Annotated in this window: 108 protein-coding genes and 4 tRNA genes (2 of these 112 cut by a window edge); 29 read left to right on the top strand and 83 right to left on the bottom strand. The window is 70.3% G+C overall.

Features of this window, described 5'->3' with window-relative positions; translation table 11 throughout:
* Both ACWEMY_RS01120 and hisS read right to left on the bottom strand, forming a co-directional pair.
* On the bottom strand, positions 1–272 hold the beginning of the coding sequence (locus ACWEMY_RS01120; RefSeq protein WP_452388346.1) for a hypothetical protein. Its footprint begins 367 nt before the window's first position; the window shows 272 of its 639 coding nt (coding positions 1–272); it begins with the start codon at positions 270–272; its stop codon lies off the left edge, out of view.
* Positions 273–347: 75 nt separating this feature from the next.
* A complete protein-coding gene (hisS, locus tag ACWEMY_RS01115) occupies positions 348–1,622 on the bottom strand; it encodes a histidine--tRNA ligase (RefSeq protein WP_452388358.1) in 1,275 nt (424 codons plus the stop codon).
* Between the two features lie 85 nt (positions 1,623–1,707).
* Between hisS and ACWEMY_RS01110 the strand changes: the two genes are divergently transcribed.
* Together ACWEMY_RS01110 and ACWEMY_RS01105 are read left to right on the top strand one after the other, a co-directional pair.
* Positions 1,708–2,604, top strand: coding sequence for a peptidylprolyl isomerase (locus tag ACWEMY_RS01110; RefSeq protein ID WP_375928820.1), 897 nt, complete (start codon positions 1,708–1,710; stop codon positions 2,602–2,604).
* 152 nt (positions 2,605–2,756) lie between these two features.
* Entirely contained in the window at positions 2,757–3,308 is a 552-nt protein-coding gene (locus ACWEMY_RS01105; protein ID WP_452388345.1) for a hypothetical protein, read from the top strand.
* Positions 3,309–3,354: 46 nt separating this feature from the next.
* Here the strand turns inward: ACWEMY_RS01105 and ACWEMY_RS01100 are convergent, their stop codons facing one another.
* From ACWEMY_RS01100 to ACWEMY_RS01000, 21 genes are all read right to left on the bottom strand, one after another.
* Positions 3,355–3,771 carry a DUF4913 domain-containing protein gene (locus ACWEMY_RS01100; RefSeq protein WP_452388344.1) on the bottom strand — a complete coding sequence of 139 codons (417 nt, stop codon included), beginning with the start codon at positions 3,769–3,771 and terminating at the stop codon, positions 3,355–3,357.
* A complete protein-coding gene (locus ACWEMY_RS01095; protein ID WP_452388343.1) occupies positions 3,768–5,597 on the bottom strand; it encodes a type IV secretory system conjugative DNA transfer family protein in 1,830 nt (609 codons plus the stop codon). The genes ACWEMY_RS01100 and ACWEMY_RS01095 overlap by 4 nt, the downstream gene beginning before the upstream one ends.
* Positions 5,598–5,640: 43 nt before the next feature.
* Positions 5,641–6,153, bottom strand: a complete 513-nt coding sequence (locus ACWEMY_RS01090; RefSeq protein WP_375935264.1) for a hypothetical protein — start codon at positions 6,151–6,153, stop codon at positions 5,641–5,643.
* Between the two features lie 68 nt (positions 6,154–6,221).
* A complete protein-coding gene (locus tag ACWEMY_RS01085; RefSeq protein WP_452388342.1) occupies positions 6,222–7,889 on the bottom strand; it encodes a peptidoglycan DD-metalloendopeptidase family protein in 1,668 nt (555 codons plus the stop codon).
* 58 nt (positions 7,890–7,947) lie between these two features.
* Complete coding sequence (locus tag ACWEMY_RS01080; RefSeq protein ID WP_375928830.1) at positions 7,948–8,256, bottom strand: transposase; 309 nt, start codon at positions 8,254–8,256, stop codon at positions 7,948–7,950.
* Positions 8,253–10,601, bottom strand: a complete 2,349-nt coding sequence (locus ACWEMY_RS01075) for a hypothetical protein (RefSeq protein WP_452388341.1) — start codon at positions 10,599–10,601, stop codon at positions 8,253–8,255. The genes ACWEMY_RS01080 and ACWEMY_RS01075 overlap by 4 nt, the downstream gene beginning before the upstream one ends.
* Positions 10,602–10,608: 7 nt before the next feature.
* Positions 10,609–12,105 carry an SCO6880 family protein gene (locus ACWEMY_RS01070; protein ID WP_375928834.1) on the bottom strand — a complete coding sequence of 499 codons (1,497 nt, stop codon included), beginning with the start codon at positions 12,103–12,105 and terminating at the stop codon, positions 10,609–10,611.
* The gene (locus tag ACWEMY_RS01065; RefSeq protein WP_452388340.1) at positions 12,102–13,547 is read right to left on the bottom strand and encodes a hypothetical protein; all 1,446 of its coding nucleotides are present in this window, start codon (positions 13,545–13,547) and stop codon (positions 12,102–12,104) included. The genes ACWEMY_RS01070 and ACWEMY_RS01065 overlap by 4 nt, the downstream gene beginning before the upstream one ends.
* A gap of 71 nt (positions 13,548–13,618) precedes the next feature.
* The gene (locus ACWEMY_RS01060) at positions 13,619–14,434 is read right to left on the bottom strand and encodes a hypothetical protein (protein ID WP_452388339.1); all 816 of its coding nucleotides are present in this window, start codon (positions 14,432–14,434) and stop codon (positions 13,619–13,621) included.
* Positions 14,431–15,024 carry a hypothetical protein gene (locus ACWEMY_RS01055; protein WP_452388338.1) on the bottom strand — a complete coding sequence of 198 codons (594 nt, stop codon included), beginning with the start codon at positions 15,022–15,024 and terminating at the stop codon, positions 14,431–14,433. Before ACWEMY_RS01055 ends, ACWEMY_RS01060 begins: the two co-directional genes overlap by 4 nt.
* Before the next feature lie 11 nt (positions 15,025–15,035).
* A complete protein-coding gene (locus ACWEMY_RS01050; protein WP_452388337.1) occupies positions 15,036–15,290 on the bottom strand; it encodes a hypothetical protein in 255 nt (84 codons plus the stop codon).
* Positions 15,287–15,583 carry a hypothetical protein gene (locus ACWEMY_RS01045; RefSeq protein WP_022566424.1) on the bottom strand — a complete coding sequence of 99 codons (297 nt, stop codon included), beginning with the start codon at positions 15,581–15,583 and terminating at the stop codon, positions 15,287–15,289. The genes ACWEMY_RS01050 and ACWEMY_RS01045 overlap by 4 nt, the downstream gene beginning before the upstream one ends.
* Before the next feature lie 94 nt (positions 15,584–15,677).
* Complete coding sequence (locus tag ACWEMY_RS01040; RefSeq protein WP_452388336.1) at positions 15,678–16,310, bottom strand: hypothetical protein; 633 nt, start codon at positions 16,308–16,310, stop codon at positions 15,678–15,680.
* 8 nt (positions 16,311–16,318) lie between these two features.
* Positions 16,319–17,173 (bottom strand): MinD/ParA family ATP-binding protein, encoded by an 855-nt coding sequence (locus ACWEMY_RS01035; RefSeq protein ID WP_452388335.1) that lies wholly within the window; start codon positions 17,171–17,173, stop codon positions 16,319–16,321.
* A gap of 9 nt (positions 17,174–17,182) precedes the next feature.
* A complete protein-coding gene (locus ACWEMY_RS01030) occupies positions 17,183–18,415 on the bottom strand; it encodes a hypothetical protein (RefSeq protein WP_452388334.1) in 1,233 nt (410 codons plus the stop codon).
* 56 nt (positions 18,416–18,471) lie between these two features.
* Positions 18,472–20,049, bottom strand: a complete 1,578-nt coding sequence (locus ACWEMY_RS01025) for a cutinase family protein (RefSeq protein ID WP_452388333.1) — start codon at positions 20,047–20,049, stop codon at positions 18,472–18,474.
* A 273-nt stretch (positions 20,050–20,322) separates the two neighbouring features.
* Positions 20,323–22,686: a RelA/SpoT family protein gene (locus ACWEMY_RS01020; protein ID WP_375928851.1), complete on the bottom strand. Its 2,364-nt coding sequence runs from the start codon at positions 22,684–22,686 to the stop codon at positions 20,323–20,325.
* Between the two features lie 229 nt (positions 22,687–22,915).
* Positions 22,916–23,539, bottom strand: coding sequence for an NUDIX hydrolase (locus tag ACWEMY_RS01015; RefSeq protein ID WP_452388332.1), 624 nt, complete (start codon positions 23,537–23,539; stop codon positions 22,916–22,918).
* A 106-nt stretch (positions 23,540–23,645) separates the two neighbouring features.
* On the bottom strand, positions 23,646–24,989 hold the full coding sequence (locus tag ACWEMY_RS01010) for an adenylosuccinate synthetase (RefSeq protein ID WP_452388331.1): 1,344 nt from the start codon (positions 24,987–24,989) through the stop codon (positions 23,646–23,648).
* Positions 24,979–25,938 carry a hypothetical protein gene (locus ACWEMY_RS01005; protein WP_452388330.1) on the bottom strand — a complete coding sequence of 320 codons (960 nt, stop codon included), beginning with the start codon at positions 25,936–25,938 and terminating at the stop codon, positions 24,979–24,981. The genes ACWEMY_RS01010 and ACWEMY_RS01005 overlap by 11 nt, the downstream gene beginning before the upstream one ends.
* 108 nt (positions 25,939–26,046) lie before the next feature.
* A complete protein-coding gene (locus tag ACWEMY_RS01000) occupies positions 26,047–27,624 on the bottom strand; it encodes an ABC-F family ATP-binding cassette domain-containing protein (protein WP_452388329.1) in 1,578 nt (525 codons plus the stop codon).
* Positions 27,625–27,858: 234 nt separating this feature from the next.
* Here ACWEMY_RS01000 and ACWEMY_RS00995 point away from each other — a divergent pair, with 234 nt between their 5' ends.
* Positions 27,859–28,464 carry a GNAT family N-acetyltransferase gene (locus ACWEMY_RS00995; protein ID WP_452388328.1) on the top strand — a complete coding sequence of 202 codons (606 nt, stop codon included), beginning with the start codon at positions 27,859–27,861 and terminating at the stop codon, positions 28,462–28,464.
* Here ACWEMY_RS00995 and ACWEMY_RS00990 read toward each other — a convergent pair.
* From ACWEMY_RS00990 to ACWEMY_RS00965, 6 genes are all read right to left on the bottom strand, one after another.
* The gene (locus ACWEMY_RS00990; RefSeq protein ID WP_375928863.1) at positions 28,454–29,026 is read right to left on the bottom strand and encodes an adenine phosphoribosyltransferase; all 573 of its coding nucleotides are present in this window, start codon (positions 29,024–29,026) and stop codon (positions 28,454–28,456) included. The genes ACWEMY_RS00995 and ACWEMY_RS00990 overlap by 11 nt on opposite strands.
* Before the next feature lie 20 nt (positions 29,027–29,046).
* Complete coding sequence (locus ACWEMY_RS00985) at positions 29,047–30,759, bottom strand: ABC transporter substrate-binding protein (protein WP_452388327.1); 1,713 nt, start codon at positions 30,757–30,759, stop codon at positions 29,047–29,049.
* A gap of 22 nt (positions 30,760–30,781) precedes the next feature.
* The gene (gene secF / locus ACWEMY_RS00980) at positions 30,782–31,957 is read right to left on the bottom strand and encodes a protein translocase subunit SecF (RefSeq protein ID WP_452388326.1); all 1,176 of its coding nucleotides are present in this window, start codon (positions 31,955–31,957) and stop codon (positions 30,782–30,784) included.
* Positions 31,954–33,669: a protein translocase subunit SecD gene (secD, locus tag ACWEMY_RS00975; RefSeq protein ID WP_452388325.1), complete on the bottom strand. Its 1,716-nt coding sequence runs from the start codon at positions 33,667–33,669 to the stop codon at positions 31,954–31,956. The genes secF and secD overlap by 4 nt, the downstream gene beginning before the upstream one ends.
* Positions 33,670–33,771: 102 nt before the next feature.
* Positions 33,772–34,110, bottom strand: a complete 339-nt coding sequence (gene yajC, locus ACWEMY_RS00970) for a preprotein translocase subunit YajC (protein ID WP_452388324.1) — start codon at positions 34,108–34,110, stop codon at positions 33,772–33,774.
* A gap of 154 nt (positions 34,111–34,264) precedes the next feature.
* The gene (locus ACWEMY_RS00965; protein WP_452388323.1) at positions 34,265–35,755 is read right to left on the bottom strand and encodes a flavin-containing monooxygenase; all 1,491 of its coding nucleotides are present in this window, start codon (positions 35,753–35,755) and stop codon (positions 34,265–34,267) included.
* 152 nt (positions 35,756–35,907) lie between these two features.
* Here ACWEMY_RS00965 and ACWEMY_RS00960 point away from each other — a divergent pair, with 152 nt between their 5' ends.
* Positions 35,908–36,486, top strand: coding sequence for a DivIVA domain-containing protein (locus ACWEMY_RS00960; RefSeq protein ID WP_452388322.1), 579 nt, complete (start codon positions 35,908–35,910; stop codon positions 36,484–36,486).
* Between the two features lie 114 nt (positions 36,487–36,600).
* Here the strand turns inward: ACWEMY_RS00960 and ACWEMY_RS00955 are convergent, their stop codons facing one another.
* The 5 genes from ACWEMY_RS00955 to ACWEMY_RS00935 all read right to left on the bottom strand — a co-directional run bounded on the left by ACWEMY_RS00955 (position 36,601) and on the right by ACWEMY_RS00935 (position 40,018).
* Positions 36,601–37,113, bottom strand: coding sequence for a GtrA family protein (locus tag ACWEMY_RS00955; RefSeq protein WP_375928877.1), 513 nt, complete (start codon positions 37,111–37,113; stop codon positions 36,601–36,603).
* Between the two features lie 52 nt (positions 37,114–37,165).
* Complete coding sequence (gene ruvB, locus ACWEMY_RS00950) at positions 37,166–38,245, bottom strand: Holliday junction branch migration DNA helicase RuvB (protein WP_452388321.1); 1,080 nt, start codon at positions 38,243–38,245, stop codon at positions 37,166–37,168.
* A 3-nt stretch (positions 38,246–38,248) separates the two neighbouring features.
* Positions 38,249–38,848 carry a Holliday junction branch migration protein RuvA gene (gene ruvA / locus ACWEMY_RS00945; RefSeq protein WP_375928881.1) on the bottom strand — a complete coding sequence of 200 codons (600 nt, stop codon included), beginning with the start codon at positions 38,846–38,848 and terminating at the stop codon, positions 38,249–38,251.
* Positions 38,845–39,414: a crossover junction endodeoxyribonuclease RuvC gene (ruvC, locus tag ACWEMY_RS00940; protein ID WP_278264167.1), complete on the bottom strand. Its 570-nt coding sequence runs from the start codon at positions 39,412–39,414 to the stop codon at positions 38,845–38,847. The genes ruvA and ruvC overlap by 4 nt, the downstream gene beginning before the upstream one ends.
* Positions 39,415–39,508: 94 nt before the next feature.
* Positions 39,509–40,018: an O-acetyl-ADP-ribose deacetylase gene (locus tag ACWEMY_RS00935; RefSeq protein ID WP_452388320.1), complete on the bottom strand. Its 510-nt coding sequence runs from the start codon at positions 40,016–40,018 to the stop codon at positions 39,509–39,511.
* Positions 40,019–40,123: 105 nt separating this feature from the next.
* On the opposite strand from ACWEMY_RS00935, the gene ACWEMY_RS00930 reads away from it, so the two are divergent.
* Entirely contained in the window at positions 40,124–40,624 is a 501-nt protein-coding gene (locus ACWEMY_RS00930) for an SRPBCC domain-containing protein (RefSeq protein ID WP_452388319.1), read from the top strand.
* Positions 40,625–40,685: 61 nt separating this feature from the next.
* Here ACWEMY_RS00930 and ACWEMY_RS00925 read toward each other — a convergent pair whose 3' ends face one another.
* From ACWEMY_RS00925 to ACWEMY_RS00915, 3 genes are all read right to left on the bottom strand, one after another.
* A complete protein-coding gene (locus tag ACWEMY_RS00925) occupies positions 40,686–41,441 on the bottom strand; it encodes a YebC/PmpR family DNA-binding transcriptional regulator (protein ID WP_452388318.1) in 756 nt (251 codons plus the stop codon).
* Positions 41,442–41,533: 92 nt separating this feature from the next.
* Entirely contained in the window at positions 41,534–42,151 is a 618-nt protein-coding gene (gene pdxT, locus ACWEMY_RS00920) for a pyridoxal 5'-phosphate synthase glutaminase subunit PdxT (protein WP_452388317.1), read from the bottom strand.
* A gap of 45 nt (positions 42,152–42,196) precedes the next feature.
* Positions 42,197–43,018: an acyl-CoA thioesterase gene (locus ACWEMY_RS00915; protein WP_452388316.1), complete on the bottom strand. Its 822-nt coding sequence runs from the start codon at positions 43,016–43,018 to the stop codon at positions 42,197–42,199.
* Positions 43,019–43,097: 79 nt separating this feature from the next.
* On the opposite strand from ACWEMY_RS00915, the gene ACWEMY_RS00910 reads away from it, so the two are divergent.
* Positions 43,098–43,709 (top strand): hypothetical protein, encoded by a 612-nt coding sequence (locus tag ACWEMY_RS00910; protein WP_452388315.1) that lies wholly within the window; start codon positions 43,098–43,100, stop codon positions 43,707–43,709.
* 52 nt (positions 43,710–43,761) lie between these two features.
* Here the strand turns inward: ACWEMY_RS00910 and ACWEMY_RS00905 are convergent, their stop codons facing one another.
* The 6 genes from ACWEMY_RS00905 to ACWEMY_RS00880 all read right to left on the bottom strand — a co-directional run bounded on the left by ACWEMY_RS00905 (position 43,762) and on the right by ACWEMY_RS00880 (position 49,469).
* A complete protein-coding gene (locus tag ACWEMY_RS00905; RefSeq protein WP_375928894.1) occupies positions 43,762–44,262 on the bottom strand; it encodes a hypothetical protein in 501 nt (166 codons plus the stop codon).
* A gap of 167 nt (positions 44,263–44,429) precedes the next feature.
* Positions 44,430–46,388: a nucleotidyl transferase AbiEii/AbiGii toxin family protein gene (locus tag ACWEMY_RS00900; protein WP_452388314.1), complete on the bottom strand. Its 1,959-nt coding sequence runs from the start codon at positions 46,386–46,388 to the stop codon at positions 44,430–44,432.
* Positions 46,389–46,427: 39 nt separating this feature from the next.
* Positions 46,428–47,228 carry an inositol monophosphatase family protein gene (locus ACWEMY_RS00895; protein WP_452388313.1) on the bottom strand — a complete coding sequence of 267 codons (801 nt, stop codon included), beginning with the start codon at positions 47,226–47,228 and terminating at the stop codon, positions 46,428–46,430.
* A 44-nt stretch (positions 47,229–47,272) separates the two neighbouring features.
* Positions 47,273–48,229 (bottom strand): hypothetical protein, encoded by a 957-nt coding sequence (locus tag ACWEMY_RS00890; protein ID WP_452388312.1) that lies wholly within the window; start codon positions 48,227–48,229, stop codon positions 47,273–47,275.
* A 38-nt stretch (positions 48,230–48,267) separates the two neighbouring features.
* Positions 48,268–49,002 carry a sulfite exporter TauE/SafE family protein gene (locus tag ACWEMY_RS00885; protein ID WP_452388311.1) on the bottom strand — a complete coding sequence of 245 codons (735 nt, stop codon included), beginning with the start codon at positions 49,000–49,002 and terminating at the stop codon, positions 48,268–48,270.
* Positions 49,003–49,049: 47 nt separating this feature from the next.
* Complete coding sequence (locus ACWEMY_RS00880; RefSeq protein ID WP_452388310.1) at positions 49,050–49,469, bottom strand: SgcJ/EcaC family oxidoreductase; 420 nt, start codon at positions 49,467–49,469, stop codon at positions 49,050–49,052.
* An 87-nt stretch (positions 49,470–49,556) separates the two neighbouring features.
* On the opposite strand from ACWEMY_RS00880, the gene ACWEMY_RS00875 reads away from it, so the two are divergent.
* Complete coding sequence (locus tag ACWEMY_RS00875; protein WP_452388309.1) at positions 49,557–50,381, top strand: MmyB family transcriptional regulator; 825 nt, start codon at positions 49,557–49,559, stop codon at positions 50,379–50,381.
* 68 nt (positions 50,382–50,449) lie between these two features.
* Positions 50,450–51,241 (top strand): hypothetical protein, encoded by a 792-nt coding sequence (locus ACWEMY_RS00870; RefSeq protein ID WP_452388308.1) that lies wholly within the window; start codon positions 50,450–50,452, stop codon positions 51,239–51,241.
* Positions 51,242–51,318: 77 nt separating this feature from the next.
* Here the strand turns inward: ACWEMY_RS00870 and pdxS are convergent, their stop codons facing one another.
* The 15 genes from pdxS to ACWEMY_RS00795 all read right to left on the bottom strand — a co-directional run bounded on the left by pdxS (position 51,319) and on the right by ACWEMY_RS00795 (position 70,608).
* On the bottom strand, positions 51,319–52,239 hold the full coding sequence (gene pdxS / locus ACWEMY_RS00865; RefSeq protein WP_186817437.1) for a pyridoxal 5'-phosphate synthase lyase subunit PdxS: 921 nt from the start codon (positions 52,237–52,239) through the stop codon (positions 51,319–51,321).
* A 151-nt stretch (positions 52,240–52,390) separates the two neighbouring features.
* Entirely contained in the window at positions 52,391–53,437 is a 1,047-nt protein-coding gene (locus tag ACWEMY_RS00860; RefSeq protein ID WP_452388357.1) for an NUDIX hydrolase, read from the bottom strand.
* Complete coding sequence (locus ACWEMY_RS00855; RefSeq protein WP_452388307.1) at positions 53,437–54,561, bottom strand: glycosyltransferase family 4 protein; 1,125 nt, start codon at positions 54,559–54,561, stop codon at positions 53,437–53,439. Before ACWEMY_RS00855 ends, ACWEMY_RS00860 begins: the two co-directional genes overlap by 1 nt.
* Positions 54,558–55,481, bottom strand: coding sequence for a phosphatidylinositol mannoside acyltransferase (locus ACWEMY_RS00850; protein ID WP_452388306.1), 924 nt, complete (start codon positions 55,479–55,481; stop codon positions 54,558–54,560). Before ACWEMY_RS00850 ends, ACWEMY_RS00855 begins: the two co-directional genes overlap by 4 nt.
* On the bottom strand, positions 55,478–56,155 hold the full coding sequence (gene pgsA / locus ACWEMY_RS00845; RefSeq protein WP_452388356.1) for a phosphatidylinositol phosphate synthase: 678 nt from the start codon (positions 56,153–56,155) through the stop codon (positions 55,478–55,480). Before pgsA ends, ACWEMY_RS00850 begins: the two co-directional genes overlap by 4 nt.
* Before the next feature lie 5 nt (positions 56,156–56,160).
* Complete coding sequence (locus tag ACWEMY_RS00840) at positions 56,161–56,721, bottom strand: HIT family protein (RefSeq protein ID WP_375928913.1); 561 nt, start codon at positions 56,719–56,721, stop codon at positions 56,161–56,163.
* Positions 56,718–58,820, bottom strand: a complete 2,103-nt coding sequence (gene thrS / locus ACWEMY_RS00835; RefSeq protein WP_452388305.1) for a threonine--tRNA ligase — start codon at positions 58,818–58,820, stop codon at positions 56,718–56,720. Before thrS ends, ACWEMY_RS00840 begins: the two co-directional genes overlap by 4 nt.
* Positions 58,821–58,981: 161 nt before the next feature.
* On the bottom strand, positions 58,982–59,653 hold the full coding sequence (locus ACWEMY_RS00830; RefSeq protein WP_452388304.1) for a (2Fe-2S)-binding protein: 672 nt from the start codon (positions 59,651–59,653) through the stop codon (positions 58,982–58,984).
* Positions 59,650–60,141, bottom strand: a complete 492-nt coding sequence (locus ACWEMY_RS00825) for a TIGR02611 family protein (RefSeq protein ID WP_452388303.1) — start codon at positions 60,139–60,141, stop codon at positions 59,650–59,652. The genes ACWEMY_RS00830 and ACWEMY_RS00825 overlap by 4 nt, the downstream gene beginning before the upstream one ends.
* A gap of 44 nt (positions 60,142–60,185) precedes the next feature.
* Positions 60,186–62,411 carry a SulP family inorganic anion transporter gene (locus ACWEMY_RS00820; RefSeq protein ID WP_452388302.1) on the bottom strand — a complete coding sequence of 742 codons (2,226 nt, stop codon included), beginning with the start codon at positions 62,409–62,411 and terminating at the stop codon, positions 60,186–60,188.
* A 238-nt stretch (positions 62,412–62,649) separates the two neighbouring features.
* Positions 62,650–64,872, bottom strand: a complete 2,223-nt coding sequence (locus ACWEMY_RS00815) for a SulP family inorganic anion transporter (RefSeq protein ID WP_452388301.1) — start codon at positions 64,870–64,872, stop codon at positions 62,650–62,652.
* 192 nt (positions 64,873–65,064) lie between these two features.
* On the bottom strand, positions 65,065–66,291 hold the full coding sequence (locus tag ACWEMY_RS00810) for a vWA domain-containing protein (protein ID WP_375928925.1): 1,227 nt from the start codon (positions 66,289–66,291) through the stop codon (positions 65,065–65,067).
* Positions 66,288–67,505, bottom strand: a complete 1,218-nt coding sequence (locus tag ACWEMY_RS00805; RefSeq protein ID WP_452388300.1) for an AAA family ATPase — start codon at positions 67,503–67,505, stop codon at positions 66,288–66,290. The genes ACWEMY_RS00810 and ACWEMY_RS00805 overlap by 4 nt, the downstream gene beginning before the upstream one ends.
* A 52-nt stretch (positions 67,506–67,557) precedes the next feature.
* Entirely contained in the window at positions 67,558–68,871 is a 1,314-nt protein-coding gene (locus ACWEMY_RS00800) for a hypothetical protein (protein ID WP_452388299.1), read from the bottom strand.
* Positions 68,872–69,093: 222 nt separating this feature from the next.
* Positions 69,094–70,608 (bottom strand): glyceraldehyde-3-phosphate dehydrogenase, encoded by a 1,515-nt coding sequence (locus ACWEMY_RS00795; protein WP_452388298.1) that lies wholly within the window; start codon positions 70,606–70,608, stop codon positions 69,094–69,096.
* A 315-nt stretch (positions 70,609–70,923) separates the two neighbouring features.
* On the opposite strand from ACWEMY_RS00795, the gene ACWEMY_RS00790 reads away from it, so the two are divergent.
* On the top strand, positions 70,924–72,297 hold the full coding sequence (locus tag ACWEMY_RS00790; RefSeq protein ID WP_452388297.1) for a cutinase family protein: 1,374 nt from the start codon (positions 70,924–70,926) through the stop codon (positions 72,295–72,297).
* A gap of 11 nt (positions 72,298–72,308) precedes the next feature.
* Here the strand turns inward: ACWEMY_RS00790 and ACWEMY_RS00785 are convergent, their stop codons facing one another.
* The 5 genes from ACWEMY_RS00785 to ACWEMY_RS00765 form a co-directional block, all read right to left on the bottom strand.
* Positions 72,309–72,521, bottom strand: coding sequence for a helix-turn-helix domain-containing protein (locus ACWEMY_RS00785; RefSeq protein ID WP_375928933.1), 213 nt, complete (start codon positions 72,519–72,521; stop codon positions 72,309–72,311).
* A 196-nt stretch (positions 72,522–72,717) separates the two neighbouring features.
* Positions 72,718–73,692 carry a helix-turn-helix transcriptional regulator gene (locus ACWEMY_RS00780; RefSeq protein WP_452388296.1) on the bottom strand — a complete coding sequence of 325 codons (975 nt, stop codon included), beginning with the start codon at positions 73,690–73,692 and terminating at the stop codon, positions 72,718–72,720.
* A gap of 141 nt (positions 73,693–73,833) precedes the next feature.
* A complete protein-coding gene (locus ACWEMY_RS00775) occupies positions 73,834–74,466 on the bottom strand; it encodes a GNAT family N-acetyltransferase (protein ID WP_375928937.1) in 633 nt (210 codons plus the stop codon).
* Entirely contained in the window at positions 74,463–75,569 is a 1,107-nt protein-coding gene (locus ACWEMY_RS00770; protein ID WP_452388295.1) for a ThiF family adenylyltransferase, read from the bottom strand. Before ACWEMY_RS00770 ends, ACWEMY_RS00775 begins: the two co-directional genes overlap by 4 nt.
* A gap of 376 nt (positions 75,570–75,945) precedes the next feature.
* Positions 75,946–76,017: transfer RNA gene (locus ACWEMY_RS00765), tRNA-Val, on the bottom strand.
* 426 nt (positions 76,018–76,443) lie between these two features.
* Here ACWEMY_RS00765 and ACWEMY_RS00760 point away from each other — a divergent pair.
* From ACWEMY_RS00760 to ACWEMY_RS00740, 5 genes are all read left to right on the top strand, one after another.
* Positions 76,444–76,516 (top strand) — tRNA-Gly (locus ACWEMY_RS00760).
* A gap of 40 nt (positions 76,517–76,556) precedes the next feature.
* Positions 76,557–76,627, top strand: a tRNA-Cys gene (locus ACWEMY_RS00755).
* A 1-nt stretch (position 76,628) separates the two neighbouring features.
* Positions 76,629–76,703 (top strand) — tRNA-Val (locus tag ACWEMY_RS00750).
* Between the two features lie 205 nt (positions 76,704–76,908).
* Complete coding sequence (gene mraY / locus ACWEMY_RS00745; protein WP_375928941.1) at positions 76,909–77,982, top strand: phospho-N-acetylmuramoyl-pentapeptide-transferase; 1,074 nt, start codon at positions 76,909–76,911, stop codon at positions 77,980–77,982.
* A gap of 58 nt (positions 77,983–78,040) precedes the next feature.
* A complete protein-coding gene (locus ACWEMY_RS00740) occupies positions 78,041–79,228 on the top strand; it encodes a hypothetical protein (protein ID WP_452388294.1) in 1,188 nt (395 codons plus the stop codon).
* On the opposite strand, the gene ACWEMY_RS00735 is transcribed toward ACWEMY_RS00740, so the two are convergent.
* The gene (locus ACWEMY_RS00735; RefSeq protein ID WP_375928945.1) at positions 79,194–80,147 is read right to left on the bottom strand and encodes a hypothetical protein; all 954 of its coding nucleotides are present in this window, start codon (positions 80,145–80,147) and stop codon (positions 79,194–79,196) included. The genes ACWEMY_RS00740 and ACWEMY_RS00735 overlap by 35 nt on opposite strands.
* 460 nt (positions 80,148–80,607) lie before the next feature.
* On the opposite strand from ACWEMY_RS00735, the gene ACWEMY_RS00730 reads away from it, so the two are divergent.
* A complete protein-coding gene (locus ACWEMY_RS00730) occupies positions 80,608–83,457 on the top strand; it encodes a hypothetical protein (protein WP_452388293.1) in 2,850 nt (949 codons plus the stop codon).
* Here the strand turns inward: ACWEMY_RS00730 and ACWEMY_RS00725 are convergent.
* Both ACWEMY_RS00725 and ACWEMY_RS00720 read right to left on the bottom strand, forming a co-directional pair.
* Positions 83,454–84,419: a LysR family transcriptional regulator gene (locus ACWEMY_RS00725; protein ID WP_452388292.1), complete on the bottom strand. Its 966-nt coding sequence runs from the start codon at positions 84,417–84,419 to the stop codon at positions 83,454–83,456. The genes ACWEMY_RS00730 and ACWEMY_RS00725 overlap by 4 nt on opposite strands.
* Before the next feature lie 68 nt (positions 84,420–84,487).
* Positions 84,488–85,996 (bottom strand): flavin-containing monooxygenase, encoded by a 1,509-nt coding sequence (locus ACWEMY_RS00720; protein ID WP_452388291.1) that lies wholly within the window; start codon positions 85,994–85,996, stop codon positions 84,488–84,490.
* Between the two features lie 37 nt (positions 85,997–86,033).
* Between ACWEMY_RS00720 and ACWEMY_RS00715 the strand changes: the two genes are divergently transcribed.
* Positions 86,034–86,573, top strand: a complete 540-nt coding sequence (locus ACWEMY_RS00715) for an N-acetyltransferase family protein (RefSeq protein WP_452388290.1) — start codon at positions 86,034–86,036, stop codon at positions 86,571–86,573.
* A gap of 3 nt (positions 86,574–86,576) precedes the next feature.
* Here ACWEMY_RS00715 and ACWEMY_RS00710 read toward each other — a convergent pair whose 3' ends face one another.
* Both ACWEMY_RS00710 and zapE read right to left on the bottom strand, forming a co-directional pair.
* The gene (locus ACWEMY_RS00710; protein ID WP_452388289.1) at positions 86,577–87,383 is read right to left on the bottom strand and encodes a tyrosine-protein phosphatase; all 807 of its coding nucleotides are present in this window, start codon (positions 87,381–87,383) and stop codon (positions 86,577–86,579) included.
* 29 nt (positions 87,384–87,412) lie between these two features.
* Positions 87,413–88,432, bottom strand: coding sequence for a cell division protein ZapE (zapE, locus tag ACWEMY_RS00705; protein WP_452388288.1), 1,020 nt, complete (start codon positions 88,430–88,432; stop codon positions 87,413–87,415).
* A gap of 35 nt (positions 88,433–88,467) precedes the next feature.
* On the opposite strand from zapE, the gene ACWEMY_RS00700 reads away from it, so the two are divergent.
* From ACWEMY_RS00700 to msrB, 4 genes are all read left to right on the top strand, one after another.
* Positions 88,468–89,229, top strand: coding sequence for a pyrimidine reductase family protein (locus ACWEMY_RS00700; protein ID WP_452388287.1), 762 nt, complete (start codon positions 88,468–88,470; stop codon positions 89,227–89,229).
* Positions 89,230–89,261: 32 nt separating this feature from the next.
* Positions 89,262–90,818 (top strand): alpha/beta hydrolase, encoded by a 1,557-nt coding sequence (locus ACWEMY_RS00695; RefSeq protein WP_452388286.1) that lies wholly within the window; start codon positions 89,262–89,264, stop codon positions 90,816–90,818.
* Positions 90,819–90,900: 82 nt separating this feature from the next.
* A complete protein-coding gene (locus ACWEMY_RS00690; RefSeq protein WP_452388285.1) occupies positions 90,901–92,220 on the top strand; it encodes a glycosyltransferase family 87 protein in 1,320 nt (439 codons plus the stop codon).
* Between the two features lie 64 nt (positions 92,221–92,284).
* On the top strand, positions 92,285–92,707 hold the full coding sequence (gene msrB / locus ACWEMY_RS00685) for a peptide-methionine (R)-S-oxide reductase MsrB (RefSeq protein WP_375928965.1): 423 nt from the start codon (positions 92,285–92,287) through the stop codon (positions 92,705–92,707).
* A 49-nt stretch (positions 92,708–92,756) separates the two neighbouring features.
* Here msrB and hemQ read toward each other — a convergent pair whose 3' ends face one another.
* The 7 genes from hemQ to hemE form a co-directional block, all read right to left on the bottom strand.
* The gene (hemQ, locus tag ACWEMY_RS00680; RefSeq protein ID WP_278264120.1) at positions 92,757–93,452 is read right to left on the bottom strand and encodes a hydrogen peroxide-dependent heme synthase; all 696 of its coding nucleotides are present in this window, start codon (positions 93,450–93,452) and stop codon (positions 92,757–92,759) included.
* Between the two features lie 28 nt (positions 93,453–93,480).
* Positions 93,481–93,636: a hypothetical protein gene (locus ACWEMY_RS00675; protein ID WP_278264119.1), complete on the bottom strand. Its 156-nt coding sequence runs from the start codon at positions 93,634–93,636 to the stop codon at positions 93,481–93,483.
* A 52-nt stretch (positions 93,637–93,688) separates the two neighbouring features.
* Complete coding sequence (locus tag ACWEMY_RS00670) at positions 93,689–94,927, bottom strand: globin domain-containing protein (RefSeq protein WP_452388284.1); 1,239 nt, start codon at positions 94,925–94,927, stop codon at positions 93,689–93,691.
* A gap of 3 nt (positions 94,928–94,930) precedes the next feature.
* Positions 94,931–95,395 (bottom strand): RrF2 family transcriptional regulator, encoded by a 465-nt coding sequence (locus ACWEMY_RS00665; protein ID WP_452388283.1) that lies wholly within the window; start codon positions 95,393–95,395, stop codon positions 94,931–94,933.
* Between the two features lie 104 nt (positions 95,396–95,499).
* Positions 95,500–96,105, bottom strand: a complete 606-nt coding sequence (locus ACWEMY_RS00660) for an HAD family hydrolase (RefSeq protein ID WP_452388282.1) — start codon at positions 96,103–96,105, stop codon at positions 95,500–95,502.
* Positions 96,106–96,278: 173 nt separating this feature from the next.
* The gene (locus ACWEMY_RS00655) at positions 96,279–97,634 is read right to left on the bottom strand and encodes a protoporphyrinogen oxidase (protein ID WP_452388281.1); all 1,356 of its coding nucleotides are present in this window, start codon (positions 97,632–97,634) and stop codon (positions 96,279–96,281) included.
* Between the two features lie 198 nt (positions 97,635–97,832).
* On the bottom strand, positions 97,833–98,888 hold the full coding sequence (gene hemE / locus ACWEMY_RS00650) for a uroporphyrinogen decarboxylase (RefSeq protein ID WP_375928977.1): 1,056 nt from the start codon (positions 98,886–98,888) through the stop codon (positions 97,833–97,835).
* A gap of 230 nt (positions 98,889–99,118) precedes the next feature.
* On the opposite strand from hemE, the gene ACWEMY_RS00645 reads away from it, so the two are divergent.
* Both ACWEMY_RS00645 and ACWEMY_RS00640 read left to right on the top strand, forming a co-directional pair.
* On the top strand, positions 99,119–99,757 hold the full coding sequence (locus ACWEMY_RS00645) for a DUF3000 domain-containing protein (RefSeq protein WP_452388280.1): 639 nt from the start codon (positions 99,119–99,121) through the stop codon (positions 99,755–99,757).
* Between the two features lie 22 nt (positions 99,758–99,779).
* Entirely contained in the window at positions 99,780–101,027 is a 1,248-nt protein-coding gene (locus tag ACWEMY_RS00640; protein ID WP_452388279.1) for an HRDC domain-containing protein, read from the top strand.
* Position 101,028: 1 nt separating this feature from the next.
* Here the strand turns inward: ACWEMY_RS00640 and ACWEMY_RS00635 are convergent, their stop codons facing one another.
* The 6 genes from ACWEMY_RS00635 to ACWEMY_RS00610 form a co-directional block, all read right to left on the bottom strand.
* On the bottom strand, positions 101,029–101,511 hold the full coding sequence (locus ACWEMY_RS00635) for a hypothetical protein (RefSeq protein ID WP_452388278.1): 483 nt from the start codon (positions 101,509–101,511) through the stop codon (positions 101,029–101,031).
* Positions 101,512–101,594: 83 nt separating this feature from the next.
* A complete protein-coding gene (locus ACWEMY_RS00630) occupies positions 101,595–101,939 on the bottom strand; it encodes a hypothetical protein (protein ID WP_452388277.1) in 345 nt (114 codons plus the stop codon).
* A 23-nt stretch (positions 101,940–101,962) separates the two neighbouring features.
* Positions 101,963–102,478, bottom strand: coding sequence for a hypothetical protein (locus ACWEMY_RS00625; protein ID WP_452388276.1), 516 nt, complete (start codon positions 102,476–102,478; stop codon positions 101,963–101,965).
* Positions 102,462–103,103, bottom strand: a complete 642-nt coding sequence (locus ACWEMY_RS00620) for a hypothetical protein (RefSeq protein ID WP_452388275.1) — start codon at positions 103,101–103,103, stop codon at positions 102,462–102,464. The genes ACWEMY_RS00625 and ACWEMY_RS00620 overlap by 17 nt, the downstream gene beginning before the upstream one ends.
* 431 nt (positions 103,104–103,534) lie before the next feature.
* Positions 103,535–103,987: a hypothetical protein gene (locus tag ACWEMY_RS00615; protein WP_452388274.1), complete on the bottom strand. Its 453-nt coding sequence runs from the start codon at positions 103,985–103,987 to the stop codon at positions 103,535–103,537.
* Positions 103,988–104,156: 169 nt separating this feature from the next.
* Complete coding sequence (locus ACWEMY_RS00610) at positions 104,157–104,822, bottom strand: hypothetical protein (protein ID WP_452388273.1); 666 nt, start codon at positions 104,820–104,822, stop codon at positions 104,157–104,159.
* 318 nt (positions 104,823–105,140) lie between these two features.
* On the opposite strand from ACWEMY_RS00610, the gene ACWEMY_RS00605 reads away from it, so the two are divergent.
* The 5 genes from ACWEMY_RS00605 (at position 105,141) to ACWEMY_RS00585 (ending at position 109,086) form a co-directional block, all read left to right on the top strand.
* Entirely contained in the window at positions 105,141–105,662 is a 522-nt protein-coding gene (locus tag ACWEMY_RS00605; protein ID WP_452388355.1) for a DUF3558 domain-containing protein, read from the top strand.
* Positions 105,663–105,686: 24 nt separating this feature from the next.
* On the top strand, positions 105,687–106,082 hold the full coding sequence (locus ACWEMY_RS00600) for a hypothetical protein (RefSeq protein ID WP_452388272.1): 396 nt from the start codon (positions 105,687–105,689) through the stop codon (positions 106,080–106,082).
* 143 nt (positions 106,083–106,225) lie between these two features.
* Entirely contained in the window at positions 106,226–107,359 is a 1,134-nt protein-coding gene (locus tag ACWEMY_RS00595; protein WP_452388271.1) for a hypothetical protein, read from the top strand.
* Positions 107,356–108,117 (top strand): ESX secretion-associated protein EspG, encoded by a 762-nt coding sequence (locus ACWEMY_RS00590; protein ID WP_452388270.1) that lies wholly within the window; start codon positions 107,356–107,358, stop codon positions 108,115–108,117. The genes ACWEMY_RS00595 and ACWEMY_RS00590 overlap by 4 nt, the downstream gene beginning before the upstream one ends.
* A 129-nt stretch (positions 108,118–108,246) precedes the next feature.
* Entirely contained in the window at positions 108,247–109,086 is an 840-nt protein-coding gene (locus tag ACWEMY_RS00585; protein ID WP_452388269.1) for a class I SAM-dependent methyltransferase, read from the top strand.
* Positions 109,087–109,109: 23 nt separating this feature from the next.
* Here the strand turns inward: ACWEMY_RS00585 and dxs are convergent, their stop codons facing one another.
* The gene (gene dxs, locus ACWEMY_RS00580; RefSeq protein ID WP_452388268.1) at positions 109,110–111,002 is read right to left on the bottom strand and encodes a 1-deoxy-D-xylulose-5-phosphate synthase; all 1,893 of its coding nucleotides are present in this window, start codon (positions 111,000–111,002) and stop codon (positions 109,110–109,112) included.
* A 182-nt stretch (positions 111,003–111,184) separates the two neighbouring features.
* Between dxs and glsA the strand changes: the two genes are divergently transcribed.
* Both glsA and ACWEMY_RS00570 read left to right on the top strand, forming a co-directional pair.
* Positions 111,185–112,993 carry a glutaminase A gene (glsA, locus tag ACWEMY_RS00575; RefSeq protein WP_452388354.1) on the top strand — a complete coding sequence of 603 codons (1,809 nt, stop codon included), beginning with the start codon at positions 111,185–111,187 and terminating at the stop codon, positions 112,991–112,993.
* Positions 112,994–113,068: 75 nt separating this feature from the next.
* Positions 113,069–113,728 (top strand): SIMPL domain-containing protein, encoded by a 660-nt coding sequence (locus ACWEMY_RS00570; RefSeq protein ID WP_452388267.1) that lies wholly within the window; start codon positions 113,069–113,071, stop codon positions 113,726–113,728.
* Between the two features lie 81 nt (positions 113,729–113,809).
* Here ACWEMY_RS00570 and ACWEMY_RS00565 read toward each other — a convergent pair whose 3' ends face one another.
* On the bottom strand, positions 113,810–114,711 hold the 3' portion of the coding sequence (locus ACWEMY_RS00565; RefSeq protein ID WP_452388266.1) for a class I SAM-dependent RNA methyltransferase. Its footprint extends 460 nt past the window's final position; the window shows 902 of its 1,362 coding nt (coding positions 461–1,362); its start codon lies off the right edge, out of view; the stop codon is at positions 113,810–113,812.

Below are 114,711 nucleotides of genomic sequence, written 5' to 3'. Positions count from 1 at the left end.
TGCTCGCCGAGCAGGCGGCGGGCCCGGATCTCGGTGCCGTTCAACCACATCCGCCTGCGGCCGAAGGCCACCACGTAGCCGAGGGTCGGCACCGAGACGACCAGCCCCAGCACGATCGCGTACGGCCAGTCCAGCCAGATCGCCGAGACCAGCGCCACCACGGCACCGAACCCGAGCGCGCCCAGTGCGAGCCTGCGCAGCATCGGCGCGAACACCTCGGGCGCCACCAGGTCGATGCCGACCGGTTCCGCGCGGCCGGAATCCCCGTTCACCCTGTATCCCTCTCCACCGGTCAGCGGCGGGTCCGGTGACGGCGCGGTCAGCCTACCGCGCCGTCCCGCGCCGGATCAGTCCCCGAGCGCGGCGCGCAGCACCGCGACGACGTCGTCCAGCGGCACCGGCCGCTGCTCACCGGTGGCCATCTCCTTGACGCCCACCGTGCCCTCGGCGAGGTCGCGATCACCCAGGACCAGTGTGTATTTCGCGCCGGAGCGGTCGGCGCCCTTCATCGCGCCCTTCATCCCGCGCCCGCCGTAGGCGAGATCCACACTCACGCCCGCGCCGCGCAGCTCGCCGGCCAGGGCCACCATCCGGGCCTTGGCGGCGTCCCCGAGGGCCACGCCGTAGACCTGGCAGCGGGCCGGGTCGGCCGCCGACTTGCCCTCGGCCGCCAGCGCCAGCACCGTCCGGTCCACGCCGATCCCGAAGCCGATGCCCGAGAGCGGCTGCCCGCCGAGCTCGGCCATCAGCCCGTCGTAGCGGCCGCCGCCGCCGATGCCGGACTGCGCGCCCAGCTGGTCGTGGACGAACTCGAAGGTGGTCTTGGTGTAGTAGTCCAGCCCGCGCACCATGCGCGGGTTCACCACATACGGCACGCCGAGCGCGTCGAGGTGGGCGAGGACCTGCTCGAAGTGCGTCTTGGCCGATTCCGAGAGGTGGTCGATCATCAGCGGCGCGTTCGCGGTCAGTTCCCGCACCTCGGGGCGCTTGTCGTCGAGCACGCGCAGCGGGTTGATCCGCGCGCGCCGCTGGGTCTCCTCGTCCAGTGGCAGGCCGAGCAGGAACTCCTGGAGCAGCTCGCGGTACTGCGGGCGGCAGGTCTCGTCACCGAGGGAGGTGATCTCCAGGCGGAACCCGTCCAGGCCCAGGCCGCGGAACCCGGCGTCGGCGATCGCGATGACCTCGGCGTCCAGGGCGGGATCGTCCACGCCGATGGCCTCGATGCCGACCTGCTGGAGCTGGCGGTAGCGACCGGCCTGCGGGCGTTCGTAGCGGAAGAACGGACCGGCGTAACACAGTTTCAGTGGCAGCTGGCCGCTCTTGTCCAGGCCGTGCTGGATGACCGCGCGCATGACACCCGCGGTGCCCTCGGGACGCAGCGTGAAGCTCTCACCGTTGCGGTCGGCGAAGGTCCACATCTCCTTGCTGACCACGTCGGTCGACTCACCGACACCCCGCGCGAACAGGGCGGTCTGTTCGAAAACCGGCAGCTCGATGTGGCCGTACCCGGCGAGTCGGGCGGCGTGGATGAGCCCGTCGCGCACGGCGACGAACTCGGCCGAGCCGGGCGGCACGTAATCCGGGACCCCCTTCGGGGCGGTGAAGCTGCTGGTCTTGGTCACGATCATCCAGTTTTCCCCACGGGCGCCCCTCGCGTCCAACCGGTTACCCTCTAGACGAAATCGACGACACGGGAGGAACGCGGTAGTGCCGAGTAACGAACAGCGACGGGCGGCGGCCAAGCGCAAGCTGGAGCGCCAGCTGGCCCGGCGGGCCGAGCAGGAGAAGAAGCGCAAGCGCCTGATGATCGCGGGCTCGGCCCTGGGTGTCGTCGTGGTCGCCGCCGCGGCGGTGGGCGTGTACTTCCTCACCAAGGGCGGCGACGAGGACGCCACGGCCGCCGAGTCGTCGTCGGCGGTGCCGACCACGCAGTTCGTCAACACCCCGCTCGACATCCCCGGCCCGCCGCCCGCCGCGGCCAAGCCCGCCACGGTGGACTGCTCCTACCCGGCCGACACCGAGCCGCCCGCCAAGCCGGTCACCGCGCCCGCGGTCACCTCGGTGGCCACCGACGGTCCCGAGGTGAAGGTCTCGATCGACTCCACCCAGGGTCCGATCGGCCTGTCGCTCAACAGCGCGCAGGCCCCGTGCACGGTCAACTCCCTGGTGAGCCTGGCCCAGCAGGGCTATTTCGACAAGACCAGCTGCCACCGCATCGTGGCCACCCCCGGCTTCGGCATCCTGCAGTGCGGTGACCCGACGGCCACCGGCCGCGGCGGGCCCGGCTACAGCTTCGACAACGAGTACCCGACCGACCTGTTCGGGCCCACCGACCCGGCGCTGAGCCAGCCGGTGAACTACCAGCGCGGCCTGGTCGCCATGGCCAACGCGGGCACCTCGCCGGAGGGCAAGGGCACCAACGGCAGCCAGTTCTTCCTGGTCTTCGGCGACACCCAGCTACCGCCGAACTACACCATCTTCGGCACCATCGACGAGCCCGGTCTGGCGACGCTGGACAAGGTCGCCGGGGGTGGCGTGGAAGGTGGCGCCGAGGACGGGGCGCCCGCCATCCCGATCTCGTTCAACTCCGTGAAGGTCGGCTGAGACCCACCGGAGTCCGGTAACGGGCCGGTCACCCTCGCGGTGACCGGCCCGTTGCCGATTCGCCGACCTCGACACGGACGCCACACCTCCGCTCGTGTCCTCACCGGGGTAGTCTCAGATGTCCACTTCCACAGCAGCATCGGGGAGCAGTCATGGCGGAACTCGACGACATCGGCAGCGAAACAGCGTCCATGATGCGCACGATGCTGCAGATGGCCACCCTGGTCGCCCTGAAGTCGCGCGAACACGGCCAGAAAGAGGCCGAGTCCCGCGCCAAGGCGGTCGAGGCCAAGATCAAGGAAGCCAAGGAACTCCAGTTGCGCGAGGCGCGCGATCTCAAGGCCAAGGACCCGCGCAACATGGAACTCGAGCACATGATGTCGGTGGGCAACAAGGCGACCCAGCAGCGCGGGCTCAGCCTGGAGAAGGACCCGTCCTCACCGTTCGCCGCCACCAGTGTCGTCGCGGCCAACCCGCCGCAGCTCGGTTACGACACCGTCGAGCGCCGCGCCGCGATCGCCGCGCATCTGGAGCGCGCAGGCGTGGCCCCGGAGCTGAGCCAGGTGCGCATGCTGGTCGAGATGGGCCACGGCATCTCGCCCGACGAGGCCATTCGCATGCAGGATTCGGCGGTCAGGAACATCCCGGCGCGCGCCCGTGGCCTCGAGCGAAGCATCGAACGCGGCATCGAACGCGGACGCTGATCTCGGCGGCGGTCTGTCCGGCTCCGCCGCCGAGATCGAGTCCCGCTCAGGCGGGGTGGATGTGCCCCTTGTCCCACAGCCCGTTCTCGGGCTCGGTCCACTGGTCCACCGCGGGCGACTTGAGCGGCAAGGACGACAGCATCTCTTTGTGCCCGTTGCGCACACTGCAGTACTTGAACGGACCGCGCGGATCGAACAGCTTGGTCATATGGGGATCGGCGTGTTCGAGGAACCACACACTGATGCCGGGCCCGCCCTTCATACGGTAGTGCTCCCAGGCCTGCCACAGTGCGTCCAGACGTACAGCCGCCTCGGGGTGGCGCCACCACTCGGGGCACCACACCGTATCGCTGATGTCGGTGACCTGACGCCGGTAGAGCTGACTCAGATATTCTCCGACGAACTCGGTCACCCCGGCGTAGACGATGTCCTGCTTGTCCGCACCCGGAATCTCGTTGCTCACAGCGGTTTGACCTCCTCGATGTCACCGATCTCGTCCGGCGGAATGGGTTTCGCCAGCATCCCCGACGGCTGGCCGATCACGTCCTCGATGCGGGTCTTGCGGGTGGGATCGTTGTCCTCGATCGAGCGGCGGACCGCGGCGTCGTACTCCGATTCCCACCACGGCACCGTGCGCACCAGCACCGCGGGCTGACCCGAGGTGAACACCACCGCGCGGCCGCGGGGCAGGGTCGCCAGGCCCTGGGCGGTGAAGGTCACCGAGGAACTCAGCGAGCGCGAGTAGCTCTTGCTGTTGCCCGACTGCGACATCGACTGCGAGATCGAGTCGTATTCGCCGATCGCCTCGGAACGGTCCCGCAGGAACGCCATGTCGTCGATGCCGCTGCCGAGGACCTTGATGTTGGCCGCCGACCACAGCGCGCTCATGCCCGCCTCACCCCAGCAGCGCGCGCCCTGGGCCCACGACTGCAGCACCGTCATCACCACGATGCCGCGCGAACCGAAGTGGCTGTACTGCTTAGGCAGATCCTTCCAGCGCACCACGTTGGCGGCCTCGTCGAGGACCGCGAGCAGCGGCACCGGCAACCGCCCGCCGGAGGAACGCGAGGCCTTGCGCATGGCCACGTCGATGACCGCCTCGGTCAGCGCGCTGACCAGCGGCGCCGCCGATCCACGACCCTCGAGCGACAGGCAGTACAGGGTCCCGTTGCGCTCGATGAACTCGAGCTCGTCGAACTGGTAGCGGTCGCTGTTGCCGCGGGTGATCCATGGATGCACGTTCGACAGCTGCAGGCAGCGGATCATCTTCTTGGCGGTGCCGAAGATGCCGCTCTTGGTGCGCTGTTCGGCGTTGTACTGCATGGCCAGGCCCGCGGCGGTGAAGTCGTGCCCGGCGCCGCGCAGCAGCTCGATCGGCTCGGAGTTCTGCGAGTCGGTGACCCACTCCCAGACCTGGGTGATCGGCTTGCCCGCGATGGCGGCGGCCAGGAACAGCCCGGCCAGCAGGTCCTCGGCCTCCGGGTCGAAGAAGCTGTCGGACTTGTCGCCCTCGCCGCGTTCGGCGTCGGCGAAGTGCCCGGCCAGCCGGGCCGCGCGCATCTCACAGCCCTCCTGCCGGTGGTCGACCCAGGCCAGCGGGTCCCAATACCACTTGGCGCGTTCGCCTGCCACGCCCTGCGGGTCGAAGACGAAGGTGCGGCTGTCGCGGTCCTCGCGCACATTGCGGGTGGCGTCGACGACGTCGCGCTTGTTCGAGGTGGTGATCACCGGGCCGATCGCGGACAGGATCGCCGGGATCACCCGCGAGGTGGACTTGCCCTGACGTGGACCCCAGATGTCGAGGTGCAGGTCTTCGTAGGAGCCGTAGAGCGGCGAGCCGTCGGCCACCGCCACCCCGATCGGCACGCCGGGCGCGTCACCGGGACGCAACCGCACGCCGAGCTGGGCCGCCTTCTCCCGCACGCCCGCCTCGGTGATCGAGGCGATCGCGCTGCCGACGCCCATGTAGTCGGCCTTGTCGTCGATCGCCAGCCTGCCGACGACGGCCCGCTTCCTGAGCCGGTTGCGGATCACGTAGTACGCCACGATCGTGGCGATCACCAGTAACACGATCACCGTCGAGGCGCGTGGCCAGTGCAGTTTGCCGCGGGCCAGATCGGCCACCACGGCGATCGGGTTGATCGGGATGTTCTGCGGCACCACCGCCATCGCGTTGCCCAGGTGCAGCGCGACGGCGAGGGTGATCAGTGTCGCAAAGCCGACCACGATCAGGATCAGCGTCGTATCGGGTCCGACCGCGGCCGGATCCGTCACCTTCTTCTTCGCCACGTGTGCCTCCCTGTGGACCTTGTCGGATGCTCGGTTGTGCCGGCTAGCGGAACGCGTCAAGGCGCCAGCCCTGCGGCGTCTGCACGACGGTCGCGATGACCGTGCTCGGCGGCAGGGCCTCGGTGCGCCCGTCCGGGTAGACGACGGTCTGCTCGACGCCGATCTTGTACTGCGCCACCGCCGGATCCGCGCTCGCCGGTGGTTTCTCGCCCGAGGCGAAGGTGAACGCCTCCACATGCGCTTTCGCCTTCGCCCACTCCGCCCACTGCAGCGACGGTTTCGGCGTGTCGGCCACTCCGGTCGAACTGTCCAGCATACGGATCATGCTGGGCCCCAGCCATTTCCGCGCGCGCTGCACCGAGGAACCCGGCTGTTCGGTGGTCGGGTACCAGGTGTAGATCTCGCGCAACGCCACCACCGCGACCCCGTCGGCGGTGGTCGGATCGGTCGCCGCGCCCGCCTCCAGCAACCGGGTGGTCGGGGTGACCTGGTCCGGGCGCGCGGAGCCGGAGTCACCGCCGCAGGCGGCGACCGTCGTGAGGACCGCCACGAGCATCACCGCCGGGATCGTGCGGATTCGTGTTCTCTCCCACCAGGTTATCCCCGGTGTCCGACACGATGTGGTCACAACACCCTCCTCGCCCGCGCGTCGCCCGGCACCGCCACCTCGACGACGCCACCGCCGCCCCGGGTGCTCGCCGCGGGCCGCGCCTGGATCATCCGGCCGTTACCCGCGTAGATACCCACCTGCGCCGGACCCTGCCGCCCGAAGTCGCTGAACACCAGATCGCCCGCGGCGATCTTGGCGATCGGCACCTCGTATCCGGCCTCCCACTGCTGTTCGGCGGTGCGCGGCAAGGTGACCGCGCCCGAGGACGCCGCGAACACCGCCGCCGCCGTCAGGCCGGGCCCGTCGAACCCGCCGCCGCTGGGACCCTGCGCGCCGCCACCACCCCACACATACGGCGTGCCGAGCCAGTCGTGCGCGGCCTCGACGATCTGCGCGCCGCCACCGCCCTGCTCCGGGGTGAACCGGCCCTGCGCGCCGGGCGCGCGGTACTGCGGTTCCATCGACAGGATGTTGGTGACATACGGCCTGGTCTCCGAATAGTGCGCCGCCACCTGATTGGGCATGCCGCCGGAGGCCAGCACCGCGCCCTCACCGGCGTTGTAGCCGGCCAGCGTGAGCGCGGCGAGGTCACCGGAGACCTTGCCGGCGGCCATCCAGCCCGCGATCTTGTGCGCGATGGCGCACATGTAGCGGGCCTGGCCGATGATCGCGTCGCCGTCGTCCCACACGCTGGCGCGGCCGTTGCCGTCGGCGTCGATGACATACGGTTTGCCGTCGTCGGGATTGATGCTCACCGCCGTCCCGGGCAGGAACTGGGCCAGGCCCTGCGCGCCGGCCGGCGAGGTGAGCCCGCGCCGGAATCCGGACTCCTGCTTGGCCTGCGCGGCCAGCAACGAGGAGGAGATCTCCGGGCAGACGGTGCCCGCGCGGCGATACCAGATCTCCAGGTCGGCGGGCACCTTGCCGTCGGCGAGCAGGCCACCGGCGCTGCCGAAGCCGCGCACACAGTTCGGGTCGCTGGAGAAGGCCCGCGCGCCACCGACATCCGGGGTGGGCGCGCCGTCGAGCCACGGCATCGGGTCGATCTGGCGGCCACCGGTGAAGCGGCCACCGGGCACGATCTCGAAATGCAGGTGCGGGCCACTGGATTCGCCGGCCGAGCCGACCATCCCGATCGGCTGGCCGGCGGTGACGGTGTCGCCGGTGCGCACCCGCACGCCGCGATCCCACATGTGGCCGTAGACCGCGGAGTAGGCGCGACCGTTGGTGTCCACGGAGTCCACCACGATCCAGTTGCCGAATCCCGACGCGGGACCGGCGGCGACGACCTTGCCGTCGGAGACCGAGTAGATCGTGGTGCCGTCGGCGGCGGCCATGTCGATGCCCTTGTGATCGCCACCGCGCGAACCGAACACGTCGGAGATGGTGAAGGTGCCCACCTCGAGCGGCAGGGTCCGGCGCAGCGGCCCGACTCCGGCGGCCAGTGAGGGCGTGCCGGTCACCGCCGGATTCGAGCTCGGCGACGCGGTGCTCGTCGCGGCGGCGCGGGGGTCGCCGGGATAGTCACCGCCCAGCTGGGGCAGAGTCGCGGCCGAGGACCCCACCAGGATGTCGCCGGTCTCGCAGGTCTCGTCGGAGGAGGGCAGCACGATCACCAGCACCAGGGTGACCAGTCCGAGAACCGCGCCGAGGGCAGACATCACGATCGTGCGCGGGCTCATCGGGCGCCCCCTGCCGTGCCGCGCCGGGCGCCGGGATCCGGGTCCGCCGCGGCGGTGTTCACGTCCGGCGCCGGGTTTCGTTGAGCGTGTCGGCGAGGGTGCGGTTCATCTCCGCGGCGGCGGCCAGTTGCTGCTGGAGCAGCACCACCTTGCGCCGCAGGGCGGTCGCGTCCATCCGGTCCAGGCTCGGGCCCTCGGCCGCGCGCACCCAGTTGCGCACCGAATTGGCGTGCACGCCGATCTGTTCGGCCACCACCCGGCACGCCTCGGACTCGCTGCGCAGCTTGTCGGTCAACGCGACGACCTGCTCGACGGCGGCCTTGCGCACCTCCGGCGAGACCCGCCGGTAGGACCGATGCGGCATCATGGCTGTCCCCCGTTCGCCGACGGGTCCGGTGCACCACGCGGGTTGTCCCCGAACTCGCTGAACCGCTGATTCGTGTCGTGGATTCCGCTTTCCTTCTCCGACACCGTGAACTCCATGTGGAAGGGGATGCCCGGCCGGCGATCCTCACCGATCTTGAGCAGGAATTTGCCGGTACCCGGCGGGGAGGGCCGCTGCTGGCCCGGCCGCAACGCCTCACCGGTGAGCGCCTGCGGCGCCGACCAGCCGGTGACCATCTCCTGTTCGGCGGAGGTGAACGGCACCGTCGAATCGAGCCGGGACAGTTCCTCGGCGGGCAGCGCGCCGAAGATCTTGGCGCGCGCGCGTTCCAGGAAGCCGATCGCCTTGGCGATGGCGGCGTCGGACCCCAGCGCCTGCAGGTCCTTGATGGTGTGGCTGATCATGATCAGCGCGGTGGCCAGGCCGCGCTGCAGACGGGTCAGCTCGTCGACGCGGTCGACCATGAAGTCGCCGAGGCCGAGCACCTGCCACAGCTCGTCCATGACGACCTGGAAGTAGCGCTGCGGGCCGAGTTTCGCGTCGGCCAGCACGTGCGCGGCCTCGACGGAGGCGAAGCCGTCGGCCCAGCAGGCCAGCATGACCGCGGCCTTGAGCTTCTTGTCGCCGGTGGGGATGTGCGAGACGTCGATGCACACGGCCACGGCGCCGGTGTCGATCGGCACGGAGGTCTGGCCGTTGAAGATCGCGCCGAACGGGCCCTGGGTGAGCGCGCGCAGCGAGCGGCGCAGGTTCTTGATGGCGTGCTGGTATTCGTCGTCGTCGTCGGCGCCCGCGTCCAGCATCAGTTCCGGGCCGCCGCCGATGATCACTTCGAGCAGGTTCTCCATGATCGGCGGTTTGTCCGGGGTGAAGCCGCGGCCCGGCTGGTAGAGGATGCGCAGCGCGGTGGCGATGAGGGTTTCCTCGAAGTCGGCCACCCGCGCGCCACGGACGAGTTCCACCAGGCCCGCGATCAGCGTCACCTGCCGGGCGCGCAGATCCTGCAGCACCTGCTGTTGCAGCGCGGGGAAATCGGTGAGCCGGGGCACCACAGCGCCCAGCACACCGGCGGCCAGCGGGTTGAGTTTGCCGTGGCCGTAACCGAGGTCGATGACCTGCCCGCCGACGAGTTCCACCATCTTGCGGTAGTCGGGCTTGACGTCGGCCAGGATCAGCGGGGTGATGCCCTGGGCGATGCCGCCCAGCACGATCCGGCGCACCAGCGAGGACTTGCCGAAGCCGTTGAGGCCCAGCACGAACAGGCTCGGCGCGGTGATGAAGCTGCCGCGCATGAACCAGTTCATCGGGTCGAAGCAGACCGGCGCGCCGGTGTGCAGATGCGAGCCGAGCGGGGTGCCGATCAGTGGCGCGCCCGCGCCGACCGACCACGGCCACAGGCCCGCGACCTGGGCGGTGGTGGCCCGGTATTCGACCGGGCGGCCGACCACGTTCATCTTGCCGCCGCCGGGGCCGGAGTAGCCGCGGTCGGTGAGTTCGGCGGTGGTGCGGTCGAATCCGTCACCGACCACGGCCTCCGAGCGGGCCTGGGCGTTGTTGCGGCGCAGGTCGTCGGTGTGCAGGCGGAAAGTGGCCCAGGCGGCGCGCAGTCCGGACTGCTCGCGCTGGATCATCTCGTAGCGGGCGCGGGTGGCGTCGTCGAGCAGCGCGGGACCCTGCCTGCGGTCCGGCCGCGCCTTGGACTTGGCCGCCCGGCCGGTGCCCATCGCGCGATCGGCGGCGTCGTCCGGCCGGTCGGGTCGCGCGGCCTTGACCGGGCGCGTCGGCTTGCTCAGCCGGGGCTTGGCCGGACGCGGCTGGCGGCGCGGATCGTCCTGGCCGCGATCGTGTTCCAGCCGGGGGCCGTGGTCCTGTTCACGCAGTCCACGCCGGGGCTGCTCAGGGCGCGGGCCCCGGGCGCGCCGCTCACCCTGACCACCCGCCGGTCGCGGTCCGCGAGCACGGTCGCCACGGGGACGACCTGCCTCGCCGCGCGGGTCGCGGCCCTCGCGAGTGCCGCGCGGTTCCTCGGGATGTGGCCGGGACGAGCGCGCGTCTTCACCGCGGGGGCGGGCCGCACGCGACCGATCCTCCTCGCGCGCACGGCGTTCACCCTGCCTGCGCTCCGCGTCGGTGCGCGAGCCCCGTGCCGCGGGCTCGCCCTCGGCACGGTCGGTGCGCTCGTCGAGACCGAGCACATCCTCGCTCACGCGCGACGGGCTGCCCGCGGGCCGCGGCTCGCGTTCGCCGCGGATGCGCGGCGGCCGGTGCACCGGGCGCAACGCGATGTCGTCGCGGTCGCGCACCGGGGGTTCGTAGTCGCGTCCCATGTTCGCCTCACCCCGCCAATGCCTTCGGAATGGTCGCGTGCTCGGGCAGGATCACGCCGCATCCCAGGGAGGCCGCGAACGCCGCGGCCTGGTATCGGTAGCAGCGCCGGATCTTGAGCCGGGCCTGCGTGGAGAGGTCGCGGGTGATGGCCTCGATGCGCGGCAGATCGCCCCGCAGCGGCTCGGTGATCGTCACCAGCGCGCCGAAGCGGGTCACACCGTGCCCGCGGGCCTGTTCCTCACGAGCCTGCTGGGTCGCGCCGACCCGCAGTGTCGCGGCCGCCGAGACGACGCCGCGCTCACTCTGCTGCGCCACGAGCGCGTTCTTGAAGTCGTCGTCGACGATCTCGGCGGCGTCGGCGGCCGAGTGCGGCCGGTAGACGATCGCGATGCGCTTGCGCGGCACTTCGGGATTGGGCGCGAGCAGCCGCTGCAGCACCCGTTCGTCGACGGCGCCCTCGGGTGCGGCGTCCATCTCCCAGGTCACCGAGCGGCCACCGTCGTGGATCAGGTGGTCCCACTTCTCGTCGTGCGAGACCGGGCCCGCGTCGTCCCAGCCCAGCCCGTGCCCGCCCGGGTCCGCCGCGGCGACCTCGAGATCGGCCTGGGCGGCCGGGTCGTAGCTGCGCCGGATGAAGGAGATGACCTCCTCGGCCGACATCGGCTGGGCCCGCACGCCTGCCTCAGCGAGCGCCGCGCAGATGCCGGGCAGCCTACGCCCGATCTCCACGGCCTCCTCGGCCGGGTTCTTGCGGCGCTCGGCGGTGGTGGCCTTGAACGTGATCGCCACCCGCGGCAGCAACTGCACCCGCTCCTGCGGCAGTTCGGTGGCCAGTTCGTACATCACCTGCTGGGCCAGATCCGGCGCCTCCGGACGGGTGATCGTGGAGACCTCGTTGAGCAGCCGGTTACCGGTCTCGGGCACGGTGTCGATCACCGGCACCACCGCGACGATGTCGCTGGTCTGCCCGACCGAGGCGAGGAAGGTGCCCCAGGCCGCGACCCAGCGGTCGATCACCGGCTGGTCGACCGCCTCGTGGCCCTGCGGCCAGGCCCGCAGCACCACCGTGTACTGGGCGAAGGCGGGCAGGTGGATCATCCCGAAGTGGTAGCCGCCCGCGTCGATGCCTTCGTAGAGCTTCGACGGAGCGAGCAGCCCTGGCAGTTTCGTGACACCGCCGGGGATCCGGGAGAACCGGCCGCCGCGGTACACGTGCTCGCCGTTCTTGCGCGAGCGCATCCAGTTGAACATCATCAGTCCCGTCTCGTAGCCCGAGCGGCCCCCCGTCCGCCACACCAGCGGCACCATCACCAGCGCGCCGAGGCCGCCGACGATGAAACCCCATTTGAATCCGCCGACCATCGCGCAGATCAGCGCCGTGATCACCACGACGAAACCGATCACGGTCTCTTCCCAGCGCAGGCCGAAAAGGCCCGCGCTGCGCGGTTTCTGCCACAACCCGTACGAGCGGCGCTCGTAGGTGTCGGTCACCGAGGTCGTCATCGCGGAATCGTGCTCCTGCCGAGGTCGGGTGCGCGGTTGGCCCAGCGGTCACCGGCGACGTCGCCCATCGCCTGATCGGCCCGGGTGGTACCGCCCGCCGCCGCGCGCGCGGCCGCCATGTTGCGGGCCGCGCCCGAGGGCACCGACCCCGAACTCGGTGACGCGGCCGCCGTGCCGCCTCCGCCACCGCGCGGTGGTGGTGTCGGCCGTGGCGCGCCACCACCGGTACCGGGCGCGCCACCCGGGCGCGGTCCACCGCCGGAACCGGCGAAGTACCCGGCCGAGCCCGGCGCCGCGGCGGGCCGGGAGGCGACCGCCTTGGTGCCGATCGCGCCGAGCGCCATGGCGCCCACCGCCGTACCACCGGCCACCATCAGACCGGAACCGCCCGTGCCGACCGTGGCGACCGCCGGGGCCACCAACCGCATCAGCGCGGGCAGCACGAATGCCACGCTGCACAGCAGCACCAGGGCCACCAGCATCCGCTGGGCGTCCTCACCGCTGGGCAGACCGCCGGAGGAGGTGGTCTCGTCGGTGTGGCCCGCGGTGGTGAACGCGATCATGTAGACGATCGCCGCGACCGGCTTGAACAGCATGAACGCGATGATCCAGCCGACCAGTTTCTGATACGACTGCTTCCCGGTCCCGGTCGCCGACGCCGCCGCCGCCAGCGGCAGCACGCCCGCGGCCACCACCAGCAGACCCTGCCGCACGATGGCCAGCACGATCTGCGCGAGCGCGCCCAGCAGGCCGACGATCGCGATGATCAGCACCAGACCGGGCGAGAACGCCTGCAGCTTGCTGGTTTTCACCATCAGCTCGGCCATGTTCTTGGCGTTGCCGCCGGTGGAGTCCTGGATGATCCACTCGGAGAACTTGTCCGAGGCCCTGGTGCCCGCCACGATCACCGCGCCCAGCATCCACGAACTGAACACCACCCTGGCGAACAGGCGGAAGGATTCGGCGGCCTCGCTGACCGCCGCCCCGCGTCTGGCCTCGGCCAGCCGGCCACCGGTGATGATCACCGAGGCGATCAAGAGCAGTATCTGGATCTGATAGGTGTAGTCGTTGATCTTGGTGAACAGGGCGCCGGAATCACTCACCGCCTCGTTGGGCACCTTCATCCAGAAGGTCAGCGCCAGGATCAGTGCCTCACCGAGGCCCTTCATCAGCGAGTCGACCACCTTGCCGAAGGTGGAGTCCCACGCCTTGTCCTTGACCGCGTTGGCGGCCTCACCCGGATGCGAGGCGGCGTTGCCCGCCTTGCAGACCGCCGAGGCGGCGTCGCCGAGGGAGATCCCCGGGATGGCGACGCTGTCGAGGGTGTCGTGCAATTCGTTGCACGCCTGGTCGAATCCGTAGTCCTCACCCATGGCGACCGTCGGCGTCGCGATCATCACGGTGAAGACCACCGCGAGAATCGTGAAGATCCGCCTCAGCATTGGCTTCAGCATTGTTGGCACCCCTCGATGGTCCGCAGGGAATCGATCCGGGCTGTGCTGCACATCGATGCTCACCATGTCGTCCACCCCGCCAGCGATTCCACATATTCGGTCTGGGTGTTGGTCGTGGCCGACGGCTTGAGCCGCCAGTCCCCCTGGTCCCACACCACGATCATCCGCATGGCCGCGTAGAACTGTTTCCCGTCGAGGACCGGACCGCGCGAGGCCAGCCGCACGATCGCCATGTCGTCGGCGTAGTCGTCGATCTTGAACGCGTCCGTGGCCACGAAGTAGCGGGTCACCGTCTCGGGCTGCTGTTCGGGCAGCCGGTCGGCGGCCAGCGCGCTGTCGTAGGCCGCCAGCTGCGCCGTGCTCACCCGCACCTGCTTCACATACAGATCCCGGTCCGCGGGCCGGGCGTTGAGCCGGTAGGTGATCTGCGCGGCGGCCAGCGCGGCGCCCTGCGGGGTGCGCGCGTAGCCGACGGCGAGCCCGTTCTCGATCCGGGTCGGCCCGTCGGAGGTGGAGAACGGCACCGACGCGCCGTAGACACGCTGCCAGCCGTGCGGCTTCGTCGTGCCCTCCGGCGCGGCGGTCAGCCAATCCGGGTCCGCCGGTGTACGTTGCGTTCCCGGCACCTGGGCCAGCGGCTGACCCGCCGGGTTGTTCGGGACGTCCACGCGCCTGCCCAGCACGTCGACATCCGGATCGGCGAAACCGGTGCCGCCCGCGGCCTGGGCGGGCGGCGGGGCGCTGCTGGTTTCGTCGTCACCGCCGCTGGTGAAGTACACCAGCGCGCCGACGACGAGGATCAACGCGAGCAGGGCACCGGAAGCGATCATGCCGAAGGACGCGCGGTCGCGCGTACCCGGCTCCTTCACGCTCACTGTGGTGCCTCCAATCTCACGATGTCGGGGGGTAATTCGTCGATCACATCGACCGGTCGTCCGCCTGCCTGCGGGTCGGGTAACCGCAACCGCCAGTCTCCCCCGTACCAGCCGACCGTGGTGTGGCTGACGACGCGCGAGCGGTCGGCGTACTCGGTGTAGACCTCGACGCTGGACTGCTCGTCGCGGTATTCGGTGATTTTGTAACCCAACAATCTCGGTGCGTATCCGGGCGCGGCGGGCCCGGTGATCGAGAGCCGGACCCGGTTGATCGCCCACTCGTCGCGCGCCGGTCCCGGCACCAGTTCGCGGTTCACCACGGTGGCCCACTGGGTGTCCGGCGCGAGGCCCAGCCGCAGTGTGTGGGTCAGTGCGGCCAGGCCCGCCCCGCGGGGGGAGTGCTCGAAACCCGTGGCGGCACCGTCGGTCACCGACGCGGGGCCCTGGTCGGTGTGCGGCAGGGACACGCCCTGGTATCCCTCCCAGCGCACGCCGGTCGGCGCCGCGGACAGCTCGCTGCCCGCCTCGCCGCCGCCGCAACCCACGGTCGCGGCGAGCAGCGCGATACCGACCGCGACCGGCCGTGTCATAACTCTCCCCCTCACGCCGGCAGGAACGCCAGCGCGATCGCGGAGGCGGTACTGGCGACCGCGGCTCCGATCAGACTCATCAGCACGCCGTGGGAGGCGTCGTTGACGGCCAGGTCGCTGCGGAACGCGATCCACAACCGACCCGCCGACAGGATCATCCAGGCCAGGCAGGAGAGCAGGACGAACCAGAGCAGCCAGTTGAGCAGCTGGTTCATCGGCGCCAGGACATCGGCCGGGATCTGTTTGTAGGCGAGCACTGTGATCACGTACCGATGACCGCGTTCATGATGGTGCCCGCGCTGGTCGCGACCACACCGCCGATCATGGCGCCCGCCACCATCTTCGGCGACTCGAGACCGCCGCCGGTCCAGCGCTCCCAGGCGAACTTGCCACCCGCGTAGGTGATCCCGCAGATGCCCGACAGCAGCACGAACCAGGTCAGGTACCGGACCAGCTGCAGGATCTTCTCCGACCCGGGAGGAGCTTCCGGCGTCGGATTACCCACCTGGGCCAGGACGGTGCCGTACGTGTCCTGCACGGCGAGGAGGATCATGCTCATCGGGTGCCTTTCTCCCACTGTAAAGGTGTTGTGCCACAAACACTTCGACGCCGACACACGTTTGTACACCACCGGCGGCCCGATCGCCCGGCGTTCACGATCGCTCCTCCCCCGGCTCGGGAGTGCCGATGCTGGCGCGGATCGCGGCCACCAGATCGACACCGAGTTCACCGATCTCGAGCGGTACTTCGTCGAGCGGGTCCACCCGCCGTTTCTTGACCGACACGCTGTCGCCCGGTGACCAGACCGGCAGCGCCTCGGACTCGACCAGGGTCCATTCCTCGAACCACGGCACCTGCCACACGCGCCCGGCCAGCGAACCGACCACGTCGCGGTAACGCCGGATCTCCGGCGGCACCCGTCCCGGCCGCGCGGCCACCGTGATCAGGCCGAGCACCAGCGCGGGCCCGGCCAGGTTCGCGTGGTGCTGGCGCAGCAGGTCGTGGGCGCGGGTCAGACCCGAGATCGTCTCGCGCGCAATCAGGACGACATAGGGCGACTCGCGGTCGAACACACCCGGCCACCGCCCCTTGGCGTCGGCAGCGGGGGCGAGCACGTGGGACAGGGTGGTGGCGCCGGAGCCACCGTGCACCCCCAGCAACCACACCAGCGGCGCCCGGCCCACCCCGGGCACCGGACGCTCCCAGATCGGCGCGCGCAGCGATTCGGGCGGCGCGACGACACCGATTCCGGGGGCTGCCGGTTCACGACGACGACGAAGATTCATAGCGGCCGTCATGATGCCACCCCGGCGAGCAAGCTCCCATACGCTGCGCGGGTCGCCTCGGCGAGTTCGCCGTGCCGGACCAGCTCGCCGCGCGCCAGATGCGGGTCGTAGGGAATCTCGACGACCTCGCGCACCCAGCCGGACAGATGTTCGCGCAAATGCTCGGCAACGCGCGAGTCGTCGTGTGAATACTGGTGTGAGACAACGATGGTGGTGTCGGCCACGACACCGGCGCCGTCGTCGCCGTAGTGGTCGTCGAGCCATTCCAGGGTGACCCGCAGCCGGTTGGCCGCGTCCACGCGGGCCGGAATCGCCAGCACCAGCGCGATATCGGCGTCGTCGAGCAGCGGGCGCAGTTGCCGACCGGCAATCGGGTTGCCGCCGTCGTAGACGGCCGTATACCCGTCGGTGCCGAGCGCACGCGCGACAGTGAGATATGTCGCGCGCCGGCGCAGCGGGGTGGCGTCGCGCCAGAGCAGCCCGAAACCGGAGGTCGAGCGCGACAGGCAGTCCTCGAGCGGGGCCGGTTCGTCACCGCCACGGCCGTAGACCCAGGACTGCAGGTTCACCGGATGCAGGTGCTTGTCGGCCCCACGCAGGGCCAGATCGCTACCCGCGGCGGTGGCGTCGACGGCCACCGTCGCCGCGCCGGTGCCCGCCAGTTCGCCTGCCAGGCCCAGCGTCGTCGTGGTCGTGCCCGCGCCGCCGCAGCCGCCGACCACCAGGATCGGCCTGCGGGCGCCCTCGGATCGATCTCCGGTCCTGCGCCGCAACCGCACCACCGGAGCCGGATCACGCGCCGCGTCGCCCGACGGTTCCCCCTCGGGGGCCTCGTCGAGCCAACGGCTCCAGTCGTCTGTCATCGCTTCTCCTTACCCTGCCGCGATGCCCGTGATGAGCGTGCGCTCGCCGACCAGCGCGGTCCGCACCGATTGCTTGGTGTAGGTGGCCGGGGCGCCCGCCGGACGGAACTCGGTGACCTCCACGGTGAACCGGTCGTCGGCGACCGTGGTGATCCGCACGCAGTGCGTGGTCCCGACCGGGATGGTGTCGATCCCGCGCTGGATGACGGCGGCGGGCGCGACCTCGGCGTCGGGGGTGACCACGGCCCTGGCCTCGGTGCCCGATCGGGTCACGTAGTAGGCGTACTGGAAGGCGAGCACGACATCGGGGCCCGAGTCGGTGCCACCGGCCTCGGCGCTGCGCACCACGCTGCCGGTGCGTTCGGTCGGGCACGCACCGAGCGGATCGTCGGCGGTGAGACTGCCCGCGGTGAAGTGCAGCGGCGCGGCATGCTGGGCCGCTTCGCCGTCGCCGCGGCCGAACAGCAGGAACAGCACGCCGGTGGCGGCGAGCACGAGGATCAGCACCGACAGCGCCAGCACCAGCACCAGCCAGGTCCGGTTGCGGGCGCGGGTGGCGCGCAGCGACCCCGACGGGGCCAGGACGTGGGCCTCGTCGTAGTCGTCGGCCGCGGCCTCGGGCCACGGGAACTGGACGAGTTCGGCGTCGTAGTCGTCCTCGGGACCGGGAGCGACCCAGTCCGACCAGCCGCCGGTGAATTCGCTGCGGCGCGCGCCCAGTTCGGTGGGCGGTTGCGGCGCGGGTTCGGGCTCGGGGCGGTACGGCGGCACGTCCTGGTCGCGGAAGTCGCGCTCCGGGTAGCCGACAGGGCGGCGGGCCAGATCGTCGGCGTTTTCCGGGAAGCCCGCGGGTCGGCCCCGTGCCGGAACGTTTTCGGTGCGATCGGTCGGCGCCGGTTCCGCCGCGACAGCGTGCTCTGTGGCAGCGGGTTCCACGGTGTGGCGGTCCGACGCCGCAGCGTCGGTTCCGTCGTCTGCCGGGTCGTCGTCCGCGGCCTGCACGGTGTCGAGCGTGGGTTTCCGGGGGGCGTCGCGGCCGGAATCATCGTCGGCCGTGGGCTCGTCGAGCTCGGCGGGCGGATCATCGGACGGGACGCGCGCGGGGCGCTGCGAATATCGCGCGGGGCCTTCGTCGGCGTCGGCCGCCGGTTCGGCGGTGCCCCCACGCGCGGGGCCGGCCGGGTCGGATTCCGGCTCCAGCGCCGAATACCAGCGCGACAGTTCGTTGTACGACTTCAACATTCCCCCCTTTCCGCGTCGCCGGGCACATGGATTCGCATCGAAGAACCTCTCGGTGATCAGTTCACAGAGAACGGACGGGTAGTCGTGGGTGCAGTGGGTGTCGCGGCAGGCGGAGTCGACGCGCCGCCGGATGAGGCGCCATCGGCTCCTGTCCCGAACGGAAATTGTCCCCCACCCGGCGCCGCGGGTCTCGTAGACGCGCCGGTCGGACTGGTGAATATTCCCGGCGCGCCGCGATCGGAGCCGCCGACCGGCACCGCACCGGCACCGGAGGTGTCCGCCGCGTCGCGGGCCACCGCCGCGAACCAGCTTGCCACGTACCGGGTGGGTGGCGCACCGTCGGCGCCGACGGCCATCCGTGAGTATCCGTCGTGGCGCTGCAACGTATTCCAGTACCGCACCAGCGTGGTGACGTCGAGCAGTTCCCGATGATCGGTGATGGTGCGCTGCACCTCGCCGAACGCCTCGCTCACCAGCCGCGCGCCGGTGGTCGGCGCCACCAGTTCCGGCACCGCGCCCGCGAGTTTCGTGCCGAGCAGGGTGAGCCCGGCCAGCGGGTTCGACAGGGTGGCGGTCGCCAGCTCGGCGATATTCGCCGGGGTCAGCACCGATTTCACCGCGGTGGCCACCGCCTGGATGCCGAGCGTGCCGAGTTTCAGCAGCGCCTGATACGAGGCGTCGACGTCGAGGGTGCTGCGCGGGTCGGCGGCGTCGGCGATGCGCTGTGCGATCGAGGTGCCCGGCGACAGCGACACATCGGCGAGGCTGCTGCCGGTGATGTCGGAGTTCACCACGGTCGTCGCGGTTTTGATCGAGGTGTAGGCCAGCGCGTCGGCGATGGAGACCAGCGAGCCGATCGGGTCGCCGCCGGAGAGTTTCACCTGGCTGATCAGGTTGGTGACCGCGCGCACCAGCGGCGTGCCCTGGGGTGCGTCGCAGGCGAGATCGCCGGTGGCGCAGAAGCTCGCGACACGCCCGGTGAGCTGACCGAAATCGGAAGCCTGATCACTGCTCGGGCCGAGGCCGCCACCGGGCGCCGCGGCCTGGCGGACCTCGCCGAGCGTGGCCAGTGCCGCGCCGGAGGTGTCCGGCGCCGCGGCGGGCACCGTGCGTCCCGGGGCGCCGGGGAACAGCGGGGCGTTCGCGCCGCGGGTGGGGTCGGCGAACAGCGCGACGGCGGCGAGTTTCCCGGCGGGCAGCACGCCGGTGCCGGAGCCGATCTCCTGGGCGAACAGCGAGGCCACATGGGCGCCTTGGGAATACCCGACCACCGCCAGGCGGGTATCCGGGCAGCGCTGCACGACCTGGGTGGCCATCGCGCGCAGTCGCCGCAGACCGCCGTCCACGGATTCGGTGTACGGCACCGCACCGCCGGGGACAGCGCCGCCGAAACCCGCCTCGTAGGGGACGTAGGCCCGGTCGACGAGGCCGGCCTCGCCCGCCTCGGCCAGCAGCGGGCGGAAGACCGTGGACAGCATGCCGGTATCGGTACTGGGGGCCGCGTCCGGTGACGATTCGCCGGTGCCCTGGATTCCCAAGGCGTACAGTGCCGGACACGCGGAGATCGAGACCTGCGTCGACGGCGCGGCGGGAGTAATGTCCTGCGCGTGCGCGGTGGCTGTCGACACCGTCACCGAAGCGACGGTGAACGCGATCATCGCCACCGTGAGTCGTGTCGTGCACCGAGCCATATCGATCCGCATCACAGTCCGTTTCGGCTGACCAGTGGAACGTTGAAACGCAGTAAACCGTAACAGATTCCGGTCAACCCAACTGCTGCCCAAACGGGCCCTTTCACTGCCTCGGCAAACCCCTTCGACGCCAGCAAATCTCTGGCGAAACACGGACCGTGTCCCGGACACGAGGCGGCCCGGGCATTCTCGCGAATGCCCGGGCCGGGATCGGGGTCAGGCCGCGGAGGTCACGCGGTAGACGTCGTACACGCCTTCGACATTGCGCACCACATTGAGCAGGTGCCCGAGGTGCTTGGGATCGCCCATCTCGAAGGTGAACTTGCTGATCGCGACCCGGTCGCCGTGGGTGGCCACCGACGCGGACAGGATGTTGACCTTCTCGTCGGCGAGCACCTTGGTGACGTCGGAGAGCAGGCGGGTGCGATCGAGGGCCTCGATCTGGATGGCCACCAGGAACACCGACGACGGCGAGGGCGCCCATTCCACGTCGATGATCCGCTCGGACTGCTCCTGCAACGATCCGGCATTGGTGCAGTCGGTGCGGTGCACGCTCACCGCACCGCCCCGGGTGACGAAACCCATGATCTCGTCGCCGGGCACCGGCGTGCAGCACTTGGCCAGCTTGGCGACCGTGCCGGGCGCCCCGGGAATGAGCACACCCGCGTCACCGGTGACCCGCTGACGCGCGGGTGTGGTCGACGGCGTGGACCGTTCGGCGAGCTCGTTCTCCACGTCACCGATGCCGCCGAGCTGGGCCATCAGCCGCTGCACGACGTGATGCGCCGAGACCTGGTGCTCGCCGACGGCGGTGTAGAGGGTGGAGATGTCGGTGTAGTGCAGTTCGTGGGCGACGGCGGTCATCGCGTCGACGCTCATCAACCGCTGCAGCGGCAGGCCGACCCGGCGGACCTCCTTGGAGATCTGTTCCTTGCCGCTCTCGAGGGCTTCCTCGCGCCGCTCCTTGGCAAACCACTGGCGAATCTTGGCCTTCGCCCGCGGCGAGACGACGAAGTTCTGCCAGTCACGGCTGGGCCCGGCGTTCTGCGCCTTCGAGGTGAACACCTCGACGACCTCGCCGTTCTCCAGCTGCCGCTCCAGCGCGACCAGCCTGCCGTTGACCCTGGCACCGATGCACTTGTGCCCGACCTCGGTGTGCACCGCGTAGGCGAAGTCGACCGGGGTGGACTTCTGCGGCAGCGTGATCACATCGCCCTTGGGCGTGAACACGAAGATCTCCGGCGACTTCAGGTCGAAGCGCAGCGACTCCAGGAACTCCGCCGGGTCGGCGGCTTCCCGCTGCCAGTCGAGCAGCTGACGCATCCAGGCCATGTCGTCGACCTCGGCGGCGTCACCGGAGTGCTTGCCCTTGGTCTCCTTGTAGCGCCAGTGCGCGGCGATGCCGAACTCGGCGGTGCGGTGCATGTCCTGGGTGCGGATCTGCACCTCGAGTGGCTTGCCGTCGGGACCGACGACGGTCGTGTGCAGCGACTGGTAGACGCCGTAGCGCGGCTGGGCGATGTAGTCCTTGAACCGCCCGGCCATCGGCTGCCAGAGCGAGTGCACCACGCCGACCGCCGCGTAGCAGTCGCGGACCTCGTCGCACAGGATGCGCATGCCGACCAGGTCGTGGATGTCGTCGAAGTCCTTGCCCTTGACGATCATCTTCTGATAGATCGACCAGTAGTGCTTGGGACGGCCCTCGACGATGGCATTGATCCGCGAGGCCGCCAGCGTGTTGACGATCTCGGCGCGCACCTTGGCCAGGTAGGTGTCGCGCGAGGGCGCGCGGTCGGCGACCAGGCGCACGATCTCGTCGTACTTCTTGGGGTGCAGGATCGCGAAGGCGAGGTCCTCGAGCTCCCATTTGACCGTGGCCATACCCAGGCGGTGCGCCAGCGGCGCGATCACCTCGAGGGTCTCCTTGGCCTTCTTGGCCTGCTTCTCCGGCGGCAGGAAGCGCATGGTGCGCATGTTGTGCAACCGGTCGGCGACCTTGATCACCAGCACGCGCGGGTCGCGGGCCATGGCGATGATCATCTTGCGGATGGTCTCGGCCTCGGCGGCCGCGCCCAGGTTCACCTTGTCCAGCTTGGTGACGCCGTCGACGAGGTGGGCGACCTCCTGACCGAACTCCTCCTTGAGCTGGTCCAGGGAGTAGCCGGTGTCCTCGACGGTGTCGTGCAGCAGCGCCGCGACCAGCGTGGTGGTGTCCATGCCGAGTTCGGCGAGGATGTTGGCCACCGCCAGCGGGTGGGTGATGTACGGGTCGCCGGACTTGCGGAACTGTTTGGCGTGGCGCTCGTCGGCCACGTCGAAGGCGCGCTGCAACAGTGCCAGATTGGCCTTCGGGTACAGCTCGCGGTGCACCGTCGCCAGTGGCTCGAGCACCGGCTTGACCGCGGCGATGCCGCGCTGACCGGTCATCCGGCGGGCCAGCCGGGCGCGGACCCGGCGCGAGGCCGAGCTGGGGACCGCGGCGGTCGGGGATTGCTTGGCGGGGGTTGCCGGGGCGCCGTCGTTCCGCGGGGCGCCGGTGGACTCCTGCCCAACCTTCGCCTCGCCGAGTTGTCGAGTCATGCCACCGCCTCTCACGCTGCATTCGGACCTGTCGGCCGAGTGCTGCAACCGCCCGGACCACCAACTTTAGTCCCCGGACCGACCTGGTGTTCGAATCCCCGGGGTCACAGGCCTGCGACGGTAGTGCGTCGGCGACGATGCCGCACACCTTCACCCCGCACTGCCTCCCGGCATCGGCGCGGAAACAGCTTTCCACCTGCGATGATGCCGGACATCGAGCGAACCGCGCTCAGTCCTGGGCGAACGCCCAGACAACCGCGGGACGCCCCGTCGCCTTCACCCGTCGCCGCTCCCCCGTGCGTTCGAGACCCGGAATGGCCGCGAGGGTGCGGTTGAGGTTGGCCGGGTCGGGGCGGGCGCCGTGCAGCGCGGTGGCCAGTTCGACCGCGCGGGTGGCCGGGAATTCGGCGCCGGTGAGGGCGCGGGTGAGGCGCTGGTCCTTCCAGAGCATGCCCGCCAGCAGGTCGCGGCTGGTCTCGACGATGCGGTTGTGGTCGAAGGCCAGCGGAGGCACCTCGTCGAAACCGACCCATTCGGACGGGCCCGCGTGCTCGGCGACGACGGCCCACATGGCGATCGACAGGGTCGGGCCGCGCGGGTCGCGGTGTGGTTCGTCGAAGGTGACGAGCTGGCCGACCGCGCCGATCGCGGATTCCGGGACGCCCAGTTTGGTGTGCACGGCCCGATGGGCAGCGTCGGCGAGGCGTTCACCGCGGCCGAGCAGCACGCCGGGCAGCGCGAGTTCGCCGGTGAACGGCTCGAACTCGCGGGGGGCGACACCGATGCGCACGGTGCTGTCGGCCTCCCAGCAGCGCAGCGTCACCACATCGATCGACACCACGGATTGCTCCACGTCGCTCCTTCTCGGGTCGGCGGCCGGAACCGCGCGGTCGGCGATCCCCGCTCGATTCTTCCCTCCGCCCAACCACTTCGCTCACGTGGCTCCTGAACCCGCGTCCTCACCACACGGCGGCAGACCGCGATTCGGTGCTCCGTGGCCCGGTCGCGGGATCACGCCCACCGGGCACAGCCGAGGACGACGCGTCTGGGAACACGCCCGCGACACCGCGGTGGGCGATCCGGTCGCGGCGATCGGGTCCGTGGCCGGTCAGCACCACCGGCACCCCCAACCGCTCGCCGAGCCAGGTGGCCGGATCGCCGTCGATCGGGGTGAGGATCGGCCGCGCGGCCCCGAGCCGGTCGGTGAGCCGCTGTTGATGGTCCAGGTCGCGCCACCGACCGGGGGCGACCTCGGTGATCAGCCCCGCAGGAGACTCGTAACCCGTTGCCGCGCGGAGTGTTCCGGGCATGTCGAGGTGATTGACCACCAACCCGTCGATCCCCCCGCACACCTCGACGGCGTAGCGCAGCAGGATCGGGTCGAGGTGCCCCTGCCGGAACGCGCCCTGGTACGGCCCGGTCCCGTTGTGCGGTTCCGGGTACCCCAGCGGGGCCTCCGTCGGCAACGGACCGGCGCCGTGACGTGTCATATAGGCGCGGGTGACGCCGAGGACCCGCGCGCTCCCACCGAGTCCGGCGATCATCGCGCGGGCATTGCGGGGTTCCACCGTCGACCAGGTGGTGTGCGGATGGAATCCGCGCCACTCGTCCAGCAGCACCCCTTGCGCACCCTCGAAGACCAGCCGGCCCCGGCGTGCGGCCCGGGCGAGCTCCTCGGGACCCGAGATCCGCACCGCCGCCGCGAAATCGCGGTACATCGCCACCAGCGCGTCGATCGGCTCGTACCCGTGCGCGCTGGGCCCGATCAGTTGCTCGTAGTGGGCCGCGAGCCGGTCCAGCTTGGCCCGCAGCACCGCCGGAGTGCGGCAGTCGGCCACGGTCGGCGCGTCGTGTTCCAGGGCGTACCAGGCTGTTTCGCCGATGCCACGACCGCAGGAACCGTGCCGCGAGGAACCCCTCGCGTCCTCGCGGGCACGGTTGGCGGCGATGTGGATCGGTGTGGTGAACAGCGCCCGGCCGTCGACGGCGAGCAGGCCCAGCGGGTCGCGTACGCCCAGCGCGGCCAGCCGCTCGGATTCGGCGGCCAGCGCGATCGGTTCGACCAGCACGTGCTCGGACAGCACCGTCGGCACCCCGGCGAAGGTGCCCGAGCCGAACTGGGCGAAGGTGTGGTGGCGGCCTTCGGCGACCACATTGTGCGCGGCCTGCGCACCGCCGTTGAACCGCACGACGGCCGCCACCCCCAGCGCGGCGGCGGGCGAGCAGAGCCAGTCGACGGTCGCGCCCTTGCCCGCGTCACCGAAGCCCAGATCGACGACGACCAGGTGCGGTTCACCGGTCATCGCGGCCTCCGGGCGGCAGCGCCCGCAGCCCCCGGCCCGGCCGGGTACCGAGCGCGCGCCCCACCGCGTCGGCCTCTCCCGCCGACCCGACATCGCGCAGATCGGCCAGTCCCGTATCGAGGTCGATCCGGTCCTCTCCCAGCCCGATGGTCAGCGCGATCAGTTCGCACACCGCGGCCGGATCGTCGAGCTTCAGGAAGTTCTGCCCGAGCAGTGCGCGCCAGTGCTCGGCGATCTCCGGATCCCGGTAGTACGAGGACTGATTCGGCAGGATGTAGTACACATTCCAGCGCTCGGCCAGCTCGCGATAGATCGACTCCACCGACACATCGCGACGCACGTGATCGCCGACCACCGCGCGGATGTGCCGGGCGGCCAGCCGCGGCTTGTTCAGCTCGTCGCCGATCAGGAACAGGTACCCGCGCTTGCCGCGCTTGTCCCAGGCGTCGGTGGCCACGTGCTGGGCGAGGAAATAGGCGGCCAGTTCGTAGCTTTCGGACTTCTGCCCGCCGCCTCCGCCCTCGAGCAGGATGGCGCGCAGCTGTTCGTCCATCCGGTTGTCGGATTCGAACTGCCCCACCTGCAGCGGCACCCGGTCGGTGTCGGCGTCGCCGATCGCGCCGAACAGGATCTGCGGGTCCTCGGCATAGCCCCTGTTCTTCAGCAGCCCGTGCAGCTTGCCGAGTTTGTCCTGCATGATCCGCGGCACCGTGCCCATCGAGCCGGTGACGTCGAACAGCACCGCCACCGGCAGCGAGTTCCCGTGCTCGGCCGAGTCCCGGCATTCGCGCACGTCCACCCCGAACGGGTCGAGAAGCGGGTGCGCGCACCAGGTCTCGTAGGACTTGGCCCGCATCTCGGCGGTGTAGCCGAAGTCGTCCATGCCCCGCCGTGCGCGATAGGTCTTCCCCGCCCGGTACGCCGTGTCGTCCCAGTGTCCGTACCCCATGTGAACCACTCTCCCTCTCGTTCGCTTGTTTTAGTCTATGCGACCATAACTTCGGGCGTCAAGAGGTAACGGTGAGCCCGGCATCGTTGCCGATGCCGGGCCCGCCCGCTATTCGACCAGTCCGTCGGGTGTCAGTTCGAGGGTGCGGGTCACCCCGATGTCGTCGAGGAACCGCGCGTCGTGGCTGACCACGATCAGCGCGCCCTCGAATCCGGCCAGCGCCTGGGTCAGGTGGGCCAGGCTGGGCAGGTCGAGATTGTTGGTCGGCTCGTCGAGCATGAGCAGCTTCGGCGCGGGTTCGGCCAGCAGCAGCGTCGCCAGCGCGGCCCGCAACCGCTCACCGCCGGACAGCGCCGACGCGGCCCGGTCGGCATCGGCGCCACGGAACAGGAAGCGCGCCAGCTGGGCCCGGATCTGTTCGGCACCGGCGTGCGGGGCCGCCGCGGCGACATTGTCGAAGACCGTGCGATCCTCGTCGAACACGTCCAGACGCTGCGGCAGCAGCCGCCACGCCACCTTCGGCCCCTCCTCGACGATCCGGCGCAGCAGGGTGGTCTTGCCCGCCCCGTTGCGGCCGGTCAGCGCGATCCGCTCCGGCCCACTCACCCGCAGGTCCACCACCGGCCCATTGGCCAGCTCGACCTGCTCCAGCGTGATCACCTCCTGCCCCGAATACAGCCGGGTCCCGGGCAATCGCACCCGGATCTCGCGATCCGCCCGCACCAATTCCTCGGCGTGATCGAGGGTTTCGCGCGCGGAGTCCAGCTTCTCGATGTGCGAGGTGCGCAGTTTGCCCGCCGAGACCTCGGCGGCGTTCTTGCGCAGCCCCGCGACGATCTTCGGCACTCGCTTGTTGTCCTGCTGTTTCTGCGCGAACCGGGCACGGCGATCCAGCTTGGTGCGCGCCTCGACCAGTTCGCGCGCCTGTTTGCGCACATCGCTGCGCGCGTCGCGCACCGCGGCCCTGGCGGCCTCCTGCTCCTGCTCGACGATCCGTTCGTACTCGCTGAAATTGCCGCCGAAGGAACGGATCTCCCCGGCGCGGAGTTCGGCGATGCCGTCCATCCGGTCCAGGAGTTCGCGGTCGTGGCTGACCACGATCACCGTGCCTGCGAACTGGCGGATCACCTCGTAGAGCCTGCCGCGCGCGGCGGTGTCGAGATTGTTGGTCGGTTCGTCGAGCAACAGCACATCGGGTTCGCGCAGCAGTTCGGCGACCAGCCCGAGCAGGACGGTCTCGCCACCCGAGAGTGTCTCGACGGTGCGGTCCAGGTCGGCGACCGACCCCGCGACATAGTCCAGGCCGAGCTTGCCGAGCAGTGCCACGGCTTCGTCCTCGACCTGCCAGCCGGTGCCGACGGTGTCGAAGTCCTCGGGGGTGCCCTCGCCGCTCTCGATGCGGTGGAGTGCGGCCCGCACCTCGGCGATGCCGAGCACCGCGTCCACCCGGTGCCCGGTCTGCATGCCCAGGTCCTGCCGCAGATAGCCGAGGTCACCGGGCACGGCGACCGACCCGCGAAGGGGCTTCAGTTCACCGCTGATCAGCCGCAGCAGCGTCGACTTCCCGGCACCGTTGGCGCCGACGAGACCGATCTGGCCGGGGCCGAGGGTGGCGTCGAGCCCATCGAACACGACGGTGCCGTCCGGCCAGTGAAAAGTGAGATCGGAAAAAGAAAGAGTGCCCATGCGGATCCCCTCGAGGTGCGGCGGAAAACGCGGTGCGCAAAATGCGGACCGCCCGATAGCGCAACCTCAAGAAATCAACGCAGCTCCGATCGCCGGGAACAGGACCACTCATTGATAACACGCGCCACCCGCGCACGCCAACCCCTTTTCCCCGGCGGCGTGAGCATGCTCACGGGAACTCCCGACACCACCGGCCACGTTGACCGGGCAGCGACGACGACAGGAGCGGGACGAATGATCACTGTGCGCCAGGCCGGACGCGCCGATGCGCGCGAGCTGGGTACCACCTTGGCGGCGGCCTTCCAGGACGACCCGGTGATGTCCTGGATCGTGCCCGATCCCCGGCGCCGGGCCGCGGGCCTGCCCCACTTCTTCACCGCCATGGCCCGCCACGTGTACACCCCGTTCGGCGCCTGCGAGCTGGCCACCGACCCCGGGGCAGCGGGTGCGGGCGCCACCCTGTGGGGCCCGCCGGGCCACTGGCACGGCACCCCGGCCGCCGATCTGCGGACGCTGCCCGGCATCCTCCGCGCGTTCGGCCGGCGCACGATGGCCGGAAAACAGCTCGGTGAACTGCTCGCCGAGAATCATCCCCGCGAACCGCACTGGTATCTGTCGATGATCGGCACCACGCCCGAGGCGCGGGGTGCCGGATTCGGGCAGGCGCTGCTGCGCTCCCGGCTCGATCGGGTCGACGCCGAGGGCGCCGCCGCCTATCTCGAATCCAGCAACCCCGACAACATCGGCTACTACGAGCGGTTCGGTTTCGCCGTCACCGGCGAGCTGCGGGTGCCGGGTGGCCCGCCGCTGTGGCCGATGTGGCGGCCCGCTACAGCTTGACGATCGAGGTGACGGGGTAGTCGCCCTGGTGCTCGCGGCCCTTCAGGAACTCCAGTTCCATCACCACGGCGGCCGCGACCACCTCGGCACCCACCTCGTGGAACAGCGCCGCCGCGGCGGCCAGCGTGCCGCCGGTGGCCAGCACGTCGTCGAGCAGCAGAATGCGCTTGCCCGCGAGGTCGACACCGTCGGCGGGGATTTCCAGTGCGGCAGAACCGTATTCGAGCTGGTATTCGCGCGACACCACCGGCGGCGGCAGCTTGCCGCCCTTGCGGATGGCGAGCACCCCGGTGCCCAGCGTGGCGGCCACACCCGCGCCGAGCAGGAAGCCCCGCGCGTCGACACCGGCGATGAGGTCGGCCTCGGGGGCGACGGCAGCGAAGCAGTCGATCACCGCGCGGAAACCCTCGGCGTCGGCGAAGACCGGCGTCAGATCGGCGAAACGCACTCCGGGCGTGGGGAAGTCGTCGTGCCAGCGGGTCAGTCGCGCCACCGCGTCGGCGGCCTTCTCGCTCCGGGCGACCACCACGTCGTCGGACTCGACCACCGCGTGCTTGCTCATCGGCACCTCTCCACGTCCACTCACCGCTGCAACACCCAGCGATCCATATTCCACCCGGTACCGGCCTGCGTCGGCCCGGCGATCCCGTTCTGCATGCCGTGGCCGAAGGCGATGGTGCGCGGGGTCGCGAACAGCGGGATGCTGGGCACCTGCGCCCACAGCAGGTTCTCGGCCTCGGTGAGCAGATCCAGCGTCACGGCCGAGTTGGTCTCGCCCGCAAGCTGATCGGTGATGGCATCGTAGCGACCGTTCGCGAAACCTCCGACATCGAGCCCGCTACCGGCCCGCAACGCCGCGAAGGCGACCACGTTCGCGGTCGAGCCCGCCGGTCCCGGCGCCGCGCCGGTGCTGCCCAGTACCGCGTCGACCGCGCCCTCGGCGAGCCGGGTCGGCGTGAAGTCCGGGGCGCCCGCGTCGACCACGGTGATGCCGGCGCCGCGGCACGACTCGGCGATCATCGCCACCGTCTTCGCGCGGCGCGCGTCCGGCGCCAGGTAGCCGATCCGCACAGTCGGCTGCGCGGTTCCGGCCGAGGCCAGGGTCGCGGTGGCGGCCGGGATGTCGGCGCCCTTGTACCGGTCGGCGGTCCCGGCCACCGCCGGGTAGTACAGCGAGTCCTGTTGCACGACACGGGAATTCAGGGGTCCGGCGCCCAGGCCGTGTTCGGGCACCTCGCCCGCCTTGCCGAGCGTGTCGAACAGGGCCTGGCGCGGCACGCACTGGGCGAAGGCCCGGCGCACCTCCACCCGGCCGAAGACGCCGGCACTGGCCAGCACGAGCTGTTCGGCGCCACGACCGGCGATCGTCTGCTCGTCGAAGCCACCGAGTGCGAGCCCGTCCACCGAGCCCGCCCCCAGGTCGACGACGCCCAGCGCGTTGTCCTTCGCCTTGGCCGCGTAGTCGGTGCCGCGCGGCCACACCACGATCCGGCTGGTCTCCGGCGCCGAACCCCACCACTTCTCGTTCGCGACCAGCACCAGACCGTCGTCGGCGGTGAAGGATTCGACCCGGTAGGGCCCCGAGGACGGGAACTTCGTGAGGTCGAGCGTGCCCGGCTTCATCGTCCAGCCGGTGTTCCAGAAGTCGGCGATCCGGCCGACCACCGCACCGTCACCGGCCTGCAGCGCGTCCACCACATTGGGCACCCCGGCGGCCTGCGCCACCACGTGCGCGGGCATGAGCTCGGCCGCGGCGAACAGGGTGCGCCACGGCAGGTAGTGCTTGCCGGGGCGGAACACCACGGTGGCGTCCTTGGAACCCGGCTGGCAGTCGACCCGCTCGATGTCCTCGTAGCCGAGCGTGGACGCCGCGTCGAACAGCGGCACCGGGCCGCGGTCGCCGGGCCGGGTGAACCGGCCCGAGCGCGCCGACCAGGCCAGCACGAGATCGTCGCAGGAGGTCTTCACCCCGTCGGAGTACACCCCGTCGGGATTGAGCCGGTACTGCACGGTCTGGGTGTCACCGGGCACCTCCTTGGCGGTGCCCGCGTCGGTGTCGGCGACCTGCTGACCGTTGGGTCCGGTGTAGAAGAACCCGGTCAGCACCCGGCCGAACACCGCCTGCGCACCGCCGGTCGCGCCGGGCGTGCTGCCACCGTTGTAGCTGGCGACCGCCGCGTCCACCGCGTACCCGATGGAGGGCACCTGGTTCTTGGACGCGCAGCCGGTCGCCACCCCGGTGGTCACCACCGCCGCGGCCAGCCCGGCGATCAGTCGAATCGTGCTGCCTCGCATGCCGATACTCCCGCCGTCGCCGTCAGTGCCTTCTCTGCCGCTTTCCGCTGGGCCGCGAACCCGGTCGCGGCGCGCCCGTGTTCGCCGGTCGCGCGCCACGCGGCGCGCCGGCACCGGCACCCGCGCTCACAGGCACCCGGGTGTCCCCGGCGGCCCGCTTGGCGAGCACCTTCTTGGTGTGCGCGGCCACCGGGCCCCAGCGTTCCTTGATCGACACCAGCACGGGCACGGCCAGGAAGATCGACGAGTACGCGCCGACGATCATGCCGACCAGCTGCACCAGCGCGAGGTCCTTGAGCGTGCCGACACCGAGCAGCCACACCGCGATGACCAGCATGCCGATGATCGGCAGGATACCGATCACGGTGGTGCTGATCGAGCGCATCAACGTCTGGTTGGCGGCCAGGTTGGCCTGTTCGGCGTAGGTGCGTTTGTTCAGGTGCAGCACGCCGCGGGTGTTCTCCTCGACCTTGTCGAAGACCACCACGTTGTCGTAGAGCACGTAGCCGAGGATCGTGAGCAGACCGATCACCGCGGCCGGGGTCACCTCGAAGCCGACCAGCGAGTAGATGCCCGCGGTGACGATGAGATTGAAGAACAGCGACACGATCGCCGCGACCGACATGTCGCGTTCGAAGCGGATGGCGATGTAGATCATCGTCAGCAGCACGAACACCACCAGCGCGATCAGCGCCTTCTGGGTGATCTGGCCACCCCAGGTCTCGCTGATCTCGGCGATGCTGATCGCGTCGATGCTCACCTCGGTGCCGGATTCCTGCGACAGCATCGCGCGCAGCGCTTCCTGCACCTGCGCGCTCTGGTCCTTGTCCAGGGTCTCCGAGCGCACCTGGATGGTGGCCGAGTCACCGGAGCCGACCTTCTGCACCGAGACCGGGCCGTGGCCCAGGGTGGTGGCGTAGGTGTCCTCCACCTGCTGGGTGGTCACGTCGGCGGCGGGCACCTGGATGCGCGAACCACCGGCGAAGTCGATACCGAGGGTGAACCCGCGCAACCCGATGCTGAGCACCGAGATCAGCAGCAGCACCGCCGCGACGCCGTAGAAGAACTTGCGCCTGCTGACGATGGGGAAACCACCGGTGCCGGTGTAGAGACGCTCGAAGAAGCCGTGCTTGGGGCCCTGAACGGGCTCGGCCTTGTCCAGGAACACCGACTCGTCGGTGGGCTTGTCGTTGCTCATCGAGACATCTCCTTCGGCCGGGACTGCCCGGCGCCGCGCTCCCTGGCGATCTGCTGCACCGCACCCAGACCGTTCACCGACGGCTTGGCCCAGAACGGCGAGCGCGCGGCGAGCATCATCAGCGGGGCGGTGACCAGGTAGAGCACGATCACGTCGAGGACGGTGGTGACACCGAGGGTGAAGGCGAAGCCCTTCACCTGACCGGCGGCGAGCAGGTACAGCACGACCGAGGCGATGAGGCTGACGGTCTTACCGGAGAGGTTGGTGCGCTGCGCGCGCGCCCAGCCGCGCGGCACGGCCGAGCGGAAGCTGCGGCCCTCGCGCATCTCGTCCTTGATGCGTTCGAAGAACACCACGAACGAGTCGGCGGTCAGGCCGATACCGATGATCAGACCCGCGATACCGGCCAGGTCCAGGGTGAACCCGATCCAGCGCCCGAGCAGCACGATGATGCCGTAGACGGCGACACCGGCGGCGATCAGCGAGAACCCGGCGAGCAGGCCGAGCATCCGGTAGACCAGCAGGCAGTACAGCAGCACCGCGATCAGGCCCACCGCACCGGCCAGCAGACCGGCCTTGAGCGAGGACAGGCCCAGCGTCGCCGAGACCGTCTCGGCCTCGGAGGTCTGGAACGACAGCGGCAGCGAGCCGTACTTGAGGGTGTTGGCCAGCTCGGCCGCGCTGTCGGCGGTGAAGCTGCCCGAGATCGAGGTGCGTCCACCGAGCTGCGGGCCCTGCTGCACCTGCGGCGCGCTGACGACCTTCGAGTCGAGCACGAAGGCGACCCGCTTGTAGACGTACTCGCCGGTGAGGTCGGCCCACGCGTCGGAACCGGCGGACTTGAACTCCAGGTTCACCTCGTGGCGGGCCTGCTGGGAGTTCAGGCCGGAGGTGGCGTCGGCGATCTCCTGGCCGTCGATGCGGCTGGGGCCGAGCAGGAACACCTCGGTGCCGTCCTGCGAGCAGGTGACCAGCGGCAGGGCCGGGTCGTCGTTGCCCGCCAGCGGGTCGGGCTTGGTGCAGTCCATGCTCGCGACGGCGACCTGCTGCACGGCCTGATCGGTGCTCTGGCGCAGCGCCTTGGCGTCGGCGATCTCCTTGGCCTGCTGCTGGGCGGCACTGCTGCCGGGCGCGGGCGCGGGGGTCGGCGTGGGCGCCTGGGCGGGGAACACGCGCGACTGCGGGGCCGGGGTGGTCGGCTCACCGGCGGCCGGGGCGTTCGGGTCAGCTGGCGCCGTGGTCTCGGCGGGCGTCTGGCCGGGCGTCTCGGTGGCCGGGGTCGGCGGGGTGTCGCCCGGGACCGGGGTCTGCGGCGCGGCACCGCCCGCCTGCGGCTGGGTCGCGGCCAGCACCGGCCGGATGTAGAGCTTGGCGGTGGTGGCCAGCGCACGGGCCTGCTGGCTGTCCTCACCGGGCACCGTGATGACGAGGTTGTCGCCGTCGATGACCACCTCGGAGCCGGAGACGCCGAGACCGTTGACACGGTTCTCGATGATCTCCTGTGCCTTCTTCAGGCTGTCCTGGCTCGGCTTGCTGCCGTCGGGGGTGCGCGCGGTCAAGGTGACGCGGGTACCGCCCTGCAGGTCGATGCCGAGCTTGGGCGTGGGGGAATGGTCACCGGTGAAGAACACCAGCGCGTAGATCACGGCCAGCAGCGCGGCGTAGACGCCGAGCAGCCGGAACGGATGCGCCGATCCCTGGGAAGGTGGCACAGCAGGTCATCTCCTAGGCGGAAGTCGAGGATGGATCGATGGGCACAGCCGTGCCCGGCCGGGCGCGCACCGATCGCACGACCCCGGCGGGGGTGGAACGGGTCAGTCCTTGGTCAGCCGGGTCTCGGTCTGCTCCGGGGCTTCCTCGACGGGAGCCTCGGTCACCGGGGTCTCGTCGGTGACCTGCTCCTCGGCACGCACCTCACGGATGGCCTGACGCAGCCAGGTGGTGACGACGTCCTCGGCGATCTCCAGGTCGACGGTGGAATCGTCGAGGTCGACGACGGTGCCGTACAGGCCCGAGGTGGTGACCACCTGGTCGCCGACCTTCAGCCCCTCCTGCATGCTCGAGACCTTCTCGGCCTCCCGCTTCTGTTTGCGGATACCGAAGAACATCGGCACGAGCAGGGCCAGGATCAGCAGCGGAAACAGGAAGTCCATCGTCGAAGTCAGTCCCTAGTCAGTGGGTGGACGTGCAAGTACGCCTGACAGTCTGCCAGTTCTCCGCCGCGCCGACACACCGGACACCCGCCACGCGGGCGAAACGACCCCGGTCCCGCGGGTGCGGGCCGGGGTCGGCGCGGTCACAGAGAGCTCAGGCGGTGTGCCCGTAGTGGTAGTCGTCGAGCGGGAAGGCGACCGCCTCGCGGTGCGCGCTGGCGGTGCTGGTCGGCCGCAGCAGCGCGGCCTCCCCGTGCTGGTTGAAGTAGTAGCTGCGCGCGGTGGAGCAGTCCCCGCCGTAGAACACCGAGGACCCCAGCTTCTCGGTGACCCGGTCGAGGAACTGCGCGTTGGCCTGCTCGGTGACCTCGAAGGTGTGCTCGCCGCGCCGGAACAGCTCGGCGAACAACCGGCCCATGTGCTTCATCTGGGCCTCGATGGTGGTGAAGTAGGACAGCCCGCTGTAGGAGTAGGGACTGTTGAGGCTCAGGAAGTTGGGGAACTTGGGCACGGTGATGCCCTCGTAGGCCTGGAAACGGTTGTCGCGCCAGAACTTCCCGAGATTCACCCCGTCGCGCCCGACGATCTCGATGGCCGGGAAGTTCACGTCCCAGAGGTTGAAGCCGGTGGCCAGCAGCAGGGTGTCGATCTGGGTTTTGTGCCCGTCGGCGGTGACGATGCCGTCGGGTTCGAGGTGGTCGATCGAGTTGGTCTCGAGGTGCACGTGCGGCTGGTTGAAGGTCTTGAAGTACTGGTTGGAGAAGGTGGGGCGCTTGCAGCCGAAGTCGTAGTGCGGGGTCAGCCGCGCCCGGGTGTCGGCGTCACGGACCTGCGCGAACAGGTGTGCCTTGGCCAGCAGCGCGGCGGCCTTGTTGAGCGGTTTGGCCTGCGCGTAGTGCAGCACGCCGAGCACCATGAGCGCCTCGAGCATGCCGGTGTTGACCAGCCGCGCCGCCTTCTGGGTGACGGGAACCTTGTCGAAGAGCTGCTGCACCGCGCCGGGGATCGGGGCGTCGATCTTGGGCACCACCCAGATCGGGGTGCGCTGGAACACCGTCAGCTCGGCGACCCGCTCGGCCACCTCGGGCACCAGCTGCACCGCGGTGGCGCCGGTACCGATGATCGCGGCCTTGCGGCCGGTCAGATCGTAGGTGTCGTCCCAGTCGGTGGTGTGGATGATCTTGCCCGCGAAGGACTCGATGCCGGGGAACGGCGGGGTGTAGGGCTGGGACAGGAACCCGGTCGCGGTGAGCAGATAGCGCGCGGTCAACGTCTCACCGCCGGCGACGCTCACCACCCACTGCTCGTTGTCCTCGTCCCAGCGCGCCCCGTCGACCACGGTGCCGAAGCGCATCCGCGCCCGCAGGCCGTACTTGTCGGCCACGTGCTCGGCGTATTTCTTCAGCTCGGCGCCCGGGGCGAAGAGCCTGCTCCAGAACGGGTTGGGCTCGAAGGAGTAGGAGTAGGTGACCGAGGCGATGTCGACCGCCAGGCCCGGGTACCGGTTCACATGCCAGGTACCGCCCAGGTCGTCCTCCCGTTCCAGGATGACGAAATCACGCAGACCGAGGCGGTCGAGTTCGATCGCGGCACCGATGCCGCCGAAACCCGCACCCACCACGACCGCGTCCAGTTGAGGTGCCACGTCGAACCTCCCGCGAGAACAAGTGTCTGTTACAAGATGACACACTATTGTACCGGTGTACAGTCACGCCCGGCGGCGGCTGTTCCGCGGCGAGGTCCGCACCGCTGTGGCGATGACGAAAACCCGTGGGATAGAAGGGCACTCCTGACACAATGACCGCTGTGACGCCCGACGATGTGAGCCGCACCCACTTCGCCATGCCGACCCTGGGTCATCGCGGCTACCATGCCGACGAGGTCGACGCGTTCCTGGAACTGGTCGCGGCCACCCTCGACGGTCAGGGCGCGCTCACCGCCGACGACATCCGCCACGTGCACTTCGGCGCCCCCCGTTTCGGCGGGCGCGGCTACCAGGCCGACCAGGTCGACGATTTCCTCGACCGGGTCAGGACCGAACTCGAATACCGCCAGAAGGGCGGCGCCCCCGTGCCCGCCGCCCGCGCCGGGGACACCGCCGCCGAGATGCTCACCCCCGACGACGTGCACCGGATGCGCTTCAGCCTGTCGGCGGTCGGCCGGCGCGGCTACCACGAGGAAGAGGTGGACGCCTTCCTCGACCTGGTCGCCGCCACCCTGGCCCACAACGGCCCCGGCAGCCTGACCGCCACCGATGTGCGCGGGGTGCGGTTCACCGACGCGCGCCTGGGCACCCGCGGCTACTCGCGCGAGGAGGTCGACGCCTTCGTCGACCTGGTCATCACCGCCCTCGAGCACCCCGAACGGCGGCTCTGACCCGGTTCTCGGCCGCCTCGATCTGGACTGACCAGAGGGTGCGACGAAGGAGTACCCGGCGGGAGGGAAGATCGAGGGAACAGGCCGAGAACCCGCGGCGCCAGCCGCCATGTCTCAGCCCTGGATGCTGGTGAGTTCGGCGGCGCGCAGGTCGTCGGGGAAGACGTAGCGGCGGAAGGCCCAGAAGCGGAACGCCATCGCCAGCAGCACGCCCAGGATCTGGCCGCTGATGAAGTTGGCGACCATCTGCACCGTCGGATCCACGTGCGGCACCCGCAGATTCAGCACGTAGAGCGAGAGCGCCTGCGGGATCATGGTGACCACGATGCCCAGCGCGCTGACGGTGAAGAACAGGGCGGCCTCGTGACTGCGCCCGCGCCCGCCACGGGTGCGGAAGGACCACTCGCGGTTGAGGATGTAGGAGGCGATGGTCGCGATCAGCGCGCCGAGCAGGCGCGCGGTCAGCGGCTTGTCGCCGAGCACCGTCAGCTTCACCGCGTAGACCACCCCGGTGTCGATGAACCAGGTGATCGCGCCGACGACCGCGAATTTCAGGAGTTCCCGGTGCTTCAACAGCAGGGAACGCAACGGCTCGGGGAGGCGTTGCACCACCGCATGGACTGCCACCACGCCGACAGTAGACGACCCGGCGGCACCGCGCCCGTCCGGTCCCGCGTGGTCAGTCCAGCAGCTCGCCGCTCGGTTGTGGTTCGCGCCCACGCACTTCGATGGCCCCGATGACCAGATCCGGCGGCGGGACCAGGCCCAGATGCTCCCAGGCGGCGGCCGTGGCGACCCGTCCGCGCGGGGTGCGGGCGACGAGTCCGGCGCGCACCAGGAACGGCTCGCACACCTCCTCGACCGTGGCGGCCTCCTCCCCCACCGCCACCGCCAGCGTCGACACCCCGACCGGTCCGCCGCCGAAGCCGCGCACCAGCGCGCCCAGCACGGCCCGGTCGAGCCGGTCCAGGCCGAGCGCGTCGACGTCGTAGACCTCTAGCGCGGCCCGCGCGATCTCGGTGGTGATCACGCCGTCGGCCCTGACCTCGGCGAAGTCGCGCACGCGGCGCAGCAGCCGGTTGGCGATGCGGGGTGTGCCGCGCGAACGCCCGGCCACCTCGGCGGCCGCGTCGTCGTCGATCCGCACGCCCAGGATGCGGGCCGAGCGCTGCAGGATGCGCAGCAGTTCGGCGGGTTCGTAGAAGTCCATGTGGCCGGTGAAGCCGAAACGGTCGCGCAGCGGGCCGGTGAGCGCGCCGGAGCGGGTGGTGGCGCCGACCAAGGTGAAGGGGGCGATGTCGAGCGGGATGGAGGTGGCGCCGGGGCCCTTGCCGACGACCACGTCGACGCGGAAGTCCTCCATCGCCAGATACAGCATCTCCTCGGCGGGCCGGGCCATGCGGTGGATCTCGTCGATGAACAGCACATCGCCTTCGACCAGGTTGGACAGCATGGCGGCCAGGTCGCCCGCGCGTTCCAGGGCGGGGCCCGACGTGATGCGCAGCGCGGTGCCGAGTTCACCGGCGATGATCATGGCCATGCTGGTCTTGCCGAGCCCGGGCGGGCCGGAGAGCAGCACGTGGTCGGGGGTGGCGCCGCGCTGACGGGCGCCGCGCAGCACCAGGGCCAGCTGTTCGCGCACGCGCGGCTGGCCGATGAAGTCGTCGAGGGAGGTGGGGCGCAGGCCGGTCTCGGTCTCGCCGTCGGAGTGCAGGAATCCCGCGGTGACGGCGGAGTCGTCCTCGAATTCGGGGTCCATGCGCTACCTGTTCTTGCCGAGCAGGCCGAGGGCGGCGCGCAGGGCGACCGAGGTGCTCGCGGCGGGCTGGTCGGCCAGCACGGTGTCGACGGCCTGTTCGGCCTGCTTGGCCGGGAAGCCGAGCCCGACGAGCGCTTCGGCCACCTGTTCGCGCACCGGGGTGATCGGGGCCTGGGCGCCGGGCGGGCCCGCGGGGACCGGGACCAGGTTCACCTTGTCGCGCAGTTCCACGACCATGCGTTCGGCGCCGCGCTTGCCGATGCCGGGCACCCGGGTCAGCGCGGAGACATTGCTCTCGGCCAGTGCCTTGCGCAGGGCTTCGGGTTCCAGCACGGCCAGCACCGCCATGGCCAGGCGCGGGCCGACGCCGGAGACCGTCTGCAGCAGGCCGAACAGGTCGCGGGCCTCGGTGTCGGCGAAACCGAACAGCGTCATCGAGTCCTCGCGCACGATCATCGCCGTGTACAGCCTGGCCTCGTCGCCACGAGTCAGTCCCGCGAGAGTCGCGGGGGTGACATTGAGCCGGTAGCCGACACCCGCGGCCTCGATCACCACGTGATCGAGCGCGATCTCGAGTACCTCGCCGCGTACCGACGCGATCACCCGCGCACCACCTTCCGTTGTTCGGCCAGCCGCTGTTCGTAGCGGCGCCGCACCTCGTCCGCCTTGGCCTGTGCCGCCGCCATCCGATCCAGCAGCGGCGCCCGCCAACAATGACAGATGGCCAGCGCGAGGGCGTCGGCGGCGTCGGCGGGTTTCGGGGCGACCTTCAGCCCGAGGATACGGGTCACCATCGCGGTGACCTGTGCCTTGTCGGCGGTGCCGTTGCCGGTGACCGCGGCCTTCACCTCGCTGGGGGTATGGAAGGCCACCCGGATTCCGCGTCGCGCGGCCGCCAGGGCGATCACCCCGCCCGCCTGCGCGGTTCCCATCGCGGTGCGGACGTTGTGCTGGGCGAAGACCCGTTCGATCGCGACCGCTTCGGGCCGGTGGGTGTCCATCCATTCCTCGGCGGCGTCGGCCACGGCCATCAGCCGATGGGCCAGTTCGGCGTCCACCGGCGTGCGCACCACCCCGACGTCCACGGCGACGATGCGCCGCCCGGGTCCGCTGTCCACCATGCTGAGCCCGCACCGGGTGAGCCCGGGATCGACGCCCATCACCCGCACCGGCAGCCCCTTCGAAGACACGAACAGTTGTTCGAAAGTCTAGAGCATCGCGCCGCCGAGAACCGCACCGCCACGCGGGATCCGGCGCATCGGATCAGCCCAGTGCCGCACGGAAGACCGCGAGCGCCCGGTCGTCGAACAGCACGAATCGCACCTGCTCCACCGTGGTCGCGACGGATCGCACGGTCTCCATGGCGATCCGCGCACCGTCGTCCATCGGCCAGCCGAAGATGCCGGTCGAGATGGCGGGAAACGCCAGCGTGCGCGCCCCGAGTTCGTCTGCCACGCGCAGGGATTCGCGGTAGCAGGAGGCCAGCAGTCCCGAGCGGTCGTCGGTGGCCGACCACACCGGGCCGACGGTGTGGATCACCCAGCGCGCGGGCAACCGCCCGGCGGTGGTGGCGACCGCCTGCCCGGTCGGCAGGCCCTTGCCGTAGTGCGCGGCGCGCAGGTCGCGGCACGCGGACAAGATCTCGGGCCCGCCCCGGCGATGGATCGCGCCGTCGACACCCCCACCCCCGAGCAGCGAGGAATTGGCGGCATTGACCACGGCGTCGACGTGCTGTTCGGTGATGTCGCCGCGGACCGCCTCGATTCTCGTCATCGGACCATTGTCCGGTTCGCGCGGCTCGGTCCGCCAGCGGTTATCGCGGCGTACCGTCGATGAGGTCGCTGCTTGTCGATCCCTCCGAGCCGAGGAGTACCGCGTATGGCCACACCCACCGGCGAGATCCTGCCGACCGAGCAGGGCCGGGATCTGGTGATCACCCGGGCGCTCGGGCTGCCGATCGAGGAGGTCTGGGCCCGGCTGACCGACCCGCATCTGACCGCGAGCTGGTACGGCACCTGGGAGGGCGAGGCGGGCACCGGCAACACCGTGCGCGTGCAGATGCGCTTCGAGGAGGGCGAGCCGTGGACGTCGATGCGCATCGACGACTGCACCGCGCCCATCCACCTGGCCCTGTCGGCCACCGATCAGATCGGCCTGTGGCGGCTCGAGGTCACCCTGCTCGATATCGGCGCGGCCACCGAACTACGCCTGGTGCACCATCTGACCTCGGAGTACCAGCTGGCCGAGATCCCGCAGATCGGGCCGGGCTGGGAGTACTACGCGGACATGTTCGTCGCCGCCTGCACCCACACCGAACGCCCGGACTTCGCCGACTACTACCCGGCCATGGCGGCGTACTACACCCAGCGCGCTTCCTGACCCGGAAAGCCCACCGCCCCAGCCGAATTCACGGCCGGGGCGGTGGACGGAGACTACCGGGTCACTCGTCGTCGAGCTGCGCGGCGACCTCGTCGGAGATGTCGACATTGGTGTAGACGTTCTGCACGTCGTCACTGTCCTCGAGCGCGTCGACCAGCTTGAACACCTTGCGCGCGCCCTCGGCGTCGACGGCGACCGACACCGACGCCTGGAAGCCGGATTCGGCCGAGTCGTAGTCGATGCCCGCGGACTGCAGCGCCGAGCGCACCGCGATCAGATCGCCCGGCTCGCTGATGATCTCGAAAGCCTCGCCCAGGTCGTTGACCTCTTCGGCGCCCGCGTCGAGCACGTGCTCGAGGATGTCGTCCTCGGACAGGCCGTTCTTCTCGAGGGTCACCACGCCCTTGCGGCCGAACAGGTAGGCCACCGAACCCGGGTCGGCCATGTTGCCGCCGTTGCGGGTCATCGCGACACGCACCTCACCGGCGGCGCGGTTACGGTTGTCGGTGAGGCACTCGATGAGCACCGCGACACCGTTGGGGCCGTAGCCCTCGTACATGATGGTCTGCCAGTCGGCGCCGCCGGCTTCCTCGCCGCCGCCGCGCTTGCGGGCGCGCTCGATGTTGTCGTTGGGGACCGACGACTTCTTCGCCTTCTGGATGGCGTCGTACAGCGTCGGGTTGCCCGCAGGGTCACTACCACCGGTGCGGGCCGCCACCTCGATGTTCTTGATCAGCTTGGCGAAGAGTTTGCCGCGCTTGGCGTCGATTCCCGCCTTCTTGTGCTTGGTGGTGGCCCATTTGGAGTGGCCGCTCATGCCCTACTTCCTTCAGGTCGGTTGCGCGTCTGCCCGGGCGGACAAGCTCGAACCAGCCTACTCGGGCCGCGGGCGGACAGTGGCCGCGGGCGTTACCGCGCCGAACGAACGAGGTCGACGAACAGTTCGTGCACCCGCAGATCGCCGGTGACCTCGGGGTGGAAGGAAGTCGCCACGACATTGCCCTGCCGCGCGGCCACGATGCGCCCCCGCGCCGGACCGTGCGGCACCGTGGCCAGCACCTCGACGCCGTCGCCCACCCGTTCGACCCACGGGGCGCGGATGAACACCGCCCGCACGGGGGTGTCCAGGCCGGTGAAGTCCAGGTCGGTCTCGAAGGAATCGACCTGGCGCCCGAAGGCGTTGCGGCGCACCGTCATATCGATCCCGGACAGGTGCTGGGCGTCGGCCCTGGTGTCGAGCACCTCCGAGGCCAGCAGGATCATGCCCGCGCAGGAACCGAAGGCCGGCAGCCCGTCGCGCAGCCGCGCGCGCAGCGGTTCGAGCAGGTCGAAGGCCACCAGCAGCTTGGAGATGGCGGTGGACTCGCCCCCGGGCAGCACCAGGCCGTCGATGGCGGCCAGCTCCGCCTCGCGGCGCACCAGTACCGCCTCGGCACCGCAGTGCTCCAGTGCGGCAACGTGTTCGCGCACGTCGCCCTGCAGGGCGAGGACACCGATGGTGGGCCGGTCGGCCGGGGTTGCGTTCACAGCCGCCGAGCTTACGAGCCGCGCCGATGTGCGCCCGCTCACGCCCTAGGTGTGGCGCGGGGTGCGGATCAGGCCCTCCTGGACCACCGCGGCGACCAGGTTGCCCTCGCGGTCCCAGATCTTGCCGCCGGTGAGCGCGCGACCGAAGCCCGCCGAGGGCGAGGACTGGTCGTAGAGCAGCCACTCGTCGGCGCGGAACGGGCGAAGGAACCACATGGCGTGATCGAGCGAGGCGTCCTGGGTGGGCACACCGGGGTGGGCCACCTTGGACGAGCCGAGCAGGGTCATGTCGCTCATGTAGGCCAGGGTGCAGACGTGGAACAGCGGGTCGTCGGGCAGCGGGTGCCGGTACCGGAACCACACCTGCTGCGGGGAGACCGCGCCGTCCCGGGCGACGACCTGGTCCTGCGGGACGGTGCGGATGTCCCAGTGCTCCCATTCGCGCATGGCCCACAGCCGCTCGGGACTCATGGTGACGCTGGCATCGGGCAGCCCCTCGGGCGCCTCCACCGCGGGCATCACGTCCTGGTGTTCGGGCCCGTCGTCGCCGCGGTGGAAGGAGGCCGACATCATGAAGATCGCCTGCCCGTCCTGCACGCCGGTGACCCGGCGGGTGCAGAAGGAGCGGCCGTCGCGGATGCGCTCTACCAGGTAGACCGTCGGCGCCTCCGGATTGCCCGGCCGCAGGAAGTAGCCGTGCAGCGAGTGCACCTGGTAGTCCGGGTCGACGGTGCGCACCGCCGAGACCAGTGCCCGGCCCGCGACCTGGCCGCCGAAGGTGCGCGTCAGCTGGGATTCGGTCGCCGCACCACGGAAGATGTCGCGTTCCAGCTGCTCGATCTCGAGCGCCTCTTCGATAGTCGCCATGCGCCCGAGATTATCCCGTCGCCGACCGTCCGGTCTGTCCGGCTCGGCGCAGTGGCACGGAATTTGCTGTGATAGTGCCGTGCCGTCGTTCACCCCGATCTCCCCCGCGGCCGTCGCCGAGCTCGTCGCCGACCGGCTGACCGCCCTGCCCGGCCGTCGCGTGGTCGCCGTCGACGGGGCCGATGCCGCCGCGCCGCAGGACCTGGCCCGGCGGATCGCCGCGACGCTCGGCGCTGCCGGCCGCTCGGCCGAGGTCGTCGCGCTGCACGATTTCGTCCGCCCGGCCTCGCTGCGCTGGGAGTACGGCCGCGACGACGAATGGTCCTATCGCACGGCCTGGTTCGACTACGACGCGCTGCGCCGCGAGGTCCTCGTCCCGCTGCGGGACACCGGCCGCTGGCTGCCCGCGCTCTGGGACGAAGGGCGCGATCGTTCCGCACGCGCCGCGGTGCGCACCGCGCCCGCCGATCTGGTGGTCGTGGCGGCCGGGCCGATGCTGCTCGGCCGCGACCTCGGCTTCGATCTCACCGTGCGCCTGGAACTGAGCGCACCGGCGGCCCGTCGGCGCACCCCGCCCGACCAGCAGTGGACGCTGCCCGCCCTGACCGCGCACGCCGAGGACCATCCCGAGACCGCGACGTGGACACTGCGCTGGGACCACCCGGACCGGCCCGCCCTGCGCGCGGGCTGAACGCGCCGGGCCCCGCACACGAGGGTCGCGTGCGGGGCCCGGCGGGCGGGAATCAGGCGCAGGCGGGAGACTGCTGACCGAAGTTCACCAGCATCTGGCACGCCCAGGCCTTCTGCACCTTCCACTTGCCCTCGTCGGCCACGAACGGCACGTCGACGACATTGGTCTGGCCGTTGACGGTGAAGTTCGCCTTGGCGTTCACGCTGTCACCGAAGGAGGTCACCTCGGTGACCTGCACCTGCACCCCGGCGTCCTGCGCGGCCTGGGCCAGGCGGTTCGGCAGCTCCGGGTCGGCGGCCACGCCCTGGACGAAGTCCAGCTTCTGCTCGTTCGGGATCGACGGGTCCAGCGCGGTGTTGAGCTGTTCGTTGAGCTGCTCCACGGTCGGCACCGCGGGAAGGTCCGCGCTGGGCGTGGCCGCGGCCGAGCTCGAGGTGCTCGTGCTGGGCTTGGCGGTGGTCGTGCCCTTGTCGTCACTGCACGCGCTCATGCCGAGCGCGGCGACTACGGCCAGGCCAGCGATCGCCACACGTCCGGTCCTACGAAGCTTCATCCACTCGTCCTTCTTCTCTGGGTCACTCGTTCTCGCCCTGCGGGCGAAGAGCACGGGCCGCACGCCCTCACGACGCGGGCCACGATGCCACGGCGCGCACGCTACCGAGTGATGTTGAGGAAACTCTGAGACACACACAATGCCGGCGTGCGCGGGGTGGGCGAGGATCAGGCCGGGGCAACCGATTCCAGCGCCGCGGCGATCACGCGCGGATCGACCCGGGTCGGCAGCTCGCTGTCGGCGGGGACCGGAATGCGTGCCAGTACTTCGGCAGCCTCCCGCAGTGTGCACGTCTCGGGCCCGAGCACCGCGCGCACCGTCATCAGCCGGGTCACCGTGGCTCGGGGGTAGCGGTCGAGAAGCGGTCCCAGCGCGGGCAATCCGCCGGTCCGGTAGGCGGTGCGCAGCTCTTCGAGCCCACAGGTCTCCGCGGGTGCCAACCGGTCGACGGCACCGGCCACGCCCTCGGGGCGCAGCGCCGCGAGCGCGGTGGCCAGCCGCCAGACATAGGAGTCGTGTTCGTCGGCGAGCAGCGGGTGGTCCTTGGCGAATTCGGGCCAGTCGGCCTCCTGCGCCCAGCGGACACCGTCGGCGAAGTCCGCCTCCCACGGCCCGTCGTCGGCCTCGGCGATCACCGCCTGGAACAGCGCCGCGGGCAGATCGGTGTGTTCGGCCAGCAGGACCGCGTCGTAGAGGTCCTTGCCTTCGGGATACATGTCGGTCGCCAGCCACAGCAGTTTCCAGGCCAGCGATAGCCGCGGACTCGCCGCGAGCAACACCGTGCCCGGCCCGGGCGATCCGATCCGGGCGATCTCGGTGCGGACCGGCGGCTCCGGCAGCTGTTCACCGAAGACGAAGTCCAGCTGCACACTGCCGCCGGGAACGCCCGGTTCGGTGCTCGACCAGGGCAGCACCAGGCGGCGGCCGGGCACCCGGTCGTAGGTCCAGATCTGGTCGGAGACCGCGCCGGCGGGATCGAGGCGCACCGCGCTGTCCGGTCGCGCCGCCCGCGCGGCCGCGGCGGTGGCGATCTCGTCGAATGCCGCGGCGGTGCGGGGGTCGGCCAGTGTCCAGTCCGGGTCCAGCACCACGAAATCCAGATCGCCGGGCTCCCTGGCGTTCTCGCCGAACCAGGCACGCAGCAGCACACTGCCGCGCACGAGCACCTGCTCGGCCCAGGGCGTGTCGGCCAGCCCGGCCAGGACGTGGTCCAGTGCGGCGCGCCGCGCCACCCGCCAGGTCCGGGCGACGGTGTCGTCGGCGAAAGACGGTTCGCTCAGCCGCATGCCGAACCAGCGATCCGCGTAGGCGGGGTCGAAAACGGGCCGCTGCACCACGTCGTCGGCGCCGACCGGCAGCAACGTGGCCGGGAACCTCGCCGGGTCGATCCGGTCCGCCGACGGTGGCTCGGTGGGCACGCGTTGCTGTTCGGAGCGCCACGGCCCGCTGGGCAGATGCCGCCAGGGGGTCACCGGCACGGTGGCGGGGTCGTCGGACAGCCACCCCGCGTCGACCGATTCGTCGCTGTCGTGGACGACGAATTCCTGTTCGGTGGACAGGATCTCGTACCCGCGCTCGCGCAGCACCGAGCGCAGCAGATTCAGCCGGTGGAGGGCACTGTGCTTGCCCGACAGCCTGCACCGCTGGGTGACGAACCGCTCGGTGCGGCCGTCCTCGCGCGTACGCCGGGCATTGGCCGACACGTGCGCGTGATGCCCGGCGCAGGCCCCGGCCAGCGCCGCGAGGTCCGCGTCGGCGGGCAGCACGACCTTGATGTGGTGTTCGTAGTAATACGTCGTGCCCAGTTCCCGTGCGGCGCGATCGGTGGCCGGAATACCGCTCGCCCGGTAGTCGGCTTCGATCTTCGTGCGGACCAGGGTCAGTCCCGCGGCACGCGTGTCCGCGGCCGCCGCCTGGGCGAGCGCGGTGACGCTCGCCAGGTCACCGGTGTGGCGCAGGGTCAGCATCGGCTGGTCGGCGACGCGTCCACGGGCCAGCACGATATGGGTGAACTTCATCTCCCGCCGCGCCGCGAAGCTCTCCACGGCGGCGAGTTCGGTCGCGCTCCCGGCACGGACGGTCAGATGGATCTCGAAGTTTCCGGCGAATTCGACCTCTGCACTCACCTGTCCATGATCACAGCACGCGCAACCGGATTCACCGGGCTATCCGGCCGCGCGGGTCTCCCGTAACCCGGCGACCGCCCCGACCAGCCGCGCGTGAGTGTCCGCGTCGGCGGCGGCGATCAACCCGTGCGGTGCACTGTGTAAGGGCTGCCCGGCCAGCCCGGTGACCACACAGCCCGCCGCCTGACACAGGGCGATGGCGGCGGTGAAGTGCACGCTGTCGCGCAGGTCGCCACCGGTGACGTAGGCGGCGCGGCGTCCCGCGGCGACCCAGGCCAATGCCAGCGAGGTCGACAGCACCCTGGCGTGGAACCGCCCGGCGAAACCGGTGGCGTCGAACAGGCGCGCCGGGGTCGACCAGGGGAACGGATTGTCCAGGTCGACATCGACGAGCCTGCTCTGCGCCGAGGGCGTCAACGGCTCGTCGCGGCCCTCGCGCCGCACGAACGCACCCTCGCCCGCGGTCCAGAACACCTCGGCGGCAAAGGGATCCGCGGTGGCCGCCGCGGTCACCACAGTGCCGGTGCGCAGCGCGACGTTCACCGCGGCGGCGGTGGTCTGGACCGCGAAATTGCGGGTGCCACACAGCGGATCGATGAACCACGCGCGCTCCCCCTCCGTGGAACCGGTGACCCCGGACTCCTCGGCGACGAACCGGTCCCCCGGTCGGGCGCCGCTCAGCAGGTCGAGAATGGCCCGCTCGGCGGCGAGGTCGGCGTGGGTGGCGAAGTCGTCGCCGTGTTTGGCGTGCCGGGTGACCGGCTCCCGGAACGCGTCCCGAATGGCTCCGGATGCGACTTGCGTTGCGCGAATGGCGATTTCGATATCCGAATGGTGCACCTCTTCCAGGCTACGGGCTCGGGCGCATCCGGACAGCGAAACTTTCAGTTCATGCTGCCCTCCATCGGGATGTAGATCTCGGCGGCCTCGGCGAACGCCGACCCGGTGAGCTCGGCCAGCGCCAGCGCCTCGTCGGTCTTGCGCAGCGCCAGGCGCACGAGTTCACGATCGTTCCACCGGTCCCCCACCGCCTCGAGCGGCTCGGCGTTGCGGGCCAGCCAGTCGCGCAGCGGCCGGATCTCGCCGGGCGCCGCGTAGCCGCCGATCGCGTAGTTGGTGGGGATGGTCCAGTTGGATTCCCAGGTCAGCGTGGGGAACTCGGCGGGCAGCACGCCCAGCAGCGGGTCGTTGCCACCCAGCGGCGCGTAGCCCTCGGTCGCGGCGTTCTCGGCCAGTTCGGTCGGCCAGACCCGGCCGCGCTGGATCCAGCCGGGCAACAGCGCGGCCAGGAACTCGACCAGGCTGAACTGGGCGTTGCCGGTGAGCGCGTCCGCGGCGTCGATGTCGTCGCCGTCGGCATTGCGGATGGTCGGCCGCCCCGCGCGCACCGCGACGGCGGCCTCGCGCAGCAGGTCGAGTTTCCAGCGGAAACCGATGGCGAGGTGTTCGTCGGCGGGCAGGGTGCCGCTCGCGTCGGGTTCGACCCGGCCGAGCAGGGCCCGGTCGAGCTGGGCGAGCTGGGTGCGCGCCAGCTCGTCGACCTCGCCGACCTCGGCGTTCGTGTAGCGCAGGACGGTTTCGGCGACGGTCTCCGGCGCGTCGGCGGTGACGAAGAACGGCCTGCCCCAGACGTAGAGGGAGGCGTCGAAATAGGTGCGGGCACAGGCTTTCAGGGTGCCGAGCCCCCACGCGTTCGCCCGGAAGCGCACCTTGGCCTGGCGGACCGCGTCGGCGACCAGGTCGTCGAGGTCGTCGTCGCTGCCGCGCCCGGCCAGGAACGGGGTGAGCCGGTCCTCCACGAGCCGCAGGTCGATCGGATGAAAGCTGATGTCGTAACCCATATTTCACGACTCTAGGGTCACGCACCGACAACCCGCGGCTAGAGCGCCAGGTACGCCGCCAGCCCCAGACCCGCGATGCCGATGCCGACCCGCAGCACGCCCGGCGGGATCACCTTCACCACCGGCGGCCCGCACCAGCCGCCGACGAAGGCGCCCGCGCCCAGCGCCAGCGCCGCACCCCAGTGCACCGGCCCGAAGGCCGCGAAGCCGACGGCAGCGACGAGATTGGCGATGCCGAGCAGGAAGCTCTTGAGCACCGAGGCGCTCCACACCGATTCCGAGGTGCACAGCAGCATCATCGACAGGTAGATCACCCCGGCACCCGCGCCGAAATAGCCGCCGTAGACCGAGATCAGCAGAATGCCCAGCGGCACGATCCAGGGCCTGCTGAGCTCGCCGACGTGCCGCCGGACCAGTGGCTGCACCAGCAGGGCGAGCGAGGCGATGGCCACCAGGAAGGGCACGACCACCTCGAAGGTTCCCTCCGGCGCCACCAGCAGTGCCAGCGCGCCGAGCAGCCCGCCGATGGCCGAGAGCACCGCCCACCGCACCAGCGTCGTCCCGCGCCCGGTGAGCTCGCGCCCGGAGTTCGCGGTCGCCCCGACCCCGACGGCGACCAGCGCGACGGTATTGGTGACATTGGCCGCGACCGGCGGCAATCCCACGGCCAGCAGGGCCGGGTAGGAGACGATGGAGGCCATCCCGGTGACGAACCCGATCAAACCGGTGAACAACCCCGCGACGACCAGCAGGAAGAAGTCGAGCAGGGTCACGGACCGACTGTACGGTACGCCCAGGTGGCAGCTCCTCGCCGGTTCGCTCAGGCCCGCACGGGGGTGTTGTGGAAGCTGGTGAACAGCCAGCGGCCCGCCTCGCACACCGCCACGCGCGTCTGGATGGACCGGTCGGGTCCGGCCGGTGCGTCCGGGGGCGCGGGGCGCGGGGTCATCGTGATCAGGACGGCGGTCTCCGGGGTGGGGAAGCGCAGGGTGCGCAGCAGCGGGTCGGCCAGGCGGGTGCCGTGCATGAACCCGTCGAAGCCGCGCTGCATCTCGACCGCCAATTCCGCACGGCCCCGGATGAATTCGCCGATGACGGAGACGAAATCGCAGTCCCCGGTGAAGGTCGCGGCGAAGGCGGCGCCGCCCCCGGCGGCCCAGGCGTCCATCTGCCGCCGCAGCAGGGCGAGTACCGCCTGCTCGGCGGTCGCGGTGTGGTCGGTCGTGCTGTCTGTCGTCATGCTGGTCACGCTGTCAGGGGCGGGGTCATGGGTTCAATGACCTCGCGGGTCATGGTGGCGGTGTTGTCGCCTGTCTAGCCTGGCACGGTGAACAGTCCGGTCCGGAACAGTCCCGTGGGTGCGCTGCTGCGCGAATGGCGGCAGCGGCGGCGGTTGAGCCAGCTCGAGCTCGCGCTGGCCGCCGAGAGCTCGACGCGGCACCTGTCGTACGTGGAGACCGGCCGGGCCCAACCGAGCCGGGCCATGGTGCTGAAGCTGTGCCGGACCCTGGATGTGCCGCTGCGCGAACGCAATACGCTGCTGCTCGCCGGCGGTTTCGCTCCCGAGTATCGCGAGACCGGGCTCGACGGCACCGATTCCGACGGCACCCGCACCGCTCTCGACACGGTGCTCGCCGCGCACGAACCGTATCCGGCCGTCGCCGTGGACCGGCACTGGAACGTGGTCACCACCAACCGGGCGATGGGCCTGTTCGGTGACGCGCCACCCGCCACCCCAGACGGCAGACCCGCCAACGTGTACCGCCTCGCCCTCACCCCGGACCCGCCGGACGCCCCGGTCCGCATGGTCAACTTCGCCGAGGTCCGCACGTACCTGCTCGAACGGCTGCTGCGCCAGGTCCGCGCCACCGGCGACCCCGTCCTGCGCGGCCTCTACGACGAGGTCAGCGCTTACCCTGTCCCCCCGGACGACTCCCCCGACCCGGCCCCGATCCCGGTCGGGCCCTTCGCGGTCCCCCTGCGCATCCGCACTCCCGCCGGGGAACTGCGCCTGTTCAGCACCATGGTCACTTTCGGCGCCCCCGCCGATGTCACCCTCGCCGAAATTGCCGTCGAACTGTTCTACCCCCTCGACGACACCACCGCGGCCACTCTGCGCGCCCTCTACGACGCCGTACCTCCCAGTACCTGAACTCTGTTGCGCACCAGGGTCATCGCGTGACCTCCCACGCTGTCGGTGGCACGTGTCACGATGACGTGGTGCAGACAACGCTGTTCGAACCCGGCGAACCCCGAGAGCCCGGTGTGCGAGATCGCCTCGATTCCAACACCGTCGCCCGGCTCGACGGCGTCACCGGTTTCGCCGACCTGCGCGAGGCACTGACGACCCTGCGCGCCGCCTACCCCGACGCCCGGCTGCTGTGCACCTACGACGACCCGGACCAGTGCGCCTACACGAGCATGCACGCCACGCTCCGGCTCGAGGAAGACGCGGAACCGGCCGAGGACTACGACTTCGAGGACCCGGTGGCGGTGCACCGCGCGGAGAACGCGACACTCGCCCACATCGCCGCGCTCCTGGACGACCCCGGCCGCCGCGTCGACTGGCCCTCGCTGGCGGGCAGTCGTGCGGCCACCGACGCCGACCTCGACGATCTCGTGCGGCTCAACAGCGCCCCCGACCGGGCCCTCGACGCCACCGTCCTGGTGCAGCGCGTCCCCGTGGAGCGCGACGACCTCGCCATCGCGGGCATCCCGAACGGCTACTTCGCCGACGACTGGAACATCTTCACCAACCACGCCGTCATCCGGCGGATGGCCGGGCACGGCTACCGCCACCTCGCGATCGGCGCCGCGCTGCTGGCCTTCGACCGGCCCACCGCGCCCTCCGCCGAGGAAGCCGCCGCCGTGGTCTCCGACCTCATCCACCTCTACGGCAGGCCCGACGCCATCGCCTGGCACGAACTCGCCGTCCTGCTGCCCGACCGCGACCTGCTGGTGCTCGGCTATGCCGAGGACTTCGGCGACGCGCTCGACCTCGAACGCCCGTGAGACGACTCCGGCGGACGCCGCGATGCGACGTCCGCCGGAGCGGATACCTCAGTGCCCGAAGGGAATCGGGCGCGTGATCACCAGCCGCGCTCGGCCAGGCGGTGCGGCTGCGGGATCTCCTCGACATTAATGCCGACCATGGCCTCACCCAGGCCGCGCGAGACCTTGGCCAGCACGTCCGGGTCGTCGTAGAAGGTGGTGGCCTTGACGATGGCCGCGGCACGCTGCTCGGGATTGCCGGACTTGAAGATGCCGGAGCCGACGAACACGCCCTCGGCGCCGAGCTGCATCATCATGGCGGCGTCGGCGGGGGTCGCGATGCCACCGGCGGTGAACATGACCACGGGCAGCTTGCCGGTCTGGGCGACCTCGCGGACCAGCTCGTAGGGGGCCTGCAGTTCCTTGGCGGCCACGAACAGCTCGTCCTCCGACAGCGAGGTCAGGCGGCGGATCTCGGCGCGGATGGTGCGCATGTGGGTGGTCGCGTTGGACACGTCACCGGTGCCCGCCTCGCCCTTGGAACGGATCATGGCCGCGCCCTCGGTGATGCGGCGCAGGGCCTCACCCAGGTTGGTGGCGCCACAGACGAAGGGGACGGTGAAGTTCCACTTGTCGATGTGGTTGGCGTAGTCGGCCGGGGTCAGCACCTCGGACTCGTCGATGTAGTCCACGCCGAGGCTCTGCAGGATCTGTGCCTCGACGAAGTGGCCGATGCGGGCCTTGGCCATCACGGGGATCGACACCGCGGAGATGATGCCGTCGATCATGTCCGGGTCGCTCATCCGCGAGACGCCGCCCTGGGCGCGGATGTCGGCGGGCACCCGCTCGAGCGCCATCACGGCCACCGCGCCGGCGTCCTCGGCGATCTTGGCCTGCTCGGGGGTGACCACGTCCATGATCACGCCGCCCTTGAGCATCTCGGCCATGCCGCGCTTCACGCGGGCGGTGCCGACGGTGGTGGTGGTCTCAGGCGTAGTCACGGCTGTCTCCTGTGTCATGGGCGCCAATCAGGTCGCTCGGTGGTGGACACCGTCGATTCTAGAGCCGCCCGAATTCGGTCTTCATAGCCAGTTGAGGTCCACTGGCCTTGCCACGACCAGCGGCGATGCGCCGACCGGGCCCGGCTGGCCTGCTCGAGTGGCCTGCGTCTCAGCGGATGGAGCGGACGACGTGTTCGGTGTCGTCGGCGGCAGCCGCGACGGCCTCGGCGAGCAGGTCGTCGAGGTGGTAGGGGTACACCGCCTCGCCCTGCTCTTCCAGCGCGCGGATGTCGGCGGGGCCGCACCAGCGGTGATCGGTGATGGTGCGGCGCTCCAGCGCGTTCAGCGCGGCGGGCCGCCATTCGAAGCGCTGGGCGCGCAGGGTGAAGAACAGTTCCTCCGAGCGCACGAGTTCGCCGTTGAACGGGAACACCGCGACGCGGCGCCACAGCGGTCCGCGCAGGGTGGCCGGGTCGACCCGCTGGCCGGTCTCCTCGTGGATCTCGCGGACCGCGGCGTCGCGCAGGGTCTCCCCCGGCTCCACACCGCCGCCGACGGTGAACCAGAAGGCCACCTCGGGCACCAACGGATCGTGCCCGCGCAGCAGCAGCACCCGGTCCTGCTCGTCGAGCAGCACGACGCGGGCGGTGGTGCGGGTGGTGTGCACCTCCAGGCCGGTCGCGGCGGCCGGGGTCGCGCGTTCGGTGATCTCGAAGTAGTGCGGCAGCGGCGCGGTACCGCCGAGGTGCAGGATGCGCACCGGACGGCGGGTACGCAACGCGAGGGTGTCGCGCACGGCGTCGTTGTGGAAGCGGCGGGCGATGAGGACCCTGGCCTCGGCGTCGGCGAGCTCGGCGACCAGCTGGGGGCGCAACTGTTCGATGTCGACCAGCGACAGCGCCGCGGAGAGCTGGTTCTCGATGGTCTCCCGGTCGGCCCGGTCGGCGCGTTCGGCCCGGTCGGCGAGGCTCGCCAGCTGGGTGGCGCGATCCGCGCGCAACGGATCGGTGCTGACCGGTCCGGCCACCGCCATGGCCACCGCGCGCGCCACCACCGCGCGCCGGGCCAGCGCCGCGTCGAGGGCCTGCCAGGACTGATCCGAGCGCACGTGCAGCCGGTCGAGCCGGTTGGCGGTCGAATAGGCCCAGACACCGAGCGCGAGGACCAGCAGGGCCACCAGCCCCAGGATCAGGACGGTGGTGGCGGAGAAGGTGATCATCCGGCCACCCGCACGGTGGCGTCACCGACGGTGACGGTCTCGTACACGCGCAGGATCTGCTCGGCGACCACCGGCCAGTCGTAGCCGGCGACCACCTGGGTGGCGGTGCGCACGAGCCGGTCCCGCGTCTGCTCGTCGGTGAGGACGGTGTCGATGGCGGTGGCCAGCGCCGCCGAATCGCCCACCGGGGTGAGCAGCCCGGCCGTGCCGTCGCGCAGCACCCGCCGGAACGCGTCCAGTTCGCTGGCCACCACCGGGGTGCTCGCGGCCATCGCCTCGATCAATATGATGCCGAAACTCTCCCCGCCCAGGTTCGGCGCCACGTAGACGTCCGCGCTGCGCATGGCCGCGGCCTTCTCCGCGTCGGTGACCTGCCCCAGGAAGCGCAGGTGCCCGGCGAGTTCGCCCGCCTCGCGGCGCAGCCGGTCCTCGTCGCCACGCCCGACGATGAGGATCTGCACGTCCGGATGCCGCCGGACCAGCGCGGGCAGCGCGCCCAGCAGCACGTCCATGCCCTTGCGCGGTTCGTCGTAGCGGCCCAGGAACAGCACCGTCTTGCCCGCGCGCGGATAGCCGTCGAGCAGCGGGCCGCGCGCGAACGCCGACACGTCGACCCCGTTGGGGATCTCCACCGCGTCGGAGCCCAGCGCCTCGACCTGCCAGCGCCGGGCCAGCTCGGAGACCGCGATCCGTCCGCTGATCTTCTCGTGGTACGGCCGCAGCACCCCCTGGAAAGTGCTCAGTACCAGCGATTTCGTGGTGGAGGTGTGGAAGGTCGCGACGATCGGGCCCTCGGCGATCTTGAGCGCCAGCATCGACAGGCTCGGCGCGTTGGGCTCGTGGATGTGCAGCACGTCGAAGTCGTTGCTGTCGATCCAGCGCCGGATGCGGGTGTAGGCCATCGGCCCGAACGACAACCGCGCCACCGAGCCGTTGTACGGGATCGCCACCGCGCGGCCCGCCGACACCACGAAATCGGGCAGCGGGGTGTCGTCGGAGGCGGGCGCGAGCACGCTCACCTTGTGTCCGCGTTCGAGGAACACCCGCGCGAGCTCGACCACATGGGCCTGCACGCCGCCGGGAACGTCGAACGAGTACGGGCAGACCATGCCGATCTTCACCGGACACCACCGGTGCGGCCCGCAGCGATCCGGGCCAGCCGCTCCGGCGAGAGATCGGCTTCCCACAGTGGCTGCAACATGTGCCAGTCGGCCGGATGCTCGGCGATGTTCGCGGCGAACGCGTCGGCCAGCGATTGCGTCGTCGCCGCCACGCCACCGGAGACATCCAGTGGCACACTGGTTTTCAGGCCCCAGCCCTCGGTGCCGTCGGCCTCGGTGGTGAACCACGCGTGCACCGGTTGCAGCGACGCGCCGGTCTCGATGGCCAGTCTCGCCGCGCCTGCGGGCAGCCAGGTGCGCTCACCGAAGAAGTCGACCGGCACCCCCTTGCCGGTCAGATCGCGTTCGCCCATCAGGCACACGATCCCGTTGCGGCGCAACCGTTGCGCGAGCTGCTCGAACGGCGGCTGCTCCCCACCGGTCAGCGGGAAGACCTCGAAACCCAGGCTCTCCCGGTAGGCGACGAACCGCTCGAACAGCGATTCGGGCTTCAGTCGTTCGGCCACCGTGGTGAAGGTGGAGTAGTGCTGCACCAGCCACACCCCGGCCATGTCCCAGTTGCCCGAGTGCGGCAGCACCAGGATCACGCCGCGGCCGTCGTCGAGCGCCGCGTCGAGGTGCTCGAGCCCGTCGACGTGATAGTCGACGGTGGTGTGGTCCATGCTGGGCAGCCGGAACGCCTCGCGCCAGTACCGGGCGTAGGAGCGCATGCTGGCGCGGATCAGGTCGTCGGGTACCTCCTCGGGCGTCACCCCGAGCACGCGCGCGAGATTGCGGCGCAGCTGGACCGGCCCGCCGTCCTTGGCCGCCCGGTCCGCACCCAGGTCGAACACCTTGCGCACCAGGGGTTCCGGGGCCGAGCGCACCAGCCGCCAGCCCGCGGCGTAGCCCCAGTCGCTCACTCGCTCGTTCAGCGTCACTGCGTCGCTCCCCCGGTCGCGTCCTGCTGCGGAGCCGGCGGGATGACCACGCGCGCGCCGGGCGAATTGCGCACCGCGAGCACCCGCTGGAACACCGTGACGATGCTCAGCACCGCCAGCACCCACATGGCCACGTACACCGCGTACGTCAGCCACTCGATGCCCCAGTATCCGCCGATGCCGGTGAACCCGGCGCCGACCAGCACGATGACCAGCCGATCGGGCCGCTCGATGAGCCCGCCGTCGGCCGAGAGCCCGCTGGCCTCGGCACGGGCCTTGGCGTAGGAGATGACCTGCGAGGTGACCAGCACGATCAGCGTCGCCACGAACAACTGCTTGCTCTGCTCGTGATAGACCGCCCACCAGGCCAGCCCGGCGAAGATCGCGCCGTCGGCCACCCGGTCACAGGTGGCGTCGAGCACCGCGCCGTACTTCGTTCCGCCGCCGCGGGCACGGGCCATCGCGCCGTCGAGCATGTCGAACATGACGAACAGCCAGATGACCATCGTCCCCCAGAACAGGTGTCCCGAGGGGAACAGCGTCACCGCGGCCGCGATCGTCGCGGTGGTGCCGATCAGTGTCATCGCGTCCGGGGTCAGCCCCGTACGGACGAGCGCTTTGCCCAGCGGCGCAGTCGCTTTCGCAAACGTCTGGCGGCCGAAGAAGCTGAGCACGGTTGTCAGTCCTCCCACGCCTCCGCCAGCAGCTGCCGCGTCTCACGCAGCAACTGCGGCATCACTTTCACCCCGCCGACCACGGTGATGAAGTTCGCATCCCCACCCCAGCGCGGAACGATGTGCTGGTGCAGGTGGTCGGCGAGCGAACCACCGGCCACCCCGCCGAGGTTGAGGCCCACGTTGAATCCGGCGGGCCGCGAGACCCGTTTCATCACGCGAATGGCCTGCTGGGTGAAGGCCATCAGTTCCGCGCTCTCGGCGGGCGTGAGGTCCTCCAGGTCGGCTACCCGACGGTACGGCACCACCATCATGTGCCCCGGGTTGTACGGGTACAAGTTGAGCACGGCGTAGACCAGTTCGCCGCGGGCGATGATCAGCCCGTCCTCGTCCGACATCTTGGGGATATCGGTGAACGGGTGCCCGGTGGCGTCCTTGGGCTTGACCGCGCCGGTGATGTAGGACATCCGGTACGGCGTCCACAGCCGCTGCAACCGGTCGGGCTGCCCGGCCCCGGCGTCGGCGATCGACCCCGCCGACGCCTCGGAGGCAATACTCTCGCTCATGCTGTCTCCGACGCGGTGACGACCTCGAACCCGTCGGCGGTGGGCGAGGTGTTCACGCGGTGACCGATCCACTGGAGGACGGTGGCGATCGCGTCGTCCACCGGCACCCCGTTGACCTGGGTGCCGTCGCGGAAGCGGAAGCTCACCGCGCCCGCCTCCACGTCACGGGCACCGGCCAGCAGCATGAACGGCACCTTCTGGGCGGTCTGGTTGAAGATCTTCTTCTGCATCCGGTCGTCGCTGCGGTCGACCTGCGCGCGCACCCCGGCCTCGCGCAGCCGCTCGATCACCGCGTCCAGGTGCGGGGCGAAGTTCTCCGCGACCGGGATACCGACCACCTGCACCGGCGACAGCCACGCCGGGAACGCGCCCGCGTAGTGCTCGGTGAGCACACCGAAGAACCGCTCGATCGAGCCGAACAGCGCACGGTGGATCATCACCGGCTGCTGCTTGGTGCCGTCGGAGGAGGTGTACTCGAGGTCGAAGCGCTCGGGCAGGTTGAAGTCGAGCTGGATGGTCGACATCTGCCAGGTGCGGCCCAGCGCGTCCTTGGCCTGCACGGAGATCTTCGGGCCGTAGAAGGCGGCGCCGCCGGGATCGGGCACCAGGTCCAGGCCGGAATCGGTGGCCACCTTGCGCAGGGTCTCGGTGGCCTCCTCCCACAGCTCGTCGGAGCCGACGAACTTCTTCGGGTCCTTGGTGGACAGCTCGAGGTAGAAGTCGTCGAGGCCGTAGTCGCGCAGCAGCGAGAGCACGAACTGCAGCGTGGTGGTGAGCTCCGCGTGCATCTGCTCCTTGGTGCAGTAGATGTGCGCGTCGTCCTGGGTCATGCCGCGCACACGGGTCAGGCCGTGGATCACGCCGGACTTCTCGTAGCGGTACACCGAACCGAACTCGAACAGCCGCAGCGGCAGCTCCCGGTAGGAGCGGCCCCGCGCGCGGAAGATCAGGTTGTGCATGGGGCAGTTCATCGGCTTGACGAAGTAGTCCTGGCCGGGCTTGCGCACGGTGCCGTCCTCGTTGAGTTCGGCGTCGAGGTGCATGGCCGGGAACATGCCGTCGCGGTACCAGTCGAGGTGACCGGAGACCTCGAACAGGTGCCCCTTGGTGATGTGCGGGGTGTTGACGAACTCGTAGCCCGCGTCGATGTGGCGCTGCCGCGAGTACTCCTCCATCTCCTTGCGGATGATGCCGCCCTTGGGATGGAACACCGGCAGGCCCGAGCCGAGTTCGTCGGGGAAGCTGAACAGGTCCAGCTCGAGACCCAGCTTGCGGTGGTCGCGGCGTTCGGCCTCGGCCAGCAGGTGCAGGTATTCCTCCATCGCCTCGGTCGATTCCCAGGCGGTGCCGTAGATGCGCTGCAGGTCCTCGCGGTCCTGGTCACCACGCCAGTAGGCGGCCGAGGAGCGGGTGAGCTTGAAGGCGGGGATGAACTTGGTGGTGGGGATGTGCGGGCCGCGGCACAGATCGCCCCAGATCTTCTCGCCGGTGCGCGGGTCCAGGTTGTCGTAGATGGTCAGCTCGTTGCCGCCGACCTCCATGATCTCCGGGTCGTCGATGCCGGACTTGTCGCTGATCAGCTCCAGCTTGAACGGTTCCTTCGCCAGCTCGACGCGGGCGTCCTCGACCTCGACCACGCGACGCGAGAAGCGTTGCGCGCCTTTGACGATCTTCTTCATCCGGGACTCCAGCTTGGCCAGATCCTCGGGGGTGAACGGGCGCTCGACCCGGAAGTCGTAGTAGAAGCCGTCCTTGATCGGCGGACCGATGCCCAGCTTGGCCTCGGGGAACTCCTGCTGCACCGCCTGGGCCAGCACGTGCGCGGCCGAGTGCCGGATCACGCTGCGGCCGTCCTCGGTGTTCGCGGCGACGGCCTCGACCTCGACGTCTTCGTCCGGGATCCAGGACAGGTCCTTGAGCGCGCCCTCGGCGTCGCGCACGACGACGATGGTGTCCGGGCCCTTGGTCGGCAGTCCCGACTCCCGCACCGCCGCGCCCGCGGTAGTCCCGGCCTGCACCCGGACGAGGGCGACAGGACTGATGGGTGCAGAGGTGGTCACGGGGAAGCTCTCCTTGACGTCGGTGTCTACCGGGTCCATCCGGTAGTTACGCAGGGTCCATCCTGCGACCCGCCCATGCTATCGGGCGAGTCGACCGGCTGTGTCGACGGACCGGGGCCGCGTGTTGTGCGCAGGACACGCGCCGCGGCCGCCGGACGGTGGGCGGCGCGGGCGACGCCGGACCCGCGACGGCGGCCGGATCAGCTGGACGGCCCCGCGGTCTCGGCCAGGAGTGCGGCCCGCTCGGCGGCGGGACGTTTCGGGCAGCTTGTGCACATCTGGCAGCCGCGCACCTCGTAGACCAGGCAGCAGGAGATCCGTTTGACGAAGGTGCGCGTACCGACAGTGACGAACCGTGGCGCCAACAGCCGGGCGCCCACATCGGCGGCCAGGCGCGCCCCCACCTCGGGGGCGCCCGCGTCGAGTGCGCGGTTGCCCACGGCGTCGGCCACGATCGCCCACAGCGCGGGCATGCCCGCCCCGGAAACGGCCGAGACCTGGGCGATCACGGCGGCCAGGGTGGCCCGCAGCGCGTCGCCGACCTCCTCGGCCGCGCACGCGCCGCGCTCCCCGCCGACATCCGAGCGCACGGCACGCCCGTCGGCGTCGACCGGCACCCGCCGGAACCGCGCGTGCTCGACGCCGCCGTCCCGGCGGACCTCGCAGTCGAACTCGCCGAGCGCGGCGACCGGGGCCGGGCTGCCCACCGCGTAGGCCCGCGTGATCGGCCCGACCAGCGTCGAGGCGACCATGCACCACCACAGCGTGCCCGCGACCCGGGGCACGTCGGTGCCCCAGGTGCGGCCCATCTCGTCGATGCGCGCGGCGACCCACGCGGGATCGGTGAGCCGCTGTCCGGGGACGGTGCTCACGACATCAGGGGACTGTGCAACCACGGCCAATCGACTCCGATCCACCCTGCCACCATCGAATATGTGCCGAGCAGCCACAACGTCACGACGACGAGGGCGAAGGTCGCCACCGCCCCGAGCACCTTGATCGTCCAGCCGCGCGAGGTGTACCAGTCCATGACGGTCCGGTACTTCCCGCGGACCCACCGCAGGGTGTGATGCGCCCAGACGAACTCGGTGGCCAGGATGCCGAATCCCGCGAAGACGAGCGCCCAGCCCGGGCCGGGATACGGGATGGTGACGATCCCGACGAGCAGGACCACGCCACCGACCAGTCCGACCACGACGCGATAGCCGAAGTTCAGGGTAGGGCGGTCGGCGATGCGTTCCCGGAAGGCGCGCAGGCGGTCTTTGACACGTGTCCACCGGTCCGGTGCCTCGGTGGAATCCCCCGGGTCACCGGAGTCGAGGTCGGCGCGGGTGGCGTCGGCGGTCGGCTCGCTGATCATCGTTCCAGACTACGAGCCGACCGCCGCGCGTGCTCAGCCCCGGATCACAGCGTGACCGGGAGCTCCCCGTCGATCGTGCGGACCGTCTCCGCGGTCACCTCGACCACCCGCGCGCCCGCGATGTCGAAGAACAGACCCGAGACCACCACCCCGCGCTCGGCGATGGCGCGGCGCACCACCGGATGCCGCCGCAGGGTCTCGAGCTGCACGGCGACGTTCACCATGCTCAGCTGGTCTACCTCGCCGTATCCGGCCGCCCCGGCGGCCACGGCCACCGGATGCCCCTCGCGGAAACGCTCCAGGCTCGGCGCGGCGTGCCCGAGCCAGGAGTTCAGCCCGCCCGCGGTCTCGGCGCCCGCGAGGACGGCCTTCATCGCACCGCACGAGGAGTGCCCGCACACGACCACCGAGCGCACCGCCAGTTGCTCGAGCGCGAATTCCAGTGCGGCCTCGACGGAATCGTCGCCGTGCAGCGGCACCAGGTTGCCGATATTGCGGACGGTGAACAGGTCACCGGGCCCGCTGCTGGTGATCACATTGGGCACGATCCGCGAATCCGAGCAGGTCAGGAAGAACGAGTGCGGGTCCTGGCTGTCGCGCAGTTCGTCCAGGTGCGGGCGCACCACGTGCGCGTGACTGCGATGGAACGCCGAGACACCGGCGGCCACCACGTCCCCACCGGGCTCCGGCGTGCGCCAGGGCCCGAGCAGCTCGTCCCATACCTGACGCCCGAAGCCGCGCGCGGGCGGCGCGGCGGCCGCACCGGCCATCCGCGCGCTGCCGATCTCGACGAAATCGACACGGCCACCGCTGCTTTCCTGCTGACGCTGCCATTCCTCGATGGCCTCGAAGGCCGCGTGGTCGAGGAAGTCGACGGTCATCTCCACCGTCACGTCGGCGCCCGCGGGCACCTTGGCCAGCTCACCGGAGAGTTTCGGCAGTGCCAGGAAGGTGCAGGAACCGTCGATGCTCACCAGCCACCGCGGCCCGTCGAGGGCGACCGCGCTCACCTGGACCCGGACCACCCGCCACAGCAGCAGGCCGAAGGCCAGGGCGAGCCCGATGATCACGCCCTCGAGCAGGTTGAGGAACACCACCGACAGGATCGTCACCACGTAGACCAGCAGGTCACCGGTGCGCCGGGCCAGCCGGATGTGGGCCAGTTTCACCAACTGGATGCCGATCACGATCAGCAGACCGGCCAGCGCGGCCGTCGGGATCTGCTCGACCAGCGCCACCAGCGCCACCGAGAACAGCAGCAGCCAGCAGCCGTGCAGGATCGCCGAGGCGCGGCTGCGCGCGCCGGCCTGCACATTGGTGGCGCTGCGCACGATCACGCCGGTGATCGGCAGACCACCTGCCAGGCCCGACAGCACATTGGCCGAGCCCTGACCGATCAGCTCACGGTCGAAATCGGTGCGCGGGCCGGTGTGCATCTTGTCGACGGCCACCGCCGAGAGCAGGCTCTCCACGCTGGCGATGAGCGCGATGGTGAGCACCATCATCGCCACCGCGGACCAGTCGCCCGAGGGCAGGTGCGGCAGTTGCAGCGCGTCGAACAGGGAACCGTCGATGACGATGCGGTCCACGTCGGTGGGCAGCAGCAGCGACAGCAGGGTGCCCGCCACGACGGCGACCAGCGGTCCCGGCACCGCACGCAGCTTGGGCGGCATACGTTTCCAGCCCAGCATCACCACGATCACGGTGGCGCCGACCAGCGCGCCGCCGCCGTGCAGATCCAGCAGCTGGCCCGGCAGTTCGAGCAAGTTGCGCAGCGCGGTGCTGTGCGAGGACCCGCCGAGCAGCACGTGGACCTGCTGCAGGGCGATGGTGACGCCGATACCCGCCAGCATCGCGTGCACCACCACGGGGGCGACGGCGAGCGCGGCACGCGCGATCCGGCTGAGGCCGAACAGGATCTGTAACACCCCGGCGGCGACGACGATGAAACAGGTGACACGCCAGCCGAAGGTGGCGATGGATTCGGCGACCACGACGGTCAGGCCCGCGGCGGGGCCGCTGACCTGCAGCACCGAACCACCCAGCAGACCGGCGACGATACCGCCTATCACGGCGGCGACGAGTCCGGCGGCGACGGGCGCGCCGGAGGCGACCGCGATGCCCAGCGACAGGGGCAGCGCGACCAGGAAGACCACGATGGACGCGGGAAGATCGTGGCGCAGCAGCGTGTGCTGCCACGCGGGGCGGGCGGGCCCGCTGGGTACTTCGGCCTCGGGACGAGGCGGTGCGAGATCGTTTTCTACAGACATGACTCTCCTTCGCCGACTCGGCGCGCGGCCGAGGTCGGTCGACGATCAACTTGTCCAGTACGGGCAGAGACCGCGAACCGGCATTCTCACGGTGAAGCTCACGAAATCCCGGTGCGACGATGGACCGGGCAGGCCATCCAAACTATTGGTAAAGAAATGGCAAAACCAGTGTGCCGCACAAAGAGTGGGCCTCGCCATAACCGCAGGCCCGGTGTGGTGTGACCCACACCGGCCGGGCTCACACCGGCTCCGCGGCCAAACCGCTGCGCCGGTCGTCGAACTCGGCGATGCCCTCGGCGGTGATCTCGATCACCCGCGCCGTGGCCAGGTCGAAGAACAGGCCGGAGACCACCACCCCGCGTTCGCGCATCCCACCGCGGACCGCCGGATAGGCGGTCAGCGTCTCGACCTGCCTGGCCACGTTCACCATGCCGAGCTGGTCGATCGGCCCGAATCCGGCGCGCGCCGCCGCCTCGGCCACCGGGTGTCCCTGCCGGTAGGCGGTCAGTGTCGGCTGAGCGTGGGCCAGCCAGTCGTCGAGCCCGGGTCCGGCCTGCACCTGGCCGTAGAGCGCTTCCATCGCCCCGCACCCGCTGTGCCCACACACCACCACGGTGCGCACGTCGAGTTTGTCGAGCGCGTAGATCAGCGCGGCCTCCACCGACACGTCGCTGCCGCCGACCGGCACCAGATTGCCGACATTGCGCACGGTGAACAGGTCACCCGGTCCGCTGCTGGTGATCACGTTCGGCACGATCCTGGCATCGGCGCAGGTCAGGAAGAAGGTGTCGGTATCGGGCCGGTGCCGGAGCCCGTCGAGGTGCGGGCGCAGCAGGTGCGCGTGGCCGCGATGGTAGGCGGCGATGCCCGCCGCGATCGGGTCGACTCCCCCGGTGCGCCGCCACGGCCGGATCGCCTCGTCGACGGCCTTGCGCGCCTGTCCACGTTCGGGCGGACCGTCCTGCGCGCGCGCCATCCGCGCGGTGCCCAGCTCGACCACATGCACGGTGCCGCCGACGGATTCGCGTTCGGCGGTCCACTCGGCGAGCAGGTCGCACGCGGCGTGGTCGAGGAAATCCACGCTGAGTTCCACGGTCACCTCGGCCTCGGCGGGCACCTTGGCCAGCTCGGCGGTGAGCTTGGGGACGGCCAGGAAGGTGCACGGCCCCTCGACGCGGACCAGCCAGCCGCCGTCGGGGCGCGGGGTGGCCTCGATACTCACCTTCACCACCCGCCACAGCAGCAGCGCGAACGAGGCGATGAGCCCGATCACCATGCCCTGCAACAGATTCAGCGCCACCACCGCCACCACCGTGATGACGTAGACGTAGAGATCACCGGTGCGCCGCGCGCGTTTGATGTGGGCCAGCTTCACCAGCTGCACCCCGATCAGCACCAGGAGACCGGCCAGCGCCGCCGTCGGGATCTGGCGCACCAGCCCCACCAGGGCCAGCGCGAACACCAGCACCCAGCAGCCGTGCAGCACGGTGGACGCCCTGGTGCGCGCCCCCGCGTTGGCATTGGTGATGCTGCGCACGATGACCGCCGCGACGGGCAGTCCACCGAGTAACCCCGAGGTCATGTTCGCCGCGCCCTGACCGAGCAGCTCGCGGTCGAAGTCGGTGCGCCGCTCGGGCCGCATCTTGTCCACCGCGACCGCCGAGAGCAGCGTCTCCACGCTGGCGATCAGCGCGACGGCGAGCATGGTGAGCAGGATCGGCCCCCAGCCGCCGTGCGGCAGCGCGGGCAGCCCGATGCCCTCGAGCAGCGAGCCGTCCAGGTGCACCCGTTCGACACCGAGCGGCAGGACCAGCGACACCACCGTCGCCGCGACCACCGCCACCAGCGGTCCCGGCACCACCCGCACCCGCCGCGGCAGGTACTGCCAGCCGATCAGCACGGCGATCACGAGCAGACCGACGAACAGGCCGCCGCCGTGCACCGACATCACCTGATGCGGCAGTGCCAGCACGCTCTGCCACGGCGAGCCCACCGTCGTCCCGCCGAGCAGCACGTGCACCTGTTGCAGCGCGATGATCACCCCGATGCCCGCGAGCATGGCGTGCACCACCACGGGCGCGATGCCGAGCGCGGCGCGCGCGACCCGGCTGAGCCCGAACAGGATCTGCAGCACCCCGGCCCCGACGGTGATGAAACACATGGCGGCCCAGCCGAATTGCTGCACCGCGCCCGCGACGACCACGGCCAGACTGGCCGTGGGTCCACTGACCTGAATCGACGATCCGCCGAGCAGCCCGGCGACCACACCGCCCACGGCCGCCGCGATCAACCCGGCCACGACCGGGGCACCGGAAGCCAGTGCGACACCCAGCGACAACGGCAGCGCGACCAGGAACACCACCAGCGACGCCGGAAGATCTTGCCGTAGAACGAAACTCAACGCGGAACCCGGTGGCGAGCTCGCCGTCGTGGTCGGGCCAGGATCATTGTCGGTCATCATTCTCCTTCGCCGGGCGAAGGAGCCCGGTTCATCGGTCGAACATGGCACTGGCAATAGATGCTGAGCTGCGAGAACGGACCCGAGACACAGGGTCGGGCCAATAGTAAAGACTTACCCAAGCGTACGAAAAGCCGGTCCGGGAATTGCTACGGAAATGTGACGTGCGCCACAGCGCATGAATCCGTGTGGGCCTCAGCCGATGTCGACCACCCGCGCCCAGGCCGGCGGCCGGTCCGGTACGTACGCACTGTCCTCGCGCCAGGTCCGCGGGCGCGGGAACAGCCCGACCACGGTCCGGCAGGGCGGCTGGGCCGACGGCCACGGGGTCTGCCCGTCGGTCAGGGCGACCAGTACGTCCGGTCGCGGCGTGGTCCGCAGCGCCCGGGTGAACCCGGTCCGCAGGTCGGTGCCGCCGCCACCCATCAGCGTCATCCCCTCGGCCTGGCACAGCGGCCCGGCCAGGTGCACCGCCGCGTCACAGGAGAACACGGTGACCAGATCCCGGCGACCACCCACCGCGTGCGCGATGGCGGCGACCTCGAGCAGCGCGCTGCCCAGTTCGGCGTCACTCACCGACCCCGAGGTGTCGATGACCACGCTGACCTTCGGCGGCATGCGCCGCAGACTCGGCAGCACCACACCGGGCAGCCCCGCCGAGCGCCGGGCCGGGCGCCCGTAGGTGTAGTCCGCGCCCGCACCGGCCGCCGCGGCCGCCGAGCGGACCGCGGCCCCGAGCAGCTGACGCCACGGCTGCGGCGGATGCAGTGCCCGCTCGGCCCAGCGGCGCCATCCGCGGGGCGCGTTGCCCGGACGGCCGGTGATGCCCTGCGCCACCCGGAAACGCACCGCGGCGCACTCCTGCTCGCTGAGCCCGTCGGCGCCGTCGGGCCCGAGCTCCCACTCGCGGTCCGCGCCGTCGGCACCGCTGCCGCAGTCGAGCCAGGCCATGGCCGCGGTGTGCGGGCCGAGCCGGAACTCGCGCAGGTACTCCTCCATGAGCTGTCCGTCGCGCAGTCCCAGACTCGCCGGGGTGACCGCGTGCTCGAGCGCCACCAGCCCGTCACCGAAGGCGTCGTCGTTGATCTCGGCGTCGGCGGCGATGTTCATCCGCAGCCGTTCGGCCGGGCCGCTGAGCTCGTGTTCCCTGGCGAACCGGTCGCTGCGCGCGTGGTGCTCGCGCAGCAGGTGCGACACCTCGTGCACCAGCACCGAGGCCAGTTCCTCCACCGGGGTCCGGTCCACGAACACGGGCGAGACGTAGCAGCGCCAGTACCGGTCGACACCCATCGTGGGAACCTGCCGCGAGACCACGAGGTGCAGGGCGTAGAGGGCCGTCGCCAGATAGGGCCGGGCCGAAACCGCTTGCAGCCGTGCGGCATAGAGCTTGCCGGAGTCCAGTCCGGCCAGGTCCCCGGTCATCGGCCCACCCGCGCGGCGGCACGCTCGGCCCGCTGCGACACCGACACCATGCCCGCCAGCCGCTCGATCGAGGCGGGCACGGTCCAGTCGTCGCGGCGCAGCGCGGCCAGGGTGGTCGCGGGCACCACCACCAGGTCCGGGGCGCCGGTCTCCACGGCGGTGGCCAGCAGTGTCCACGCCGCGTCCCAGCGCGCCCGCTCCGGCCGTTGCCGCACCGCCGCCACCACCGCGTCGAGCGCGGCCTGACGCAGGTCGCCGCGGGTGGGCAGCTCGGCGGCCGACGGGTCGGCGAGCAGCACTTCCGGGTCGGGCAGGTCCATCCGGTCGATGCTGGTCAGCAGCTCGAACCCGGCGCCCTCACCGACCGCGCCGCGCACCAGCAGCGAGAGCACATCGCGTCCGGCACCGGCCGCGGTGGCGAAGGCGATCAGCCGCACGGTCGCCTCCCAGCTGCGAGGCGAGGGCCACGCCCCACCGCGACGCGTCTCGGTGCTGGGCAGCTGGTGGACCAGCTTCGGCCGCGCGGCCAGCAGCTCACACACCGCACGCCGTGCGAAAGTCACTGCCTCGGACAGCTTTTCGGGCGCGAGGGCGGGCAGGGTCGCCCGGGGCCAGGTGCCGCCGAGGCCGCGGACCACCACGTCGTGGTCGTGCACCCATTGCAGATGCACGAACCGGTTGGCCAGCGGCGGGCTCAGCTCCCAGCCGTCGGCCGCCGAGGAGCGCGGGTTGGCCGCCGCCACGATCCGGACCCCGGCGGGCAGTTCCAGCGCCCCGATCCGCCGTTCCAGGACCAGGCGCAGCAGCGCGGCCTGCACAGCGGGTGGCGCGGTCGACAGTTCGTCGAGGAACAGCAGGCCACGGCCGGTGCGGGCGAGCTCCACCGCCCAGTCCGGCGGTGCCATCGGCACGCCCTGGGTGGCCGGGTCGTCACCGAGCACGGGCAGGCCGGCGAAGTCGGAGGGCTCGTGCACACTGGCGATCACGGTGGTCAGCGGCAGGTCGAGGGAGTCGGCGAGCTGGGTCAGCGCGGCGGTCTTGCCGATTCCCGGCTCACCCCACAGCAGCACCGGCAGATCGGCGGCCACGGCCAGGGTGAGGGCTTCGAGCCGGGTGTCGGGGCGAGGTTCGGTGCGTACGTCACCGAGCATGGCGAGCAGGTCGGCGGCGACATCGAGCTGCGCGGCGGGACGGGTCGGGGCGTGAACAGACATGCGTGAATCACCTTGTGGTCGTGGGGAGTTCGGGAGATGCGCGACGGGCGCGTCAGGACCTGACGGCGTGACGCGGATGACCGCCGCGCACGCGACGGGCCGAGCGCGGCGGCAGCGGGAAGGTCTGGCCGGGTGCGGACAGTCCGGCCCGGAACAGGCCGTAGGTGGTGCGTCGATCCGCCGACTGCCGCAGCGCGTCGAGCAGTGGGCCCTCGCGCAGCGCCGCCGCGGGACCGAGCAGGCCCTCGACGACGGCCAGCGCCCCGGCGATATCGCCGTGATCGAGTCGTTCGCGGACACCGGTCAAGCCGTCGGGGCGGCGGTGCGCCTGGTCGATCACCCGCAGGCAGGGCAGTGGCGTGCCGGTCAGCGCGACGAGTAGTTCCTCGCGGCGCAGCTCGGCCGGATCGTGGTCCAGCGCGGTGAGCACCCCGTCGACCATGCCGATGCGGTGGCGTTCACCCCGGCAGAGCACGACCTGATGCCCGCTCGTGGCGTGCGGCCGCGAACCGACGGACGTGCTGCCCGGTACGAGCGCCGCGGCGACGAGCGGATGCAGCCGATCGGCGGTGATCGCGCCCGCGTGGAGCAGGGCCAGGTCCGGCAGGACCCAGGTGGCGGCATCGGGCAGGACCGGCAGCCGGACTCCACGCGGCGAGCCGGGCGCGATCCGCACGCACGGCCCGGTGAGGTCGAGTACCACCTGCCGCCGGGCGCCGTAACGCACCTGCACGAGCCCGCCGCTCGCCCCGTCGGCCCGCAGCATCAGGGCGGCCTCGGCGGCCCAGCGGTGCACGGCACAGGTGTCGGGCACCTGCACGGGGAGCCGGGAATCGTCACGACCACCGAGCGCCCACGATTCCGGTTCGGTGGCGTCGTGTGGTGCGCCCGCGCGCATGCGCAGTTCGTGTGCGCGCCGCGCATCCCACAGGTGCCGGTGCAGGTCGAGCCGGAAGCGCCGGTGCGGCCGTGGATGCGGATGCCCTGACCCACCGGTTCCGTCCGACAGCGCGAGCACGAGCCGCTGACCGGCATCGGCCCAGGCAGGCGCGGTGCGGACCACCAGCGATACCCGGTCGCCGGCTCCCCCACCGGGGTCGTAGCGGGCCAGGGGAATCGTCAGACCGGGCCGCAGCAGACCGTCGGGCGCGACGCGAGGCAGATGCCAGCGCAGCAGATCCGGGGCCAGATGCCGCAGGTCGGCCCGCACGCGCGCGGCTGTCTCGCGACCGCGGCTCCGGGTCAGCGCCCGCAGATCGAGGTCGACATCGACCCCGGCGGCGGCGCAGGCCCCGGCCCAGTCGCCGACGCGGCGCCGGGCAGTGGCGGTCTCGATCATCGCGGCGGGGACGGCGTATTCGCGCACGCGCAGCCAGAACGACAGCCGGGAATCAGCGGAAGAATCCCCGTGATCGGGGAGAAGGGAAGCCGGTTCGATGACCGGCCGGGGGCTCAACGGCCCGGGCGCAGAACGCCCTTTCGACGAGATGTCATGCGATCAGTATGCACAGGCGGCCCCGCCCGGTCCACCCCGGACACGACGAACGGGACCCGGCGAATCCGCCGGGTCCCGTTTCGCGGGAGGTGACTAGACCGCCGAGGTGGCGGGCTCACGCGCCTCGGACTGCGCGCTGACCTGCGGGTAGGTCGGGTATTCGATGCCCGAGATGTACTGCACGGTCCGCACCACCTGGCAGGAGTAACCGAACTCGTTGTCGTACCAGACGTAGAGGATCGCGGTGTCGCCCTCGACGATGGTCGCGTTGGCGTCGATGATCGAGGCCGCGCGCGAGCCGATGAAGTCGCTCGAGACCACGTCGGTGGCCGCGGTGTAGTCGAGGTTGCGGCTCAGCGGCCCGGCCAGCGAGACGCCACGCAGGTAGGCGAGCACCGCTTCCTTGGTGGTCTCCTGCTCGAGCTGCAGGTTCAGGATCGCCACCGAGACGTCCGGCGTGGGGACGCGGATCGAGTTACCGGTGATCTTGGCCTTGAAGTCCGGCATGGCCTTGGCGACCGCCGAGGCGGCACCGGTCTCGGTGAGCACCATGTTGAACGGCGCCGAACGGCCGCGGCGATCGGCCTTGTGGAAGTTGTCGAGCAGGTTCTGGTCGTTGGTGAACGAGTGCACCGTCTCCACGTGACCGCGCACGATGCCGAACTCGTCGTCGATCGCCTTGAGCGGCGGCACGATGGCGTTGGTGGTGCAGGACGCGCAGGAGTAGATCTGCTGCGACAGGTCCAGCTCGCGGTGGTTGACGCCGTGCACGATGTTGGGCACGTCACCCTTGCCGGGCGCGGTGAGCACGACCTTCTCGATACCGGGGCGCAGGTGCTGGGACAGGCCCTCGCGGTCGCGCCAGCGGCCGGTGTTGTCGATCAGGATGGCGTTGTCGATGCCGTAGTCGGTGTAGTCGATCGTGGTCGGATCGTTGCTGTAGATGAACTTGATGACATTGCCGTTGGCGGTGATCGTGCTGTTCTCGGTGTCGACCTTGATCGTGCCGTTGAAGGCGCCGTGTACCGAGTCGCGACGCAGCAGCGAGGCGCGCTTGACCAGGTCCTCGTCGCCGCTCTTGCGCACGACCACGGCCCGCAGCCGCAGGCCGTTGCCCGAGCCGGCCTTCTCGATGAGCAGGCGGGTGACCAGGCGGCCGATCCGGCCGAAGCCGTAGAGCACCACGTCGCGCGGACCCTGCGGCTGCGCCTTGTTGCCGTCGAGCACGTCGGCCAGCACGTCGGCGGCGAACTCCGCGATCGAGCGGTCGCCACCCTCGGCGCGGTAGGCCTTCACCAGCTGGCCGAGGTCGATCTTGCACGGGCCGAGGTCGAGCTCGCTGAGCACCTGCAGGAAGGGCAGCGTCTCGTCGACCGAGAGCTCCTCGCCCTCGATCTGACGCGCGAAGCGGTGCGTGCGCAGGATGCTGATCACCGACTTGTTCACCAGCGAGCGGCTGTGCAGCAGGATGGTCACGCCCTTGCTCCGGTACAGCGTCCCGATGATCGGGATCATCGCCTCGGCGGCTGCTTCCTGAGCGTTCCAGCGGTCAAGTTGTTCGGTAGTCACAGGCGTCCTCAGGTTCTTCGATCGGTACGGCAGATCCATGCTATTGAGGCCGGCGATTTTCACCGAAACCGGCTCCCCGATCGTGAGGTCATCGTTCAGGCGCACAAAAAACGCCAGGACGGCGGTCCTGGCCCTGTGGTGTGGTTCCGGCCGGTTTCGAACCAGCACTGTGACACTACAGAACGAACCTCACACGGCACAAAGCGGCCACGAACGGCCGACCCGGGAACATTCTGAAATGAAACTGTGTCTGAAAGCGCCGACGGAACCGGCGGCGAGTCGCCAGAATTGGCCACGACGGCTCGGCGCGCTGCCGAACCCGTGAATAACCTTCGGCGACAGAGGAATCCGACGATGAACAGGTTGTCGAGATCGGCCGCGGCCACCGTCGTCGCGGCCGTCATCACGGTCGGGACCGCCGCGGTGGGCATCGCCCGGGCGGAGTCGCCCGGCGCCCAGCCCTGTACTCCGTACACCGCGATCTTCGGGCCGGGGACCTGGGAGACCACGCCGGACGCCGATCCCGCGGTGCCCGTCGGCATGCTCCGGCCCGTCGGCGACGGCCTGCGCCAGCGGCTCGGCCCGGACATCACGGCCCTCTATGTCCCGTATGCCGCCAGTGCCTTCGACCAGGGCCTGAGCTACGCGGAGTCGCTGAGCACCCTGGAAGCCCGCTTGCGTCAGATCCTGCGTGGCCTGTGCGGATCGACGCGGGTCGTCCTCGCCGGTTACAGCCAGGGCGCGGACGGCATCGGCGATCTGGCCACCGAGATCGGCAACGGCGACGGTCCGATCGATGCCGATCGAGTGGTCGGTGTCGGGCTGCTGGCCGACCCGCACCGCGACCCGCGCACGACACTGTCGCTGGGTGTTCCACAACCCGGCCGCGGCATCGCCGGAACGCGCAGCCGCGACTTCGGCGCGTTGACCGAGCGGGTACGCACCCTGTGCACCGACGGCGACCTGTACTGCTCTCTCGACGCCGCCACGTCCCCGTTCCTCGCCGCGGTCGGCCGGGTCCTCAGCGGTGATCCAGCGCCGATCGCGGAGATCGTCCCCGCCACGATCGATCCCCGCACCCTGATCGCTCAGGCCGTCACGCTGGGCGCGGGATGGACCGCCACCGCGGCGAACCTGCCCGCCATCCTCGACGACCTCACCCGGCTCCCCGAGTACGTCACCGCGGGTGACATCCGCGGCGCGCACCAGACCGCGCGTGATCTCAACGCCGCCCTCGCCCCGCTGGTGGAGGCCGCGGCGGGCGTGGATCGGGTCCTGGTCGCCCAGGTGATCCGCGCGGCCGCCGCGGCCGACCCCTCCGGCCGGACCGCGGGCGTCAGCGTCATCGCCGACGCCCTCGTGGACATCGATTTCCTGCGCATCGCCGACGGAGTCGGCCGCATTCAGGAAATCCTCTGGCGTGCGGTCGAATCCCTCGACCGCCACGACCCCGTCGCCGCCGCCGGTGACCTGGCGACCCTGGTCACCACCGGCGCCGACCTGACCGGCTCCGTGCTCGGCCCGGTCGCCGCAGGCATCCGGGCGGACCTGCGCGCGACCACCCGAACCCTGCTCAGCATCACCGACCCCGCCACCGTCGACGAACTCGTCCAACTGGGCCGCCAGGGCGTGGACATGGCCACCTTCTACGCCTCCTCCGCCCACCTCGACTACGGCGACGACGTCCAGATCCTCCTGAGCTACCTGAGTTCCCGGGTCGCTTCGTAGCGGCGATCAGATCAGCACGACACGGCATCTCCGGGAGAGCTGTCCAGACGCACTCCCAGCACCCTCCTCAGCTCGCCCGCGCTGTCGGCGCTGGGCGTCACCACATCGCGTTCCCAACGGCTGATCTGGTTTCCGTCCCTGATCCCGATCCAGTCGGCCAACTCCGCCTGCGTGAATCCGGAGGCCATCCTCGCTGCCCGAATCGCTTTGCCGATAGTGGACATGGTCTCCCCTCTCTCTCGATGCCCTCGGCGCGGACTGGATCGGAGCGGGTACCCGTCGGCGGATTGCGTGCTCCTGAAGCGGTCTCGCGCAGCCACATTCGAACGATAAGGGGCAATCGGCCGACGAAAGATGCTGTGGCTGCACGGCAACTGACTCTGCACGCACAAACTTGCGTCGCCCGGCGCGCAACCCCGGCTACTCCGGTGAGGTGTCCCCTTCGGTGACGCTGCGGCGCCAGTCCCGTGGCGTCATCCCGAACGCCTCCCGGAATCGCCGGGTGAAGTGCGCGGGGTCGCGGAAACCCACGGCACCGGCCACCGCGGCGATGGACCGGTGCGCGTAGCCCCGGTCGACCAGCATGTCGCGGGCCCGGACCAGGCGCTGTTCGATGATCCACTGTTCGAGGCTGATCCCCGACTGCGCGCAGACCTTGTACAGGTGCCGCACCGAGATGTTGTTGGCGGCGGCGATACCGGGGATCTTCAGGGCCGAATCGGCCAGGTGTGCGCGCACGTACCCGAGGATCTGCTCGATCAGCAGCTGGTCGGGGATGGCCGCGCCGTCACCGGGTCCGCGGCCCGCCGCCGAGATCAGCAGTGCCCGAATCATTTCCAGGCACGACTCCCCCACCGCGGCGGCGGCCGGATCGGCTTCGAGCTGGTCGGCGATCCCGACCAGATGCTCGATCTGCGCCTTCACCATCGGATACAGCGGTGAGGCGGCCAACCGCCCGTGCGCCGCGGCGACCGTTTCCACGGAGATGCCCAGGCGCTGGCGGGACAGTTGCAGGCACAGCGTTCCGCCGAGACCGTGCCAGCCGGAGGCGAAGGTGGTGGCCAGGTCGATCACTTCGCAGGAGCCGGGTTCGATCAGCGTCTGCGTACCGAACTGTTCGTGCTTGCGGAGCTGTCCGTTCTGCACGGTGACGGTCAATGTGTCACTGGGCGTGGAGCGTTCGTGCCTGGTGGTTCGGCACACCTGGTGACCGGAGACCTCCGAGCGGGTGAGCGCGATCGGCCCCAGCATCCAGGACTGGTGCCTGCTGACCACTTCGGCCGGCGCGTCCCACATCCGCAGGTTCGCGCCGAGATCGGCCTCCTGCAGGATCGCGGTGACCGCTTCCCGGCGGTCCGCCGGCGCGAAATAGTCGGAGTCGATCAGCACTGCCATGGGTGATCTCCACTTCGGATCTCGCCGGCGGCGGAGTGCCTCCCGTCGCCGGCCGCTGCGCGTTTCGGGTGGGGGCGATTCCGCGATGCTATCGCGCCACGGCACGCCCCGAGCCCGATTCGTCAGGGTCACCCGACGGCTTCACCGGCCCGCGGTGGCGGATTCCCTTGCCGCGGTGGGCCGCAACGCGAGGATGCGACGTTCTGCGGCGGTCGCCGTAGCAGCCCATTCCGGTCGCAGCGCCGCATAGGTGCACACATCGTGCCACCGGCCCTGCGTGCGGTAGAGCTGCCGCAACCGGGCCTCCGGCGTCAAGCCCACTCCCGACATCACCGTGTCCATCACCGGATGATCGTGGCGGTGCCCCGCCCACACCCGATGGATCCCGAGCGGCCCGAAGGCGAAGGCCGCCACCAGTCGCCCCGCCTCGATCCCGCCCGCGCGCAGCGCCCCTTCCGGGACCACGACCAGACCGCCGATCATCGCGTTGCTGCCGTAGTCCTCGACCAGCAGGCCGATGGTGCCGACCATGGTGTCGTCGTCCGGTGCGGTGATGGCCAGCGTGTACTTGCGCCGCGGGCTCTCGCCCCGCGCGCGCAGGGACGCGTCGAACGAGGCGGTGGCGGCCTGGACGCCCATGCTGTCGGTGCCCATGTACCGGGTGAGGCGCGGGTCGGTGAAGATCCGCTGGTAGACGTCCAGATCGCCGGCCCGCAGGTCCCGCAGCCGCAGGCGCGTGCCGGTCAGTTCCACATCGCGCAGGTCGACCGTCAACGGGCCGCCTCCATCACCCGCGCGAATTCCGCAGTGCGCTGCTGTCCTATCGCGGGGATCAGTTCGTCGAGGTCGATATAGGTGCGCCCCGACGGGATCAGCTCGCCGAGCAGGATCCGCCGGGCCGTGTCCGCCACCAGCGCACCGCCGAGCATCACCCCGGAGGCGAGTTGCGGCCAGGAGGACAGGCTCCGTCCCATCTCGCCGATCGCGTCCCGCATCACCGGGCTCAGCCGCGGTTCGTCGACCATGGTCAGCAGCAACGACAACTGCTCGCCCCGGTCCATTCTCGCGACATCGGCCGAGGTCGAGCCACCGGTGCGGCCGTGGAGCAGGGGGCGATGGGGTTCGAGATCGAACCGCTCCACATCCAGCAGACCGCGGTCGTTGGTGTCCATCAGGACCGGTATCCCCCGGTCGCGCGCGTACTCGCGGGCGGCGACCTTCGCCCACACCGTGTCGCACTCCTCCACCAGCAGATCCAGCGGCTCGGTGCCGTCGATTCCGTCGAAGAACGGCCCGATCGTCTCCTCGGTCAGCCCGTCCGCGCACACCTCGATGTCGAGATAGGGGTCGATCTCGAACATCTGACGCGCCGCCAGCACCGCTTTGGCCACCCCCAGATCACCGATCCCGGCCCGCAGCCGGTTCAGATTCGACAGCCCCACGGTGTCGAAGTCGGCCAACCGGAACGATCCGCCGACCCCTTCCATGGCCAGCGTCACCGCGGCACTGCTGCCCACCGACAGCCCGACCACCCCGATCCGCCGGGCACGCAGATCTCGCTGCTGGGCCCGGTCGATCTTGTTGCGATTGCGGTCGGTGCGCACCCGCTGGAATTCCTCGCGGGGCAGCACATGCGTCAGCCGGCCGTTCCACGGAGTGAACACCCACGTCCCCCACTGCCACAGCGGGGTCGCGCCACAGATCCGCCGTCGCGCCGCGGCCCGCGAATCCGTCGAGTGCGCGACGGCGGGGTCCTCGCTGCGGATCAGCTCGTCGAGCTGATCCTCGATCGTGTCGTGCACCGCGCCGACCGCACCCGAGGCCACCAGCGCTTCCAGATCACGCCGCCCTTCCCGGCTCGAGGCATCCAGGAGCACGGGACGGAATTCCGTGGGTGCAACACCGGGCGAGAGAACCGCCGGCCGCGGAACCGAGCGATACGGGACCATGTGTGCGCGAACCTCCAAACCTCGCGAGGCGAACGGCCGCCCGCCCGCCTCTGTCGTCCAGGACGCGCACAGGATACCGTCAGCACACTTTCAGCAAATCGATCTCCGGTCCACCGGCATGGCGCGGCGGAACAGGAGCCGAACTGGGGCTATGAACAATCGCATCGGCGACAGGAGGCGACCAGCTCCGACGCCGATTCCCCATCTCGCAATGCCCCCGCAAGCAATACCGGGGAGTGCCGGAACCGGCCGACGAAAAATGGCTGCCCGGACATGTGAACCATGTCCGGGCAGCCATTGTGCGTGGTCCCAGCTGGTTTCGAACCAGCGACCTTCCGCGTGTGAGGCGGACGCTCTCCCGCTGAGCTATGGGACCCGACCTTCGTTCGAGTGGCCGTAGTGGGCCTCTCGAACGAGATGGAACATTAGCACGGTGCACCGGCATGACACCAAATCGCCTCGTGAACGGGGGGTTCGGGATCCTCAGCCGTTCTTTCGTCCGCGCCGATCGCTCCCAACTCCATCCCCACTCGAGGCACACACATATCGTGATGCGCATATCCACGTCTCTCGATGTCGATCGCCTGGGCGCGATCCGAACCACGCGAGGGCCGAGCGAGCGCATCTGGCGCCCACAGGCCGGTGAACACCTCCCCACCCCGACCTGAACGACACCCGTGTAATTCGCATTCATGCCCGTCTACCAGGCGATTTGTAGTCTGCGTCGAACGTCGGCTAATGTTCTCATCGCACCACGGAGGACAGCGAAGCCGCCAGGCCGACAGCCTCCGGAAGTGTGAATGCGGATGTAGCGCAGCTGGTAGCGCATCACCTTGCCAAGGTGAGGGTCGCGGGTTCGAATCCCGTCATCCGCTCGAGAGGTAGGTTAGGCATCTTGCCAATCCTCCTTTGCGCGGTGGAGTGGCCGAGTGGTGAGGCAACGGCCTGCAAAGCCGTGCACACGGGTTCGATTCCCGTCTCCACCTCGCGCGATTAGCTCAGCGGGAGAGCGCTTCCCTGACACGGAAGAGGTCACTGGTTCAATCCCAGTATCGCGCACCACAAGTAGGGCCCCGGTTTCCGCCGGGGCCCTACTTGCGTTTCACCCGCGAACATCCTGGTCAGCCACCGGGTGATCCCGGCTGGGCGACCGGCCTGTAACGCAGGTCACTCTGCGGGCACGGTGCTGGTGGCTCCCCTAGGATCGGCACTCGGCGTCGCCGGGAGGGTCGGGTGACGCGGACCGGCCACGTGGAGGGGCGAGTATTTGAGGCAGATCCTGTTGGCGGCGGGGATCGCACTGGTCGTGACCATCACGCTCACCCCGGTGCTGATCCGGGTGTTCGCGCGGCGTGGGTTCGGGCAGGAGATCCGGATCGACGGGCCGGCCAGCCACCACACCAAACGCGGCACCCCGACGATGGGTGGGCTGGCGATCGGTGCGGGTGTGTGGGCCGGATATCTCGGGTCGCACCTGATCGGGATGCTGTGGGGTGCCTCCGGGCCCAGCGCGTCGGGCATCCTGGTGCTGCTGCTGGCCTCGGCCCTCGGCATCGTCGGGTTCCTCGACGACTCGATCAAACTGCGCAAGCACCGCAACCTCGGTCTCACCGCGGCGGGCAAGTACATCGGCCAGATCGGCGCCGCGGTGGTGTTCGCGATCCTCGTGCTGCGCTTCCCCGGCGCCACCGGGCTCACCCCGGCCAGCCGCAACCTTTCGTATGTGCGCGACATCAGCACCATCTCCTTCACGTCGCTGTTCTTCGTCGCGTTCATCGTGCTGCTGGTGGTGGCCTGGTCGAACGCGGTGAACATCACCGACGGCCTCGACGGCCTGGCCGCGGGCTCGATGAGCCTGACCCTCGGCGCCTACGTGGTGATCACGCTGTGGCAGTACGACAACTCCTGCGAGATCAGCCCCGGCCGCGCCTGCTACACCGTGCGCGACCCGCTCGACCTGGCGATGGTCAGCGCCGCGGGTGCCGCCGCGTGCATCGGCTTCCTCTGGTGGAACGCCGCTCCGGCGAAGATCTTCATGGGCGACACCGGTTCCCTCGGCCTGGGTGGACTGCTCGCCGGGCTCTCGATCACCAGCCACACCGAACTGCTCGCGGTGGTTCTCGGGGCGCTGTTCGTCGCCGAGATCATGTCGGTGGTGCTGCAGATCGTGGTCTTCCGGACCACCCACACCCGGCTGTTCCGGATGGCCCCGTTCCACCATCATTTCGAGCTCAACAACTGGCCGGAGACGGCGGTGATCATCCGGTTCTGGGTGCTGGCGGGCATCGCGTCGGCGACCGGCCTGTGCCTGTTCTACAGCGAGTACCTCACCGCGCTCTGACCCGGAGCTGTCGGTGTCCCCCGCTACGCTGACCCGAGGCGAGCGAGGAGGTTGCACGGTGAGCACCGCGAGCGAGGTCGGCCACGATATCGCCACCGAGGTCTCGTTCGAGCTGGAAGAGCTCGACGAACTGGTCGGTGAGCTGCTCGTCGACCATGCCGAGCGCGCGGCCCGCGACGCGCGGATCGTGGCGCTGCGTCTGGGAATCGGCGGCAGGCGCCCGGAGACCCTCACCCGCATCGGCGCCCGCTACGACCTGGCACGCGACCGGGTCCGCCAGCTCTACGCCAAGGCGATCGGGCAGATCGTGCGGGAAGCGGCCCGCTCGGGACACCGCTCGGCGGCGGTGTTCGCCCACCGCTATCCGCGCGAGGCGGGCGATCTGCGGCTGACGCACGCGCTGCTCGCCGAGACCTACGCCACCGACACCGACCTGGTGGCCATGGAATGGTCGTATCTGAAGCTGCGCCTGGCCGGGCACGACCAGGCCGACGCCAAACGGGTCGCGGGCTATGTGATGCAGCGAATTCTGGGCTGGCAGAAGAAGACCGCCAGCATCCTGGCCAAGCTCCACTCCCCCGCCGACGACACCGACGACCTCGACGCGCTCCTCGCCGGAATCCAGTGGCCCACCGGTTCGCCCGCGCCCCTGCCCACCGCGTCGGCGCGCGCCATCGACCGTGACGACGACGGCCGCGGCCGCTTCTATCTGGCCAAGGCAGGCCGCGAGGTGGCCTACGATTCCGCGCTCACCGCCCGCCTGCTGCGCACCCTCGACGCTGCGCCCGCCGTCGCCGCGTTCCAGGAGGAACCGGTGGCGCTGAGCTATCGCTTCGACGGCGCGGACCACGAGCACTACCCGGCGGTCGCGGCGCGGCTCACCGACGGTCGCGCCGTGCTCGTCGATGTGGTGCCGCTGGGCCGGATCGCCTTCCACCACAACCGGATCGAGAGCGACCTCGCCCGCGCCTACGCGCACGAGCACGGCTGGGGCTGGCTGCCCTGGACCGGCAGCGCGCTCGGCCCCGACCGATTACGCGCACGCCCCATCGACCCGGCGGTCGAACAGCGCGTCGGCGAGGATCTGGCCCAGGCACCCTACGACCGGGCCGCGCTGGCCGCGCTGTGCGCCGACACCGGCCTGGACCTGCTCGACCTGGCCGGGCTGGTGCTGCGCAACGACTGGCAGTGGGACCGGATGCCGCTGCGGCTCAGCGCACCACCATCGCCCCGGCCAAAAGCGTGACCACCAGCAGCATCGCGCAGCAGGTGAGCCACTGCCACTGATTGATCGTGCGATCCATCCGCCCGATCGTCGCGCGCAGACCGGCGGCGATGCGCTGCTGGGCGAGCAGTTCGCTGCGCACCCCGGCCAGGGTGATGGCCTCGGCGTCGGCGTTCACCCCCGCGCGGTCGATCCGGTTGTGCAGCCGCGTCACCAGCTTCTGCTTGTCGCGCACAGTCTGGCGGGAGACCGCCAGCTCCACCCGCTGATCGCGCAGCTCGCGGCGCTGATGCTCGATCATCGCGGCCTGTGCCGCGGTATGCCGTTCCCAGGTGCCCACCTCGGCCCACCCTCCTGTCGTCAGATCCCGATGGCCCCACTCGATCTCGCCGGCCACCCAGCCCTCGAGGAAGTCACGCAATTCCGTGCTCGCCTGCACGGGAGCGGCGAAGCCCGACTCCCCCGCGGTCAGCATGCCCTGGTCGATGCGGTAGTCCGCGGCCGCGGGAGCGAAGTCGGTGACGCCGACCGCGGGGACCAGCGGCACCCAGTAGCCCTGCGGGCAGACCCACAGCACGTCGTCGATTCCAGCCGCCTGCAGGCGTTTCCGGTGTTCGCGCGCGGCGGTGATGTCGAGGGGCCCGCTGTGCACCTCGACCACGCAGCGGCGCTCGCCACGCCGCCAGTAGATGTCGACGGGGATGTCGCCGACCAGGGTGTCCACTTCGGCCTCGTCGGCGCCCGCGGCGGTGAGCCTGCCGCAGATCCAGTGCTCGAGTCGCTGGGTGTTCCATTGCGCGGCCGCGCATTCGGGACAGCCGCACCCGTAGCCGGTTCGTTCGGGAGCCGCACGACGACCACCCTCGGAGATACCGAGCTCGTCGAGCAGAGCTCGTCGTCCACACACCACCTGGGTGTCGCTGCGCCGCGTCGTCCTCACACCATCACTCCCTCACCAAGGGCATCTCGCCCGCGCCCTGGACACCAGGTTCCCGCAGCGACCGACACGCCGCCAGCCCCCTTGACCCGCGCTCGGGTGCGTCATCGATCGGTGAGCGAGATCACACACACGACACGACCTGCATATCAAGCTATTTCATTGTGCCGACGTCGCAGAACGTCCCCGAGATCTTGATCATTTCGATACACAGACCGGGCCTGTTGCGTGTCCTTTTCCTCCCGATCCGGAAACGCGTCGGCGTGTCCCCGATCGGCGGGCCAGGCCAGCACGACGACGCACGCGGCGGCAGCGGTGGATATGATCGCTGCGGCCGAGGCGGGCCCGCTCGCCTACCACGGGAAGTAGGGTGTGCATGAACCACGCGGAGCACGACGAAACCATCGGGTCGATGCTGGCGAGTATCGCCGCGGCGCTGCGTGAGGTCAGCGAGAAGCTCGATGTGGTCGCCGCCCGTGTCCAGCAGGAGGTTCCGCCCTTCCCCGGCGACGACGATGTTCCCGACCAGATCCGCATCCGCAGGCTGGAATCGTGGGCTTTCCATGCGTCACAGGACATTTCGCGGTTGAGTTCCCGGCTGGACGCGCTTGACGGCGGCGATCCCGAGCCGGGACCCCGCGGTCCCGCCCGCACCACCCCCAGTCGCCGCGAGGTGCGCGAGGCCGCCGAAGCCGCGGAGCGGGCGGCCGAAGCCGTCGCACCCGAACCGCCTGCGCCGCACCCCTTCCGCAATATCGACGGCGCGCGGCCGCCACTGGAACGCAGGCAGTCCGCCCTGCGCCCCACCGCGACCGACCACCTGGGCGATCCTACCTGGCCGATCACCGTCACCCCCGTGCCCCGCGCGGCGCACATGCCCGGCGGGGTCGCGGTGGTCACCGTCGACCGCGGCACCGACCTCTCCACGGAGGCGGACGAAAGGCACAGTGCCGCAATACCGGTCGAAGAGTCGACCACCCGCGCCGGACACTCCCCTGCGGGCACCGGCGGTGATGAGCTGTCCGCCACGGGGACCGGCCGACGGAACGGTGTGTCGCTCGATCAGTCCGGGTCGCAGCGCGGCACGTCTGCGGGGTCCACCGCCGAGGATCGCCGAGGCGACACCGGGCGCTCTGCTCCCGCGACGAACGGATTCGCCGCCGGCGGAATCGATTCCGATGCCGGGACGCGACGTCCGGGCAACGACGTGGAGGACGCGTCGGCCGAAGCCGGGAGAGCCGGTGGAGTGGCCGCGGGGATCGGTGCGCCGACACGAGGACAGGAAGTCGCGCGGCAGGATGTCGATGCCTCGGCTCGCACCGATACCGGAACAACCGAACGCTCGGCACCCCAGCGTCTTTCGGAGCCCGGTTCCGGTCAGTCGGTGGGGCACAGCGCCTCGCACGGGTCTCCTGCGCCCGGGGCGTCTGCTTCTCGGCACGCCGGGCCCGAGTCTGCCGTGCCGTCGGGGTCCGAGGTTCCCGAGCGGGCCGTGTCGTTCTCCGCGCTCAGCAGCACCCGGACCCCGGATGCGGGGGCCGATCGGCGACCGGCCGATGACGGGGACCGGAGCGGCGCCGCAGCCGGACAGCGAGGGACTGCCGACGAGCGACGTCAGGATGAGGTCGGCGGACAAGCCACCATGGGCGAAGGCCAGCCCGGCGAGATGGCCGACGATCAGTCGTCGGGCCGCGAGAGACACCGCGTTAGCTCGGTCGAGGAACCGGCGATCGCGGGTACGGGTGCGGGTGCACACAGCGTCGTGGTCGGCGGCGTGATCGGCGCTGGTCGAATGCCTGAGACCTCTGCGGACGAGCATCTTTCGGCAACCGCTCCGGAAGTCGCACGATCGACTCCCCCCGCCGGCGTCGAACGCGCGCGACCCGCAAGCCGGCTCACCGACAGCCCGGCCCGTACCGAGGACCCGGCTCGTTCGGACGTACCGGCTCATTCCGACAGCCCTGCCGGTTCCAACAGCCTGGCCCGCTCCGACAGCCCGACCCTTACCGACGGGCTGGCTCATTCCAGCGGCCCGACTCATTCCAACAGCCCGGCCGGTTCCAACAGCCCAGCCGGTTCCAACAGCCCAGCCGGTTCCAACAGCGCGGCCGGTTCCGACAGCTTGGCCCGTACGGATGGGCTGGCTCATTCCCGCGGCCAGGCTCATTCCGACAGCCTGGCCGGTTCCCGCGGCTCGGCTCGTTCCGAGGGGTCGAGCAGTTCCGACAGCCTGGCCCCTACCGACGGGCTGAATCGCTCCGACAACCCGGCCAGTTCCGACAGCCGGGTTCGTGCCGACAGCCCGGCCCGCTCCGCGGACCCGGCTCGTGCCGATGGCCCGGCCCATTCCAATGGCCTGGACCGTTCCGTCAGCCCGGATCGGTCGGCTGTCCCGGACCCGACGGACACCGCGTTCACCCGGGACGAATCGGCGACGACGGGTGCGCTCGAGACCAGCGGCGATTTCTCGGCGGACACTCGCGATGGTGTCGGCCCCATCGCGGGGGACCCGCGGGCCGCCGGGTTGACCGCCGGGGATCGTAGTGAGCACTCCGATCATGGCGGCACCGCCAACGGGTTCCATTGGTCCTTCGCCGAGGAGACCGCCACCACGGAACCGGTCGCGCCGCGAAATGGGCACGTGCGCAATGGCTTCACCACCGATTCGGCGCGTCGTGCCGATTCTCTCTTCGATGACTTCACACCGCGCGACCGCCTGACCACGCCACTCACCGCGACGGAGGTACCGGGCCGGCTCGACGCGGCACCGAACCGGCACCCGGCGCCCGAGCCGTCCGGCACCCAGGCCCCGGATTCGACGGCTCCCTTCGCCGCCCTTCCCGACGAACCGGGCACCGGCGCGCAGCGGCTGATCACGCCCCAGCCGACCAACGCGGCGGCGGCCGACGCATCGGTGAGCTCCCCCGCCGCGAATCCTCCCGCTCGGCTCGCGCCGCTCCAGGACGTATCGACGGCAACGTCCACCGGCGCGGGCGACGGCGCCGGACAACAGAACGCGCCTACTCCCCCGACGAACCCGAGCCCGGCCCCCGAGCTCACCACGCCGCCGGTGGAATACGACCCGCCCACCATCGGCCTGCCCAAGGATCGCGATCTCACCGCGCCCACCGATCCGGCGCCGCCCACGGCCACCGACGCGGCGGGGATCACGGTGACGGGTACGTTCCGCGCGTTCGACATCGAACGGGCGCACGTGGACAAGCTGCAGGCCATGCTCGACGAGCTGAAGCGGTCGGCGGGGCTGCCGCCGGGGCGGCGGGACGTGTTCGGGCCGCCGACGCCCGAGAGTTAGGCCGAGGCCGGTTCGGCGCGCGCGGCGACGAGTTCGACCGGCGGCGCGACCAATTCGACGGTGGGTGCGCGCGTAGCGAGGACCTCGGCGATGAGCTCGCGCAGCGCGCGGTGGCCCGCGTCGGCGGTATTGCGCGGATGCCAGGCCATGGCCACGACGGGGTCGGGCAGTGGCAGCGGGATGTCGAACACGGCCGCGCCCAGTGCCGCGCAGGCGGGTGCGGTCAGCAGTTCCGGTGCGGGACAGACCAGTTCGGTCGTGGTGACGGTGAACAGCGCGGTGGACAGATCGGGCACGGTCGCGATCACCCGCCGGGTGCGGCCGTGCAGGGCCAGGCGGTCGTCGATCGGGCTGTGGGTGCGGCCGGTCGCCGAGACCTCCAGGTGCAGCGCGGAGGCGTAGGCGGCGACGGTGGGTCGGGTGGCGGCGAACGGGTGACGCGCGGCGGCCACACCGATCCAGCGATCGGCGAACAGGCGCTGCACCACTGTTTCCGGGTCGGTGCGCCCGAGCATGCCGACCTCGACGTCGACGCGCCCGTCCCGCAGTGCGACGGACCCGTCGGCGGGATCGGCGGCCAGGAACCGCACACTCGCGCCGGGCAGTTCGGCCCGCACCGCGGCCAGCAGCGGCCCGGACAGCCGCGCCGCCACCGCGTCCCCCACCCGGACGACGAAGTCGCGGTGCCTGCCCGGCCCGCCGCCCTCGCGCGCGGTGAGCAACGCGCGTGCCTGCTCGACCAGGTGCGCGACATCGTGGCGCAGCTCCAGCGCGCGCGGTGTGGGCACCAGGGCCCGGCCGGAACGCACCAGCAGCGGGTCGTCGAGCACGGCCCGCAACCGGGTCAGGGTGCGGCTCATCGCCGAGGTGGAGGTCTGCAGCCGGCGGGCGGCCTCGGTCACGCTGTTGGTGTCGAGCAGCGCGTCCAGCGCGAGCAACAGGTTCAGATCCAGCGCATCCACGCGAGGATTATCACCATTGCCGGTATCGCCTCGCGGCGTTGCGCGACCACGAACCGGCGTGTCGGGCGCTATCCCTCGGTGACCGCGGCCGGCGCGGGCGCCGCGGCCACGGGGACGACCGGACCGCGCAGCACACCCCGGTAGGACGCGGGCCGCGCCGGGCGCAGCCACTGGCCCACCCGGGTGCTCCACGGCAGTGTCCGGCCCAGGTCCTCGAGCATCTCGTCGATGGCCGCCAGCGAGAACGGGCTCACCGAGGCGCCGTGCGCGTGCCTGCCGTCGGTGCGCTCGCGTGACCAGGCCAGCTGCTCGTCGATCTCGGAGTTCATCAGCTCCGGCATGGGCGGCACGAATTTGCCGGTGAGCAGGCCGGCGATCCAGTGCGCGCCGACCTCGGCTCCCAGCGCGCTCAGGTTCGAGCTGTTGTAGCCGGCGAAGGTCAGGTTCGGGACGTCCACGGGCAGGATGTTGCGGAAGAGCCGGAAGTCGCCCGCGTCGTCGGTGAGCGCGCGCCGCACGAAGGGGGTGAGGAAGGGCACCTCCTGCTTGTAGCCGGTCGCGCAGACGACGAGCTCGGCCAGCCGCACGCTGCCGTCGGCGAGGCGGACCGCGGGGCCGTGCTGACCGCCGATGAGTTCGGTGACCTCGGTGTCGCGGCAGACCTGGATGCGGCCCGCCTCGACCTGGTCGATGAAGCCCTCGGTGGCCAGGCTCGCGCTGCTGGTGGCGATGTCGGTGATCGAGCCCTCGGGCTCGAGGCCCAGCTCGCGCAGCCGCAGCTTGCGGATGACCCGCTCCTGCAGCAGGTCCATATTGGTCTGGCGCAGGGCGAGCCGGTCGAGCAGGCGTTCGGCCCGGTGCGGGAGGCGGGAGCGGAAGTGTGCCTCGCCCGCCCGGGTCAGCAGCAGGCGTTCGTAGTCGATGCCCGCGCCGAAGGTGCGCGGCATCTTCCAGGTGAGCCTGCGCGCCACCACGGTGGTCTCGTCGGCGAAGTGGCTGACGGCCTCGGCGACGTCCCAGGCCGACTTGCCGTACCCGATGACGACCACCGACCGGTCGCGCGCCTGCTCGGCGTCACGGAACTGCGAGACGTGGCCCAGCTGTCCCCCGGCGGCGCGGAAGGCGGCCTCACCGGGGAGCGTGGGCAGCACCGGGTCGCTGTGCACGCCGTTGGCGACGATCAGGTGATCGCAGGAGGTGTGGTGCACACCGTCGCGGTCGCGGATCTCGAGCAGCCAGCCGCTGTCGACCGGGTCGGCCGCCACCACCTGGGTGCCCAGGCGTAAGGCGTCGGACAGCCCGAAATGCTGCGCGTACCCGGCCAGATAGGCCTGCATCTGCTGGGCGTCGGGCCAGCGCGGATAGTCCTCCGGCATGGGGTGGTCGCTGAACTGACCGGTGTACTTGCTGTTGTGCGCGCTCAGCCCCGGATAGCGGCGTGTGGCGCTCCACACACCGCCGACATCGGGCGCCCGGTCGTAGACCTCGACCGGGAAACCCGCCTGGCTCAAAACCTTCGCGCAGGCCAAACCCGCCACTCCCGCACCGACGATCCCGATGCGGCTACCGCTCGTCATGGCCGAGAGATTACTCGACCCGTGCTGTACTGGATTGATGACCAACAGTTCCGTCGTCGTCGATCGGGCCGGGCTCTGGGACGCCGAAGCGCTCAGTGACGTGGCCGCGGCGACCTTTCCGCTGGCCTGCCCGCCGGAGGCCAGCCCGGGCGACATCGAGATCTTCCTCGAGCAGGTGCTCTCCGGCGAGCGCTTCGGCGAATACCTCTCGGATCCGGACCGGACGGTGCTCAAGGCGGTCGAGGGTGACGAGATCGTCGGCTACGCGATGCTCGTCGCCGGACGCCCGGCCGATCCGGAGGTGGACGCGCTGGTCCGTCCCGGCACGGTGGTGGAAGTGAGCAAGATGTACGTGCTGCCCGGCCATCACGGCAGCGGGGTGGCCGCGGCGCTGATGACGGCGGTGGTCGCGGTCGCGCGCGAGGCGGGCGCGCAGGCGCTGTGGCTGGGGGTCAACCAGGCCAACGAGCGCGCGCAGAAGTTCTACGCCAAGCACGGTTTCACCCGGGTGGGTACCAAGACCTTCCTCGTCGGCAAGCAGCTGCACGACGATTTCGTCTTCGAACGTGAGCTCTGAGCCTCAGGCGAGCAGTTTCGTACGCAGCGCGGTGATCTCGGACGGGGTCAGGCCGAGGCCGTCGCGCACGTAGGCGTCGAAGCTGCCGTAGGACCGGTTCACCTGGTCGAAGGCCGCGTCGAGCCATTCGCCCTGCACGCCGTTGAGCGGGTCACCGGGGACGGCGTTGCGGTAGGTGTTGGACAGCAGGAAGTCGGCGGTGACGGTCGCGCGGTCCACGCCGAGCAGACTCAGCAGCACCGCCGAGGTCCAGCCGGTGCGGTCCTTGCCCGCGCTGCAGTGGTAGAGCACCCCGCCCTCGGCGGCGATTATGCCGCGCAGGACCGCCGCGAACGCCTCGTCGGCGCCGGGCGCGGTGATGAAGGCCCGGTACATGCCCTCCCCACCGAACAGGGCGCCCGCCAGGATCAGTGGCGGTGCCTGGCCGATGACGTCGTAGGAGTGCCCGGTCGCGCCCACGGGCAGCTTGTCGGGGGCCAGCGAGCGTTCGTAGCCGGTGCGCAGGTCGTCGACGACGGTGACGCCCAGCGCGGTGAGCCGCGCCAGATCGTCCGGGGTGGCCTTGTCCAGCGCGCCGGAGCGGAAGACCAGCCCGGTGCGCACCCACCGGCCGTCGACGGTGCGATAGCCGCCCGCGTCCCTGGCATTGGGCACGCCGGAGAGCCCGAGCAACCGGACGGCGGCGGTGTTCTCCTCGGCCGGTGCGGGCGCGGCGAGCACCTGCCCGGCGGCCGGGCCGACGAGCAGGGCCACGGCGGTCGCGACGGACAGGCTCGCACGCACGGCACGAACTCGGGGCACTGTCAGCATGCCCAGAAGCTACACCCGGGCACCGACGATCACGCGGCGGCGGCCTCGAATCGCGACAGCGCCAGCAGCCGCGAGATGGCGCGCAGGTACTTCTTGCGGTAGCCGCCGTCGAGCATCTCCTGGGAGAAGATCTCGTCGAGTTTGGCGCCGGAGACCGTCACCGGGATGCTCGCGTCGTAGAGGCGGTCGGCCAGCACGACGATGCGCAGCGCGACGGCCTGATCGGTCACCGGGTGCACGCCGGAGATGAACACCGAGCGCACTCCGGTGATCAGCGCGCCGTACTTCGACGGGTGCAGCGTGCTCAGGTGCTTCAGCAGCGAGTCGTAGTCGTCGAGCGTGGAACCCGGTGTGGCGGCGGCCCGTTCGGCCAGCACGTCCGGGGAGGTCGGCTCGGGAGCGGGCGGCAGGTCGCGGTGGCGGTAGTCGGGACCGTCGACGCGCACCGGCTCGAAGATCGAGCCCAGCTTCTTGATCTCGCGCAGGAAGTCCTGGGCGGCGAAGCGGCCTTCGCCGAGCTGGCTGGGCAGGGTGTTGGAGGTGGCGGCGATCGACACACCGGCGGCGGACAGCTCGGTGAGCAGGCGCGAGACCATGGTCGTGTCGCCCGGGTCGTCGAGCTCGAACTCGTCGATGCACAGCAGGCTGTTGGCGGAGAGGCGCTCGACGGCGTTGACGAAGCCCAGCGCGCCGACCAGGTTGGTCAGCTCACCGAAGGTGCCGAAGGACTTGGGCGCGGGCGCGCTGTGGAAGATCGAGGCGAGCAGGTGGGTCTTGCCGACACCGAAACCGCCGTCGAGGTACAGCCCGGCGCCCGAGATCGCCTTCTTCTTGCCGAACAGGCTCTTCTTGGAGGCGGCCTTGTGGATCTTGTTCACCTGACCGGCGAATTCCTCGGCCTTGCGGACCGCGGCGGCCTGGCTCGGTTCCTTGGGGTCGGGAATGTAGGAGGCGAAGCTGACCTCGTCGAACATGGGCGGAGGCACCATCTGGGCGACGAGCTGGTCGGCCGGGACCTCCGGATGGCGATCGACGAGGCGTTCTTGCATGGACAAATCGTACGGACGTGGTTGCATCGGACCCTATGCAGCGTATCCACAATGTGACCCAGCTCGCAGACCTCGACGACGACGCACTGGCCAGGTGTTACGCCTACCCGCGCCAGCTGGCCGGTCCGTGGGTGCGGGCCAACTTCGTGAGCAGCATCGACGGGGCCTTCGCGGTCGACGGCGTGTCCAAGGGGCTGGGCACCGACGCCGATCACCGGGTGTTCCACATCCTGCGTGAACTGGCCGAGGTGATCCTGGTCGGCGCGGGCACCGTGCGCGCGGAGAACTACGGCGGCGCGCACCCCGATCCACAGCGGCGGCGGGCCCATTTCCAGCACGGGATCGGGGGCAGTGCCGACGGGTCCCCGCCGCCGGTCGCGGTGGTCACCGCGAGCGCGCGCCTTGACCCCGCGGCGAAGCTGTTCACCGACGCCGAGACCGCGCCGCTGATCATCACCACCGCCCACGCCGGGGCCGACCGGCTCGCCGCGCTGCGCGACGCGGGCGCCGAGGTGGTGGTGGCAGGCGAGGCGGCGATCACCGCGCAGGCGCTGGTCCGGGTGCTCGCCGAGCGCGATCTGCACCGGGTGCTGTGCGAGGGCGGGCCGCATCTGTTCGGGCAGCTGGCCGAGGCCGGGCTGGTCGACGAGCTGTGCCTGAGCACCTCGCCGGTGCTGGTCGGCGGGGCGGGCGGGCGAATCTCGCTGTCGGCGAGCGGTTTCGATCAGCCGATGGCCCGCAAGCAACTGGTCCTCGCCGAAGACGGCACCGTCCTGGCCCGATGGGCCCGTCGATGAAACCTGGCGCCGAACCTGGCAGTGTGTAGCCCATGCGCTGGACTCGGGCCGCGGCGACGGCCGCGACACTGTCGATCATGCTCGCGGGATGTGGGGCAGGCCCGTCGGATCGGCCCGGCGTCGCGGTCGAACGTCCGGGCGCGGGCGGCGGTGCGCAGACCGAGGCACCCGTCGCACCGGAACCGGCCACCGCCGAGGTCCCCAAGACCGATCTGGCCTGGCGTGACTGCACCGCCGCGACCCTCGGCTCGCTCGACTTCGGTCCCGCCCCGGCCGGGCTGGTGCTCGACTGCGCGGAGTTCTCCACCCCGATCGACACCGCGGGCACCGTGATCGGCACCTTCCGCACCGGCGCGCTGCGCGCCCGGCTGCCGCAGACCCCCGCCGACGCCCCGCCGCTGGTGCTCACCTCCGGCTCGGACCGTTCCTCGGCCTCGACGCTGGCCGGTCTCGCGATCGGCCCCGACAGCGCGCTGCTGGCCGCCCAGCCCATCGTCGCGGTGGACCGGCGCGGCATCGGCGCCTCCCAGCCCATCGACTGCATTCCGGCGCAGTTGCGCGCGGTGTTCACCGATCTCGGCCAGTTCGGTGTCGGCAGCGACGACCGGGTCGGCGCGGTGGCCGGGTACAGCCAGGACGCCACCATCGCCTGCCGCGATTTCCTGCAGCCCTACGAGGGCACCTTCGACGCACCGCACGCCGCCGACGACATCGAGCAGCTGCGCAAGCAGTGGCAGGTCGACAAGATCAATCTGCTCGGCACCGGCAACGGCTCGAAAGTGGCGCTGAGCTACGCACGGCGCTACGGCGATCACCTGGCCCGCCTGGTGCTCGACGCCCCCGAACCGGTCAATGCCGACGCCACCACCATGACCGAGGCCCGCGTCACCGGCGCCGAGGCCGCGCTCACCGCGTTCGCGCAGCGCTGCAAGGCCGCCAACTGCGCGCTGGGCGCCGATCCGCGCGCGAGCGTCACCGCGCTGATGACCAAGGCGAACGCCGGTGAGCTCGGGGACATCTCCGCCGCCGACCTGTCCACCGCGCTCACCGGGTTCCTGTCCAGCCCGCGCGGCGACCAGGCCACCCGGGTCACCGCGCTGGCCGACATCCTCGCCGCCGCCGACCGGGGCGACCGCGGGCCGCTGTCCGCGCTGGTCGCGCGCGAGACGGCCGCGATCAACTCCGACGGCGAGTTCGTCAACCGGTGCACCGACAGCCAGCAGTCCCCCACCCCGGACAAGGCCCGCGAACTGCTGCAGACCTGGTCGAGCAAGTACCCCGTGTTCGGCCCGACCGCGGCCGTCGGCCTGATGGTCTGCTCGGCCTGGCCGGTCTCCACCGCGCCGCCGCTGCCCAGCAAGCTGGACATGCCGGTGCTGGTGTTCACCGGGGTGGCCGATCCGGTCGTCGGCGGGCCCGCGGCCTCGGTCACCGGCGCGCTCGGTGTCGCGGGTGCCCGGCACGCCACCATGACCTGGCAGGGCTGGGGCCATCCGGTGCTCGCGCATTCCGGGTGCGCGCAGAAGGCCGCCAATGCCTATCTCGCGGAGGCGAAACTGCCCGGCGACGGCGGCGCCTGCCCGGCCTGACCGACGCGCTGACCCCGGCGTTTCGGCGCGTCGGACGGGTCCGGCGACACCATCACCCGGCGATTCGGTGTACCGTGCCCCAGTGTTGTTCCGACAGCTCGAGCCCCGTACCGCTCGCACCTCCGCCGAGGTGATCAAGTTCGCACTCTGGCCCTTTGCGGTCATGACGGTGCTGAACCGTGTCTTCATCAAGGCGATCAACGGGTTCATCACCGACGACTACCGGCCGGTCTACAACGCGTCGTTCGAGTTCCTCAACGGCAGGCCCCTGTACACCGCCGACTTCTCCTCGGTCGACCCGCACTATCTCTACTATCCGAGCGGGACGCTGCTGATCGCGCCGGTGGCGGTCATCGAGTACGAGCTGTCGCGCTGGCTGTTCATCGCGCTCAACGCCGCCGCGATCCTGATCGCCTGGTACCTGCTGCTTCGCCTGTTCAAGTTCGGGCTCGGCTCGATCGCGGCGCCCGCGCTGCTGCTGGCGATGTTCGCCTCCGAGACGGTGACCAACACGCTGGTCTTCACCAACGTCAACGGCTGCCTGCTGCTGGCCGAACTGGTGTTCCTGCACCTGCTGCTCAAACGCCGCGATCTGTGGGCGGGTGTCGCGCTGGGGTTGAGCATCGCGGTGAAGCCGACGCTGGCGCCGTTGCTGCTGCTCGCGGCGGTACGCGGGCAGTGGAAGGTCTTCATCACCGCGCTGGGTGTGCCGGTGGCGCTGACGGCCATCGCCTGGCCGCTGTCGGCGGATCCCGAGAAGTTCTTCACCCGGGTGGTCCCGTATCTGGCGGAAACCCGCGACTACTTCAACAGCTCGATCGGCGGCAACGGCGCCTACTACGGCCTGCCGCACTGGCTGATCCTGCTCACCCAGGGTCTGATGGCGGCGATCGTGGCCGTCACGCTGTGGCTGCTGTGGCGCTACTACCGCCACGACGAGCTGTTCTTCGTCACCGCGTTCTCCGGGGTGCTGCTCACGGCGTCGTTCCTGCTGCTCTCGCTGGGCCAGATGTACTACTCGATGATGCTGTTCCCGTTCCTGATGTCGGTGGTGCTGCGCAATTCGGTGCTGCGCAACTGGCCCGCCTGGCTGGCGATCTTCGGGTTCATGACCTACGACAAGTGGCTCTCGGACCGCTGGCAGAGCGTCGGGCGCACCCTCGAGTACCTGCGGGTGACCTTCGGCTGGGGGCTGCTGCTGATCGTGGTGTTCTGCGTCCTGGGCGACCGCTACCTGGCCGCGCGCCGCGAGGGCAGGCTGCAGTTCGGCATCGACCCGGTCTGGCTGTCGAACGCTCCCCGCGGGGCCACCCCGGCTGTCACCGCCCACACCGCCGCCCACGACGAGGACCAGGTCGCCCCGGAGGAGCCGGTCGAGGATCGCGAGCCCGCGCTGAAGTAGCGTTCGCCGCCGGTGTGCCGTCGCCCTCGCGGCGCGCGTCGGCGGAAACCATTAGCGTGGAGTGATGAGCTCATCGTTGCCCACGCCGCGCATCCAGCTGTCGCCGCAGCAGTGGCGGGCGAAACTGGACCCGGAGGAATACGCCGTCCTGCGCGAGGCGGCCACCGAACGCCCCTTCATCGGCGAGTACACCGACACCAAGACCGAGGGCGTCTACACCTGCCGGGCCTGTGACGCCGAACTGTTCCGCAGCACCGAGAAGTTCGACTCGCACTGCGGCTGGCCGTCCTTCTTCGACCCCGCCGACTCCGACGCGGTCATCCTGCGCCCGGACGACACCCTCGGCATGCGCCGCGTCGAGGTGCTGTGCGCGAACTGCCACAGTCACCTCGGCCACGTCTTCGAGGGCGAGGGTTACCCCACCCCCACCGACCAGCGCTACTGCATCAACTCCATCGCCCTGCGCCTGCAGCCCAAGGGCGAATAGACACGAACGAGGCCCGGTCGAGCTCGACCGGGCCTCGTCGTGGATCAGTTCACGGCAGTGCGGTGACGAGCTTCTCGACCTCGACGCGCGGGCCGGTGAAGAACGGCACCTCTTCGCGCACGTGCAGGCGGGCCTCGGTGGCGCGCAGGTCGCGCATGAGGTCGACGATGCGGTGCAGTTCGGGGGCCTCGAAGGCGAGGATCCACTCGTAGTCGCCCAGGGCCATCGAGCTCACCGTGTTGGCCCGCACGTCCGGGTAGCCGCGCGCGGCCTTGCCGTGGTCGGCGAGCATCTTGCGACGCTCCTCGTCGGGCAGCAGGTACCACTCGTAGGAGCGCACGAACGGGTACACGCAGATGTAGTTGCCCGCGTCCTCCCCGGCCAGGAAGGCGGGGATGTGGCTCTTGTTGAACTCGGCGGGCCGGTGCACGGCCACATTGCTCCACACCGGCGCGCTGGCCCGGCCCAGCTCGGTGGTGCGGCGGAAGTCGGCGTAGGCCGCCTGCAGGTCCTCGACGCGTTCGGCGTGGGTCCACAGCATGAAGTCCGCGTCGGCGCGCATGCCCGCCACGTCGTAGATGCCCCGCAGCACCACGCCCTTGTCGGCGAGGCCGTCGAAGAACTCCCGCGCCTCCTTGATCGCCGCGGTGCGGTCCTCGCCGAGTACGCCCGGCTGCACCTGGAACACCGAGAACATCAGGTAGCGGATGGTGGAGTTGAGAGCCTGATAATCGAGTCGCGCCATGATTCCTATCGTGCCACTGTCGTGCCGGTCAGCTCGGGGTGGCCCGGTCCGTTCGCCACGGCCGGTTCTCGTCGGTGCCGAAGATCGAGACGACGGTGCTGACCCGATCGGCGTGGAATTCGACCGGACCGAGGTCGGGGTCGAGGATGAGGGTGCGGTGTCCGTGCTCGTCGCTGGTGGTCACAGCGGGCGATCATGCCCTATCGCTACCGCCGTGACCGGTGACACGCCGCGGCTCAGACCGGGCAGCTCAGCGCCTGCCAGTCGGTGGGCGTGAACTGTTCGACGTGCACGCGTTCGGCGGGCACCCCCGCGGCGGCGAGCTGGGCGCGGGCGGTGTCGAGGAAGCCCGTGGCGCCGCACAGGTAGACCTCGGCGTCGGGTGCCAGGACGACCTCGGTGAGGTCGAGCCTGCCCGTGTGGGCGCCCGGGGTGGGCTCGCCGTACCAGAGCTCGAGGCTCGCGGCGGTCAGCCTGTCCGTCAGTGTGCGCATCCGCTCGCGCAGCGGATGGGTGCGGGGGGCGTGGTCGGCGTGCAGCACCTGGACGGGCCGGTGCGGGGTGCGCGCGGCGAGATGTTCGAGCACACCGATCATCGGGGTGCTGCCGATGCCCGCCGAGATCAGTACCAGCGGGGTGTCGGCATCGGTGTCGACGGTGAGATCGCCGAAGGGCAGGGTGATCTCGAGTTCGTCACCGGCGAAGACAGTGTCGTGCAGGTGATTCGACACCTCCCCCGCCGGGCAGCCCGGCGCCGCCTGCACCCGCTTGACGGCGAATTCCAGCAGGCCACCACCGGGAGCGTTGACCAGGCTGTACTGCCGCAGCTGACGCGCGCCGTCGGACAAACGGACGCCGACCGAGATGTACTGCCCCGGAAGGAACTCCGGTAGCGGCTGCCCGGAATCGGCGGCGGCGACGGTGAAGACGGCGGTGTCCGCCGCGTCGTCGGCGCGCGCGGTCACCCGGACCTTCCGGAACACCTCCCCCGGTTCGACACCCGCGGCCACGTAGAGCTGCTTCTCCAGGTCGATGAGCGCGTCGGCCATCATCCAGTACACGGCGTCCCAGGCCTCGGCGACCGGTGCGGTGACCACGTCGGCGCCGAGCACCTCGACGATCGCGGCGAACAGGTTGTCGTGCACCACCTGGTACTGGTCGGCGGTGATGCCCAGCGAGGCGTGCTTGTGGCCGATCCGCGCGAGCAGGGCGGTGGGGTGCGGTAGCTCGGGGTCGACCAGGTAGCCGGCGAAGGTCGCGATGGAGGCGGCCAGGGCGCGCTGCTGGCTGCCCTGGGCCTGGTTGCCGCGGTTGAACAGGTCGCGTCGCAGCGCGGGATGCCGCTCGAACAGGGTCGCGTAGAACGTGCGGGTGATGGCGTCGATGTTCGCGCCGATCAGCGGCAGGGTCGCGCGGACGGTGTCGGCGTGGGCCGGGTTGAGTTCGGGGGCGCCGCGACGGACGGATGTGCTCATGGTTCACTCCTGGGAATTACCGGTGCCCGCGCCAGGGTGCGCGAGCAGCTGCAGCAAACGCCCGGCGGGACCGGACACCAGGTCGGCGACGACATAGCGGTCGAGTTCGGCGTAGAACGCCGCCTTCGCCTCGGCCAGGAGCTTGCGCAACCGGCACGCCGCGATCAGCGGGCACGGATGCGCGCCGTCGCAGTCGACCACCTCGCGGTCACCCTCGAGCTCACGCACCAGCGTGCCGAGCCCGATCTCGCGCCCGGCCCGGGTGAGCGTGAGCCCACCCATCCGCCCGCGCTGGGCCTCGACCAGCCCCATCGCCACCAACCGGGCGATGGCCTTGGACGTATGCCGCGGCGACGCGCCGACCTGCCGGGCGATGATCCCGGTCGTCACCCGCCCACCCGAATCGTCACCGGCGGCCAGCCGCATGACGGCCCGCAGCGCGATGTCGGTCGAGGGCGAGAGCTGCATGCCACCGAGCGTATCGGCGCGGACCCGAGTTTCCGCCCCCCGAACCCCGTGCGATCAATTACGTCTCCGCGTGCGTATTTTCCGTCACCGCGAATTCCCCGCAATCACCCCGGTTGCTGGTCGATATCGCCGACCTCGCGCAGCATCGTCAGATCGCCGACATCGCGATAGTGGACGCCGAGCATCCCGAGTTCCCGTGCGGCATCGACGTTCTCGGCCCGATCGTCGATGAACAGGCAGCGGTTCGCAGCGACCCCGGCCGCGGCGGCGGCGATCTCGTAGATCTTGCGGTCGGGTTTCGCCACACCGACCACCGCGCTGCTGATCACGTGGTGAGCGAAGCCGGTCAGGCCCATCCGGGTCAGATGATCGTCCAGGTCGTTCATCCCGTTGGTGACCAGGATCAGCGGCATCACGGCCCGGACCGGCGCGAGCAGGTCCCGGACCTGTTCGTCGACCCAGAAGTCCACCGCCGCGAAGTCCTCGATGGCCTGGAGGGCTTCCGGATGTCCACCCAGTGCGGCGGCGACAGACGCCAGCCACTGCTTGGCGGTGGTCTGTCCGAGCACGGCGGGGACCATGTGTTCGGGGGCGAAAGCAGTCGCCAGCACAGGAAGCCCGTATCGCTGCTCGATCCATCGCTGACGTTCCGAGTCGAACCGACGGAGCACGCCGTCCAGGTCACACAGCACCGCATCGAACTCTCTCATCCCACCAGTGTGCCTGTGCCGCAGAATGATCCCAGCCGTCAAGCGGTGCGGAACCTCACCTCGAGGACGCGACGCGCCGCGGTCCAGCGAAACCGGGTGCGACCCGAAGCACCACCGGATAGCCGGGGACGTCGCCGTACGAGCGACGCAGCGGCGGCCGTGTGCACCCGCAGTCAGGCGCGGGCGGCGAAGGAGTTCGCGATGCGCTCGGCGGCGGCGGTGCCGGTGGCGACGCAGGCGGGGACGCCGACGCCGTGGAGGTAGGCGCCTGCCACGGCGAGACCGTCGAGGGGGGCCAGGGCGGATTCCAGGGTGGTGATGCGTTCGGTGTGGCCGGGGGCGTATTGGGGCAGGCCGCCGGGCCAGCGTTGGACGACGGTGGCGAGTGGGGTGATCGGGGCGCCGGTGACGGTGGTGAGGTCTGCGACGGCGACGGCGGTGAGGTCGTCGTCGGTCCAGGACAGGGGGGATTCGTCGCCGAAGCGGCCGAAGGAGGCACGGACCAGGGCGACCTCGCGGTCGGCGAGGTGTGGCCATTTGCGGCTGGACAGGGTGAAGGCCTTGGCGCGCAAGGGTTCTCCCGTGGCGACGAGGATGCCGGAGTTGTCCGGCAGGGCGGTGTCGCGGGGCAGGGCCAGTGCGACCAGCGCCGAGGAGGACAGTTCGATTCCGCCTGCGGCCTCGGCGGCCGCCGGTGCCACGTAGTGCAGCAGCCGCGCGGTGACCGGAGCGGGCGTCGCGAGGACGACACCGTCGACGAGGCCGAGCGGGTCGACCACCCAGCCGCGGGGGGCGGACGCGATCCGGGTGGCCGCGAGGGTGGTGACGACGCGGGCGCCCGAGGCTTCGGTCAGCGCGGTGAGCAGCGCACCGTAGCCGTCGCGCAGCCCGCCGAAGACCGGTGCGGTGCTGGGCGCGGGCATCGCCTGCCGGACCGCCTCGGTGAGGCTGGTGGCGCCGCGATCGAGGGCGGCGGCCAGCGTCGGGAGGGCGGCCCTGATGCCGATGGACGCGCTGATCCCCGCGTAGACACCGCCCAGCAGTGGGTCGACGCTGCGGGCCACCACCTGGGCACCGAAACGGTCGGCGACCAGGCTGTGCACGTCGGCGTCGCCACCGGGCTCCCAGTGCAGCGGCCGCTGCGGTTCGGCGCCCACCTGGGCGAGGGTCTCCTCATCGACGAGCCCGCGCAGCGAGTCGGCGTCGGACGGGATCCCCATCAGGGTGCGTCCCGGCAGCGGATGCGCCGCGCCCTGCGCCCACACCAGCGGCCGCTTGCCCGCGGGCCGCACCAGCTGGTCCTCGATGCCGAGCTCCCCCATCAACTCGATCACCTCGGGCCGGCGCCCGACGAACGCCTCGGCGCCGAGATCCAGCGGCTCCCCGGCCAATTCACCGGTGTACAGCACCCCGCCGACCCGTGCGCCCTGCTCGACCACGACGATGTCGGCGTCGTCCCCCAGCCGCTGCCGCAGGCGATATGCCGCGACGAGCCCACTGATACCGCCCCCGATAACCGCGATCCGCATGCCTCGACCGTAGCCGCGCCCGCGCGGCCCGGCGTACTCCGACCCTGTCGGGCAGATCACCCCCCACGTCACCGCACGGACCATCACCGGAGGCGGGCACGATCACCCCGGGGTCGCCGAGCTGCAACATTCCGCGTACTGCTCGACAGCCCCGATCGAGCGAGCGCAAACCACCGCAGCGCGGTGATCCGGGAGTATCTAGAGCGAGTGCACCAACTCGACCAGCGCGGTCAGCACACCAGGATCGGTATCCGGGAGCACCCCGTGCCCGAGGTTGAAGATGTGCCCGCTCGCCCCGAGCGTGATCGCCTCGTCCGCTTCGCGCGCGATCCGGCGGGTCTCCTTCTCGACCGCGTCGAATCCGGCGAACAGGATCGCGGGATCGAGATTGCCCTGCAAGCCCTTTCCGGCTCCGACTCGCCGCACGGCGTCGGTCAGCGGCACCCGCCAGTCGACACCGACCACGTCGGCACCGGCCTCGCCCATGGCGCCGAGCAGTTCACCGGTGCCGACACCGAAGTGGAAGCGCGGCACCCCCGCGTCGGCGACCTCGGCGAACACGCGCTCCGAATGCGGCAGCACGAATTCGCGGTAGTCGGCCAGCGACAGCGCGCCCGCCCACGAGTCGAACAGCTGGATCGCGTCCACACCCGCGGCGAGCTGGGCTTGCAGGAAGGCGATGGTGATGTCGGTGAGGGTGCCGAGCAGCGCGTGCCAGGTCTGCGGGTCGGCGTGCATCATCGCCTTGGTGCGCTCGTGCTGCTTGCTCGGCCCGCCTTCGACCAGGTAGGAGGCCAGGGTGAACGGCGCACCGGCGAAACCGATGAGCGGAGTGTCACCGAGCGCGTCGGTGAGCAGCCGCACGCCTTCGGAGACCGCGCCCACCTCTTCGGGCCGCAGCCGCGGCAGCGCCCGCACATCGGCCTCGGTGCGCACCGGCGAGGCGATCACCGGGCCGACACCGGGCACGATGTCGAGATCGATGCCCGCGGCCTTGAGCGGAACGACGATGTCGGAGAACAGGATCGCCGCGTCGACGCCGTGCCGGCGGATCGGCTGCATGGTGATCTCACACACCAGCTCCGGGTCGAAGCACGACTCGAGCATGCCGATGCCCTTGCGCAGCTCCCGATACTCCGGCAGCGACCGGCCTGCCTGACGCATGAACCAGACCGGGCGCCTGCTGGGCGTCGCGCCGGTGGCGGCGGCCAGGAACGGGGCATCGGTCAACCGGCGGCGGGTGTAAGTGCTCATCACCGCTCATAGTAAGTGACCTGACGACGCTCCCGGCTCACGGTGACGCACCGCACCGATCCCCACCCCACCGACCGCAAACGGACGAACCGCCCATCACTCGTTCCGCGTCGCGCATCGTGCACCGTCAGCGCCCGGAAAATGCATCCTTCGCAACGCGCCCCGCACGCCACGCGCAGGGCGGCGCGCCTCCGCGCGCACCGGCCGCCCACCGTCTACGGTTGCTCCTCGTGACACCGCTCGACATCCGCGACGGCGCCGCACCGACCGGGGGAACGCCCCGCGAGCCTGCTTCTTTCCGGGCGGCGGTCGATGCGATGGGCACCGCAACAGTGCACCCCCGAATCGAGCTGGCGCCTATCCGTCCCCCGCAACGGTTGGCGCCGTTCTCCTATGCGCTCGGAGCGGAGGTCACCCACCCCGACGGCGGCCCGGTGCCCATCGACTCCGAGGGCGACGCCTTCGGCAGGCTGATCCTGCTCCACGACCCGGACGGTGACGAGGCCTGGAACGGCGTGTTCCGCCTGGTCGCCTACATCCAGGCCGACATCGACGCCGCCCTCGCCGCCGACCCACTACTTCCCGAGGTCGCCTGGAGCTGGCTGGTCGACTCGCTGGAGTCGCGCGGCGAGCCGTTCACCGCGCTCGGCGGCACCGTCACCGCGACCAGTTCGGTCCGCTACGGCGACATCGCGGGTCCGCCGCGCGCCCATCAACTGGAGCTGCGCGCGTCCTGGACGGCGATGAACACCGAGATGCGCCGTCACGTGGAGGCCTTCTGCGAGGTGCTCGCGTTCGCGGCCGGACTACCGCCCGCCGGTATCACTCATTTGCGACCGGAGACCTATACCCGCACCGATCGCCCGTGATCGCCACGTAGAGTTCACGGTTATGCCGGTCGCCGAGGAACCCACCGCAGCAGAGCCCCTGCTCGCCCCCGCCGAGGGGGTTCCACCTGTGCTGGCGACCGCGGGCGAGGTCGCCGCGGCCGCCGCCACGATCGCCGCGGGCACCGGCCCGCTGGCCGTCGACGCCGAGCGCGCGTCCGGTTTCCGCTACTCCGCGCGCGCCTATCTGATCCAGCTGCGCCGCGCGGGCGCCGGTTCGTTCCTCATCGACCCGATCCCGATCACCGACGCCCTGACCCCGCTGGCCGAGGCGATCAACGGCCTGGAGTGGGTCCTGCACTCCGCCGACCAGGACCTGCCCGGCCTCGCCGAACTCGGCCTGCGCCCCGCCCGCCTGTTCGACACCGAACTCGGCGGCAGGCTGGCCGGCTACGAACGCGTCGGTCTGGCCGCCATGGTGGAGAACCTGCTCGGCCGCTCCCTGCGCAAGGGCCACGGCGCCGCCGACTGGTCGACCCGCCCGCTGCCCGACGAGTGGCTCAACTACGCCGCCCTCGACGTCGAACTGCTCCTGGAACTGCGCGACACCGTCGCCGCCGACCTCACCACCCAGGGCAAGATCGACTGGGCCGCCGAGGAATTCGAGCACGTCCGCACCCTGGACCCGCCCACCCCCAAGGCCGACCGCTGGCGCCGCACCTCCGGCATCCACACCCTGCGCCGCACCCGCCAGCTCGCGATCGTGCGCGAACTGTGGACCACCCGCGACGGCCTGGCCCGCGCCCGCGACGTGGCCCCCGCCCGCATCCTGCCCGACTCCGCCATCGTCGCCGCCGCGACCGCCGAGCCGCGCACCATCGCCCAGCTGCGCAACCTGCCGGTCTTCGGCGGCCCCCGCCAGCGCCGCTACTCGCGCGACTGGCTCGCCGCCGTCGAACGCGCCCGCACCCTCCCCGACAAGGAACTCCCCCCACTCACCCTCCCCTTCGACGGCCCCCCGCCGGTCAACCGCTGGGAACGCCGCGACCCCGCCGCCGCGGCCCGCCTCAACACCGCCCGCAGCGCCATGGGCAAACTCTCCACCGAATACGCCATCCCGGTCGAGAACCTCCTGTCCCCCGACCTGGTCCGCCGCCTCTGCTGGGACGCCCTCCCCGACTACAAGAACCCCGGCACCCCCGAAGCCCTCGCCGCCCACATCGAGTCCTTCCTCCACACCGGCGGCGCCCGCCCCTGGCAGCGCACCCTCACCGTCCCCACCCTCACCGAGGCCCTGACCCCGTCGACCTGATTCAGCGAATCTCCGACACCGTGAAGCCGATACTGCGGCCCACCACGAACTGGCTGGAGTATCCCGCGAAATCCGGGGCCCGGTTCATCGAGGCATAGACGGCTTCGGGAGTCCAGGAACCGGGGCCCGGAATATCCGGTGCCCAATCCGGCCCCGGTGCGGGGCTCAGATCCAGCACGCACAGCTCGTCCTCGACCGCGAGCTGAATCCCATCCGCGAACGCGTAGGTCGAAGGCTCTCTCCCGAGAAACTGATAGGCCGCGACACCGTCGACCGTCAACCGAACGCGACACCAGACGCACTCCGGGGGCCCCGAATCGTCCACAGCCCGCTGACGCATCGCCACGACGTCGATGACATCGGCAACGATGCTGACCGTCTGCACACCAGACCGAAGCGACAACTCGACCCCGACCAGCGCACCATCTTCGAAATAGCTGAACCGTTCCAGAAAAGAACGTTCTTCACCAGCCTCGATTCGCACCGGCAACCCCTCCATCGGCGATAGATGCACACTGACCGAGACATACTCGCGGACGCCAGGAACTCGACGGACCACTGACGCCCCTACAGCAACTCGAGCTTGCCCACCACCGCCCTGACCAGCTCGCGCAGTTCCTCCTCGGTGAGGTCGCCGTCCTCCGCAAGCTCCGGATCGATCGCGCAATCCTCGAGTCCGAAGAACACCCGATCCATCAAGTATCCGAACGGAGCCCTCACCCTCTCCCCGGCGTTCATCGCCCTTCTCCGTCCCGCCAACCACTCCCACTCGAATTCGGCACCACCCACCTGCGACGAAACGAACTCGTACATCAACGAGATCTGCCGCGCGGTCGCCGACCCGGCTGGCACGTCCCGCGGCCGCTGCCAGGTCCGCTTCGGATACTCCCGATGGCCGTCGACCACACCCACCCCCGCCCCCTCTCGCTGCAATCTCACAGTCGAGTCGAAAGATCCACACTCCACACCTGATCCGACCCGACAGCACCCCCGGAATCCCCCGATACGACAACAACTTCCGCCCCTGATTCCGAGACGTATCGCCGCGAGTCATCGTAGACACGATCCTGTCGCACCCGCAGCTCCCCCAGCGGTTTCACGGCAGCACAGAGCTCGACGAAGCGCACTTCACCAGGGATATCCGGTACGCGTTCGGCAATCGGCCGGGGAATCGCAGTACCCCAACGCAACCGATGCACTCGCAGATGTACTCCGAAGCAAACCCACAGCCTTTCGGCATCCGGATTGAAATTCATCTCGACCAGCCCGTAGTCGCGTCGCATCCATGCGCCTTTGCGGTGGATCTCCTCGCGGAAAACGGAGTCACCCATCATCTCGTCGACGCTGCTCACGCTCGCCCCGTTCTGCAGGCCGAGAATCGAATCAGACACCACCACTTCGGCGAGAAACTCGCAGAAGTCCCTCGTCAAGTCCTCAACACGCTCCTCCATGCTGTCGAGCCGTCACCGCTCGGGCAACGATCTCTGCCAGTGTGGTTGACAGCGGCCCGATTTCGGAAGTCGGTTTCGGGTCACGGAGGGTGTAGAAGCGGCCGTTCGGCCAGGTCTTCGACTCGCCGTTCATCGACTCGTAGAGCGAGTCCACTGCATCGACCGTGCCAGGGAGCAGGAGGGCGTTGGACAGGTACAGGTCTGGCGAGAGCGGTACCGACGGCATCGCGGCGGGGGTCGGGAAGGGTTGCTCGATGTCGATGGTGCCGTAGAGGATGTCGGGCAGGGCCGACAGGTGTTGCAGGAGTCGACGGGCGAACTTCCTGCGCTTCGCCGCCGCGGCGATCTGATGCTTGGTCAGGTGGTCGATCGGGTAGCCCAGTTCGGCTGCGGACAGGAGGACGGCTACCGGGTGTCGATCGTCGGGCGACCAGCGGCGCGCGTACTCGCATCGGGCCGGGCCGAACCGGTGGAGCTGGAACAGTTCGCCGACTGTCGCAGGCTCGGCTATCCCCTCATCGAGCCGCACCGCCTCGCGGAGCCCGGTCCGGTTTCCGAAGTGGTGCAGAACTTCCGCTACACCGTCGAATGTGTGGGCCTCGGGGGCGGTTGCGTAGACGGTCACTGCCAGGAACGGTGCCGAGGGACGATTCTTCGACGTGGATCTCCCGGGCATCAGCAGTTCCGCTCGACACAGGCGACTGGTTCGTTACTCGATAGCAGCGTCGAGGTAGACACGGTCACCGCCCTGGAAGTCGTACCGGCCGGTCAGGTTTCGGACTCCGAAGATCCTGTCGTCCACGATCACCACCTCGCATTCACCCAGCACGGCACCACAGATCGGACAATCAGCGGCATACCCTTCGGTGATCGCTGACTTCGCGGAGGGAGCGCCGACTCCTCGCCGAAGCGGTCCACCGGAGTTCCACACGATCGGATCTCCCACGGCGTAGGCGATCTGCCAGATCCGGCCGTATCTGAACTGCACCTCCCGATCAACGGGATGCCCACAGGATTCACAGTCGGATTTCCATAGAACAGTGTTGAAACCCGGCATCAGATCAGGTCCAGAATATCGGCCCGCCAGCGATGTCCACATGCCGGGCAGGTGTCCACATAGTGGTGATTTCGGTAGCGGGAAAGCATGTCATCGGCAAAGGCGAGCGAGGGGTCCACGACGATCCCCACAAACCGCGCGTCACAGTGCTGACATCGCAATGGAACATCGGTTCCTACCAGAGCACCATCGACGTATTTTTCGTGGGGTTCATGTTCCGTGAGAAGGTGGTCGAGGTAGTCGAGGTTCGTTCCATCGCTCCAGTGGAGGAACTCGGGGAGTACCGCACCCGATGCGAATTTCGCGTCTATCCGGCGAACCGTGACGCTGTTCGAAAGATAGTATTTCAGGTCGATTCCCCGGCCGTTCACCGATGGATTCTCACCCACATCATCGCACCACCTCGGGTAGTATTTCACCGATTGCTTGCCGATGTAGATCTCGTAACTCATTCCCCGTCCCCACCACTCGAACCATATGCCGTCCCCCTGCCGAGGCCGTCGGCAGGCACTCGAAACCACTGTGCCAGTCCCGATTCCGGCGAAAGCAGCCCGAACCACCGGGTAGATCGCGACGAGCTTGCGAATGCCACTGCGTACACGGGTGTCAGGATTCGGTGGATCATGGCTGGTTTGCCGAATACTGCCAGGTCAGGTGGTCGTAGGCGGCGGCTAAGGCTGTTGCCCATGGTGTGTGCTGGTCGCGGAGGAAGGCGGTGAGGAGTCGGTCGTGGAGGGGTTCCCGGTGTAGCCAGGCTGTTGTTTCGGGGCGGCGACGGGTGGTGGGGTTGTGGGTGATTGCGAGTTCGGCCAGGTGGCGGTCTGCGGCTCGGCCTGGGGTGGTGGACCAGGTTTCGAGGAAGTGTTCGGTGCTCTCGCCGGTTGTGGCGGCGGCGTCGAGGAAAGTTTCCGCTCGGTCGAACGCGCCGGTTCGGGAGGGGAACTCGGTGAGCATGGTGTGCCATACGGCGTCGAGGTAGTTCTCGATGGCTTGTTGTTCTGCTGGTGGCCAGGTGCGCCAGTGCTGTTGGGTCAGCTTGGACAGGACGATGTTCGGGTCGAGGTCGGCGGAGGTGACCAGGCGATGCAGCAGGAGTGGGAGCAGGCTCTTGATGTCGTCTCGGTCGCCGATGGTGTTGCCCAGGTGGAGGGTCAGGGAGTAGAGGTCGTGTTCATCGATCGGGGTGGGGTAGCGGCAGTGGGGGCAGCCGGCGCTGAGCTTTCGACGGGGGTACGACGCGAAGGCTCGGTCCAACTGTTCCAGTGCGGTCGTGAGGGTTCGGTTCACGGATCGGTCGGTCCTGTTCGGAGATGGGTGAGCTGTGTCGTGGATTCGAGGGAACCAGAGTGGGGTCGGCGGCGTCCAAGGGATTGGAGGGATCGTTCGGGCCGAGGTGCGGGGCCTGGCGGCGGGCCGCGGGCGATGGGTTCGGGGCTGGGCGGGGAGAAAGGTGGGTGGTGGGGGATGTCGTAAGGTGGGCGGCACTGTGGGACGGTCGGGTGCGGGGAGTGCTCGGTGGTTCGGGGCTGGGACTGTGGGTTCCGGTTCGGTGGAACGGGGAGACGGAGGATGGGCGTGCGGCGACGGAGTCTTGTGTTGGCCTCGGTGGTGTGTGGGGTGCTCGCGGTGACGGGGTGCTCTACGACCGAGGAAGGGAACGCTCAGCCGAGTTCGACTACGGATGTGGCGGCGGCTACCGCGGCGCTGTGGGATCCGTGTTCGGAGATTCCGGAGGCGACGTTGACCGGGCTGGGGTTGGATGTGACGTCGAAGCGGTCGGGGATCCTCGGAGCTGAGGAGCCGGGGTGGAAGATCTGCCGCTGGGATGATGCGGGGTACCCGTCCAGCTACGGCGTGGGCGTTCACTCGACCATCCACACGATCGATGAAATCAAAGCGAAGCCTGAGAACATCGAGTTCAAAGACGTCGTCATTGCCGGCCGGGATGGCGTCCAGTATCGGGGAAGCAACTACGACGCGAACGAAGACTGCACGATCGCGTTCCCGACCAGCACCGGATTCATACAGCTGGCGATGCTCAACACCGGCACCAAAGCAAAGTTGGTGCCGCCGTGCCAACGGCTCGAACCCATCGCCGAGGCATTGGTTCCGCTGTTTCCGAAGTAGCCAGAAACGATCATTGGGGGTCCCGTGGCATCAGATGACGAAAAGTCCCGTTGGCAGTATCTGAGTGAGGAAGCAAAGGCTGGTCGCCTGTATTTGGATCCGTCCGTCGCGAAGGGTTGCCGCGACGCGAGCAACAAGCAAATCGACCTGTTCAACCAGTTGAAGGGTTCGCTCCAGGACCTCTCGAAAGTCACCGGCCTCGGCCGCTTCAACTGTTCCGACCAGCTGGCGAAGATGCTGGGCGCGAAAGCTGTTGGTGGGGAACGGGATTTCGATACCGCGTTCAAGGAGCACATCGAAGTCCTCGAGTTGATCCGCGACACCATCGAGATCTCGGTGAAGAAATACGAGGACCAGCAGCTCGCGCAGACCGCGGCGACGAACAACAAGGCCGACGATCTCGACAATGGGGGTAAGTGATGGCTCTTCCGGCAATCCTTGCCGCTGCGGCGGTGGTCGGCGGCGCCTATGCGGGCTTGTCGTCGTATGCGAACGGGACGAAACCCGAGCGGTCGACCGATGAGAGTCCGGATGCGACGATCGCGCGGAATCGGCTGGCGGACTTGAAGAACGGGTTCGACGGGGAGTATCAGGGCTCGCAGGTCAACGATTACGAAGAGCCGACCAAGATGTCGGATCTGTACGAGCGGGTGCAGGCGATGAATGTCGCGGATATCACCACTCTGCATACGCGGTGGGAGTCGCTGCGCAATCAGCTGGAGAGCGGGTTCAAGACCTACGACGCGGAGATCAGCAAGGCGATCGCGGAGAAGTGGAGTGGGAACGCGGCGGCCAGTGCGGGTGAGGGGATCTCGCAGTATGTGGAGAAGTCCGGGAGTCTGCTGACCTCGGCGCAGATGGTCGCCGAGAAGGTGAAGTTGGTGAAGTCGGCGGCGCAGGTCACCAAGGATCGGGTGCAGCCGCACGAGAGTTCCACGACGAGCAAGGTCCTCAGCTACGTTCCCGGACCCACCTGGAAGATGGACAGCCACAACGAGGACACCGCGAAAGCCGAAGGGGCGGAAGTGGTTCGGGGGGTGTTCTACAAGGCGGTCGGGGAGGCCGATACGCAGGTGCCGAAGGTGCCGCAGCCGTACAACCCGGTCAACAAGGACACCGATACTCCCGGTGGGGGGACGAAGCCGGAGGGGTCGACGAACAAGCCGACCACCCAGCAACCGACGACGCAACAACCCACGACGCAGCAGCCGACGACCGAGCAGCCCACCACCGAGGACCCGGCCGACGACGGGGACGACAACGACGACGACACCTCGCCGTCGAGCACGATTCCGGCCACCACCACGCCGGAGACACCGACCACTCCGACGACGCCCACCACGCCGGGGACCACTCCCGCGGGCACGCAACCCGCGGGGACCGGCGGGTTGCCTACCGGTGGGTCGCCCGGCGGCGGGACGCCGGGCGGTGGCACGCCGGGTGCGACGCAGCCGGGGTCGCCCGGTGGCACCGGCAAGCCGAACGGGACCGGTGCGGGCACGAGTGCCGGGAGCGCGGGCCGCAACGGCATGGCGGGCATGGGCGGTATGGGTGCGGGCGGTGCGCGTGGCAAGGGCGACGACGACAACGAGGTCGGGACCAAGGACTACCTGATCAACCAGCAGAACGGTGAGGAACTGACCGGGCTGTCGGAGGACCAGCGGGCGAGGACGGTGCCGCCGGTGATCGGCGAATGAGCGGACAGTGGCAGTTCAGCCCGCTGGGATTCACGGTGCTGATGCGGTCGGTGCAGCGCGATGTGCTGCCGTATCCGTTGCAGACCTACACCGAGGCGGAGACGGTCGACGACTACGACCGGCAGTGGCAGCAGGAGGCGCAGCGGATCCTGCCGCTGTGGGACGCGTCGATGGAGACCGCGCTGCAAATCCTGTTGGCGCCGGAGGCGCGGTTCGAGCTGGCCGGATACGGCGACGGGGAGAAGCTGCGGTCGTTCGCGGCGGTGCACGAGCAGTCGGCGGTGCTGGTCGAACAGCAGCGGGTGCCGGTGGATCGCGACGGGGGTGACATCCGGATGACGTTGCTCGAGACCGCGGCGCTGCCGGACAAGCTGGTGGCGCGTTTACCACGGGCGGCGGCGGGCTCCGGGGACGTGTTCACGATGAACACCGACGAGCTGGACGAGGAGACGCCGTACGACCCGTGGGCGGCGGATCGGCGCACTCCGCAGCAGAAGGCCGACGCGTTCTTCGGGCGGCCGCGCACGACGCTGGTGTATGTGGCCGGGTATCCGGGTGCGGCGGTGGACAATCGGCCGGAACCGGGCCAGGGCTTCCATGTGATGGATTTCCCGGACGGGCGCTACCTGGTGACCGAGCGGGGATCGATGGTCGAGGCGCGGCCCGCCGATACCGCGCAGGTGCGGCAGGCGCTGGTGCGGGTGATGAAGTCGGCCATCGCGATCTATCGCGAGGACAACGAGCCCGCGTACCGGTAGCAGGCGGCTGGTCCCGCAGCCGATCAGGCGGGATCAGCCGGATCGACGAGGGCGGGGAAAATCCGTCGACGCTGGAGCGGCCCGGAACTAGCGTGGGGCTCGCCGTGTTGCCGTCGAAGGAGATTCGCTGTGTCCGAAGTCGAGGCGATCGCCGCCAATCGCGCGAACTGGGACGACCGGGCCGAGGTGCACGTGCGGTCTCGGATGTACGACGTGGACGCCTTCCTGAGCGACCCGCAGGCCATCTCGTCGGTGGTGCGCAATGATCTGGCGGTGCTGGCGCCGCACCTGCCGGCGGGCGGGATCGCCGGCCGGTCGCTGCTGCATCTGCAGTGTCATATCGGGACCGACACCGTGTCGTGGGCCCGGTTGGGGGCGGTCGAGGTGCACGGGCTGGATCTGTCGCCGAATTCACTGCGGCACGCGGCGCGGATCGCGGCGGCCGACGGGCGCGACATCGGCTGGGTGGAGGGGGACGCGCGGTTCGCGTCCTCGGTGATCGAGCGGCACTTCGATGTGGTGGTGACGAGTGCGGGCACGATCGTGTGGTTGCCCGAGCTGACGGCGTGGGCGCGCTCGATTCGCGACCTGCTCGCGCCGGGCGGGGTGTTCCTCGTGCGCGACGATCACCCGATTCTGGGTGCGCTGGACTTCACGCCGTGGGAGGTCACCGACGACTACCTGTCCGGTGGCGGGGTGCGCACGTATTCGGATTCGGGGACCTACACCGAGGATTCTGCGGGGACCATCACCCACACCACGAACCACGAGTGGCGCCACGATCTGGGGGAGGTCGTCGGGGCGCTGGTGGGCGCCGGGCTGGTGATCGAGGCGCTGGTGGAACTGCCCTACATGGACTGGCGCCCGTTCGACGAACTGGTCCCCTGTCCGCAGGGCTGGACCCTGCCGGAGGGCAAGCCACGGATTCCGCTGAACTTCGCGGTGGTGGCCCGGCGCCCCCTCGGCTAGGCGCAGCCCTCGGGGCGGCAGGGTTACCGGAGCCAGCCGCCGACGCGCTGGGCGATGGTTTCGGGGGTGAGGCCGAGATCGTCGAGGATCTCGGCCCGGGAGGCGTGGTCGAGGAACTGTTGCGGCACACCGAGATTGCGGGTGGGCACGTCCAGGCCGGCCTCGCGCAGGCGCGCCGAGATCGTCGAGCCGATGCCGCCGTGCAGGCCGCCGTCCTCGACGGTGACGACGAGACGGTAGTTCTCGGCGAGCTTGACCAGGGTGTCGGAGACCGGCAGGACCCAGCGCGGGTCGACGACGGTGACCGAGATGTCCTGCGGCGCCAACAGTTCGGCGACCTGCATGGCCGTCTCGGCGAACGGGCCGACGGCGACGAGCAGCACATCACCGTGCTGGGACTGGGTGGAGCCACCGCCGGGGACGGCGGGGCGCAGCACATCGACCCCGTCGAGACGTTCGACGGCGGTGATGTCCTCGGCGACGCTGCCCTTCGGGAAGCGCAGCACGGTGGGGCCGTCGGTGACGGCGAGGGCCTCGGCGAGTTCCTCGCGCAGGGTGGCGCCGTCACGCGGGGCGGCGACGCGGATGCCGGGGACGATGCCGAGCAGGGAGAAATCCCACATGCCGTTGTGGCTGGCGCCGTCGGGGCCGGTGATGCCCGCGCGGTCGAGCACGACGGTGACGGGCTGCTTCAGCAGGGCCACGTCCATGAGCAGCTGGTCGAAGGCGCGATTGAGGAAGGTCGAGTAGATGGCCACGACCGGGTGCATGCCGCCCAGGGCCAGGCCCGCGGCGGAGGTCATCGCGTGCTGTTCGGCGATGCCGACATCGAACATGCGCGCGGGGAACCGCTCGCCGAAGGCGGCCAGGCCGGTGGGGCCGGGCATGGCGGCGGTGATGGCGACGATGTCGTCGCGGCGGGTGGCGTGCTCGACGAGTTCCTCGGAGAACACCGCGGTCCAGCCCTTGGCCTTCTTGCCCGCCAGCGGGCGGCCGGTGAGCGGGTCGATCGGATCGCACGCGTGCATCTGGTCGGCGACGTGGTTCTCGGCGTGCTCGTAGCCGTTGCCCTTGCGGGTGACCACGTGCACGACGACGGGACCGCCGAAATCCTTGGCACGGCGCATGGCCGCCTCGAGCGCGACGAGATCGTGGCCGTCGACGGGGCCGACGTACTTCATACCCAGATCGCCGAACAGTTCCTGCGGGCTCACCGCGTCCTTGATCCCGGCCTTGAGCGCGTGGACCATCGAGTAGGCCGAATCCCCCACGGCGGGAATGCTTTTCAGGATGCGTTTGCCGGTGTCGAGGGCGTGCTCGTAGGCGGGCTGGGTGCGCAGGGCGGTGAGCCGGTCGGCCAGGCCGCCGATGGTGGGGGCGTAGGAGCGGCCGTTGTCGTTGACCACGACCACCACGGGACGGTCGGGGGCACCGGCGATGTTGTTGAGGGCCTCCCAGCACATGCCGCCGGTGAGCGCGCCGTCACCGACTACCGCGACGACGGTGCGGTTGCGGTCGGTCAGCGAGAAGGCCTTGGCCAGGCCGTCGGCATAGGACAGGGCGGCCGAGGCGTGCGAGGACTCGACCCAGTCGTGCTCGCTCTCGGTGCGGCTCGGGTAGCCGGACAGGCCGTCGCGCATGCGCAGCGAGTCGAAGCGGTCCTTGCGGCCGGTGAGGATCTTGTGGACGTAGGCCTGGTGACCGGTGTCGAAGATCAGCGGGTCGGCCGGGGAGTCGAACACACGGTGTAGCGCGATGGTCAGCTCGACGACACCTAGGTTGGGGCCGAGGTGCCCTCCGGTGGCGGCGACCTTCTGCACGAGGAACTCGCGGATCTCCTCCGCCAGTTCGCGCAGTTGCGGCACGCTCAGCCGGCGCAGATCTTCGGGTGAATCCACCCGCGACAGCACTCCCACCTGACCTCGCTCCCTCCGGACAACATCACTGATGCGCCCAGTGTATTTGTCCGCGCGACCGGCCCCGGTCCGCGGGCCCTTGCGCGCGTCCCGCGACCGCGCGCGAGCGGGAGACCTACAGTTGCGCTGTGGCCGAACCGCAGGGTGTTGCGCGCACGATCGACCCGGGTGTGGTGGCGGGAATGCTCGACGAGGTGTACGCGGCCTGCCGCGCGGACACCTCGGGCTCCCCCGCCGACTACATCCCCGAGCTGGCCGCGGTCGACCCCGACGCGTTCGGGCTGTGCCTGGCCACCGCCGACGGGCTGGTCTACCGGGTGGGCAGCACCGACACCGGGTTCACCATCCAGTCGATCTCCAAACCGTTCACCTATGCCCTGGCACTCGCCGACAACGGGATCGACGGGGTCGCCGCGCACATCGACGTCGAGCCATCGGGTGAGCCGTTCAACGAGATCAGCCTGGAGCCCGACACCCAGCGGCCGAGCAATCCGATGATCAACTCCGGGGCGATCACGGCGGCCTCGCTGATCCACGGGCGCGACGCCGAGGAGAAGTTCGAGCGCGTTCGCCGCAGCTACTCCCGGTTCGCGGGGCGCGAGCTGCGGATGGACCCGGCGGTGTACGAGTCGGAGGCGCGCACGGGGTATCGCAATCGCGCGATCGGGTACATGCTGCGCTCGGTCGGGATTCTCGACGTCGATCCCGACGACGCGGTGGACCGGTACTTCCGGCAGTGCTCGCTCGAGGTGACCTGCGAGGACCTGGCGGTGATGGCGGCGACGCTGGCCGACAACGGGGTCAACCCGAGGACCAGGGAGCGTGCGCTGTCGGCGCCGATGACCGAGCGGGTGCTCAGCGTGATGACGACCTGCGGCATGTACAACGCGGCGGGCGACTGGGTGACGACGGTGGGCCTGCCCGCCAAGAGCGGCGTCGGCGGCGGGATCATCGCGGTGCTGCCGGGGCAGCTGGGGATCTCGGTGTACTCGCCGCGGCTGGACTCGCACGGCAACAGCGTGCGCGGGGTGGCCGCCTGCCGGGAGCTCTCGCGTCGGCTCGAACTGCACTTCTGCCATGTGACCCGCTCGGCGCGCACCGCGATCCGCGCCGACTACTCGGTGGCGCAGGTGCCCTCGCGGCTGCGGCGCCCGGCCGAGGACGCCCGGCTGCTCGACGCGCACGGCGACCGGGCCCGGGTCTGCGAACTCCACGGTGACCTGCTGTTCTCCGGTGCCGAGCGGGCCGTGCGGGCCATCGAGGCCAAGGCGGGTTCGCTCGACGCGCTGGTGATCGACCTGCGCCGGGTCGGTGACGTGAGCGCGGTGGCCCGCGAGATGCTGGAGAAGCTGCAGGCCACGCTGGTGGGCCGGGACATCCGGGTGGCGCTGGTGGACCCGGAGGCCAAGCTCGGGCACGAAGTGTCCAGCCTCGATCCCAAGGACCCGCGCGGGCGGGTGTTCATCGACCGCGACACCGCGACCGAATGGTGCGAGGACATCGTCCTGGACCGCTTGCGGCCCGCCGGGGCGCAAGCGCACCGGTCGCTCACGCTCGACGAACATCCACTGCTCGCCGGGCTGGACCGGGACGACCGGGAACGGCTCGTCCAGGACTTCGAGTGCCGCACGCTGGCGCGCGGGGAAGTGATCGCCGAGCGCGGTGACGCGCGTTCGGGGCTGTATCTGATCCTGGACGGGCGGGTGCGGATGACCTTCGCGGGCACCGACGGGCACGCGCACCGGCTGGTGACGCTGTCGGTGGGGATGTCGTTCGGGGAGATCCCGCTGCTGCTCGGGGAGGCGTTCGTCAACGATGTCGTCACCGAGACGACGGTGCGGGTGGCGGTGCTGAGCCCGGCCGCCTTCGACGCGCTGGCCGCGGATCATCCGCAGCTGAAGCTGGCATTGTTGCAGCGGCTGGCGGCGGGCGCGTACGCGCAGATGGACGCGGCGCTGCGGACGTTGTCGGGCAATGCGAGCAACTACTGAGTCCGGGCGGCGGAACCCGGGGCGGGCGTGGGACGTTGGGCAGCACAGGATCGTTTCGACCGACGGGAGCAGCGCGTGGGCAAGAATTCCTGGCAGGCGAGCGTCACGATGTTCGGACGCGGCACGGTGCGCGCGGTCCCGGATCTGATCCGGGTCACGCTGTCGGTCGAGTCGCGCGCCGCGACGGTCGCGGCCGCCTACGACCGCGCGGGTGAGCGCGTGAACGCGGTGGTGGCGGCGCTACGCGCGGCGGGGGTGGGCGACGCGGACATGGCCACGAGTGGGTTGAGTGTGCGCACCGAGACCGTCTACACCGACAACGGGCGCACCGAGATCACCGGCTATCTGGCCACCACCGGGCTGAGTGTGGCGCTGTGCGAGAGCACCGAGCCGGCGCGGGCAGTGGCCGCGGCGGTGACCGCGGGCGGCGACGATGTCCGGCTCGGCGGGCTGACCAGGACGATCGCCGATCCGGAGCCGCTGCTCGCGCAGGCGCGCGATGCCGCCTTCGACGAGGCGAAGACCAAGGCCGAGCAGTACGCGGCCAGGGCGGGCATCGCGCTGGGCGCGGTCGTGCGGATCGTCGAGGACACCGGGTCCGCTCCCCCACGCGCCTACGAGATCGCCGGCGACATGGCGCCGATGCGGATGGCCGCCAGCAGTTCCCCGGTGCCGGTGGTGCCGGGCGAGACCGAGATCGGGGCGACGGTGCAGGTCACCTGGGCGCTGGACTGAATCGGCAGGGCGGAATCCACCGCACGGGGCGCCCCCGCTGCTGTAGCGCATGGTGTGTCGGCAGTCGCCCGGCGGCGTTCGTCAGCGGTCGAGCAATGCCACGCATTCCACGTGGTGGGTGCCGGGGAAGGCGTCGAAGGCGCGCAGCTCGGCCAGGTGGTAGCCGGCGTCCAGATACAGGCCGAGGTCGCGGGCGAACGAGGCCGGGTCGCAGCCGATGTGGATGATGCGGCGCGGGTCGGCGTCGGCGACGGCGGCGACCACTTCCTTGCCCGCGCCCGCGCGCGGCGGGTCGAGGACGACGACCTCGGGGGTGCCGGTGGCGGCACGGGCCCAGCGTTCGACCCGGTCGGTGCGCAGTTCGAGCCAGGGCAGGTCGCGCAGGGCGGCGGTGCCGTCGGCGACGGCGCCACGGGCGGATTCCACCGCGGCGATCGCGCCGGTCTGCCCGGTCTGCTCGGCCAGGCGGGCGGCGAACACGCCGACACCGCTGTAGAGATCCCAACCGGAACCGCCGGGGGCCAGGCCCGACCAGTCGGCGACGAGGTCGGAATAGCATTGCGCGGCACGGTGATGCGCCTGCCAGAAGCCGGTCGCGGCGAGTTCCCAGCGTCTGCCCGCCACGTATTCCACCGCGCGGCCGGTGCCCGCCAGCACCCATTCCTCGCGCGGGGCGTTAGTGGCCGACTTGCGGGCCGCGGCGCGGTCGCGGATCGCGCCGTGGTCGTCGCGCGCGGGGGCGCCGGAGTGGCGGCGGCGGGCCGGATGCTGCCCGCGGCCGCGGGTCGCACCGCGCGGGGTGGCCGGGCGGCCGCCGGGACGGGTGATGTCGTCGGCGGCGGCCAATTCCACGATGTGGCGCACGCCGTCGCCGTCGACGGCGACGACCAGGTCGCTGCCGGGGGTCCAGGCGCGGTCGGCGATGCCGTCGAGGGCACCCGCGACCGGCTGCGGGCAGCGCAGGTCGGGCAGGACGGCGGTGC

Source organism: Nocardia sp. NPDC004415 (genome assembly GCF_053602435.1).
This window is presented reverse-complemented; position numbering and strand designations above follow the sequence as displayed.

What these genes read in the sequence shown, in the direction of transcription:
- ACWEMY_RS01040 (WP_452388336.1), bottom strand. Translation starts at nt 16,310, where the DNA reads ATGAATCTTCGTCGTCGTCGTGAACCGGCAGCCCCCGGAATCGGTGTC.
- ACWEMY_RS01030 (WP_452388334.1), bottom strand. Translation starts at nt 18,415, where the DNA reads ATGTTGAAGTCGTACAACGAACTGTCGCGCTGGTATTCGGCGCTGGAG.
- hemQ (WP_278264120.1), bottom strand. Translation starts at nt 93,452, where the DNA reads ATGGCGCGACTCGATTATCAGGCTCTCAACTCCACCATCCGCTACCTG.
- ACWEMY_RS01105 (WP_452388345.1), top strand. Translation starts at nt 2,757, where the DNA reads ATGGCGGAACTCGACGACATCGGCAGCGAAACAGCGTCCATGATGCGC.
- ACWEMY_RS00915 (WP_452388316.1), bottom strand. Translation starts at nt 43,018, where the DNA reads ATGGCGACTATCGAAGAGGCGCTCGAGATCGAGCAGCTGGAACGCGAC.
- yajC (WP_452388324.1), bottom strand. Translation starts at nt 34,110, where the DNA reads ATGGACTTCCTGTTTCCGCTGCTGATCCTGGCCCTGCTCGTGCCGATG.
- ACWEMY_RS01020 (WP_375928851.1), bottom strand. Translation starts at nt 22,686, where the DNA reads ATGACTCGACAACTCGGCGAGGCGAAGGTTGGGCAGGAGTCCACCGGC.
- ACWEMY_RS01045 (WP_022566424.1), bottom strand. Translation starts at nt 15,583, where the DNA reads ATGAGCATGATCCTCCTCGCCGTGCAGGACACGTACGGCACCGTCCTG.
- ACWEMY_RS01070 (WP_375928834.1), bottom strand. Translation starts at nt 12,105, where the DNA reads ATGACGACCTCGGTGACCGACACCTACGAGCGCCGCTCGTACGGGTTG.
- ACWEMY_RS00710 (WP_452388289.1), bottom strand. Translation starts at nt 87,383, where the DNA reads ATGCTGACAGTGCCCCGAGTTCGTGCCGTGCGTGCGAGCCTGTCCGTC.
- ACWEMY_RS00660 (WP_452388282.1), bottom strand. Translation starts at nt 96,105, where the DNA reads ATGAGAGAGTTCGATGCGGTGCTGTGTGACCTGGACGGCGTGCTCCGT.
- ACWEMY_RS01005 (WP_452388330.1), bottom strand. Translation starts at nt 25,938, where the DNA reads ATGGGGTACGGACACTGGGACGACACGGCGTACCGGGCGGGGAAGACC.
- ruvB (WP_452388321.1), bottom strand. Translation starts at nt 38,245, where the DNA reads ATGGACCCCGAATTCGAGGACGACTCCGCCGTCACCGCGGGATTCCTG.
- ACWEMY_RS00935 (WP_452388320.1), bottom strand. Translation starts at nt 40,018, where the DNA reads ATGACGAGAATCGAGGCGGTCCGCGGCGACATCACCGAACAGCACGTC.
- ACWEMY_RS00670 (WP_452388284.1), bottom strand. Translation starts at nt 94,927, where the DNA reads ATGAGCACATCCGTCCGTCGCGGCGCCCCCGAACTCAACCCGGCCCAC.
- ACWEMY_RS00640 (WP_452388279.1), top strand. Translation starts at nt 99,780, where the DNA reads ATGCCGGTCGCCGAGGAACCCACCGCAGCAGAGCCCCTGCTCGCCCCC.
- ACWEMY_RS00880 (WP_452388310.1), bottom strand. Translation starts at nt 49,469, where the DNA reads ATGACGACAGACAGCACGACCGACCACACCGCGACCGCCGAGCAGGCG.
- ACWEMY_RS01065 (WP_452388340.1), bottom strand. Translation starts at nt 13,547, where the DNA reads ATGCTGAGGCGGATCTTCACGATTCTCGCGGTGGTCTTCACCGTGATG.
- thrS (WP_452388305.1), bottom strand. Translation starts at nt 58,820, where the DNA reads ATGGACCCGGTAGACACCGACGTCAAGGAGAGCTTCCCCGTGACCACC.
- ACWEMY_RS00625 (WP_452388276.1), bottom strand. Translation starts at nt 102,478, where the DNA reads ATGGAGGAGCGTGTTGAGGACTTGACGAGGGACTTCTGCGAGTTTCTC.
- ACWEMY_RS00995 (WP_452388328.1), top strand. Translation starts at nt 27,859, where the DNA reads ATGATCACTGTGCGCCAGGCCGGACGCGCCGATGCGCGCGAGCTGGGT.
- ACWEMY_RS00590 (WP_452388270.1), top strand. Translation starts at nt 107,356, where the DNA reads ATGAGCGGACAGTGGCAGTTCAGCCCGCTGGGATTCACGGTGCTGATG.
- ACWEMY_RS01010 (WP_452388331.1), bottom strand. Translation starts at nt 24,989, where the DNA reads ATGACCGGTGAACCGCACCTGGTCGTCGTCGATCTGGGCTTCGGTGAC.
- ACWEMY_RS00990 (WP_375928863.1), bottom strand. Translation starts at nt 29,026, where the DNA reads ATGAGCAAGCACGCGGTGGTCGAGTCCGACGACGTGGTGGTCGCCCGG.
- ACWEMY_RS01085 (WP_452388342.1), bottom strand. Translation starts at nt 7,889, where the DNA reads ATGAGCCCGCGCACGATCGTGATGTCTGCCCTCGGCGCGGTTCTCGGA.
- ACWEMY_RS00695 (WP_452388286.1), top strand. Translation starts at nt 89,262, where the DNA reads ATGCGCTGGACTCGGGCCGCGGCGACGGCCGCGACACTGTCGATCATG.
- ACWEMY_RS01075 (WP_452388341.1), bottom strand. Translation starts at nt 10,601, where the DNA reads ATGGGACGCGACTACGAACCCCCGGTGCGCGACCGCGACGACATCGCG.
- ACWEMY_RS01035 (WP_452388335.1), bottom strand. Translation starts at nt 17,173, where the DNA reads ATGACAGACGACTGGAGCCGTTGGCTCGACGAGGCCCCCGAGGGGGAA.
- ACWEMY_RS00985 (WP_452388327.1), bottom strand. Translation starts at nt 30,759, where the DNA reads ATGCGAGGCAGCACGATTCGACTGATCGCCGGGCTGGCCGCGGCGGTG.
- ACWEMY_RS00700 (WP_452388287.1), top strand. Translation starts at nt 88,468, where the DNA reads ATGCAGCGTATCCACAATGTGACCCAGCTCGCAGACCTCGACGACGAC.
- ACWEMY_RS01090 (WP_375935264.1), bottom strand. Translation starts at nt 6,153, where the DNA reads ATGCTCGTGGCGGTCCTCACGACGGTCGCCGCCTGCGGCGGTGACTCC.
- ACWEMY_RS00890 (WP_452388312.1), bottom strand. Translation starts at nt 48,229, where the DNA reads ATGGGTTACGACATCAGCTTTCATCCGATCGACCTGCGGCTCGTGGAG.
- ACWEMY_RS00780 (WP_452388296.1), bottom strand. Translation starts at nt 73,692, where the DNA reads ATGGCAGTGCTGATCGACTCCGACTATTTCGCGCCGGCGGACCGCCGG.
- msrB (WP_375928965.1), top strand. Translation starts at nt 92,285, where the DNA reads ATGAGCTCATCGTTGCCCACGCCGCGCATCCAGCTGTCGCCGCAGCAG.
- ACWEMY_RS00825 (WP_452388303.1), bottom strand. Translation starts at nt 60,141, where the DNA reads ATGATCAGCGAGCCGACCGCCGACGCCACCCGCGCCGACCTCGACTCC.
- glsA (WP_452388354.1), top strand. Translation starts at nt 111,185, where the DNA reads ATGCTCGACGAGGTGTACGCGGCCTGCCGCGCGGACACCTCGGGCTCC.
- ACWEMY_RS00655 (WP_452388281.1), bottom strand. Translation starts at nt 97,634, where the DNA reads ATGCGGATCGCGGTTATCGGGGGCGGTATCAGTGGGCTCGTCGCGGCA.
- ACWEMY_RS00960 (WP_452388322.1), top strand. Translation starts at nt 35,908, where the DNA reads ATGACCGCTGTGACGCCCGACGATGTGAGCCGCACCCACTTCGCCATG.
- zapE (WP_452388288.1), bottom strand. Translation starts at nt 88,432, where the DNA reads ATGCAAGAACGCCTCGTCGATCGCCATCCGGAGGTCCCGGCCGACCAG.
- ACWEMY_RS00905 (WP_375928894.1), bottom strand. Translation starts at nt 44,262, where the DNA reads ATGAAGCTTCGTAGGACCGGACGTGTGGCGATCGCTGGCCTGGCCGTA.
- ACWEMY_RS00925 (WP_452388318.1), bottom strand. Translation starts at nt 41,441, where the DNA reads ATGAGCGGCCACTCCAAATGGGCCACCACCAAGCACAAGAAGGCGGGA.
- ACWEMY_RS00795 (WP_452388298.1), bottom strand. Translation starts at nt 70,608, where the DNA reads ATGGATCTGCCGTACCGATCGAAGAACCTGAGGACGCCTGTGACTACC.
- ACWEMY_RS00840 (WP_375928913.1), bottom strand. Translation starts at nt 56,721, where the DNA reads ATGAGCGAGAGTATTGCCTCCGAGGCGTCGGCGGGGTCGATCGCCGAC.
- secF (WP_452388326.1), bottom strand. Translation starts at nt 31,957, where the DNA reads ATGAGCAACGACAAGCCCACCGACGAGTCGGTGTTCCTGGACAAGGCC.
- ACWEMY_RS00930 (WP_452388319.1), top strand. Translation starts at nt 40,124, where the DNA reads ATGGCCACACCCACCGGCGAGATCCTGCCGACCGAGCAGGGCCGGGAT.
- ACWEMY_RS00720 (WP_452388291.1), bottom strand. Translation starts at nt 85,996, where the DNA reads ATGACGAGCGGTAGCCGCATCGGGATCGTCGGTGCGGGAGTGGCGGGT.
- ACWEMY_RS00810 (WP_375928925.1), bottom strand. Translation starts at nt 66,291, where the DNA reads ATGACCGGGGACCTGGCCGGACTGGACTCCGGCAAGCTCTATGCCGCA.
- pdxS (WP_186817437.1), bottom strand. Translation starts at nt 52,239, where the DNA reads ATGACACAGGAGACAGCCGTGACTACGCCTGAGACCACCACCACCGTC.
- ACWEMY_RS00665 (WP_452388283.1), bottom strand. Translation starts at nt 95,395, where the DNA reads ATGCAGCTCTCGCCCTCGACCGACATCGCGCTGCGGGCCGTCATGCGG.
- ACWEMY_RS00790 (WP_452388297.1), top strand. Translation starts at nt 70,924, where the DNA reads ATGAACAGGTTGTCGAGATCGGCCGCGGCCACCGTCGTCGCGGCCGTC.
- hemE (WP_375928977.1), bottom strand. Translation starts at nt 98,888, where the DNA reads ATGAGCACTTACACCCGCCGCCGGTTGACCGATGCCCCGTTCCTGGCC.
- ACWEMY_RS00615 (WP_452388274.1), bottom strand. Translation starts at nt 103,987, where the DNA reads ATGAGTTACGAGATCTACATCGGCAAGCAATCGGTGAAATACTACCCG.
- ACWEMY_RS01000 (WP_452388329.1), bottom strand. Translation starts at nt 27,624, where the DNA reads ATGGGCACTCTTTCTTTTTCCGATCTCACTTTTCACTGGCCGGACGGC.
- ACWEMY_RS00820 (WP_452388302.1), bottom strand. Translation starts at nt 62,411, where the DNA reads ATGTCTGTAGAAAACGATCTCGCACCGCCTCGTCCCGAGGCCGAAGTA.
- ACWEMY_RS00785 (WP_375928933.1), bottom strand. Translation starts at nt 72,521, where the DNA reads ATGTCCACTATCGGCAAAGCGATTCGGGCAGCGAGGATGGCCTCCGGA.
- ACWEMY_RS00815 (WP_452388301.1), bottom strand. Translation starts at nt 64,872, where the DNA reads ATGATGACCGACAATGATCCTGGCCCGACCACGACGGCGAGCTCGCCA.
- ACWEMY_RS00805 (WP_452388300.1), bottom strand. Translation starts at nt 67,505, where the DNA reads ATGTCTGTTCACGCCCCGACCCGTCCCGCCGCGCAGCTCGATGTCGCC.
- ACWEMY_RS00715 (WP_452388290.1), top strand. Translation starts at nt 86,034, where the DNA reads ATGACCAACAGTTCCGTCGTCGTCGATCGGGCCGGGCTCTGGGACGCC.
- ACWEMY_RS01080 (WP_375928830.1), bottom strand. Translation starts at nt 8,256, where the DNA reads ATGATGCCGCATCGGTCCTACCGGCGGGTCTCGCCGGAGGTGCGCAAG.
- ACWEMY_RS01055 (WP_452388338.1), bottom strand. Translation starts at nt 15,024, where the DNA reads ATGACACGGCCGGTCGCGGTCGGTATCGCGCTGCTCGCCGCGACCGTG.